Below are 115,343 nucleotides of genomic sequence, written 5' to 3' on the forward strand. Positions count from 1 at the left end.
CGCATGCGCGCCGATCTCGCCGCCGCCTTGCTGCACGACCCGGAGTTGCTGTTTCTCGACGAGCCCACCATCGGACTGGACGTCGTCGCGAAAGAGCGTATTCGCGAGTTCGTCGCGCACGTGAACGAAACGCGCGGCGTGACCGTCTTGCTGACGACGCACGACCTCGCCGACGTCGAACGCCTCGCGCGGCGCGTGATGATCATCGACCACGGCCAGTTGCTGTTCGATGGAAAGCTCGCGGCGCTCCTCGCGCGTTTCGGCGGCGAGCGGCACCTCGTCGTGGAATTCGCCGAGCCTGTCGCTGATCCGACGGTGGAAGGCGCGCGGCTCGTGTCGAGCGATTCCGTGCGCGCCGTGTTCGCCTTTCGTCAGGACGTGAGCGCCGCGACCGTCATCGCTCGCCTCTCGGCGCGCTACGGGGTGCGTGACCTCAGCGTGAAGGAACCTGACATCGAAGGCACCATTCGCGCGATCTACGAGGGTGGATTGCTGCACGCGTGATCGAAGCCTGATCGCCCGCGCGAACTCCGCGAAGGCGACCAAAACGGAAAAACCTCGTGCTGGAGCGCATCTTCGCGTGTAAGGTCGCGCTCGGACCAGTCACGCCGCGATCAGACCTCGCGGCGTACCTTGCGAACGCCAGAAGGCAAGGAGGTTTCACCCGTGCAACTCAAACGTTCCATCTCGCTCGCCAGCGTCATCCTACTCACCGCCACTCTCGTCGCCTGCAGTTCGGGCGGCACGTCCGCGCCGCCGCCAACGCCGCCTGCCAGCGGTGCGTTCGACCTCACCGTCTCCACCGACAAACTGCCCGTCATCACCGGGACGAGCGCGACCGTCACGGTGAACGTCGCTCGGCAAGGCAGCTTCAACGGCCCCGTCTCGCTGTCGCTCGCGGGCTTGCCGAGCGGAGCGAGCAGCGCGCCCGTCACGATTGCCGAAGGTCAGTCGAGCGCGACGCTCACCGTGAGCGCGCTCGGAACAGCCTCGCACTCCCAGCCCACGACCGTGGCCCTCACGGGCGCGTCGAACAGCGGAACCGTTACGAAGAACGTCACCGTCACCGTGCGCGGCCCCGCCGGAAGCCTCGACACGACCTTCGGCGCCAACGGAATCGCCGTCACGCCGATCGGGATCGGTGAGGACGTGCCGTACGCGATGGCCGTTCAAGACGACGGCAAGCTCGTCGTCGTCGGCAGCACCATGAACTCGACGACCTCGTCCGATTTCGCCGTGGTGCGCTACACGCGGGACGGCGCCCTCGATTCGACGTTCGGGCAAGGCGGCAAAGTCGTCGTTGACTTCGCCGGGAAGTCTGACATCGCCCGCGCCGTCGCCATCGACGCTCAAGGCCGCGTCGTCGTGGCGGGCGGCGTCACGAGCGCCGCCGACAAGGAGCGCTTCGGCGTCGTGCGCCTCACGGCGACGGGCGCGCGCGACGGCTCTTTCGGTCAGAACGGCCTGGCGACCTTGGATTTCGGCGGTGAGAGCCGCGCGCAGGCCGTCCTCGTCACGCCGAGCGCGATCGTCGTGGGCGGTCAAGCGACGGTCGACACCACGACGGGCGTCGACTTCGCCGTCGCTCGCCTCACGCAAACGGGCGCGCTCGACGCGTCCTTCGGGACGGGCGGCAAGGTCACGACGGCCGTCGCGTCGGGCAACGGTGGAGACGCCGTGCGCGCCCTGGCCTTGCAAGGCACCCGCATAGTCGCTGCAGGTGGCGACGGCGACTTCAAGGCGGTGCGGTACACCACGGCCGGTGTGCTCGACGCCTCGTTCGCAGCGGGCGGCAAGCTCGGTACGGTCTTCGGCGGCGACATCGCCACGGTCAACGCCGTGACCGTCGACGCTCAGGGACGGCTCGTGCTCGCGGGGCAACGCCAAAACGACACGGCGATCGTGCGCCTGAACGAAAACGGCGCGTTCGACGCCTCGTTCGGATCGGGCGGCAAGCAAGTCGTGCCGATCAGCGCCGCCAATTGGGACGCCGCGACGGGCGTCGCCGTGCAAAGCGACGGCAAGCTCGTGCTGGGCGGCTGGGCGTACGAAGGCGGTTCCTCGGCGGGCAACTTCGCGGTGACGCGCCTCACGGCGAGCGGACAACTCGACGCGTCGTTCGGTCAAGGCGGCACGACGGTCACGTCCGTCGCGCCGGGAAGCAAAGCGGACGAGGTGCGCGCCGTCGTCTTGCAACCCGACGAGCGAATTCCCGCTACGCGCGTCGTGGCGGTGGGCGTGCGCAACGACAGCAACCAGGACTTCGCCTTGACGCGCTACTGGCCTTGAACCCACGAGAAAACGTGAAGGAGCCGCCCGGAATCGTTCCCGGGCGGCTCCTTCGCGTGCCGGTCAGGCGCGGCGGCGGCGTTGGCGCAGACGTTCCATCGCGGATTCCAGCGAAAGGCGCATGCGCTCCAAGGCGCGCGCGAGGTCGCCGATCTCGTCGTTGCGCCCGACCTTCACGGGCGTGTCGAGCTGGCCGAGGCTGATCTTGTCGGCGGCCTGCACGAGTTCCTCGATCGGCTGGACGATGCGGCGAGCGGTGAACACGGCGAGCAGCACGGCGAGCGCGCCCATGATCGCGACCGCGAGGATGTTGAGCCACAAAGCGCGACTCGTGGCGTTCACGACTTCGTTGGTGATGACGCCCACGGCGACCGTGAAGAGCGGCGTCTGGCCGGGCGCCGGTTTCGCGCTGCCCGCGACGCGGCTGCCGTCACGCTCGTACACGCCGATGTTCTGCACTTCGTAGTGCGTCGTCATGACGCGCTGATTTTCGGGCGCGTTGATGCGTTGCTCCAGCAACTTGGCGGCGTCGCCGGTGTCCACACCGCTGTCCTTGAGCTGTTGCAGTTGCAGCTTGTAGCGGTCGGCGGGTCGGTCGTTGTACGTGTAGGTGCTTTCGCCCGGGTTGACTTCGATGAACTGGTTGACCTTCTCGCCGAGGAGGAAGTCGGCGTCCTCGTTCTTCGAGCGGAAGAACTGCAGGCCGTCGGGCGTGTTCACGGCGATGAAGCCCACCGATGGCTGCTGCAGCAAGGCGCGCAGCTGCGTGTCGAGCTGGTTGACGTCATCGATGTTCACGCTCGTTCCGACGGACGCCGCGAGGGCGGCGGCCGCGTCACGCGAAATCTGGTTGGTCACTTGTCGGGTGTTGAGGCCCGAGCCGATCGACGTGACGACCGCGTAGACGGCGAGCGGCACCAGCGCCGTGAGCAGCACGCGCTGACGCAGCGGGAAGCGGCGCTGCTTCGTCTCGGGCGCGGCTTCGGCGGGAACGTCGTCGGTGAAGGTGCGTTCGACGGTCGGGGTTTGCGTCACGGCGGGCACGGCGGCGCCCACGTCGGAAATGCTCGGGGCGGCCATGACCGGCACGACGGGCGACGCGAAGGTCGCCGCAGGTGGGGGCGGTTCGGCGAGGGCGATCGCGGCGGGCGGCATGACGTCCGCCGTGGTCACGGGCTCCGCGACGACGGCGGACGCGGCGGGAGCGAACACGGCCGCGCTGCTCGCCGAGGCGATGGACGCGGAGGGGGCGCTCGGCGCGGGCATCGTCGGGAAGGACGTGGCGGCTGTGGACGTCACGTCGTCGTCGGCGACCTCTTCGAGCGTCACGGGCAAGTTGAGCGCTTGGTACACGCCGAGAAGCTTCTCGGCGCGCCCTTTCGTGGTGGGCTTGAGCAAACGGCCCGCCTTGCGCGAGACGAGCTTTTGTGATTGCTCGGCGGGCAGGCCGAATTGATTGGTGAGGCGATCGGCGAGCTCGACGCGCAAGTCGATCGGAACGCTTCTGGCCAGTACGACAGTGTATTTCATGCGATTCCTTTCGCGCGCACCTTGGCGAGGAAGGTGCTGCGTTGCGGTTCACGAAGGTCTTGGGCGACGCGGTACGCGAGGTCGGCGGCCGAGGCGGTCTCGCCGACTTCATCGATGGCGTCCTCGGCGATCACTTCGCCCATCGGCCCGACGAGGTTCACGGCGGCGTCCACGACGATATCGAAGGCGTCGGCGGCGGTCATGCTGGGCGTGCTGACGGGCGTCGGAACGACGGCGCGGTCCGTGAGGGTCACGCCGAGCTCGCGCTCGATCGCGCCGAGCGCCGACACCACCGTTCCGACCGAGAGGCTCAAGGCGTTCGCGATGGCGCTCACGGTGCGGTGCCCGTCGATGAGGTCCGCAACGGGCCACAGCGCGAAGGGCAGCATGGCGTCGGCTTGCAAGGAGCGCGGTTGCGGAATGCTGGCGGCTTCCACCTCAGGCCTCCCCGAGACTGCTCAACGCCCACAGCGGGTGGGCGCGCAAGGATTCGAGTCCGAGGTCGCCGGCGCGGCGTCCGGCTTTGTCCAAAAGCAGCGAGAAGGCGTCTCGCAACGCGGGCAGCAACTCTTCGGGCGCGAGGTCGTGCGTGACGGCGAGCTTGCCGTTTTCGTACACGACTTCACGCGCGAACGGATCGAGGCACAAGTGGTCGTCGGCCAAGTCGAGCGCCGCCGCGCGCCACAAATTTTCGGCTGCCACGCTTTTCGCCGTGATCGACAAGGCTTGGTTGTAGAACTCCAGGATGGTCGTGTTGCTGATCGCTTCGAGCGAAGGTGCGATCAACGTCACGACGTCGTGCTCCGTCGGTTCCGGCCCGCCGATCATCACTCCCGCCTGCCAATACGAATCCCCGACGCTCGAGCGAACGACGCCCGTGAACGCCTTGAACTTCAAGGTGGCGCGCAGCGTCGACCAGGGGGCATTGGCGACTTGAGCGTCGGCGACGCGGCATTGCCACGCGAGCCGGGCGATGGCGGGCGACAAGGAGACGAGGCTCACGACCGCGCGCGGCATCATCCACATGAGGGTCGCGAGATCGGCGTCCGCGCTTTCGCTGTAGGCGCCGAGCACCGTGCCTTCGGCGAAGAGCACACGGGCACGCACGGCGCCTTGACGCAGTTCGAGCGCGCCGCTCATCCCGCTTCGCTGGGCGAGGTCCTGCAAGACTTCCGACCAAGGCCAGTAGTCCGTGGGCAGGAACGCGTAGATGGATTGTTCTCGAGGAACCTCGGGCCACACATGAGACATGATTCTTCAGGATTCTAACGGGTCTCACCGACTCCGTGCTGAGGGAGGAGGACACAGGACACGAACCGACGCCAACAGAAAAGGCACCCCCTGAGGGTGCCTTTATGCTGCCGCGTTGCCGCTTACAAATTGCTTACAGATGACGAATTCTTCACACGAAACGTGGAAGGCCCGTCAAAGCTGCGCCATCAGATCCGCCACCCGCTCCTTCAAGTCTCCGCGCGCTTGCGGCGCGCCAAGCTGATGCAGCCCGCCGTGGTAAGCGTCCGGATCGCCGAACAAGCGGCTGAGCAACTCGAACTCGTGCTTCGAACGCAAGCTCGCGTCGTCGCGGAACATCGTGATGTACGTGTCCTGGAATTGCCAATCGCTGAGTTCGCCGTTCAGATAGCGGCGCATGAGGAGCTTGTACGGCTCGACGTTCGTCGCGACGCCGCCCGCCTCCGCGTCGAGAGGCGGCACGTGCGCCTCGAACGCCGGCGCGAGCGCTTCGGGCGTGATGTCCCAGTTGTCCACGTCGAACACGTTCTCGCCGTTCTTGAAGAGGATGAACTGCGGCGAGTGGTGAACGATGCTCGTTCGCTGCGCGACGTGGTTGCTCGCCGGACGCCAGTCGACGACGCGAATGAAGCCGACGGGAAGTTCGTAGCGCTTCAGGAACGTTTCCAAGACGCTGAATCCCTGCATCGTCTTGTGGCACGTGCCCGCCTTGAAGATCGCGCTCGTCGGGTGTTCGGTGAGAAAGGAATCGACTTCTTCGGGCGTCGTAAGGGGAATCAGCTGAGCCATGCCGTGAGCTTAACGCGCCTTGGCGTCGGCGGCGGTGACTTCGAACACCAGCACCTTGAGATGCGCCGCGTTCGGATAGTCCACGCCCGCTCCGAACCGCGCTTCCAACACCGCTTCGCCGAGTGCCTGGCGCACGGTTCGCTCGAAATCGCGCTCGCTCACGCCCGCGTGATTCGTGCACGCCACGATTCGCCCTCCGGGCGAGACGACGCGGCGCGCGAGCGTCACGAGCTCGCCGTAATCGCGTTCGGACCGCCACACGCGGCCCTCGTTTCGCGCGAAGCTCGGCGGATCGAGGATCACGGTGTCGAACAGTTGCTCGCGCTTGGCGAAGCGGCTCAGCCAGTCGAACACGTCTCCGAAGATGAAGTCCTCGTCGGGCGCGTCCAAGCCCGACAAGGCGTAATTCTCCTGACCCCACGCGAGGACTTTGCGCGACGCGTCGACGTTCTTCACGCCGTCCGCGTCCCCGAGCTTCGCCGCGACGCCGAAGCCGCAGGTGTACGCGAAGGTGTTCAGCACTCGGCCCGCCGCGTGACTCGCCAGCCAAGCGCGAGTCGGCCGCATGTCGGAGAACAAGCCGATTGACAGGTCCGCGCCCGGTCGAATCAGGAAGGGCACGCCTTCCTCCAGCGCCGTCACCTCCTCCAGCGCCTCGCCCCAAATCGGCTCGGAAGGGGAGAGCGCGTCACGCTCGGAGTTCGCCACCTTCGCCGCCTCCTGCGGACGGCGCTTCACGTAGACCGCCGTGAGGCCGAGCCCCTCTGCGCACGCCGCCGCCAGCGTCGTCTCGGCGCTCGGCGAGAACTCGCTGTAGAGGCTCAGCACGCCGACTTCCCCGGCACGCTCGAGCGTGAAGGTCCCTCCCGTTTCCGTGAGGTGCGCGGCGCGGTAGAAGGTCGTGCCTTCACTTGGCAGGAAGTCGCGCCGCGCTTGCAAGCGGCGCAGAAACGAAACGAGATCGGCGCGAGACGTCACGCCGACCAGTCTAGAGCGAACTTGCTATTCGCCGCCGCATCCACCGCCGTCCGAGCCGCCTCCGTCGGAACTCGACGTGTCGCAACCGTCGCTTCCCGTCGCGTCGGACCAGCCCGTGTCGATGACGCCGTCCGAGCCGCTCGAGGCGTACAGGCGCCGCCTCACGCGGCGTCCGCGTCGGTCGACGCGCGAGGACAAGAACGCGACGAGAGCTACGAAGACGAGAACCATTCCCAAGACTTCCATGCGCGACCTCCTGAGCCGAGAGAGCGGGGAGCCGATCGTGTGGTCGTACGCTCGTTATGGCCGCCTCGTGTCATACCCGTGTCAGCCCCGCGTCGAAAGGCCGCCGCCTTCGATCCCGGCGATGCCTTCGTGACGGGACCGCGTTCGTTCAGGACGTGACGAGATCGGACGTGCCGACACTGCGCGCCCACCCCTCGAAGGCTTGCAGGCCTCGCGCGTACATCAGCGGACGCTTCTCGCGCTTGCCGAGCTTCTTGCGGCCTTCCACCGTGAAGTCGGGAACGAGCGCCCAGTTCGTGTTCATCGGCTGGAAGTTCTTGGGATTCGCGGACGCGAGGTAGCGCACGAGGCCGCCCAGCATCGACTCGGCGGGCGGCGTGAGAGGTTCTTGGCCTCGCGCGAGGCGAGCGGCGTTGAATCCTGCCAGCCAACCTGTCGCCGCGCTTTCCAGGTAGCCTTCCGTTCCGGCGAGCACGCCCGCCACGAGAATGCGCGGTGCGGCGCGAAGCTGCAGCGTCGATTCGATCAGCTTCGGCGCGTTGAGGTACGTGTTGCGGTGCATCACGCCGTAACGAACGATCTCGGCGTTCTCCAAGCCCGGAATGAGCGAGACGACCGCCTTTTGATCGCCCCACTTCAGCCCCGTCTGGAAGCCCACGAGGCTCCACATGCGACCTTCCTTGTCTTCTTGGCGAAGTTGCACGACCGCGTACGGCCAGCGACCCGTGCGCGGATCATCGAGCCCCTTGGGACTCATGGGACCGAAGCGCGGGGTGTCGAAGCCACGGCGCGCGATCTCCTCGATCGGCATGCAGCCCTCGAAGAACTCCAGCTTTTCCCAATCGTGCCCGGTGTGAACCCGCGCCTCGCCGATCGCCTCGTGAAAGCGCGTGTACTGCTCCTTGTCCATCGGGCAGTTGATGTAATCCGCGCTTTGATCGTAGCGGCCCGCCTTGAAGGCGACCGTCATGTCGATCGAGTCGAACGCCACGACGGGCGCCGCCGCGTCGTAGAAGCTCAAGTGCTCCTCGCCCGTGAGCTTGGCCACGTCCGACGCGAGCGCGTCGGACGTGAGGGGCCCCGTCGCGAGCACGACGATGCCGCTCGGCACTTCCGTCACCTCGCCGCTCACGACTTCGATCAGGGGATGCTCGCGCACCGCCTTCGTCACGGCTTCGCTGAACACCTCGCGCTCCACCGCCAGCGCGCCGCCCGCCGGAAGCCTCGCCGCGTCCGCCGCGCGCATCACCGCCGACTGCACGCTGCGCATCTCCGCTTGCAGCAAGCCTTTCGCGTTGGTGTCCGCTTCGCCGCCCAAGGAATTGCTGCACACGAGCTCCGCGAACTTGTCGCTGCGGTGTGCGGGCGTCATCTTCAAAGGACGCATTTCGTAAAGGCGAACACGCACGCCCGCGCTCGCCACGCTCAACGCCGCCTCGCTGCCCGCGAGGCCCGCGCCCACCACCGTCACTGCTCGTTCCGAAGCCGCCATAACCGAATCAGTGTAGAGGAGACGTTCACGCGGAGGTAGGAAAGGCGGCACGTTTGCCGCGTCCTCATCGCCCCCACCGTCCGCTCATGGCGTCGTCGCGTTGAGTGAAGCGCCTGGTCCGATTTTCCTCAACGGCTCCTCAAACAGTGCCCGCTTTCCCTTGTGCCGTCGCTTCCTCTTGCATAACGGGCTTGCTCGGAAACGGCCGCGTCCGCTTTCCCTCAGGAGTCACGTATGAAGAACAGCATTCGACTCGCCCTCACCATGACGGCGACCCTCGCCCTCGCCGCGTGCGGCGGCGGCAACAACGCGGCGAACCGCGCGCTCGTCGTCGGCTCGTCACAAGAACCGCCCAGCCTCAACTGGTTCACGGAAAGCTCGTCCGTCACCTCGGAAATCGGCGCTTACCTCATTCGCGGTCTCGTGTACGTCGACGACGAAGGTCGGCCGCAACCGGACCTCGCCGTCGAAGTGCCCAGCGAAGCGAACGGCCGCGTGCAGATCACGCGCGAGAACGGCCGTCCCACGCGCCTCACCGTTCGGTGGACGCTGCGCGAAGGCTTGAAGTGGAGCGACGGCACGCCCATCACCACGGACGACGTCGTCACGTCCCACCGCATCTACCTCGACGAGCGCCTGCCCGTTCCCACGCGTGAAGGCGTGCCCAGGAGCATCGAGAAGGTCGACGACCGCACCTTCGTCGAGACGTACGAACCGCCGTACCTCTACTACAGCCTCGGCAACACCTACCCGATTCTCAACGCCAAGCAGTGGCGACCCGTGTACGACCGCGCCGTGCAAGCCGCTCAGGACGCGGGCGAGGACGGAGCCGCCACCGCCTTCACCGAGGCCTTCCAGAACAACATCCTCGTGAACGCGCGCGGCGCGAAGGACCTCGTCACGAGCGGGCCCTTCAAGCTCACCGACTGGAAGGCGGGCCAGAACCTCACGTTGACGCGCAACGACAACTACTGGCAAAAGCCGACCGTGGCGCGTCCCGCGCAAAAGGTCACGTACCTCTTTTACGCCGACAACAACACCCTCGTCACGAATATCGCCTCGAACCGCGTGGACGCCGTGTCCTCGGCGGGCCTCGCCAGCAATCCCGACACGTTGCGGTCGCTGGAGCGCGCGAAGAACAATTACGTCGTCGACAGCGTTCCCCAAGCGAACTGGGAGCACATCGACATCAACAAGTTCTCCAACGTCGCGTCCGTGAAGGCGCTCGGGCTGGACGACAAGCGCACGCGTCAAGCCCTGACGTACGCCATCAACCGCCGCGCGATCGTCGATCAAGTGCTGCAAGGCCTCGGCCGCATCAGCAACGTCTACATCAACTCCGAAAGCCCCTTCTACCTCAAAGAAGCCGACGACGCCTACCCGTACGATCCCGACAAGGCCCGCGCCCTGCTCAAGGAACTCGGTTGGACGCCCGGCGCGGACGGCGTTCTCACGCGAGGCGGTCAACGCTTCGACTTCGAGCTCGTCACGACGGCGGGCAACCGCTTGCGAGAACGCGTCGAGCAGTTCGTGCAACGCGACCTCAAGGCCGTCGGAATCAACGTGCGCATCAACAACGCGCCCGCCGACGTCGTCTTCGACCCCGGCTACTTCTCGAACGCGGTCGCCGGCAAGTGGAAGGGCGGCTTCATGTTCACCTGGAACTCGCAGCCGCTCGCGCTCGACGCGTCCCTCTTCGCCATCGACGATCCCACCACGTCCGTCAAGGACGACTACATTCCCACGAGCGCCAACGGATACGCGGGGCAGAATATCGGCGGATGGCGAAACCAACGCTTCCAAGACTTGTGGATTCAAGCCAGAAGCGAATTCGACGAGAACCGCCGCCGCGACGCTTACCAGCAGATGCAGCGCATCCTCCTCGACGAGGTGCCCGCCATTCCCCTGTACGAATCGCGCGCCATCCTCGTGCACAAGAAGGACCTCTTGAACTACAACTTCAACTCCTTCACGCGCACGGCGGGCTGGAACGCCTGGGACATCGGCTGGGACGACTGAGCTCTTCGTGCCCGCCCCCTCTTGCACAAGAAGAGGGGGCGTTTCCATGGCCTCGCCTTCACCTCTTTGTACGCTTCACGCCCACGTCCGCCTTGTACAACCGGCTCAGGAGGAACCGTTATGTCCCAAAAAGGCAGCGATCAGCAAGGCAACGACCAAGACCGTCGGCGGGCCGCCGAGCGGCGCTTCGACAGCGATTTCCGCCGCTCCATTCAAAATCACATGAGCATTCGAGGAAACGACGGGCAGGAAGTCGGCACGGTCGACCGCATCGACGGCGCGTTTCTGAAGGTGACGAAGGACGAGGACGGCAACCACCACTGGATCGAGGACATCTTCGTGGCGCGCGTGGATCAGCACGTGCACCTCACCGTGCCCGCCGCCGAAATGCGCGCCAATTGGCTTGGCGGCGATCCGAACGCGGGCGGCGGACACGAAGCGCACGAGGCGCACGAACGCAGCGAGGTCAAGGGCGAGCGCCTGCACAAGACGCACGAGCAACGCAACGAACAGCAGTAACCAGCCGCGGTCAAGAGGGTAGGCAAGGGCGGCGAGCGCCGTGTACGCTAAATCGCGTGAAGCGCGCCGCCCTCCTGCTCGTCCTCGTTCCGCTCGCCGCCTGCGCGCCCCGTCCGACCGCCGCTCCGAAGACGTTCGAGACGTACGTGCTCGAAGGCGAAGGTCGCGGCACGTTCACGTCCGCCAAGTACCGCGTCGTGCTCAACGTCGACAAGACCGCCAACGTCGCCGCGGGCGTGTTCGAGAACGTCAGTGCCGGAGACAACTACCGCGTCACGGGTCAATTCATTCCTACGAAGGCGGGCGGCGAACTCGATCTCACGCTCAGCCAAAGCGCGAACGCCAACGTCGGCGTGGACGCTGGCTTGGGCGCCTCGCTCCTCGGACGAGCGCTCGGCGCGTCGGCCGGAGCCAGCGCGAACGCCGCCTTCGGTCGAAGCGCGCAACTCACCGGCAGCCTCGTCAACGAGAGCTTTTCCGGAAAACTGCGCACCGTGACCGCCAATTACTCCGTGAGCCTCAAGCGCGTGGAGTGACTCTTCTGTAACGCCGTCACGGATTGCTCGCGTGACGTCCTGATACAATCCTCGCTTTGGAAGGGGCGATCGTGCAGGACATCTATCCGGCTCAAATCAAGAGCGTCGAACCCGGCTCGCCAGCCGACCGCGCGGGCGTGCAGCCCGGCGATCAATTGCTGCGCGTCAACGGTCAGGGGGTCACGGACCTCCTCGCGTACCGTCACTTGCTCACGCAAGGCGAGGCGACGTTGGAAATCGCGCGACCTCAAGCGCCGACGTTCTTCGCCGTGCCGCAAGACCATCACATCATCACATCACACGCCGAGCCCACCTTCTCGTTCACGGTGAATTGGGAAGATCCCGGTCTCGAGTTCGAGGAGGTCTTGTTCGACGGCATCAAGAAGTGCGCGAACAAGTGCGACTTCTGCTACGTGCACCAAATGCCTCGCGGCTTTCGAAAGAGCCTCTACATCATGGACGACGACTACCGCTTGTCGTTTCTGTACGGCTCGTTCGTGACCTTGACGAACCTCACCGACGCGGACGTGAACCGGATTCTCGACGAGAACCTCAGTCCGCTGTACGTGTCGGTGCACACCACCAACCAAGCGCTTCGCCACGACCTCATGAAGTGGTGGAAGCTGAAGGTGAAAGACCCCGAGGTCGTGAAGATCCAAGACATGATCGAGCGTTTGGAGCCCATCGACCTCTACACGCAAATCGTGCTGGTGCCCGGACGCAACGACGGCGAGTACCTCGACGAGACCCTCGCGTACCTGTCGAGCCGTCCCAACGTCGTATCCGTGGCCGTCGTGCCCGTGGGCCTGACGGACCACCGCACGAACCTCGCCAAAGTCGAGACGTTCGACCGCGACTCGGCGCGTGACGTGCTGAAGCGCACCGAGGCATGGCGCCGAACGATGCTCGAAGAGCGCGGCACCCGCTTCGTGTTTCCCTCCGACGAGTTCTATCTTCTCGCGGGCTTGCCCTTGCCCTCCGAGGACGAGTACGAAGGCTTCCCGATGCTGGAAAACGGCGTCGGCATGATTCGCGACTTCCTCACCGAGGCGTTGCCGGAGCACTTGCCAGCCAGAATTGCGCCACGCAAGGTCATCCTCGGAACGGGCACCTTGTTCGCGCCGTCGCTCGATCTCGCCGTGGAACCGCTGCGCGCCATCGAAGGTCTGGAAATCGAGGTGCGGCCCATCACGAACCGCACCTTCGGCGTCGCCACGACCGTGGCGGGCCTCCTGACGGGACGCTGCTTTCGGCACGCGGTCCAGCCCGGCGAAGCGGACTTGCTGATCGTTCCGCCGACGACGCTGCGTTACGGCACCGAGCTCATGCTGGACGACGTCAGCCTCACCGAACTTTCCGGCGAGCTTCGCATGAACGTCAAGGCGGGCGGCTCCACGCTCGGCGAGCTCGCCCGCGTCATCCTCGGAGACGCGCTCGGCGGGAACTTGCAGTTCGGCATGAGCGCGCACGCCGTGAAGGAAGCGCGCGGTCAAGCCTGACGAACGCCGAACCGAATCCTGAATCATCCGACCGACGGGCCCGCCGAACGCGGGCCTGTCGTGCATTGAACTACACAGGACGTCGCCCGGTCGCGGCGAGGTCCGTTACCTTGGGCGGGAAAACACGAGGAGGAACCGCATATGATCCAAGGATTCCGGGAGTTCATCTTGCGCGGCAACTTGGTGGACCTCGCCGTCGGATTCATCATCGGCGCGGCGTTCAGCACGGTCGTCAAGTCGTTCACGGACAATCTCGTCATGCCCGTCATCGGCATGTTCGGCGGCGTCCCGGACTTCCGAAGCCTCGGCGTCAGCGTGAACGGCAGCGTCTTCAAGTACGGGGCTTTTCTCACCGACCTCCTGAGCTTCCTGCTGACGGCCGCCGTCTTGTACTTCTTCGTGGTGCGCCCGTTCACGGCGATGCTGAACCGCTTCGCGAAGCCCGAAGCGCCCGCCGCCCCGACACGCCAAGAAGTGCTGCTCACCGAGATTCGAGACGCGATTCGCGGCCAAAGCGCTTCGCGACCTTTCGGCGACGATTGATCTTCACGCGCGGGCGAACACCGCCTCCAACCAAGCGGGCGGCGGCGTTTTGCACGGCGTGGTCGCGCGCAGCCGTCCGTCGTGCCACCGCGCGGCCCCCGAACGCAGCATCTCCGCGACGAGCAGGGCGGCGAACTCTTCACGAGTGACGCGAAAAGCGCTCTCGGCGTAGTCACGCACCCAGGCGCGCGCGAGCAGATACGCCTGAAGCTCGCCTTCGCTCAAGCCGCCGCGCAGCATCAACGCGTACGCGAACGTTCGCTTCGCGCCGTGCCACCACATCCGCTCGGGGTCGCGAATCCAGCTTTCGAGCTTGCCGAGCGCCGCGCGAAACGCGTCGTCCAGGTTCGTGAGGGGCGGCCCGTGACCCGTGAACGCGACGACCGCCGAAAGGCTCGCGAGGCGCTCCACGCTGCCGATCATGCGGTCCACGCCGCCCGCTCCCTCCAAGAAGGGATTGATCCACGCGACGTCACGGTGATGCACGGTATCCCCGAGGATCAACACGCGCTCCGCCGGATCGTGCAGGCTGACGTGGCCCAACGAGTGGCCGGGCGTGTGCACGACCCTGAGTCCGTGCACGTCCTCGCCGCCCTCCAGCCGGACGTTCACGTCGTACGGCTCGACCGGTTGGTCGAGCCACCGTGCCGACCACGCCTCGGGCGCGCGGCGATTCACGAGGTCCGCTTCCCAGCGATGCGCGGCGATCCTGACGTCGTACGCGTGTTGCAAGTGCGCGTTCGCGCCGACGTGATCGCTGTGGTGGTGCGTGTTCACGACGAGGTCGAGGCGTGAAGGCGGCACGCCCTGCGACATCAACCACCCTTCCAACTCATCCACGTCCGACCCGAAGCCCGTGTCGATCAAGACGTTCGCCTCACCGCGCACGAGGACGACGTTTGCGCTCGGCATGGAACGCTCCCAGAAGACGAACCGCGACACGCGCTCAGCTTACCAACCACGCGCGCAGCAACCAGAACAAGCTCATGCCGAGCAGCAAGCCCAACCAGAGTTGCTTCGTTCGCCACATGACGAGGCCCGCCCCGACCGCCGCCAAGAGGCGAGCGCCGACATCGGCGCTCGACGCCGCGACGGACGGCACGACGAGCGCCGCGAACACGCTGATCGGCACGAAACGCAAGAAGGCCAGCCAGAAGGGCGTCAACTCCAAGTTCATGAGCCGCAGGCCGACGAAGCGCGTGCCGTACGTGATGACGGCCATGCCGAGGATGACGAGGGTGTCGCTCACGAGGCCTCGCCCTTTCGTCTCGTCGTGAGCCACGCGCCGAGCAGAGAGCCTCCCATGCCCACGATCAACACCACGAGGCCGCCCGGCAAGCTTTTCGACAACAACCACGCGAAGCCGCCCGCGAGGAGCGCCACGACGACCTCGATTCGGCCTTTGAGCAGTGGCACGAGCAGGCCCAGGAAGGCCAGCGGAAACACGAAGTCCACGCCGAGCCTCGCGGGATCGGGCAGGATACCGCCGAGCAGGGCGCCCGCGAGAGTCGCGAGGTTCCACACGACGTACAGGCTGAGGGCCGCGCCAAGGTAGAAGCCGAAGGTCGAAGCGCCGCTCGCGATCGTCATGCCGTACGCCTCATCCGTCATGAACCAAGCGCCGAGCGCGCGCTGAACGGGCGTCATCGGAATTGCTCGGCCTAGCGACAACCCGTACAGCACGTGACGCACGTTGAGCAGGAAGGTCGTGAGCAAAATCGGCAAGGGGCTCGCTCCCTGCGCGAAGAGACCCGCCGCCGAGAACTGCGCGCTGCCCGCGAACACCACGAGGCTCATGAGCTGCGTGTCCAAGACGCCGAGGCCGCCCGCACGCGCCGTCACCGCGTACGCCACGGCGAAGGGCACGACGCCGAGCCACAAGGGAATCATGGCGAGAAAGCCTCGCCGAAAGGCGACGCGACGTTCGAGGGCACGAGTCGTCATGCAGGCCAGCATCACGTGCGGACGTGCGAGTCGTCAAATTCCGCTCGCCGCCGACCTGACCGTGCCGGCCCGCAACTTCGGCACGGTCGGGTCTACGCTGAAGGCCTCATCGGCCGGCACGTCGCCGAGGCCGGAAGGAGATGCCGCTACGAACTCCCGGCTTAGGCCCGAGGCGAGGGCGCCGTCGAATCTTCGCCAGCTGAAGACGAGGAGGCGTTCGGGGTGCCGAAGGCGTGAACGCGGCGCACGGCCTCCGCGAGGAGGACTTGCACGGCGTCCTCACTGGGCGCTTCGACGTACACGCGCAGCACGGGCTCGGTTCCGCTGCCGCGCAGCATGACGAACGCACCTCCTTGCAGCACGAACTTCACGCCGTCCTTCGTCACGACTTCCTGCACACCCTGACCCGCGACGTCCGTCCAGTCCAACGACGCGCGCATCGCGCCCTTGATGTCGAAGGCAGGATCGAGATGCAAGTCGACGCGGTCGTAGTGGTGCTCGAAGTTCGTGAGCCGCTCGATGTCGGCGAACAACGCCGGTAAGCTCTTGCCGCTTTTGGCGACCGCTTCGAGCAAGAGCAGCGAGTTCAAGACGCCGTCGCGCTCGGGAATGTGTCCCCGCACGGCCAGCCCGCCCGACTCCTCCCCGCCGATGAGGACGGCGAGACGTTCGTCCGCCTCGCCCTCCAAAAAGGCGTCCGTGATGTACTTGAAGCCCACGGGCGTCTCGATCACTTCCAAGCCGAGGTGCTCGCACAAACGGTCGATGATGGCGCTCGTCGACACCGTCTTCACGACGCGTCCACGCACGCCGCGATCGAACAAGTGCTTGAGCAGGACCGCGAAGATCTGGTGAGAGTTGAACACGCGCCCGCCCGCCAGCACCGCGCCGACGCGGTCCGCGTCACCGTCCGTGACGCACGCGAAGGTCGGGTCTTGGCACGCGGCGAGCAGGTTCGACACCAATTCGAGGTTCTGAGGAATCGGCTCGGGATTCACGCCGTGAAACATCGGGTGCGGTTCACCACGCACCGGGCGCACGGTCAAGCCCTCGAAGTTCGCGTGCCGAGCGTACTCGCTGATCCACGAACTGCCCGCGCCTCCCATCGAGTCGTGGTACAGCTCGCCTTGGTACGTTCGCAGCAACGCCACGTCGAGCACGCGGTCGAGCGCCTCGTAGTACGCCTGCCGAACGTCGAACGACTCCACGCGGCCTTCCGAACCGAACGGCTCGTCGGGCGCGTCGATGTAGCCTTCCACGTCGCGTGCAATCGACGGGGTGACGCTGCCGCCGTACGGTCCCTTGAGCTTGTACCCGTTGTACTCGGGCGGATTGTGCGACGCGGTGATCATCACGCCGCCCGCCGCTCCGTAGTGCTTCACGGCGAACGACAAGGCGGGCGTCGGCAAGAACTCCGTCGCCAGCAGCACGTCCAGACCGCGTCGCGCGAACTCGCCCGCGGCGACGCGGGCGAATCGCGCGCCACCGAAGCGCGTGTCGAACCCGATCACGACCCGCTTCCCGCCTTGGGCGCGCAAGTACCGCGCGTGCGCCGCCGCGACGCGCGCGACGTTGTCCTCCGTGAATTCCCGCGCGATGAGCGCGCGCCAGCCGTCCGTTCCGAATTGAATTTGAACTGCCATGTGACCTCCTCGAGCTTGCGAGCCGACGTCTCGACCGATCGGGCTTACCCGGCCCTTCCGTCCGTCTCGAACGCGCCGGTTCGAGCGAGCGAGCGATCGGCTCGGCGACGAGCGGCATCTTCGTAAATCGTAGCGATTTGTTGAAGGTGACGCTCGACCGTGTAGTGCGCGAGGAACGCTTCACGCGCTCCGGTGCGCAAGCGGGCGAGCGTGCCGTCGTCGCTCGCGAGGCGCGTCACCACCTTCGCGAGTTCGGCCGCCGCTCCCGGCTGGAAGAGCGCGCCCGTTCGATCTTCGCGCACGACGGAACTCAGCGAGCCAATGTCGCTCGCGACGACGGGCAATCCGACCGCGAACGCTTCCACCGCCGTCATCGGAAAGCCTTCGTACCACAACGACGGCAACACCAGCATGCGCGCGCGTTGCATCAAGGCGAGCACGTCTGCACGGTCGCGGCGTCCCAAAAAGCGTACGTTCGGCAAGAGGCGCGTCGCGGCCTCCACCTCACCCGCGAGCGGTCCGTCACCGACGATCACGAGCGGCACGGAGCTTCCGAGCGTCTTCCACGCTTCCAGCAGGGTCCGCACGCCTTTCTCGGGCGTGAGGCGGCCCACGAACAACGCGAAGTCGCCGTCGCCCGTACTCATGCCCGGATCGCTCGCGAGGAAGTTCGGCTTCACCACGAGGCGGTCTGCGGGCAAGCCTCCGGCGAGCATGCGGCCCCGCGCGAAGTCCGTCAAGGTGACGAACGCGTCCACTTCCCGCGCGTACGTGCCGAGCGCGCGGTGCACGCTCAGCATCGCCGCCGTCGCGCCCGACGCCGCTCGGCTGTCTCGGTAGCACGCGTGCTTCACCCCGGGCCACGGCACCGCCTTGCCGAGGCAGTCTTCGCACACGTGCCCGTCGCGGTAGAAGAGCGCGTTGAGGCACAGCAGGCGGTAGTTGTGAAGCGTCTGCACGACGGCCGCGCCGTTCGCGCGCGCCGCGTAGTACGACGCGGGCGACACGAGCGGGAAGGTGTTGTGGAAGTGCACGACGTCGATGGCGTGCCGCTTCACGAGCGCGCCGACTTCGCGGGCCGCGTCGCGGTTCCACACGGCGCGCGCGGCGGCCGACAAGCCGCCCGCGCCGCCGATCGAGTCGTTGCTGACGGTGTACGTCCACACGCGTCCGCCCGCGTCGCGAAGCGCGGCGTGTTCGGCGTGGAAGACTTGATCCTCGCCGCCGCCTTGCTGGTAGAAGTTGTGCACGAGTAAGACGTTCACCGCCACACCAGCCTTACGCGGGCGGGAACGTCACTCGCGGCGAGCGCGCGGTACACGTCGCCGTACCGCCGCGCCATCTGCTCCATTCCGAAGCGTTCTCGCATGTCGGAACGCGCCCGAGCGGCGACCGACGCGTAACCTTGCGGATCGTCGACGACGCGCGCCAAAAGCCGCGAGAACGCCGACACGTCGTTCGGCTCGGCGAGCAGTTCGTACCCCGCCGGGAAGACTTCGCCGAGGCCCGGCACGTCGCTCGCCACGACGGGTGTTCCCGCCAACAGCGCTTCGATCGCGACGATGCCGAGGCCTTCGAAGCGCGACGGCATCACGAGCACGTCGTACTCGCCGAGGGCCGCCGCCAAATTCGGAATCGGTCCGGACAAACGCGCCGTCCAAGGCGCGCTCACGCCGTCCGCCCAGCGTTTCAAATCGCCTTCGAGGCTGCCGTGCCCCAGCAAGGTGACGTCCACGGCGCGCGACGTGAGCGCTCGCGCCCCGTCCAAGATGGCGGGCAGCAGGCCAGCGCCCTTCTCGGGCTCGAAGCGTCCCGCGAACAGCACCCGCACGGGTCGGTCGTGCGACGAGGCCCGCGTTCCCAGCGGCGTGGCGCGCACGCCGCTGTACAAGACACGCTCCGGGTGAGAAGCGGCGGACAACCCGACAGACGTGCGGAAGTCTTGCCAGCCTTGCCACGCCGCGTGCGACACGGCCGTGACTTCCGCGTCCTCCAGTTGTCGCTCCACGAACCGCCCGAGGCGGCGCCAAGCGGGCCAAGGCGTCGAACTGTGAATCGTGCGCAGCACGCGCGCGCGGGGCTGAAAGGCGAATCGGCCGACCGCGAGCGTCGTCTCGGGAATCTCGGTGTGCACGTGCACGACGTCGGGCCGAACGCGCCGCAGCACGCCGTTGAGCCGCCACGCCGCGTGCGCCGCCCCGCCCCGCTTGAACTCGAGCCGCGTGCCCGAGAAGACGGGGATCTGCGCGCGCGCGAGGCGCTCGCCGAAGTTACGGCCGACGTCGTTTTCGGCGACGCCGAGCACCGCGAAAAACGAGAAGCGGAACTCGTCGCGCAACGCTTCGGCGAGCGACACCGCGACCGATTCCGCGCCGCCGAGATCGAGGTGCGTGATGACGTGAAGCACCTTGGGTCGGACAGTCGGCGTGCTCATGCGCCCGTCCTTTCGGACGTCGCGGCGTTCCACCATGCCGAGCGCCGCTGCAATTCCAAGGCGGCGAGCCCGAAGCCGAACACGCTCCAAAACCAGATGCCGCCTTGCGGCCCTTCCAGATACACGTCGAACGCCGCGTTGGTCAGGAACGCCGCCCAGTAAGCGAGCAAAAACACGTTGATGCTCGCCCAGCGAAGTTGTCCGGCGCGTCGTGCGCGAAGCGCGGCGAGCACGAGGCTCACGGCGAACGCGATTTGCAAGCCCACCCACGCCACGAAGCCGGGAACGCCCGAGCGCGCCAGGAACATGAGGTGACCGCTGTGCGGATTGCGCAGCGAGCTGTCCTGCGTCACTTGAAAGCCGTCCGCGTCGGCGAGGTTGATGCCGTAGCCTTTTCCCGTCCAGAAGTACGGACCGAACACCGTGTAATTCACGATGTCGTTCCACCACTCCAACCGCCACGTGCGCGAACCGTCGCGGGTGTCGGTGCCGGTGTTGGAACGCAAGCTTTCCACGTTGAGCAGCAAGCCTTGAACGGACACTTCACGGTCCACGCCGAGGTTGACTTTCATGTCGAAGGCCACGCCGCACGTGAGAAGCACCAACGAGAGGTACAGCGGTTTGAGCCACGCGCGACCGGGACGCACCAGCATCACGACGAGCACGCCCACCGCAACCGTCACGAGCGCCGCGCGGCCCGTGAACGTACTCAGGCAGCCGATCAACCACAGCGCCCACCACAGCCACTCGCGCCCGGCGGTTCCGAGTTTGGTGGCGTACGCTCGATGCAGTCCCAGCAGCAGAAACGCGCCGATTCCGGCGAGGTGCACGGCGATGTCGCCGCCTTTGGGCGCCAGGATCGGGGTGCCGCTCATCGGCCATGAGGGAATGGCGTTTCCCGCCAGGCGGAACAGCACGAGGCCGAGCGGTCCGAGCGCGAGAAACCACGGCAGCAGCCGCGTGAACGCGCGCAACGCGCCTTCGAAGCGCCCGAGTTGCAGCACGAGCGTCGCCACGACGATGGCGAACAGGCCGTACAGCCACGCGGCGGCGTCGCGCAGCGCGTTGATGCCGTACTGACCGACGTACGGCACGGTGTTGAGCAAACCGATCAGCAAAAACACGCCGAGCGCGAACAGCAAGGGCCGCGTTCGCACGAGGTGCACGCGGCCCACGCGCCAAAGCGCGAGCAACCCGAGGCCGAGCGAGATTTCCCCGATGAACAGGGGCGGCACGCCGACGTACGCGAAGCCTCGCCCGAGAAAGGCGTACCCGACGAGACACACGCCGACGAGCGTCAAGGCGACGCTCGGCAGGCGCGACCACACGAGGGCGACGATCGCCGCGCCGATCAGGGCGACGCAAACGGCGGCGGCGGGCACGGGCCAGCGAACGGCGGCGAGCCCCAGGATCGTCGCGGCGATCACGACGATCCAGCGCGCATCGAGGCGCTTGAGCGAAAGGGTGGCGCGCGTCACGACGCCTCCACCGACGCGCGCGGCGCGGACGCGGTGCCCGCCGCTCGACCCACGTCGGCGAGCAAGGCCCCCGTGATCTCGGACGCGAAGCGTTCGGGAGAGAAGCGTGTGGCGGCGTCTTCGTACGCGGCGGTCGCGAAGCGGCGAGCGTCGACGGGATGTTCGGCGAGCCACGCGAGGTTGCGCGTGAGGTCGCGCGGATCGTGGGCATCGAACAGCAAGCCGGTCTCCCCGTGCCGTACGAGTTCGGGCAACGCGGCGGTGTTCGCGACGATGACGGGAACGCGCGCGAGCATCGCCTCGACGACGACCAAGCCGAATGCTTCGATGTACGAGGGATGCACGTACACGTCGGCCAAGCCGAGCAGGCGTCGTGCGTCCGGACGTGCGCCCAGGAAGTGCACCCGCTCGCCGCCCGACATTTCCTGGGCGCGCGAACGCATCGCTTCGAGCAACTCGCCGCGTCCGACGAGGACGAGGCGGGCGTTCGGCACGAGCGGCAACAGCGCTTCGAACGCTTCGAGCAGCACTCGGTGGTTCTTGAGCTCCTCGAAGCTCGCCGTGTACAAAATCACGAAGTCACGCTCGTCGAACCCGAATTCGGCTCGTCGAGCGCGTTCGTAGGGTCGCCAGCGTTCGCTGCGATCGGGATGCTCGACGCCGTTGTAGATGACGTGGCTCGCTCCTCGGTGTCGGCGCGGCAAGTTCACGTTTCGCGTCGCGTTCGACACGAACATGAGACTGTCTCGGCGCGACAAGGTGGTGTACACCAACGCTTTGACGCGGTTGCTCATGACTTCGTTGACGGCGTGCATCCAATACACCACCTTGCAACTCGTGCCCAGCGTCGCGAGCTTCGCGACGAGGTACGACTTGAGGGTGTTCGCGACGACCACGTCCACGGCGTGCGAGCGCAAGCATCGACGCAAGGCGAGCGCGGGTTTGACGTAACCGTCGTCGCCAAGCTCGAACAAGGGGACGTCGAGACGGTCGAACTCGGCGCTCATGTCGGGCGTCGACGGCTTGAGCGACGCGACGTGCACGCGGATCAAGGACGGATCGGCGTACTTCGCGAAGTTGAGCAGCACGTTCGGCACGCCGCCGTGATACGCGAGGCCGCGATCTACGAACGTGACACGCGGCGTGCCGTTACGTGAGGCGCGCGCGTTGGGCGAGGGGCGAGCTGGCGAGCCGTTCACACCCTCACCTCTCGCGCTCGCCGACATGGAATTCCTGCGTCCCGCTTCATGGCACGAAGCTTAGAAGCGGCGCCGCTAACGGAAGATAAAATTCGGCTTGCCTCGTCGGCGTTACGCGCGCTCCTGGCCAAGGTTTCCTTCCGGCGCGCCGAGTTGCGCGGGGAACACGCGTGTCGCGACCATGAAACGATGTTGTTACGTCCATCGCTGCAAAGTAGGACCATCTCGTGCTCACGAGAACCGATTTCATGGCGAGCGCTCGTTTCGCGCGTCTCGGTTCCCGCGGGCGAGGAAAGGACGTATGGCTTTGCATCCGAATCTCACTTCCACAACTTCAAGTCGAGCACGGCGACAGTCGAAGTTCCTCGTTTCCATGAGCGCGTTGCTGGCCCTCGCGGCCTGCTCGGCGCCGCCCGCGACGCCCACCCCGTCATCTCGGACGCTCGAATCGACGGGAGTGAAGACGGGAAGCAACCCTTACGCGGGCGGCAAGTCGTATCCGTGGAGCGACCGCGTCACGGTCCCGAAAGGCAATCCGTACGCGAACGGCCGAAGCTACCCCTGGGTGTCGCCGCGCACGAGTCCTGCTCAAGGCGTCGTGCGTGCGCAGCAAACGACGGGCGGCGCGGACACCTTCCTCAGCGACTTGCCTTGGACGGCGGCGACGAACGCGTGGGGTCCCGTCGAGAAGGACAAGAGCAACGGTGAGTGGGACATCAATGACGGCCGCGCGATCTCCATTCGCGGTCAGACCTTCGCCAAGGGCCTTGGCACGCACGCCAATTCCAGCGTCACCTACAACGTCAGCGGCCAGTGCACGGCGTTCACGGCGACGCTCGGCGTCGACGACGAAGTGTCGGGACGCGGCAAGGTCGTGTACCAAGTGTTCGGCGACGGCGTCAAACTTTACGAGTCGGCCGCCCTCACGGGGACGAGCGCGCCCTTACCGATCACGGTGGACGTCACGGGCAAGAACGAGTTGAAGCTCGTGGTGACGGACGGCGGCGACGGCATCGACTACGACCACGCCGACTGGGCCGCCGCGAAAGTCACATGTACGGCGAGCGCCCCCACGAGCACCTCGTTCCTCAGCGACCTGAAGTGGACGGCGGCGACGAACGCGTGGGGTCCCGTCGAGAAGGACCTCAGCAACGGCGAGTGGCAAGGCGGCGACGGCCGCGCGATCTCCATTCGCGGTCAGACCTTCGCCAAGGGCCTCGGCACGCACGCCAACTCCAGCGTCACCTACAACCTCGCCGCGCAGTGCACGACGTTCACGGCGACGCTCGGCCTCGACGACGAAGTGTCGGGACGCGGCAAGGTCGTGTATCAAGTGTTCGGCGACGGCGTCAAGCTCTACGAGTCGGCCGCCCTCACGGGGACGAGCGCGCCCTTGCCGATCACGGTGGACGTCACGGGCAAGAACGAGTTGAAGCTCGTGGTGACGGACGGCGGGGACGGCATCGATTACGATCACGCCGATTGGGCCAACGCCAAGGTGAACTGCACGGCGGGGGCCGTGTCCTTCGTCAAAGTCAACTTCCAACCGTCGAACACCACCTTGCCCGCCGGTTACATCGCCGATACGGGCGCCGCGTTCGACGAAACGCGCGGCTACGGATGGGTGCGCGAAGACAGCCTCACGGCCACGCAGCACGTGCCGCTCGACCTCACGCCGAACACCCGCGACCGCGCCCTGCCCGATATCGAGCCGCAACTCAACACCCTCATTCACATGCAATACCCCGTCAACGGGACGAACACCACCACGATCCGCACGCCCGGCGCGTGGGAGTACAAGCTGCCCAACGGAACGTACACGGTGACGGTCGGCGTCGGCGATCCTACCAACGCGTACGACAGCAACCACGTCATTAACTTGGAAGGCAGGCCCCTCATCATGGGCTTCGCTCCCAAGGACACGCAAAAGTTCACGACGGCGTCGGACCTCGTCACCGTCGCCGACGGACGTCTCACCATCGACGCGATCGGTGGAACGAACACGAAGCTCGACTACGTGCGGATCGATCCGGGCACTCGCCCGTCGGTCGCGAAGGTGTCGCCGCAAGACGCGCAAACGATGGTAGCGATCAACGTCGGCATCGCCGCCGACCTCAACTTGCCGAATTCCGGCGGCATCGATCCCGCCACGCTCACGGGGTCCGCCGTTCGTCTTTACGAGGCGAATACGAACACCGCCGTGACGGCGTCGGTGACCACGTCGGGCGGCGGGGACGTCATCGTGCTCAAGCCGCGCCAAAACCTCAAGGCGAACACCCGCTACTTCTTCGAGGTGACGGACGCCCTCAAGGACCTCAGCGGCGCGAACTTCGTTCCGTTCAGGACGAGCTTCGTGACGGGCTCGACCGCGACGGGCGGCGGCAACGTCTCGTTCGTACAAATTCCGCAGGCGAACGTGCCCGCCATGCCGTACACGTCCGTCGAGATCGGCCCTGACAACAAGCTCTACGCGGCGACTCTCACGGGCGAGATTCTGCGCTTCGGCATTGGAAGCGACGGTACGCTCACCGCGCCGCAAGTCCTCGACGCCGTGCCGAACGCCAACGGCGGTCCGCGCACGATCATCGGATTGAAGTTCGATCCGGCCGCCACGGCCGACAACCTCGTGCTGTGGATCAGCAACAACGCCTTCTGGGACGGTCAAAGCGACGCGCCCGACTGGAGCGGCAAGATCACGCGGCTCAGCGGCCCCGACCTCGCGACGGTGCAAGACGTCGTGACGGGCCTGCCGCGCTCGGCGCGCGATCACATGACGAACTCGTTGGAATTCAAGCCGAGCGATCCGAACACCTTGTACGTCCTGCAAGGCAGCATGAGCGCGATGGGCGCGCCGGACAACGCCTGGTCGCGCCGCGCCGAACACCTGCTCAACGCCGCCATCTTGAAAGTCGACGTGGCGAAGGTGATGGCGTCGCCCGTGAACGTCAAGACGGAGGACGGCGGAACGTACAATCCGTACGCGACGAACGCCCCGGTCACGATTTACGCGACGGGCATCCGCAATGCCTTCGACATGGTCTGGCACACGAACGGTCAGCTGTACGTTCCCACGAACGGCTCGGCGGCGGGCGGCAACACGCCCGGCACGCCCACCCCGTTGCCCGCCGCGTGCGGTTCGCGGCCTGACGGCGCGTACACCGCTCCCGCCGTTCCGGCGCTCACGAACGTCGGCAGCACGCAGCACGACTACCTGTTCCGCATCACGCCCGGCGGCTACTACGGTCACCCGAATCCGCTGCGGTGCGAATGGGTCATGAACGGCGGCAACCCCACCTCGAAGCTCGATCCGGCCGAAGTGCCCGAGTACCCGGTCGGCACCTTGCCCGACCGGAATTGGAAAGGCTCCGCGTACGACTTCGGCGAGCACGCGTCGCCCAACGGCGTGATCGAGGAGTACACCAACGCTCCCACCTCCGCTTTGCGTAACCGATTGCTCGTGGTGCGTTACAGCGCGCAAAAGGACATCATCGTGCTTACGCCCGGCTCTTCCGGCGACATCGTCTCCGCGCAAGAAAACTTGCCGGGTCTCGTGAACTTCACCGCCAGCCCGCTCGACCTCACCGAGCACCGCCCGACGGGCAACTTGTACGTCGCGCAACTCGACGAGACGACCGGATCGGGCACCATCACCCTCGTGCGTCCCCAGTAAGTCCGCTTTCGGCGCGGTGTCGGCAGTCGCCAAGACGGCCGGCCACCGCGCCCTCCTCCCGTTTCAGGAGGTCCGAGGATGAATCGAACGCTTACGCTCGCGCTTTTTTGCGGCTTGTTGTCGTGTACGTCGTGTAGCACGCTGTTGTACGCCGAGTCGTCTCAATCGCCGCCCGTCACGATCTCCAGTGAGGAGACTTTGAACATAGGCGGCGTGTTCGCCTCTGCGATCGCGTTCGACGCGACCGGAACGCAACTCGCGAGCGGAAGCGGCGACGGCTTCGTACGCTTGTGGAACGTGGCGAGCGGGCACGAAACGCGCGCCTTGCATCAACCGTCCGCCGTGAACGCCCTTGCGTTCAGTCCCGACGGCCACGTGGTTGCCGCCGCCGGAGCGGACGCGAACGTGCGCTTGTGGGACGCGCGGGACGGGCAGGCTCTGCGCACCTTGACGTTGGGAACGTACTACCTCACCGACCTCGCGTTCAGTCCCGACGGAACGCTGCTCGCCACGGCGAGCGGCGACAACTCGCGGGTGTCGGGCGAGGCGAACAGCGTGACGCTGTGGAACGTCGCGACGGGTGAACGGCTCGCGACGCTGATCGGCCACACGGACGTCGTGACGTCCGTCGCGTTCGACGCGTCCGGCGGAAAGCTCGCGAGCGGCAGCCGCGACAAGACGGTGCGGCTGTGGAACGTCGCCGCGCGGCGCGAGGAGCGAACGTTGCGTGGCCACTCGGACTTCCTGACCGACGTGACGTTCAGTCCCGACGGTCGCCTTCTCGCCACCGCCAGCCTCGACACGACCGTGAGGCTTTGGAACGCCGCGAGCGGGCAGGCGATGGGCGAACTGCGCGGCGACGGTGGTCCCGTGTCGTCCGTCGCGTTCTCACCGAACTCGGCGTTGATCGCGACGGGCAGCGAGGACGGCCGCGTGCGGGCCTGGAACGTCGAGCAAGGACGTGTGACGACCTTGCTCGAAGGGCACACGAGCGCCGTCACGCGCGTCGCGTTCGGCGCTTCGGGCGTGCTCGCGTCGAGCGGCGGGCGTGACAAGACAGTGCGCGTGTGGCGTTTGACGCGCCCTTAAATGGCGTGACGCTCACTCGGGCGCGCGGCTCGAAAGCAACGCGCGAAGTTGACGCAAGACGACGCGCGGCTCCATGAACGCCGCGACCGTACGAAACACGAGTCCGTGCGCTCGGCGACCGTTGTACCACGCCGAGCGCGCTTTGTTGCGGTAAAGCTCGCTGCGAAGGTGCCGCATCGTTTTGGCGTACTGCTCGGGTTCGGCGCGCAGCGTCTGCTCGAACGCCGCGGCGCTCAATTCTGGCAAGCCTCGCCCGAGACGGCGCGTGTTTTCCCGGATACGCTCGACGTGCAGCATCATCGTGACGAAGTGTCGATCCGAGATGTTCGTGCCGTGCCGACGGTAGAACGTGAGCCGATCGGGCAAGTTCAAGGCCGCGCCGACGCGCGCGAAGCGCGTCCACAAGTCCGTGTCTTCGCAGGGAGTGTATTCTTCGCGGTACCCGCCGAGACGCTCGAAGGCGTCTTTGCGAAAGACCACGGACGAGTTGATCATGCCGAGCACGCCCTCGCGGGCGAAGCGATCGTGGACTTCGCTCAACGTGTGGTTGCCGAGATCGTGCGGCTTGCTGACTTCCGAGGCGGCGTTGATGTAGTACCCGGCGGTGCCGAGCGCGAGAAGTTCGGGCGCGGTCGACGGCCAGGCGTGAATGAAGCTGGCTTGGCGTTCGAGCTTCTCGGGATGCCAGGTGTCGTCCGCGTCGCAAATCGCCATCCACCGGCCGCGCGCGTGTGCGATGGCGTGGTTGCGCGTCGGGGAGATTCCGCGGTTGGGCGTGCGCAGCAACGTGAAGCGAGGGTCTTCGTCGCGGTAGCGAGCGGCGATTTCGGCGCTGGCGTCCGTCGAGCCGTCGTCGACCATCACGACTTCGAAGTCGCGCCATGTTTGACGGCGAATCGACGCGAGTGTCTCGTCGAGAAAGCGTTCGGCGTTGTACACCGCGACGATCACCGAGAACAAAGGTTCGTGCGCTTGAGAATTCACGACGTGCTTCACTCCTTCCGACCGTGCTTTGGACGGTCGATTGTGCCTGAAGGGTATCGCCGTGCACGCTAACGGATCGCTTAACTAGCTCTCGAGCGGCGCGCGGCGTCCTACAATTCTCACATCATGCGTTTTCTGATCACGGGCGGAGCGGGCTTCATCGGCAGTCACATCGTCGAGCATGCTCTGAAACGCGGCCTCACGGTCGCCGTTCTCGACGATCTTTCCGAAGGTCGCCGTGAATTCGTACCCGAGGGCGTGCCGTTTTTTCAAGTGGACGTGCGCGACGACGCGGCCGTGCGGGCGGTCTTCGAGGACTTTCGCCCGGACGTCGTGAGCCATCAAGCGGCGCAAGCCAGCGTGTCGGTGAGCGTTCGCGATCCGCTGCACGACGCGAGCGTGAACGTCATGGGCGGCTTGACGATCTTGCGCGCCGCCGTGGACGCGCGAGTGTCGCGCGTTCTCTTCGCGAGCAGCGGGGGCACGGTGTACGGCGAGGTCGCGCCGGGAACGGCCGCGCGAGAGGACGACCCCAAGTTGCCGATCAGTCCGTACGCGACGAGCAAACTCGCGTTCGAGTTGTACCTCGAGACGTTTCGGGTACAGTACGGCCTTTCCTACACGGTCTTGCGGTACGGCAACGTGTACGGTCCGCGTCAGAATCCGCACGGCGAAGCGGGCGTCACGGCGATTTTCGCGCGCCTCTTGCTGTCGGGCGAGCCCGTGCGCGTGAACGCCGCACGCGACGGTGACGCCGCGGGCTGCGTGCGCGACTACGTGTACGTCGAGGACGTCGCCGCCGTCAACGTCGCGGCGGCCCTCGCGGAACTCGGCGAGGACGCGGTGTTCAACGTCGGAACGGGCGAGGGACGCACGACGCTCGACGTCGCGACGGCCCTCGCGGGCGCGCTCGGAGTGCCCCTCGACGTGCGGCGCGGCGACTACCGAGCGGGCGACTTGCAGCGCTGCGTGCTCGACGTTGGCCGCTTGCGCGAAGCGTGGCGCGCGCCGACGCCGTTCGAGGAGGGCATGGCGCGCACCGCCGATTGGTTCCGCGAACACGATCGCTGACGATCTCAGCCGCGCTCGGGGCCGCGGCTCGTCCCTGCTTCCTCCAGCGCGGTTTCTACGTTCCAGCGATGCGGCGCGCGGACGAGCCCGCCGTCCGTCGGCGCGGCGACCGCCAGGGGATACGCGTGCCAGTGGTAGTCGTACGCGTGTGCCCACTCGCGTTCGAACAAGCCGACGTCCACGAAGTACTGTCCACTGCCGAGGTCGACGCGGTCGAGCGTGAGCGTCACGCGCCCGCGTCCGTGGAGGTCGGGAACGCTCGCGCCGAGCGTCGCGGCGGTATTGACGTCGTACAGCACGAGGCCGTCCTCACGCGACACGCTCACGCCGAAGATCGGCGACGGCACGAGTTTCGGCGCGTCGTACTCGATTTCGACGCGCAAGCCTTCGCCGCTCGTGATTTCCCCCGTGGGTCGCCCGCGCGACGAGAACAAGCGCACGCGGCTGATTTGAGCTTCTTGCGTGCCGAGACGGTTGTCGCCGAGCCGAAGGGAACCGTGCTCTTGCTCCGCCTCCTGAACGGCGGGAGAAGGCGTGAGGCGCCGCGTTCGGTCGTTCATCTCGGCGACGTACGCGTCCATCACCGCGTTCGTCTCGCCGTGCCAAGCGAGGACGCCGCCGCTGAGCCACGCGACTTCGTCGCACAGCTCACGCACTTGGTTCTCGTCGTGTGACACGAGGACGATGGTGCAGCCCGACGCCTTGATGCTGGCGACGCGCTCCAAGCACTTGCGTTGAAACGCGAGATCGCCGACGGCGAGCACCTCGTCGATGAGCAACACCTCGGGGTCCGTGTGCACGGCGACCGAGAAGGCGAGGCGCATCTGCATGCCCGAGCTGTACGTGCGCAGAGGTTGGTCGATGAACGCTTCGAGTTCCGCGAAGGCCACGATGTCGTCGAAGCGCCGCCTCACTTCCTGCCGCGTGAGGCCCGAGATGACGCCGCTGAGAAAGACGTTCTCACGCCCCGTGAAGTCCGGGCTGAAGCCCGCGCCGAGGTCGAGCAGGGCGCGCAGGCGACCGTGTACGCGGATGCGGCCCTCGTCGGGCCGTCCGACGCCGCCGACGAGGCGCAGCAGCGTCGATTTGCCCGCGCCGTTGTGACCGACGAGGCCGAGCATGCGTCCCGGCGCGACTTCGAAGGACACGTCGCGCAACCCCCAGAATTCCTCGCGAGGCGAGAGGCCGCGCCAACCGCGCAGAAAGCTGTCTTTCAAGGTGCGCGGACGGTCGGGCGGATATCGCCGGAACTTCTTGCCGACGTGTTCGAGTACGATTTGGCCGCGCACGTCAGAGTTCCTCGGCGAAGCGCGCGCTCGTGCGGCGAAACACCGTGAGCCCGAGCGCGAGGAGGACCACGCCGATCGCCGCGACGATCAGCAACGAACTCCAGTGGGGCGCGCGCCCTTCGAGCACGACCGCGCGGCTCGCGTCGAGCAGACGCGCGACCGGATTGAGCTCGTAAATGAGACGGTAGCGTTCGGGGACGCTCGCCGGCGAGTAGAAGACGGGCGTGAGGTAGAACGCGAGGGTCATGACGACGCCGAGCAGGTGCTGAACGTCACGAAACAGCACTTGCACGCTCGCGACGAGGTACGCGAGGCCGAGCGTCAGCACGAACTGCACGGCGATCACCGCGAGCAGGGCGAGCGCGTGGTACGTGAGGGGGACGCCGCTCAAAAGCGTGAAGAGCAGCAGCACCGGGAGCGCGAGCAGGTAGTGCACGAGGGTCGTGACGACCGTGACGGCGGGCAACACGAGCGTCGGAAAGCCCGGGCGCCGCACGAGCTCTCGGTTGTCGACGATCGCGCTCGCCGCCGTCAGCACCGACGATTGAAACCAGTTCCACGCGAGCACCCCGACGAACACGAACAGCGGGTAGTTGGGAATGTCGAGCTTCAACGCGGCGCGAAACAGCAGCGTGAACACGAGCAGTTGCGCGAGGGGCAGCATCAGCGACCAAGCGGCGCCGAAGACCGAGCCTTTGTAGCGCACCTTCACTTCGCGCGAGACGAGCTCGCTCGTAAGGTCGCGCAGATACGCGAGCCGCGCGATTCGAACGGGCGTGGAACGGACGCTCATACGCCTCCGCGCGAGGGGAGCCCGGGGGGATCGTCGCGGCCCGCGCGCGCTGCCTCGTCGAGGCGGCGCACTTCCCGCAAGGAGCGCCACAACGCGGCGGGCCCTTCGAGGGAGCCGCGCACTTCCAGCAGCGTGAGCGACAGCGGATAGGATCTCGAGAAACCGCGCGCCCACGCGCGCAAATAGCCGGCGAGTCGCCGCGTGTGCCAGTACGGCAAGAAGGCGCCCACTTGCAGCAAGGCTCGCGCGTCGCCGTGCCTCAAAAAGGTCAGGAGGTGGTAGGCCACGTGGCCTTTGCTGTACGCGTAGAGTTGGCGCCGCAAGGCGTCCATCGTGCGGCGATGCTGATGCAGCACGAACGCGCTCGGTTCGTACACGATCGTGCCGCCCGCCTTCAAGATCTTGTAGAACAGGTACGTGTCCTCGCCCACACCGGCGGCCCGGCCCGCTCCGAGAACTTCCTCCATGGGCCCGATGCGCGGATCGCGGAAGATGCTGGCGCGAAAAGCGGCGTTCGCCGTCGCGCCGAGTTGCCACGTCGGCACGGCCTTGCGGCGAAATGCACGAAACCACGCCGAGCTCACTTCGAATCGTTCGTAGCCTCGCCCGAGGCCGCCGTACTCTTCGAACAACTGCTGAGGTTTCGTTTCGAGTTCGAGCGGCAGGATGAGGCCCGTGACGGCCATGACGTCCTGCCGCTCGAAGGGCGCCACGATCCGGTCGAGCCACGATTCGGGAATGACGAGGTCGTCGTCCGTCACGGCGATGATCGTTCCCCGGCAAGCGGCGATGCCAGCGTTGCGCGCGTACGACGAACCGGGCCGCGCTTCGCTGACGAGCCGCACGCCGGGAAACGCCGCGACGACGTCACGCGTGAGGTTCGACGCGGGATGGTTGTCCACCACGACGATCTCGACGTCGTGCTTCGTCTCTTGACGAGTCAACCCTTGCAAGGCACGCCGCAAGTCTTCGGGTCGGTCACGCGTCGCCACGAGAATCGACACGCTCGTCGCGGGCAAGGAAGTTCGGCCGACGTAACGTGCTTTCAAGGACGACGCCACGGTCTCGTACACGTTCGCGTCGCGGTCGTCGAGCAAGGCGATGCCGAAGTGGCGCACGAGTTCGTCGCGCAAGCGCGACGCCGAGAGCGGATGATACCAATTGCCCAACTGCATCTGCCCGATCGGACGACCGCGCTTGAACACCACCACGAAGGTGGCCGCGTACGCGCTCACGTCGCCGATGGCGGGCACGTCCGTGTCGATGTGCAGGTGCCGCACGGCCACGCCGCCACTCGACGGCGTGTGCCGACGCGCGGTGGGAACGAACGGCGGGTCGGTCGGCCGGGCGAGCTTGTCGGCGTTTTCACGCGCGCGCTGGTAGCGGCTCAGGCCGCGCAGCGACCCGACGAGTTCGGCGGTGATGAATTCGCGCGGCACGTGCTGAGGCCGCACGAGCGACTTCAAGAAGCGGCGCACGCTCCACGCGTCGAACCACCACGCGCCGAAGCGCAAGATGCCCGCCCGCTCGTCGGGGTAGTGCAGGAACGTTCTCACGAGGTGCGAGTAGAAGCCGACGCCGTTGTTTGCGAGCTGTGTGCGCAACCGTTCGATGTCGCGACGATGGCGGTGGCGTACGATCGCTCGCGGTTCGTACACGAGGACGTGCCCGGCCTTGAGGACGCGGAAGAACATCTCCAGGTCGCCGCCGCCGTTCGTGACGGTGCCGACGTCGAGGGCGGGATCGAAGAAGCCGATGTCATCGAAGACGCGGCGACGATACGCCATGTTCGCGCCCGTACCGAAGCGGCCTCCGCCGCCTGCCTCGCGGGCGGCGAGCTGGCCCCCACGCGTGTCGACGCCGTACCAGCGTCGCTCGTATCCGCGTCCGAAGCCGCCGTAGCGTTCGAAGAGCACTTGCGCTTCGGTTTCCAGCTCGTACGGGGCGACGAGGCCCGTGACGGCCATGACGCCGGGATTCTCGGCGAACACCTCGCCGATCGCCCGCGCCCATTTCGAGTCGACGATCACGTCGTCGTCGGTGTACGCGACGATCTCGCCGCGCGCTTCGAGGGCGGCGCGGTTGCGTGCGAAGTCCAAGCCGGGCCGTTCTTCGCGCACGTACCGCACGAACGCGAAGTGGTCGCGCACGAGCTCGCGGGTGGCGTCCGACGTCGGCGCGTTGTCCACCACGACGACGTCGAGGTCCGGGTAGTCCAAGCGCGAGATAGCCTCGAGGCACAGCGCGAGGTCGTCGGGTCGGTCGCGCGTGCACACGGCGACGGTCAGGGAAGGCAGTTGCCCGCGCCAAGGTTCGGGACGGGCGTTCAGCGCGTTCGTCCAGCTCCACTCGGTCGTTTCCGTGACGCTTTGCAGGAAGTGCGTGAGGTGCCAGCGGCGCAGGTCCGCTTCGAGGTGGGACACGAGTCGCGCGCGCAGCGTCGCGGCGTCGCGGAGATCCTCGGCCAAAGGCAGTTCGACGTGGCCGACAGGATCGCCGTACAGCCGTACGAGGCAACGCACCGAGCCGTAGCCTTGCAGTTCGGAAAGCGGAGCGGGCGGGTCGCTCAATTCGACGTCCACGACCTTGATCGGTCGAAACGAAGCCGTCGCGTTGTTCGAATTCGAGTTCACAGCGACCTCTTCGGGGCGAGTGTGGGAGCCGGTTCGCGGCGCACGAGTTGCCGCAGGATACGGCTCGACTTGACGCGCTGCATGGTTTGCGGAGCGTCCACGATCATCGACAACGCCAAGGACCACAAGGCGCGCCCCTTGCGATCGTTGTCCCACGCGATGCGACCTTTGTTGTAGTGCGCGAGGTGACGCAAGGTGCGCATGACGCGCCGAAAGCGCTCCGGATCGGTTCTGAGCGCGACGTCGTACTCGTCGCGCGTCCATTCCGGCAAGCCGTTCGCCCGACGATCGGCGTTCACGAAGACGCGCTGCGCGTTGAGGAGCATGCCGATGTAGGCGCCTTCCGACACGTTCGTTCCGTGAACGCGGTACGACATGAGCAGCTCGGGGAGATTGACGACCGCGCCGACTTCCGAAAGCCGCACCCACAAATCGGTGTCTTCGGTCGGCGTGTAATCCGCGCGGTACCCACCGACGTGGTCGAAGGCGTCGCGGCGCATCACCACGGACGAGTTGATCAGCAAGAACGGCACGATGATCGGCGGGGTGCGCGTGAGCTCGCGCCAGGGAGGTCGGGCCTGCACGTCGATGACGTCCGTGATGACGTCGCGCGCGTTGATGACGAGCCCGCTCGTGCCGAGCGCGACGATGGGTTCGTGTTCGCGCTCGTTCCAACGTTCGATGAATGCCGCTTGGCGTTCGAGCTTCTCGGGATGCCACGTGTCGTCGGCGTCGCACACGGCGAGCCAGTCTCCGCCGGAGTGACGCACGGCGAGGTTGCGAGCGGGCGAAATGCCACGGTTGGGCGTGCGCAGCAGCGTGAAGCGAGGGTCTTCGTCGCGGTAGCGAGCGGCGATCTCGGCGCTGGCGTCCGTCGAACCGTCGTCGACCATCACGACTTCGAAGTCGCGCCACGTCTGCGCGCGCAGCGCGTCAAGGGTTCGCGTCAGGTAACGCTCGGCATTATGAAGCGCCACGATGACTGAAAACGAGCGGATCGACATCTTGTGTACGACGGTAACGAGGCGGGCGTCAGCAAAACGTTAATCGGGATACGAGAAGGAGAAAAGGAGACCCGAGCCGAAGCTCGGGTCTCCTTTTCTCCTTGAGTCCTTGTTCTGCGCGGAATCAGGGGCCGACTTTGACGTTGTTCGAGGCCAGCTTGCCCTGCCACGTTTGGAATTCTTGGCTTTCGGTGGAGAGCGTGATGGCGCCGAGGACGGTGTTGCCCGTGCACGATCCGCCGCCGATGCCGCAGTCGGGCATCCACCAGGCGTTGTTGAAGCTCGTGCCGTCCGTGTTCCACTTCACCCAGCCGGACACGTTGTTCTGCATGACGTTCGCACCGAAGGTCGACGGGGTGAGCTTGGCGGCTCCGCTCATGTCCCACACGTACATTCCGACGTTTTGAGCGTTGATCTTGGTGCCGTCGGGCAGCAGGCCGCTCGACAGGACGCGGTTGTTGTACACCTTGCTTCCGATGCCGCCCGCGATGGCCAGGCCGTAGTTCGTGGTGCTCACGACTTGGTTGTTGTAGACGTTGACGTATCCGTTGCCGAGAGGATCGGACGTGATGCCGTCGCCGACCATGATGCCGCCACCGCTGTATCCGCCCGTCGCCGCTTGCACGGGGTAACCGCCTTGGATGTAGTTGTCGTGGATGAGGATGGGGCTGGTGGCCGTGCCGCTCGAGACGTACATGCTGATGTTGTCTTCGACGAAGCTCTTGTTGGGCTCGTTGACGACTTCGTTCCACGCGATCTCGGCGTTCGGGAGTTGCTGCACGGCGTTGAACTGCACGAATTGCCGCGAGTACGCGTTGCCGTCGTAACCGCCCACGCCGTTGCTCGTACGACCGTCGATGTTCTTGGCGCGGTTGCGCATGATCTGGACGGTTTCGCCGGCCGCCGGGCTGCCGATGTACTTGCGGAAGTACATGCCGGTCGTGCCTTCCATGTAGCTGTTCTCGACGCGGACGCTGTAGAACTCCTCGAGGCTCAGGAAGCGGCCCGTCGTCCAGCCCGAGCGGTTGGGGTTGAGGCCGTAGCCGTTGACGTTGCGAACCGTGACGCGTCCGTACCAACCGTTGATGAGGTCGCCGCGTCCGCGAATGTTCGAGTTTTCGATGATGACGGGCTCGGACGTCTTGATGCTGACGGCGGGCACGGAAGGATCGAGGCTTTCCCAGTTGCCGCTGTACGTGCCGCCCTTGGAGATGACGATGGGCGCGCTGTAGACGATCGAAGGGGAAGGCGTGGGCGCCGGGGCGGGTGCAGGTGCAGGTGCAGGTGCCGGGGCGGGAGCGGGCGTAGGCGACGGCGTGACGGTCGTCGGAGCGGCCGAGCTGACCTTGGCGTTGGCCCAGTCGGCGTGGTCGTAGTCGAGGTTGTCGCCGCCGTTCGTCACGACGAGTTTCAGTTCGTTCTTGCCCGCGATGTTGAGGCTCACGGGCATGACGGGGCTGGCTCCGGTCACGAGGCCCGAGTCGAAGAGCTTGACGCCGTCGGCGAACACCTGGAAGGTCACGCTGCCGCGTCCGCTCACGTCGTCGTCCACGCCGAGGCTGGCCGTGAAGGACGCGTACTTGCCGCCGAGGTTGTACGTCACGCTGGAGTTGGCGTGCGTGCCGATCCCCTTGGCGTACTTCGCGCCGCGAATCGAGATGGGCGTACCGTCGCCCGCCGCCTGCTCGCCGTTGCTCATGTCCCGCTCGACCGGTCCCCAGCCGTTCGTGGTGGCGACAGGGGAAACGTCACTCAGGAACGCGTCCGTGACACAGCCGCGGACCATGGCGTTGGCCCAGTCGGCGTGGTCGTAGTCCATGCCGTTGCCGCCGTCGGTCACGACGAGCTTCAGCTCGTTTTTGCCCGCGACGTTCACGTTGACGTTGCGAACGGCGCTCGAGCCCGTCACGAGGCCCGAGTCGAAGAGCTTGACGCCGTCGGCGAACACTTGGAAGGCCACGCTGCCGCGCCCGCGTACTTCGTCGTCGACGCCCACGGTCGCCGTGAAGGACGTGCAGCGGCCGCCGAGGTTGTACGTCAACGAGGAGTTGGCATGTACGCCGAGGCCCTTGGTGTACTTCACGCCACGCAGTGTAATGACTGCTCCGTCGGCGGCGTTCGCCCCGCCGTTGCTCATGTCCTTCTCGAAGGGGCCGTAGCCGTTCGTCGCGCTCACGGGCGTTTGGCCGCTGAGGACGTTGTCGCCCGCCACGAATCCTTGCGCCGTCAAGAGGTTGCTCGTGTCGAGCGTCCACGCCGCGCTCGCGCTTTCGGTGGACGATTCCTCGGGAAGAGCGGGTTGCGTTTGAGGCGTGACGGGGGTCGGCGTGACGCCGCAGGCGGCGAGGGCGAGCGTGACGATGGAAAGTCCAAGGGACAGACGGAAAGAACGCGCGGAGCGGTTGGTGTGCATGTGCATCCTCTTTCGGTAGCCCAGCTGACTCGGAGAGTCCTGTGGCTTTGCGTCGCCTCCTCGCGGAGGGTTTGCCGTTTCGTGTGGACGTGGGGATCTCGAAACTGGGGCAAGTTTACTTCGTAACAATCCGGTGAGAATATGAAAAATTTGATAAAGACCGGATCATGAATTCACGAAGGATTCTCACCATCGCAAGTCGTGGCGAAGTTGCCAAGCGCTCGAGCGACGAACGAAAGAGTAAGAGGACCGCTCTTACGGTCCTCTTACAAAGAATATGAAGCCTTAAGTTTGTGATCGTGAATCACATAAAAGGCGTTAAAATTAGAAAACTGTTAGTAAGCACCTGAACTTTTTAAAACCGCGCCGACGGTTCTTGCCAGAATCACGAGATCCAACCAAAGCGAGCAGTTGTTGACGTAATACGGATCCCACCGCTCCATGCCCGCGTTGCCCGCCTCCGAACGACCCGAGACTTGCCACAATCCCGTCATGCCCGGCCGCACGCGCGTCCTGACGAGCTGAACGGAGTGCGACAAGGCCTGCACGTGGTACTCCGGCAAGGGACGCGGCCCGATCAAAGACATCTCCCCGATCAAGACGTTCACGAGTTGTGGAACCTCGTCGAGGCTGTACTTGCGCAAAATGCGCCCGATCCGCGTCACACGCGGATCGTCTTGCAACTTGTGGTTCGCTTCCCACTCAGCGCGCAACGCCGGGTTCGCCGCGAGGTGACGCTGCAGCACGCCTTCCGCGTCGGGCACCATCGTACGGAACTTCCACGTCAGGAAGGTTTTTCCGTGCAAGCCGATGCGACGCTGCAAGAAAAGAGGATGGGCGCGGTCCTCGAGCCAGATCAACAACGCCAGCACCGCGCACAGCGGCACCCACAACGGCGCCGACAGCACCGTCAACACCACGTCGAAGACGCGCTTTCCCATCAAGGACATCGGACGTTCGGACGGTCCCGACAACTCCAAGCCCAGCACCCCGCCGACATCACGGGCCTGTGCCCACAAGGCTTCCAACCCGAACAAGTCCGGAATCACGACGACACGGTGGTACTGGCTCAGCGGCCCTTCCAACAACGCGAGCATGCGCTCGCGCGCCACTCCCGGCATGGCGAGCACCGCGACGGGCGCGGTCACCGAGACGTCCGACGCCGTTCCCAACACCGGCAGTCCGTGCGTCCTCGTGCCTTGCAGCGACAAGTCGTCGTCGAACACGCCCACCGGCAAGTACCCGTACCCCGGGTATTCGCGCAACGACTGGATGACGAGCGCGCCCGTGCGCGCCCCGCCGTAAATGACGGTCGGCACTCCCCACGCCCCGTCACGCACGAGCAAGTGCTTGAGGGACGCGCGCACGAGCAGCAACAGCGGCCACGCGAACACGCACGCCACGCCGATCGTGGAAAGGGTCAGCGCGTCTTGCCGAGCGGCGAGCGCGAGGAGCACCGACAATCCCAGCGTCAAGGCGAGCAGGGTGGTCAGACGCTTGAGCTCCTCGGGCGGGCTCATGCCCCAACTCGGCAGCAAGCGCAAGCTCCACGCTCCGAGGAGCCACGCGGCGAGGACGGGAAGACCTTCGAGCGAGTACGACGTGATTCCTGTCGTCGCGTGGGAAATCGCGCCAACAACGCGCGCTGCCAACTCGAACGAACCGGCGAGCGTCACGACGTCGCTGACGGCGAGGACCATCCCGTTGTGAAAGCGTTGTCGACGGTAGATCGCGCTGACTTTGAGAGTTGACGGCTTCGATCCTTTGTTGCGCCACAGTATCTGCATTTCGGTTGCTCCCGGCATCTTGCTTGGGCGGTACTGCTCGAACCGCGCCTCATGCTGCGTCCCGCGTCGTTACGAGAACGCAAAATCGCGCGTTTTTTCCTCATTTTGGTTTTCGTGTTCGTTGAAATTCGTCCGGGCGACGTCTCCTCGACCTCGCTGCAACGATGCATTTACGCGCCGCCGTCAACACTGGGCGAAACCCTCCATACGCGGGTCAAGGTCGCATCGCGCCCGCTCGAAAGGAAGCCCTATGTTGTTCAAACGTCGCCCCGTCTTGCTGCTTTCGTGTTCTCTCGCCGTCCTGAGCGCCTGCTCCTCACCTCCGACTTCCACCCCGTCAGGCGGCGTCAATCCGTACGCGGGCGGCCAAAGCCACCCTTGGAGCGATCCCGCCGCCCCGAACGCCGCCGATCCGTACGCGAACGGTCGAAGCTACCCGTGGGCGTCGCCGCGCGTGAACACGTCGTCGAGCGTCGTGCGAGCTCAACAAACGACGGGCAGCACCGATTCCTTCCTCAGCGACCTCGGCTGGACGGCGGCGACGAACGCGTGGGGTCCCGTCGAGAAGGACAAGAGCAACGGCGAATGGCAAGAAAGCGACGGCCGCGTCATCTCCATTCGCGGTCAGACCTTCGCCAAGGGCCTTGGCACGCACGCCAACTCCAGCGTCACCTACAACGTCAGCGGCCAGTGCACGGCGTTCACGGCGACGCTCGGCGTCGACGACGAAGTGTCGGGACGCGGCAAAGTCGTGTACCAAGTGTTCGGCGACGGCGTCAAACTCTACGAGTCGGCTGCCCTTACGGGAACGAGCGCCCCTTTACCGATCACCGTAAATATCACCGGCAAGAACGAGCTGAAGCTCGTGGTGACCGATGGCGGCGACGGCATCGACTACGACCACGCCGACTGGGCCGCCGCGAAAGTGACGTGCACGGCGAGCGCTCCCACGAGCGACTCCTTTGTGAGCGACCTCGGCTGGACGGCGGCGACGAACGCGTGGGGTCCCGTCGAGAAGGACAAGAGCAACGGCGAGCAGGCGACGGGCGACGGCCGCGCGATCTCCATTCGCGGTCAGACCTTCACCAAGGGCCTCGGCACGCACGCCAACTCCAGCGTCACCTACAACCTCGCCGGTCGGTGCACGACGTTCACGGCGACGCTGGGCCTCGACGACGAAGTGTCGGGACGCGGCAAGGTCGTGTATCAAGTGTTCGGCGACGGCGTCAAGCTCTACGAGTCGGCCGCCCTCACGGGCGCGAGCGCGCCCTTGCCGATCACCGTGAACGTCACGGGGAAGAACGAGTTGAAGCTCGTGGTGACGGACGGCGGGGACGGCATCGATTACGATCACGCCGACTGGGCCAACGCCAAGGTTCTGTGCGGATCGACCACGCCGCCCCCGCCACCTCCGGGAACGCCCGCGCTGAGCATCGAGAATCCGGACGTCGTGCCGTTCAACGACCGCTTCGTGTTCAGCCGCATCGGCTCGCTCACGAGCCCGCCGTCCAACCGAGTGCACGACCGCGCGACGGTCGTGCTGCGCAACACCGGCAACGCCTCCCTCAACATCACCGACCTCACCTTGACGGACACGTGGGCCTTCGATCCCCGGCCGACCTTGCCGATCAGCCTCGCGCCCGGCGCCACCTTGAACGTGCCGCTTCGCTTCACCGCCGACTTCGCCACGAACACCTACCGCCACAGCGGCACGCTCACAATCACCAGCAACGACGCGGCCGCTCCGACGCGCACGGTGCAACTCGAAGGCGTGTGGCAATCGCAATCCGAAAACGGCGTCGAACCCACGGCCATCCAAATCATGGGAGCGTTCGGACTCAACGCGACGATTCCCGGCTATACCCTGAACAGTCCGCCCAGCTCGTTCATCAACGCCAATCGCGGCGCGGTCTACGCGCAAGGCGACGAAGTCATCTCGCCGTACTGGCAAGCGGCCGACGCTTCCCAACCCGTCACGGTTCGGCAACTCGCCGCGTTCCACACGTACCTCAATACCACCGCCGTGAGTTGGTACGCCAAGGGCAGCGCCACGACGAACTCCATCTTCACCTCGGACGGTCGTGACGCGCAGTCGCTGCTACCGAACCTCGTCAACACCTCCAGCAGCGCCGCCGGCACCTTCGCTCCGGGAAGCGGCACCTTCGGCTTCAAGGTGGACGACGAGTGGAGCGACCCCACCCGCAACGCTCAGTACGCCGACATCGCCAACGGCTGCAACAACGGCGCGACCAGCGGCTACCCGTGCGGCCATCACCTGCGCTTCTGGCCCGCGCGCGACCGAACCGGGACGGCCATTCCGAACACGTACCTGCTGCTGATGGACTACAACTGCGGCTACGCCAGCTCGCCCAGCGGCTGCAACACGTACAACGTCAACTACGACTACCAAGACAACATCTTCTTGGTGAGCAACGTCAAGCCCGCGCCGTTCTTGTACAACGTGGGCGGCCCGACCTTCACCGACCCGAGCGGCAACGTCTGGCTCGCCGACCGCTACCAAGACCCCAAGAACACGAGCTTCACGTACACGTACTACTCGCCGTCCAACCTCATCGACGAGGGCGGCCCCACGCAAGCCATCGCCAACACCACCAACGACGTCCTTTACAGTTCCTACCGTGGCAACACGGGCACCGCGCCGCGCGTCGTGACCTTCAACTTCCCGCTCAGCAACGGGACGTACAACCTCAAGCTGCACTTCGCCGACCTCGCGCATACGACGGCGGGCAACCGCGTGTTCGACGTCGCCGTGAACGGCACCGTCGTCTTCCCGAACCTCGATATCGTCGCGCAGGCGGGCGGAGGCAAGACCGCGCTCGTGAAAGCGCTCAACGGCGTGCAAGTCACGAACAACTTGCTTACGATTCGCCTGTCGGCCACGGTCGACTACCCCTCCATCTCCGGGATCGAGATTTCACGCTGAACGGGAGAGCAACGTGAAGACGAGACACAGACATGTCACGCACCCGGGTCGGCTCGCCTTGCTGACGGCGTTGCTCATCGGCTGCAGTCAGTCACCGAACCCGGAGAATCCGTACGCGAACGGTCGAAGCTATCCGTGGAGCGACCGACTGGAAGCGGTCGGAAGCGATCCGTATGCCAGCGGACGCGACTACTCGTGGACCGGCCCGAGCGTGAACGCCGCGAGCGAGCACGATCATCACGGTTTGCACGCGCAAGGAATCGTGGCAGGCGACAACTTTCTGAGCGACCTCACGTGGACGGCGGCGACGAACGCGTGGGGTCCCGTCGAGAAGGACAAGAGCAACGGCGAGCAGGCGACGGGCGACGGCCGCGCGATTTCCATTCGCGGTCAGACCTTCGCCAAGGGCCTCGGCGCGCACGCCAACTCCACGGTCGCGTACGCCTTGAGCGGACAGTGCAATACCTTCACGGCGACGCTCGGCCTCGACGACGAAGTGTCGGGACGCGGCAAGGTCGTGTACCAAGTGTTCGGTGACGGCGTCAAGCTCTACGAGTCGGCCGCCCTCACGGGAACGAGCGCGCCCTTGCCGATCTCCGTGAACGTCTCGGGCAAGAACGAACTGAAGCTCGTGGTGACGGACGGTGGGGACGGCATCGATTACGACCACGCCGATTGGGCGGCGGCCAAGGTGAACTGCACGGCGAGCGCTCCGACGAGCACCGCGTTCGTGACGGACCTGGGATGGTCGTCCGCCACGAACGGCTGGGGACCCGTGGAGCGTGACAAGAGCAACGGCGAGTGGGCGGGCGGCGACGGTCGCGCGCTCTCCATTCGCGGCCAAGCGTTTCCCAAAGGGCTCGGGACCCACGCCGCCTCGACGGTGACGTACAACCTCGGCGGGCAGTGCGGCGCGTTCACGGCGACCGTGGGCCTCGATGACGAGGTCGGCGGTCGCGGCAGCGTTTCCTTCCAGGTGTTCGGTGACGGCGCCTTGCTGTACGACTCGGGGCGTCTCACGGGAACGAGCGCGCCCCTGCCGATCGACGTGAACGTCACGGGCAAGTACGAACTGAAGCTCGTCGTGACGAACGGCGGCGACAACCTCGACTACGACCACGCCGACTGGGCCAACGCCAAGTTGTCGTGCGCGGTGCTGCCCGCCGGGATGTTCACGTACCAAAACATCGCCAACTTGCCTTTCAGCGTGTTCGAAGCGCAAGGACGCGTCGTGAACGGCAAGCTGTACACCTTCGGCGGCTTCGACAGTCAAAAGGCGTGCTGCACGCCCACGAACCGCTCGTACGTCTACGACCCGACCGCGAACACCTGGACGGCCCTCGCCTCCATGCCCGATCGCGGTGCCACGCACGCGGGCATGACCACGGACGGCACGAACGTCTATTACGCGGGCGGATACGTCGCGGACGACTCGTGGACGGGGCAAGTGTTCGGTTCGCGCGCCGTGTGGCGTTACAACGTCGCTTCGAACACCTACACGCGCCTGCCCGACTTGCCGGTGGAGCGCGCCGCGGGCGCCTTGGAGTACTTGAACGGCAAACTGCATTACTTCGGCGGCACCAATCTCGCGCGCACGCAAGACACCGCCGAACACTTCGTCCTCGACTTGACGAGCGGCGCGACGTCGTGGACGGCGGCGGCACCCTTGCCCAATCCGCGCAACCACCTCGGCTCGGCCGTGCTCGGCGGGCGCATTTACGCGATCGGCGGGCAACGCGGACACGACGACCGCCTCGTGACCGAGGCGTACGTGCACGCGTACGATCCCAACACGAACACCTGGACGCAGCGCGCGTCCTTGCCGCGCGGGCGCAGCCATATCACGAGCTTGACCTTCGTCCTCGACGGCAAGATCCTCGTGGTGGGCGGTGAGACGTCGCACCTCGCGGCGATCGCGGACGTGACGGCGTACGATCCGGCCACGAACACCTGGACGGAGTACACGCCTCTGCCGTCGGCACGCTTGTCGGCCGTGGGCGGCGTGATCGGTCAAGGCTTCGTGGTGACCGGCGGTAGTACCGACGGCACAGGCTGGCGCGCCACGCCCAAGCGTTGAAGCTCTCGAGATGAAAGCAAAGGGCACGCCCGGAGGCGTGCCCTTTCGCTGGCCTGGCGGCAGCTTCGCTCGTGTTCAGTTCAAGGCGTCCGCGTTCGTCTCGAAGAAACGCACGGGGATGAGTTCCACGTCCGCTTCGGGCACGGCCGATCCCGAACCCTTCATGCCGGAATGCGCGCTGAGCAGATCGTGCGGTCCCCACGCCAAGGCCCCGATGGTAAGCGAGACGTCCACGGCACGTACGCTGAGTTCGAGTCGCCCGGCCGCTCGCTCCTCGGGCGTCAAGCGCACGACGTGCTCCATCCAGTGGCCGAAGACGACGCCGCCCTCGGCGCGGTGCCACACGCCGTCCTCCATGTAGTCGCTCGAATGCTCGGGCGTCCACGCGTACGCCGTGTCGGCGTCGTGCGCCCGCACGCGAAGCGCGAACGGAGCGCGGCTCGGGCCGAGCGCCGCGCCACCGTTGAAGACGTCGAGGCGCCAAACGAGGCGCACTTCAGCGGGCACCGCTTCGCCCGCTTGCGTGTGCGGTAAGTCGACGAGCAGACGCAGCGTGTACGGCGCGCCGAAGCGCTTGTCGCTGCGGATGCTCAACCAGCCTTCGTGCAAGCGCAGCACGTAGCCTTGCCGCGTCACGGGCGCCGCGCCGTCGACGAGCACGCGAGGAGGAGCGCTGACGTGTGGAACGCTCGTCACGACGGCGAACGACGCGGGCTTGTGCGCGACGGACCGCGCGCCCCTCACTTGAGCGGCGTGAGCGAGGCGCAAGCGCTCGGCGTCTTCTTGCAGGCCCGCGCGCTGGGCGTAGTAGCTCGCCAAGCCCGGCTCGGTCGCCGCGAGCGCGTGAACGAGTCGGGTGCGTACGTCCTGACGAACGAGATGCGGCAATTGCCGAGCGAGGGCGACGCGCATGGCCTCGTTGCGAAACAAGTACAGTGGCGGCGCGTCGGAGGGAGCGGTGGCGACGTCGAACGACGGCACGCGCAGGGGCGCTTCCGCTTCCGCTTCCATCAGGATGTGACGTTCGAGCGCTTCGCGCAAAACGTGTCGCGTGCCGTCGGCGCCCGGATGGTCGAGCGCGGCGTCCGCGAGTTGCTCGCCGAATCGTCCGTAGATGACGCTGAGGCGTCCGAGCGCTTCGGTGAGCTCGGCGGGCAGACGATCGATTTCGCTGGTGTACTTGTCGATCGCGGAAGGCGAGGTGAGCGTGTAATCGGCGCCGACGAGGTCGGGCGAGTGCGCGATGAGTTCGCGAAGTTGCGCAGGATTGCCCTCGCTCGTATGAAGCAGGCGGGCGGTGACGGCATGCGCGGCTTCGCTCGACGTGAACGGAAAGTGCGCTTCGAGCACGGGCTGCACGACTTCTTGCGCCAGGGGCGTCACTTCGACGTGGGCGAAGTCGTCGACGTGCAGCATGGCGCGCGAGAGCGGCGTTTGATGCACCGCTTTGCGGCTCAGCAGCAGCATCACCTTGGGATGGCTGGCGGGCGCTTCGAGCAGGAACTCGAGCATCGGCGCGAGGTCGCGCGAGGCGAGGTGCGCGTGGTCCACGACGATCAGGGTGGCGCGTGCCACGCTGCTCAAGGCGACGGCCACCTTGATCATGTCGTCTTCGAGGCTCGACGGGTGCAGCAGCACGTCGGCCAAACTGCTCGCCGCGCTCGGCACTTCGTTTCGCAGCGCCTGCGCGAGCGTCGCGAGCGCGAGCCGACAAGAGCGCTCGCCCGACACTTGCACCGTGAAGGCGTCGAGTTCTTGTGCGAATTCGTTGGCGAGGTCGCTTTTGCCGCAGCCCGCTTCGCCGCTGAGCATCAACAACTGCGGCTTGTGGGCGGCGCGGCGCAGCACGCTTTGCAAGGCCCGTCGCTCCAGCGGACGGTCGAAACGCAAGTCCTCGATGGACAGGGGCGCCGCGCCGAGCGCGGGCTCGGGGACCACGACGGAGGCAGAGGCGTTGGTGTGGGCGACGCGGGCGACGAGTTCGCGCGCGCCCTCTGACTCTCGAAGCGAGGAAGGCTCGCCGTCGAAGGCCGTGGCGGGGGCGTGCGCGTTGCTGATCGGCGACGCTTTCGGCGCGGCGTCGTGCCACACTTCGGGCGAGTTGCCGGGGTGCTCGAAGCCGAGGGCTTCGGCGCGGCTCACGATCGCGCGCGTCGCCCACGCTTGTTGCGCGCGCTGGTGACGCCAGTACATGAGTTGGAGCACATTCTCGATCTGCTCGCTGAACATCCAGCGTTGCTGCTCGACCCACTCTTGGAACATGGGGCTTCCGAGATCCTCGAGGCCGCTGAGCGGCAATCCGCGCAACGCGGCGAGCCACACCGAAAGCTCCTCTTGGTTCAGGTCGCCGTGCTGCTTGGCTTGCCAATCCTGGAAGTCGGTCGTGACGTGATCGAGCGACAGCAATTGACGGCTCGGCGGGAAGATGTGCAGGCCGGCCGAGCGAATGCGCGCGAGCTCCACGCGCAAGTTCTTGCGCGCTTCCACGGTGTTCCACAACAAATCGGCGAGCCGCTCGCGGTGCTGCGGCATCTTCTCGAGTGCGACGTAGGTGATCAGGGCGACCGCTTTGGCCGAGAGGGGAACGAGTTGTCCGTTGAACGTCACGTGGACATGACCCATCAAGTGAATTCGGAGCATACAGCCCCCTTCTAACTTCCAATCGTGCACCGTGATCCTGAATGATCCCGTGTGCCTCTCATGAAGGAATGGTTACGAGATGAACTGAGAAGCGCAGTTATGAGGAGTGTCTGAGCGCTCCTACAATTTGGTTTTGATTATCTGCACACCGGCTTCTGTGCGCACATACATAAAAGGATTGTAACGAGGGATTACCCTTGAACTGATACAGCTTCCATTCAAGCATCGTTGAAGAATTGGAAATATTCGGATCAGATTTGCGATTAGGAACGCCTTCACGCACGATCATTAAACGCTCCCTCGCCGTTCGGGAACATCCTGTTAGCGCGCACGTAACGCCGACCGACGCATCATCGCTCCATTGACGAGCGCCAACGCGTCTCGCAGGAGGCAGAAGTGCGGACAGGAGAACGATTCATCGTAGGAATGCGTGTTCACGTCACCGACTACGCGGCGGCCGCTCGGCAAGTCGTGGATTGGGCGAGAACGCGTGAAAGCAAGGTGGTTTGCGTCGCCAACGTCCACATGGCGATGGAAACGCACGACGACGCGGCGTTTCGGCAGATCGTGAACGCGGCGGACCTCGTCACGCCCGACGGCATGCCGCTCGTATGGAGCCTCAAGGCCTTGGGCGCCAAGACCGCTTCGCGGGTGTACGGTCCGACGTTAACGCTTCACGTTTGCGAAGCCGCCGCCAAGGCGGGCGTCAAGATCGCGTTGTACGGCGGCACGCCCGAAAGTCTGGACGCCTTCGAGGCGACGCTCCAGCAGCGCATTCCCAATATCGACGTGGCCTGCAAGATCGCGCCGCCGTTTCGCCCGCCGACGCCCGAAGAAGACGAGCGCGACACCCGTTTGCTCGCCGAGTCGGGTGCCGGCATCGTCTTCGTGGGAATCGGCTGCCCGAAGCAGGAGCGCTGGATGGCCGCCCACAAAGGACGTGTGCCCGCCGTGATGCTCGGCGTCGGCGCCGCCTTCGACTTTCACTCGGGCCGCGTGAAGCAAGCCCCGGCCGTTTTGCAAAACCTCGGCTTGGAGTGGGCCTTTCGCCTCGCGATGGAACCGCGCCGTTTGTGGCGTCGCTACGCCAAACACAATCCGCGGTTCGTCGCCTTGTTCGCCCGCCAACTTCTCTTGAACGCTCGCACCCTCGCGAAGGAGGAAGCCGCATGACTCGTACCCCTCGATCCCGCACCAAGAAAACTGCCCTGTTGACGGGCGTGACGGGCCAAGACGGCTCGTACCTCACCGAACTGCTGCTCGCCAAAGGCTACGAAGTGCACGGCATCATCCGCCGCGCCAGCACCTTCAACACCGACCGCATCGACCACCTCTACCAAGACCCGCACGAAGCCGACGCGCGCCTCTTCCTCCACTACGGCGACCTCTCGGACTCCAGCGGCCTGCGCATGCTCGTCGAGCGCGTGCAACCCGACGAAGTCTACAACCTCGGCGCGCAAAGCCACGTCAAAGTCTCCTTCGACCAAGCCGAGTACACCGCCGACATCACCGGCCTCGGCACCCTGCGCCTGCTCGAAGCCATTCGCGACTACCGCGACCGCACCGAGCACCACGTCAAGTACTACCAAGCGAGCTCCAGCGAAATGTTCGGCGCCGCCAAGCCCCCGCAAGGCCTGCACACGCCCTTCCATCCGCGCAGCCCGTACGCCGTCGCCAAAGTCTACAGCTACTGGCAAACCATCAATCACCGCGAAGCGTACGGCTTGTACGCCTGCAACGGCATCCTCTTCAACCACGAAAGCCCACGGCGCGGCGAAACGTTCGTGACGCGCAAAATCACGCGCGCCGTCGGCCGCATCAAGATGGGCTTGCAAAAGAAGTTGTACCTCGGCAACCTCGAAGCCAAGCGCGACTGGGGTCACGCCCGTGACTACGTCGAAGCCATGTGGATGATGCTGCAACAAGACGCGCCGCGCGACTACGTCATCGCGACCGGCGAAGCGTACAGCGTGCGTGAATTCGCCGAACGCGCCTTCGAACACGTCGGTTTGCGTTACGAAGACTACGTGGAAGTCGACCCGCGCTACTTCCGCCCCGCCGAAGTCGATTACCTGCTCGGCGACATGCGTGAAACGAGCGAGCACCTCGGGTGGACGCCCAAGACGAGCTTCGAGCAACTCGTGACGGAAATGGTGGAGCACGACCTCGAACTCGCCCGTCAGGAAAAGACCCTCATCGGCGCGGGACACCAAGTGGCCCTCAAAGGCATCGGCGCGCACTGACGCCGAGTTGACGCGAACGAACGAGAAACGAAAGAGAGATGGGCATGGACCGACAGGCCAAAATCTACGTCGCCGGTCATCGCGGCATGGTGGGCGGCGCGCTCGTACGACGGTTGCGTGACGAAGGGTACGACAACCTCGTGACGCGCAGCAGTCGTGAACTCGACTTGCGTGACCAAGCGGCGACCCGGGCGTTCTTCGAGCACGAACGCCCCGAGTACGTGTTCCTCGCCGCCGCGAAAGTCGGTGGGATCCTCGCGAACAGCACTTACCCGGCGCAGTTCTTGTACGACAACTTGATGATCGGCACGAACGTCATTCATGCCGCCTACGAAACGGGAGTGCGCAAGCTGCTCAACCTCGGTTCGAGCTGCATCTACCCGAGGTTGGCGCCGCAACCGTTACAGGAAGACGCGCTCTTGACGGGACCGTTGGAAGTCACGAATCGCGCGTATGCCGTCGCGAAAATCGCGGCGATCGAGTTGTGCGATCACTACCGCGCGCAGTACGGCTGCGACTTCGTGAGCCTCATGCCGACGAATTTGTACGGACCGGGCGATAACTTCGACCTCACGAGTTCGCACGTCCTGCCGGCGTTGCTGCGCAAGATGGTGGACGCCAAGGAGCGAGGCGCGGTCAGCGTGGACGTGTGGGGCTCGGGGCGTCCGATGCGCGAGTTTCTGCACGTCGATGACCTCGCCGACGCGTGCTTGTTCGCGATGCGGCACGTGTCGGAAGCGGGACCGATCAACGTCGGGACGGGCGTGGATCTTTCGATCGGGGAGCTGGCCGCGTTGATCGCGGACGTGGTGGGGTTCGAAGGGGCGTTGGTGTTCGATGCCAGCAAGCCGGACGGCACGCCGCGGAAGTTGCTGGACGTGGGTCGCTTGGCGGCGTTGGGATGGCGCGCGAAGATCGAGTTGCGTGACGGCGTGCAGCGAACCCTTCACTGGTATCTCAACCACCGAGAAGAACGGTTGGCAAGAACTTGACGCAGGCGACGCGCGTACAAGCCGTCAAAGGCGAACGAGCGTCATCAGGAAGCGGCTTCGCGCGTCGCTCGTGGCGGCGCGGCTTGAAGCGCAGACGGGCGGCCCGTTTATGAGCTCATGGCGATCGAGCAAAATTCTGGTCACGGGCACGATCGACGAGATCGGCCGAACGCTCGTGCACAACTGGCGTGAACGCGGATACGAGCAGGTCGTCACGTACACGGCACCCAACGTAAATTTGCGTGACAAACGCGTCGTGAACACGTTCTTCGAGCGAGAGCTTCCCGACGTCGTGGTCGTGTTGTCGCCGAAGGTCAGCGCCGCGCCGAGGCGATCGCTGTCGCGCGCCTTGTGGCTGCGTCACAACCTCCTGACCGCCACGAACGTCATTCACGCCGCGTACTTGTACGACGTCGAGAAACTGCTTTACATCGACTGCGGCCTCACCTGCTTCGACTCGTTCACGTTCCACGGGCAAAGCGGCGCGTGGGCGGCGAGCGAGGACGCGCGGCGTCTCGCCGACGTCGCGGGCAGCGCGGCGGCGGCCTTGTGCGACAGCTACCGCTCTCAGTACGGCTGCAGCTTCACGAGCGCGTTCATCGGCAACTTGTACGGTCCGGGCGTGAACTTCGCGCCGGAAGATCGACACGTCGTCGCGACGCTGCTGCGGGAAGTGGCGCGCGGCAAGCGCGTCGGATCGCCCTCCGTTGAAGTGCGGGGACGAGCCGACTGGACGTGCGATCTGCTGCACGTCGAGGACTTCGTGGACGTGTGCACCACCTTGCTTCAAGACGAAGCGCGGGCGGGCACGGTGTCCGTCGAGCCCGCGCGGCGTTACAGCGTGAGCGAGGTGGCCGCCGAGGTACGACGCGCCGTTGGGTACGACGGTGAAATCCTGTTCGACGACGTCGGTCCGCCCGACCTCGCCCCGATGACCTCGCCGCTCGCGTCGCGCCTCGATTGGACGCCGCGCATCACCTTGCCCGATGGCTTGTCGTCGACGCTTCAATGGTTTTTGCGGCAGACGGCGCTGTCGGAATTGAACTGACGATCTTCGAGGAGCAGGAGGACCGAGACAACCTCGGTCCTCCTGCTCGCTCGTTTCCCGCGCCCTTTCTCACGGGCGCCGAAGTGCGCGAGAAACGCCTAAACACTGTGTGAAGCAGCATAATTTATCATCCTGTTACGCCTCTCTTCTTACCCTGGCTTCGAACATCCGCCTCGCTCGACCGCGAGGACTCTCGGAATACAGGCGAACAAAAGGAGAACAAGATGCGAGAAATCAAGCCGTTCAAAGTGGCGATCGTTGGCACCGGCTACGTGGGCTTGGGCACGGCCATCATGCTGGCGTACCTCGGCCATGACGTCGTCGGTCTCGACGTGGACGCCGCGAAAGTCGACATGCTGCGCCGAGGCCAGCTTCCCATCTACGAGCCGGGCCTCGCCGAACTGATGCAGCAGGCGGGCGAGCGCTTGCGCTGGACGACCGACTACGCCGAAGCGATTCCCGAGGCGGACGCGATCTTCATCTGCGTCGGCACTCCGCCGCAAGCGGACGGGCGCCCCGACTTGAAGTACGTGGCGGAGGCCGCGCGTTGCATCGCCCGCAACCTCAACGGCAAGGTGCAAGTCGTGGTGAACAAGAGCACCGTTCCCGTCGGTACGGGCGACTGGGTCGCCCGCCTCATCGAGGACAACGCCCTCGAATACCACGCCAACCGCTACTTCGTCGTGAGCAACCCCGAATTTTTGCGGGAAGGCACGGCCGTGCACGACTCGTTGTACCCGGACCGCATCGTCGTCGGCGGAGAACACGAGGAGGGCGTCAAGCGTCTCGTGGAACTGTACGCTCCGCTGCTCGAGCAAAGCTTCGAAGCGCCCGAGTTCGCGCCACGCCCGCAAGCCTACACGCGGCCCGCGCTCGTCACGACCAGCCTTGGCAGCGCCGAGATGATCAAGTACGCCGCGAACGCCTTCTTGGCGCTCAAAATCAGCTTCGCGAACGAAGTCGCGAACCTTTGCGAGCACGTCGACGCGGACATCGAGGAAGTCGTGCGCGGCATTGGGTGCGACGCGCGCATCGGTCCGCGGTTCCTCGCGGCGGGCGCCGGTTGGGGCGGTTCGTGCTTCGGCAAGGACACGGCGGCCTTGATCAGCACGGGCGCCGACTACGGTTACGACATGCCGATCTTGCAAGCGGCCGTGACCGTCAACACGCGTCAACGGCACGTTGCGATCACGAAGCTGCAACGCCACCTTCGCCGCCTCAAGGGCAAGCGCGTCGCGGTGCTCGGCATGGCCTTCAAGCCCGGAACGGACGACTTGCGTGACGCGCCCGCGTACGACTGCATCGCGCGTCTCGTCGACCTCGGCGCCACGGTCGTCGCCCACGATCCGATCGCCATGGACCGTGCGCGCCGCGAGTGGGCGAACCTCGAGTACGAGGAAGCGCCGACTGCTCAAGCGGCCCTCAAGGGCGCGGACGCCGTGCTCGTGATGACCGAATGGCAAGAGTACAAAGACCTCGATTGGTCGGCGGCGTGCCGCCTCATGCGCAACCGCCTCGTGATCGATTTGCGCGGCGTCGTGACGAGCGCTCCGGCCGCGACGGTCGTGGAACGCGTGGGCCGTCCCAGCTTGGGCGCGCCTCAAGACACCACACTCGCCGAGGGCGTCGCGTGAACATCTTGGTGACTGGAAGCGCAGGCTTCATCGGGAGTCACCTGACGAGCCGCTTGCTGAACGACGGCCACGCCGTCATTGGCGTCGACAACTACATCAGCGGGCAACGCGCGAACACCAAGCGCTTCTTCGATCATCCCCGTTTCAGATTCGTTGAAGCCGACGTTTCGCTCGGCATGCCCGACACGCACGAATCGCTCGACTACGTTCTTCACTTCGCGAGTCCCGCGAGCCCGCCTCACTACCAGCAGCATCCCATCGAAACGCTGATGGTGGGCGCGCAAGGAACGCAAAACGCCCTCGAACTCGCTCGCCGTCACGACGCCAAGTTCCTGCTCGCGAGCACGAGCGAAGTTTACGGCGACCCGAACGTTCACCCGCAGCCCGAAAGTTACTGGGGTCACGTGAATCCGAACGGGATCCGGTCGTGCTACGACGAAGCCAAGCGTTACGCGGAAGCGATCACGATGGCGTACCACCGTTACCACGGGCTCGACACGCGCATCGTGCGCATCTTCAACACGTACGGTCCGCGCATGCGCCACGACGACGGGCGCGTCGTCACGAACTTCGTCCATCAAGCGCTCGCCGGAGAGCCCCTCACCGTTTACGGCGACGGGCAGCAGACGCGCAGCTTTCAATTCGTCGACGACTTGATCGAAGGCGTCACGCGGCTCATGAGCGTGAGGCACCACGAGCCCGTCAACATCGGGAATCCCGACGAGTACACGGTGCTGGAGTTCGCGCAGATCATTCGCGACTTGATCGATCCCAGCCTCGACATCATTCACCGCCCCATGCCGCAAGACGATCCGCGGCAACGGCGGCCCGACATCACGCTCGCGAAGTCCTTGCTGAACTGGGAGCCGCGCGTGACCTTGCGCGAAGGCCTCGCGCGAACCATCGAAGGATTTCGCGAAGACCGCCGTCTGCTCGAATCGAGCGATCGTCGCGGGTGGCGACCCTTGACGTTTCACGTGGCAGGTGAAGGATGAACAACGGTGTGTGCGCGATCATCGTGACCTTCAATCGCAAGCACAAACTCGTCGAGTGTCTTCGGCGTGTCGAGGCCCTGACCGTTCGGCCGCAGCACGTCCTCGTGGTGGACAACGCTTCCACCGACGGGACGGGCGACGTCGTCCGAGAGCAGTTTCCGCACTTCGACCTCCTGACGCTCGACCATAACGTCGGCGGCGCGGGCGGCTTCTCGGCGGGCATGCGGCGCGCGTACGCGGCGGGCTTCGAATACGTGTGGTTGTTCGACGACGACGCCTTCGCCGATCCCGCCTGCTTGGAGCGTCTGCTCGCCGAAGCGCCCCACGCGGACGTCGTCGTGCCGATGCAAATCGATCAAGCGGGCCGTCGGTACGGCGTCTATCACTGGGACAACGGAACGGTCGAACTCGACAAGGACCGCGCCCGCGTGTTCGACGTCGACGTCTTCGCGTTCGTCGGGCCCTTGATGCCGCGTCACGTCATCCAAGCGATCGGGCTGCCGCGAGAAGACTTCTTCATCTGCGCCGACGACCTGGAGTACTCCCTGCGCATCAAGAACGCGGGCTTTCGCACGGTGTGTGTCGCCGACGCGGTCTTTCACCACGATTACGGCGGCAACACCGTGACCGTGAAGCGCTGGCGCCTCACGAGCATCCGCCGCACGTCTCCCGCGTGGAAGAACTACTACAACACCCGCAACGACATCCTCATCGCGCGCACCCTCGCGCCGCAGCAGACGTTGCCGTACGTCACGCACCTTCTTCGCAAGCACGTGCGCTCCTCGCTCGGCGAAGCCGTGTTCGACGTGGACTTCGCGCAGAAGTGGAAGTACACGACGCTCGGCGTGGTCGACGGCGTGCTCAACCGTTCGGGCAAGCGGCTGGATCCGGCGTCGTTGCGAGCGAAGCGGCCATGACGCGCAAACTTCGCGTGCTGTTCGTCTTCCAAAGCTTGGAGGGGCGCGGGCCCGAACGCGTGGCGCTCAACATCGTCTCGCACCTCGACCGCTCTCTCTTCGAGCCGAGCCTGTGGGTGCTCAAGCCCGACGAGGATCTTCGCGCGGACGTTCCGAGCGACGTGCCCATCGACGTGGCCCTCGCCGACGGAGCGCGCATTCGGCAGCAACTGCCGCGCATGTGGCGCTCGCTCGTGAAGCGCGCACGTGAAGCGGACGTCATCGTCGCGACGGTCGAACTGTTACCGACGTACCTCGCCTTCGCGGCGGGCGTGGCCGCGCGCAAACCGGTGCTCGGCTGGGTCCACAACCAGATGGACCGAGTGTTCGCGGCCTTTCCGAAGTGGAACTTTCACGCGTCGAAGTTCGTGTATCGCCGTCTCGCGCGCACCGTTTCGGTGTCGCAGGGAGTGCAGGACACCTTGCGGCGATTGCAGGACTTGCCGTCCGATCGCCTGCTCGTCTTGCACAATCCCCAGAACCTTCGGGCCATCGAAGCGCGCCGTGACGAGGCGTTGCCCGACTGGGCGGCGTTCATGAGCGAGCAGCCCACGATTCTCGCCGCCGGTCGCTTGACGCACCAAAAGGGCTTCGATTTGCTGATCGACGCGCACGCCCGCCTGCGCGAGCGAGGATCGCGGCACAACCTCGTGATTCTCGGGCGAGGCGAGCTTCACGACGAGCTCAAGCGTCAAGCGAGCGACCTCGGCGTGGCCGACAGCGTGTTCCTGCCCGGCTTCACCGCCAATCCGTACGCGTTCATGCGTCACGCGACCGCCTTCGCACTCTCTTCTCGTTACGAGGGGCTGGTCGGGGTCGTCGTGGAGGCGATGGCGTGCGGCTTGCCGGTCGTGGCCTTCGATTGTCCGTCGGGCACCGCCGAGTTGCTGCAAGACGGTCGTTGTGGGCTGCTCGCGCCTCCCGAGGACGTGTCGGCACTCGCCGACCGCTTGGGCGAGGTGCTGCGAGACGAGAAGTTGCGCCGTCATCTGTCCGAGCAGGGAACTCGCCGCGCGCTCGACTTCGCGCCGGAGCGCATCGTGCCGCAGTGGGAGCAGTTGCTGGCGGACGTCGTCGTCAGTCCTGCCGTTCACCGCGTGTCCACGCTCAACTCGTCGTTGTGACGTTCGCCTCCGGGCGCAGGCATCGAAGGCGCGGCTCGATGCCTGCGCCTCGCTGACTCGTCCATGAGAAGTTTCCTGATCTTTCCGAGTCCGCGTGTGTCACCTACGAACGCGTCGTTCGGATCATAGTGAGAAACGCATCGGAGACACCTCTATCCTCGCTTCCCCGCTTCCTCACCGACTGCTCAGGAGATCGTATGCACGTTCGACTTGCCTTGCTCGCTTTGCCCCTCGTCCTCGCCGCGTGCGGCAGCCCTGCTCTCGACGCGCCCGGAGATCCTTACGCGGACGGCGTGAGCCACGCTTGGTCGGACGGTGCGGGCCTCACCTCGTCCGGCGCTGTCAAGCCCGCGTCGACGCGTGACTTGCGCGGCACCGTCTTTCTCGGTTCGCTCACGTGGGCCTCGGCCAGCAACGGGTGGGGTCCGATCGAGAAGGACGTGAGCAACGGCGAGTCGGCGGCAGGCGACGGCCGTCGGTTGTCCATCGACGGGCGAAAGTTCGCCAAGGGCCTCGGCATGCACGCGGACGCGCGCGTCACGTACCGGCTCGGAGGTGCGTGCCGAACCTTCGCGGCCTTCGTCGGCATCGACGACGAAGTCGGAAATCGCGGAAGCGCCGTCTTCCGCGTGCTCGCCGACGGAACGTTGAAGTTCGACAGCGGCGTGCTGCGCGGCGCGGACGGCGCCAAGAGCGTGAACGTCGACGTGAGCGGCGCGCGCGAAGTGACGCTCGTCACGACGGACGCGGGCGATGGCATCGCGTACGATCACGCCAACTGGGCCGACGCCCGAGTAGCGTGCACGGGCGGTTCGACGTTCGTGTCCTCGCCGCCGAGCGGGAGCCTCGACTCGTCGTTCGCCACCATTCAAGCGGACTTCGCCGTGCGCGACACGGCCGTGCAGCCCGACGGCAAGCTGCTCGTGCTGGGCCACTCGTCGGATCTCAACAGCCTCGGCTACGTCATCGCGCGCTACAACGCCGACGGAACGCCCGACCTCGCCTTCGGCACGAACGGCCGCACGACGCTGAGCGTCGGTTCGCTCAACTACGCGGCGAGCATCGCGGTGCAATCCGACGGCAAGATCGTCGCGTCGGGTCGAAGCGAGTTTCCCAAGCCCCTGCCCGATATCGGAGCGCAAGTCGTCGACGTCGTCATGCGGCTCACGGCGAGCGGGCAACGCGACGTGACCTTCGGTTCGAACGGCGTCGTTATTCTCGGCCGCGCGTCGGGCAGCTCGCTCGACCTCGCGTCGCAACCCGACGGCAAGATGCTGCTCGTGCAAGGCGCGCCCTTCTCGGTCTTGCGACTGCTGCCCGACGGAACCCGCGACTTCGCGTTCGGCCCGAACGGTCGCGTGGACCTCTCGTTCGACGTTCCGAGCGGCGAGACCGTGGCGAGTTCCGAAGCGACGCGCGTCGCCTCGCAAAGCGACGGGCGCATCGTGCTGAGCGGCGTGCGGCGCTTGCAGAACACCGATGGGTCCACGCGCAGCGAGTGGCTTGTAGCGCGCTTGACGTCGAACGGCACGCTCGACTCGTCGTTCGACGCGGACGGCCGTCTCGTGGCTTTCGACGATTCCCTGCACGCGGCGCGGCTCACGGATCTCGTCGTCGGCGCGAACGGAGACGTCGCGCTCGGCGGTCAGGATCACGGCGGTTCGTGCGTCGGGGCGGCGCTGCACAACGACGGAGCGCTCGCGTTCCGAATCGGGCCGGACGTGTCGTTCGTCGGGTACGGCAACGCGAGCCTCGCGTACCAAGCCGACGGGCGCCTGCTCGTCGCTTGCCAGCCCGTCAACGTGGCGGCTTCGCAAGGGCCGCTGGTATCGCGCGTGAATGTCGACGGAACGCTGGATACCGCGTTCGGCACGAACGGCTCGCGCACGGTGGGAGACGCGGGCGGTGTCCTCGTGCAGCCCGGCGGCAAGATCGTCGTGGGATGGCAGACGATCACGCGCTTGAATCCGTGACGCGCTGACCGCGCCACGAATTCAAGCCCTGCCTTTCACGGATCGCGGATGGGTCTCGAGGCGCTCCTCGTGTCGAAGAGCGCCGAGGCCTGACGTTGCTCGAGGGCCGCGAAGTACGCCAGGTACGCGTCGGCGACGACGTCCGGCTCGAATTGCCGCAGATGAGCTTGCAGCGCGGCTTCCTCTTGAGGCGTTCGCGGCGGGTCGTTCAGCGCGCCCAGGAGTTGCGCGCCGAACGCGTCCGCGTCCCCGACGGGCGCCAAGCGTCCGAAGACGCCGCCTTGCAGAATTTCGTTCGGGCCGCTGCAGCAGTCGGTGGACACCACGCGGCAACCGCACGACAAGGCTTCCACGAGCACGTTTCCGAAGCCTTCCCAGCGAGACGGAAAGGCGAACACGCGCGCCGCGCGCAAGTACGCTTGCGGGCGCTTCGTGAACGGCACGATCTGCACGCGGTCGCCGAGGTTCGAGGCGTCGATGTGCGCTTGCAGCCGTTCTCGCTGCGAACCCGATCCGACGATCAGCAGACGCGCGTTCGTCGCGGGCGCGATGCGGGCGAAGGCCGAGATCAGCGTGAAGTGGTCTTTTTGCGCTTCCAAGCGACCCATGGACACCACCAGGGGACGCGTGTCGTCCACGAGCCAGGGATGCTCGGGCTCCACGGGCGGAGTCGCGTCCGGAGTGATGCGCGCGGGATTGTAGACGACTTTGATGTCGCCGGGTTGAAGGTCGCACGTCTCGACGAGGATGTCCGCGACGCCCTTGGAGATGGCGATGACTCCATCGGCGAATTTGTACGTGACCTTCGCGATTTCGTACGCGACTTTGATGAGCTTGGGCTCGACCGCGTAATTCTCGCTGAGGTTGTTCGCCTCACGCACGACGAGGACGGCGGGCGACCGCGCGAGCCAACGAGCGGCGATGGCGTACACGTTGACGTGCACGAGCGTGCTCAGCAGGTAGTCGGGACGGTGGCGGCGCAAGAAGCGCACGAGGGGCAGGAGCGCCGTCGCGGTGCGCTTGGTGCCGAGCGTTTCGACGCGAACGTTCGCGTCGACGAGGTTGAAGTACACGCCTTTGTCCTCGGCGAGCACGATCGTGACGTCGTGCCCTCGACGCGCGAAGGTGTTGGCGAGGACGATCATCATCTTCTCGGCGCCGCCGCCTGCGAGGTCGTGCAAGAACAGCAGGATGCGCTTGGGGCTCTGCGGGGTACGCGTCATGGTGGCCGTTTCATTCATGAGCGACCTCAGTCCGAACTCCGAGCGGAGCGAAGGCGAGCTGGCACGCGCCGCAAAGCGCCGCGCAGCATGTGTTGCAACTCGTTGGGCGGCCCGAACAGGACGAGCGCGCCCAGGACGAGGCCGCCGACGGCTCCTTCGAGCGCGAACAACGCGAACGGTGGAACGCCCGAAGCGCGCGATACGGCCGCGACCATCCACAAGACCGCGCCCATGAGAAGCCCGCTCGCGCCACCCCACGCGTAAGAACCGATGATGTGCCGCGTGCCGTCGCCGAGGATGCGGCGCGCGACCCACTCGAACGCGAGCGACCGCACCACCGAGGCCGCAACGAGCACCCACGCGAACGAGAGGACGTCGCCGCCGAGCGCGAACACGAGGGCGAACGCGCCGAGCAAGATCACGAAGTACACGGCTTGAATGAGCATCCGGGCGCGCAGGCGCGCCGTCGCTTCGGCGAGCACGGCGGACAGACCGCTCAGGACGGCGAAGGGCATGAACAGCGCGAAGGCCTGCACGATGGGCGTGGCGCCGATGAACTGCGCGCCGAGCATCACGAGGACGATTTCTCGGGCGCACACGAAGATGCCGGCGGCGGCGGCGAACATGATGACGGCGAGCGCGCGCAACGCCGAGAGGTACGCGCTTTGCAGGCGCGCCGCGTCCGTCTGGATGGCGCTGAAGGAAGGGGCGAGGACGCGCGTGAGGCTGCGCGCGAAGTTCTGCGAGGGAACCGTGACGGTGTTGAACGCTCGGTTGTACAACCCGACCGCGGACGAGTCGAACCAGCGGCTCGCGAGGAACGTGTCGAGGTTGTTGCTGAGGTAGTCGAGGAAGTTGACGACGGTGATTTTGCTGCTGAAGGAGATGATGCCGTGGAAGTCGTCCCGGCGAATCGTCAAGCGCAGCGAGTGACGCGAGTAAGCGTAGGCGATCGTGGCTTGAATGCCGGCTTGCGCGAGGGCGCTGATCGGCAAGCTCATCGCGCCGTAGCCGAGGGCGGCGGCGCCGAGGCCGATCACGCCGTGACCGACGATGTAGGACGTCAGTTCGGCGATGACGAGCGGGCGGAATTTGAGGTCGCGCCGCAAAAGGCTCGTCGAGACGATGATGGACGCGCTCAGCAGGTAAGTGCAGGCGTAACCTCGCACGACGGCCGTGACCTCGTCATTGTGCGCCAGTTGTCCCGCGAACGGCGCGAGAAGCCAGCCGAGCGCGGTCGCGACCGCGCCGAGCAGCATGGCCATCGTGAAGGCGGCGCGAACGTCTCGCTCGGAAAGGTTGGGCCGTTGAATGAGCGCGAGCCCGATGCCGAGGTCCGTGATGAAGAGGCCGAGGCGTTGCAGCGCCATGGCGGGCGCGACGACGCCGAACGCGTGCGGTGAGAGAAGACGGGCGAGCACGGCCGAGAACACGAGCTGGAGCGCGATGCCGACGAACAACGAGAAGTAGCTCCACTTGATCGCCGTGACGGTCTTGGCTTTGAGGTCGCTCATGACGCGCCCGCACCGCCTTGACCGCGCGCCGTGGCGTACGCGTGTTCGTGCGCGACGCGACGAGAACGGTGAAGCACAACAGGAAGGAATGGAAGATGAGCCGACCTCATGGATGCGCAGCATAGAAGGCGGCGCGTTACCCGAAGGTAAATTGACGGCGCTGGCGCAATTCTAAAGACCTCATAAAGTTCTTTTGCCGCAATCTTAGAGAATAGAAAGATGATAGGACCACTTAATGAAGCTGCTGCATCTTTGTTTTAGAAGACCCTTTCTCATATGATGCGTCCAAGCCTAAAGATCAGCTCATTAAGTATCTTTAAAGTAATTTCAGATGAAGGAAGACGAACCCTTTCTTCAATCCTTTCTTACTTAGTCGGCTCGCGACGTCCCTAGCCCTACCACTTTCCTGCTTTCCTGGAGACTTCATGTCCTTGTTCCCCGCTCGCGCTCGCCTCTTGCCTTCCCTCGGTCTCGCCGTCCTCACCCTCACCCTCGCCGCGTGCGGACAGCAAGGCGTTCCCTCGGCACCGATCGCCAAGACGCCGACTGCCACGATCGACTCCGTCTACGACGGAACGGACCGTTCGTGGGCGCTCGCGGCGCCTGAAGCGCGTGTCGTCGACAAGACCGTGCGTGCGCAGCTCGTGAACGGCAACAGCGACCTCAGCGCCGAACCGTTCGTCACGGCGACGAACGGCTGGGGCCCGGTCGAACGAGACAAGAGCAACGGCGAGTGGGCCGCAGGCGACGGCCGCGTTCTCACGATCGGCGGGCAGACCTTCGCCAAGGGAATCGGGACGCACGCGGGCTCCACGGTCACGTTCAACCTCGGCGCGAAGTGCACCACGTTCACGGGCGGCGTCGGCATCGACGATGAAGTCGGCAGCCTCGGAAGCGCGGTCTTCCAGATTTACGGCAACGGCGTGAAGTTGTACGACAGCGGCGTCGTGCGTGGCACGGACCTCGTGAAGACCTTCAGCGTGAACGTCTCGGGCGTCAACGAGCTCAAACTCGTCGTGACCGACGCGGGCGACGGCGTGAACTACGACCACGCCGACTGGGTGAACACGGTGCTCGGCAACTGCAACGTCACGCCCAGCACGACGATCCAGTACAGCGGTCCCATCGTCATCAAGCAGGGCGGTACGTACACCGGCAACTGGGAAAGCCTCAACCCCGACGTGCCTGCCGTGTCCGTCCAAACCGACCAGCCCGTCACGATCGTGAACTCGAACATCCGTGGCCGCGGCGACCTCATCCGCGGTTGGTGGATGGACCTCACGGTGCGCAACACCAACGGCTACGGCCTCAACCCGAACCGTTACGACTTGCACGCGGGCCGCTTCGTGGCCGCCGAGAACCTCAAGAACCTCGTGCTGGAAAACAACTTGCTCGACAACACGGGCGGCATCTACATCAACGTCTTCAACGGCAGCGCCGCCGCCGGACAAACGGTCAAGATCCTGCGGAACAAGGTGAAGAACATCAACGGCCGCAAGAGCGACGGTGCGAACGGCTACCTCAACACCGGTTACTACCTGCAGTTCGTGCAGATGTCGAAAGTTCGCGACATCGCCAACGCCGAAATCGGGTGGAACGAAGTCATCAACGAGCCGAACAAGAGCTTCCTCGAAGAGAACATCAACCTCTACGCGACGAGCGGCACGGCGGCGAGCCCCATCCGCATCCACGACAACTTCATCAAGGGCGCGTACGCCATCAACCCCTCCACGAACACCCAGTACTCCGGCGGCGGCATCCTTGTCGGCGACGGCAGCATGGACGGCCCGGGTTCGGTCGGCGCGTACGTGGACGTCTACCGTAACCAAGTCGTCAGCACGTCCAACCAGGCGTACGCCATCTCCGGCGGCCACGACCACCGCTTCTTCGAGAACCGCGCCGTCTCCAGCGGCCGTCTGCCCGACGGCTCCATCATCGCGGCGCAAAACGTCGGCGCGTACGTGTGGGACGCCATGAACGGCGCCGGAGTCGGCATCTGGTACAACAACACGCTGCGTGACAACCTCATCGGCTGGACGCGAATCAACAGCGCTGGCACGACTTGGTTCAACAACTACTGGCTGCCTTCGTGCACGACCGCGCTGTGCTACAACAACCAGAACTGGAGCGGCGCCGTCACGCTCGACACCGAAGCGCAAGAGTATCAAGTGTGGCTGAACAAGCTCACGCAAAATGGCGTCGCCGTCGGCCCTCGCTGAGCTTCCCACTCATCTGAACTTTCAATGAAGGCGGGCCCGCACGTTTATCGTGCGGGCCCGCCTTCGACTTTACGCTGCTGTAACGCCGCCTCCCAGATACTGCGGGCGCACTCAGTTCGAGTGATCGCGTCGTGAAGCCCCGAAGCGACGCCGCAGCGATCAGTCGCCACCGCGAACATCGCATGACAAGGAGCGTGAAGGATGTCTCAGCCGTTGGAATTTCAAGCAGCGCCGGACGAAGGCTACCGCCTCGTGACCGCGCTACGCCGCTTCGCCCTCCCGATTCTCGGCGCGACCCTGCTCGCCGGAGCGGGCGGATACCTGCTCGCGAAGCGCAACGCGCCCGTCTACCAGGCGTCCAGCACGATCATGATCGCGTCCGGTGACGGGAACGGCGTGTTGCGCGACACCGTCGTCACGTCGTCGCCCCCGTCGGCCAGCGCCGTCATGCAAGCTTTGCGCAGCCAGCCCGTCGGCGAAGACATCATTCGGCGTCTGCCGGACTCCGGCTTGTCAGACGACCGCGTGCAGTTCCTGCAAAACAGCTTGCGCAACCGCATCAGAAACGGTAACTCCCCGCTCACCGCCGAAGCCGCCAACTCGGGCGATCAAGGCAACGTGATCATCGTGCGCGCTTACGCCAGCACGCCGCTCAACGCGCAAGCCCTGGCCAACACGGGCGTGGCGGCCCTGCTCGCTTGGGACGCCGGTCGCGCCGGACGCCGCTTGGAGCAAGTGCGCGCCAGCATCGAACGCCAACTCGAGGCGCTCAACCGCGCCGACCTTCGCGACAACCTCGTTCCCACTGAAGAAGGCGCCCTCAACAGCGACGCCCGCGCCGACGCCCGCTCTCGCCTGGTCCGAGATCTCGCGCTCATCGACACCCTCAGGACCTCCACCGTCACCAGCCTCGACGTCGTCGCGCCGGCCACCGTACCCAGCACGCCGATCTCGCCGCAACCCGGACGCAACGCGCTCCTCGCCGCGTTGCTCGCGCTCCTCGCCGCGTCCGGAGCGGCCGTCCTGATCGACGCGTTGCGTCGCCGCGTGGACTCGGAGCGTGACGCCGCGCGTTGGGGCCTGCCCGTCTTGGGGCAATTGTCGCGCCTCGATCCGCAGCAGTTGCAAGAAGGCGTCCTTCGCGCCGCCCACGAAGGCGGCTGGGCCCAAAGCTTGGGCTTCACGCGCGTGAATTTGCTCGCGCAACTTGCGCCGCACGCGTCTCGCCGCGTCGTCTTCTCCAGCTTGCGCGGCGGCGAAGGCGCCAGCAGCGTCACGGCCGCCGTCGCCACGGCGTTGGCGGCGGGCGGTCAACGCGTCCTCGTCGTGGACGCCGATCCGCAGGGGCATCGTCAACTCGACGTTTGGGGCGGCTCGAACCGCGGTGTGTGGCGTGACGTCGCGATCGGCCGCGCGGAGGACAACGGTCAAGTCGCGGTGACGCCGCAAAGCGAGGAGACGCGCGTGCTCGCCGTGACGACCCGCGTGGACTTGCTGCTCGCCAACGCTTCGGACGGCTCGAGAATCGCCGACGTGCGCGCCGTGCTCGCCTCGTTGAGCCAAGCGTACGACGTCGTCTTGATCGACGCGCCTCCCGTGCTGCAATCGGCCGACGCGCTCGAACTCGCGCCGCTCACCGAAGGACTCGTGCTCGTCGTGGAAGCCGCCTCCACGACCGACCAGGACGTGGAGCGCGCGTTGCGTCACGTCAAGCTCGTCGGGGGCCGCGTGCTGGGAATCATGCTGAACAAAGTGTCGACGTCGAGCGACATCAGCGTTAAGATTCCGTCACTGAAGCAACGCTCGGCCCTGAAGTCCGCCAAGTCGATGACGCCTTAACGCGAATCTCGACAGCAGAGAAGATGCGGTAGCGCTGCCGGGAGGAAGCAACCGATGCGAAGACACAAGAAAAAACGAATTTTACCCTCAATGATCAAAGGTGTCCTGCTCGTCGCGGCGTTCACGAGCGTCGAGGACGTGGCCGACGCGCAAACGAGCAATCAAACGATCAAGTTCAGCGGTCCCATCACCATCACCAAAGGCGGCACGTACCGCGGCAATTGGCGCAGTCTCAGCCAGCGCGTGCCCGCCGTCACGATCGCCACGAGTCAACCCGTCATCATCGAGTACTCCAACATCGAAGGTCGCGGCACCTTGATCTACAGCGCCTTCAAGCAAGCCGACGTCACCGTCCGCAACTCGCGCGCCGTGGCCTTGTACCCCAATCGGACCATCGGCTGGTACGCGTTCCCCGGACGCTTCATCCACTTCGAGGAGTTCCACAACGCCCGAATCGAGAACAACGAGTTGGTCGGCACCTCCGGCATGTACTTCCGAGGCTTTCTCGGCAACCCCGCCAAAGGCCAGACGATCAAGGTGCTGCGCAACCGAGCGCGCAACATCGACGGACGGTACAGCATCGGCAACGGCCAGTGGTCGAAAGATCAGCACCGCCTCGTGCAATTCGTGCAATTCAACGGCATTCGCGGTCTTCCAAACGCGGAAATCGCCTGGAACGAAATCATCAACGAGCCGGGCAAGAGCCGCGTCGAAGAGAACATCAGCATGTACGTCTCCGGTGGAACCGCCAAGAGCCCGATCCTGATCCACGACAACTACATCCAAGGCGCCTTCGCGGCGCGGCCCGAAACGATGACGTACTCCGGCGGAGGCATGAACCTCGGAGACGGCAGCTCGAAGACCGTCGCGGGCGCCGCCGCGTTCATTCGGGCGTACAACAACCAGATCATCGGAACGACGAACATCGGAATCGCCGTGTCGGCCGGTCACGACATCGAGGTGTACAACAACCGCATCGTTTCCAGCGGCTACTTGCCGAGCGGTCGTACCGCCCACGCGCAAAACGTCGGTATTTACATCTGGGATATGCCGGGTGACACCAAACGCGGCACGTTCTTCAACAACGTCGCGCGCAACAACCTCGTCGGCTACGGCACGCCCCTGCGAGGACGCGGCACGCAAAATCCGTACTGGCTGCCCAATTGCGCCCGCGACGCGCGCGGCGCGAGCCGCTGCGTCGCCAACGCCACGATGAAAGGGCCCATCACGATGACGATGGAACGCCAAGAATTCGACCGTTGGCAAGCCAAGGTAAAAGCGGCGGGTTTACGCGTCGGGCCGAGCGCCGCGCCAAAGCGTTAACGCCGAGAAGGTGATGTACGTGAGCAGAGTTTTCTCTAAAGATTTAACGCTGACGTTGCGCCGTGTTCGTCACACTCGTACCATGAAATCGTTGTTTGCGGCCGTTGTCGTGCTGACTTCGACGCTCTCCCTCTCGCTCGCTGCTCAAGCCGACCAGCAAAAGAACATCACGTACGACAAGCCGATCGTCATCACGAAAGGCGGGACGTACCGAGGCAATTGGCAAAGCCTCGATCCGGACGTCGCGGCGGTCACCGTTCGCACGAGCGAGCCCGTCGTCATCGAGTACAGCAACATCCAAAGTCGCGGCAACCTCATCGACTCGCGGTACGTTCGCGCCAACCTCACGGTGCGGCACACGCGCGGCATCGGCCTCAACCCGGCCCGCCCGCTGAGCGAGAACCGCCATCCCGGCCGCTTCCTGCACCTCGAAGAGTTCGAAAGCGCGCGGATCGAGAACAACTACATGGAGGGCACGTCCGGGATCTACTTTCGCTCGTTCTTGGGGAACGCCAAGCTCGGGCAAACGATCACGGTCGTGCGCAACCAAGTGCGCAACATCGACGGCAGGAAAAGCGTGGGCGCCGACCAGTTCTCGGCCGAGAAGTACTACCTCGTTCAGTTCGTGCAGTTCAACAACATCAGACGCGTCGCGGACGCCGAGATCGCGTGGAACGAGATCATCAACGAGCCCGGCAAGAGCCGCGTGGAGGAAGTCATCAACCTCTTCGGCTCCTCGGGCACGCCCGAAAGCCCCATCCGCATTCACGACAACTACATTCAAGGTGCGTTCGCGGCGCAACCTCAAAACGGCACGTACAGCGGCGGCGGCATCATGCTCGGAGACGGCGGTTCTTCCTCGATGGAAGGCGCGGGCGGGTACGTCATGGCCTACCGCAATCAAGTCGTCGGAACGTCGAACCAAGGCATCGTGGTGGCGGCGGGCAACAACATCAAAGTCTTCGAGAACCGCGTGATCTCCAGCGGCCTGCTGCCCGACGGACGTCCGATCGCTTCTCAGAACGTCGGCATGTACGTGTGGGACGCGTACGGCGATAAGAAGCACAAGACGTTCTTCAACATCGCCGTGTACGACAACGTCATCGGGTGGAGCACGCCCCTCAAGGGATCGAACGCGCAGAATCCCGTTTGGTTCCCCGACTGCACGCCCGGTCAATGCGCGAACAACACGATTCTGCCCGGTCCGGTCACCTTGCAGACGGAGCGCGACGAGAAAGTCCTTTGGCAGCGTAAACTGCAAAACAACCGCGTGGAGATCGGGCCGCAGGAAAAGGCGGCGGCGCAAAAGCGGTGAAGTGAAGCCGCACGACCACCGCACCTCGAACGCTCGAAACGGACTCGTCGGCGCGAATGTCGACGCCAAGGGGATGCAGGAGATGACGGCGCACGCCAAGCGTGCGCCGCTCGCCGTTTCGGGCACGTCGTCGGTCAAGGCTCGTGACGCCTGCTTTCTCGGTCGCTTTCGCTGCATGGAGGGCGCGGCGAGGAGGGGTCGTTGCATCGCGGGACGCCACGGCTTGCGCTTTACCAACGACGAGGAACACGGACCGACGCTACGCCAGCGTTCGGTGCATCACCCACAAGCCCGGACGCGCCTCGAACCCCAAGCGGCGATTCACGATCAGCATCGGCGCGTTCACGCTGAGGTTGTTCGTGATCATCTTCGAAAAGCCCGCCGAGCGCGCACGGCGAATCCCCTCCACTTTCAAGGCGGGTGCCAACTTCATGCCGCACGCGCAAGGCGCGACAGCCGTGAAGGCGTTGTACGCCCCCGTGGGGAACGCGACTCGAGCACCGTGAAGCCCAGCCACTCGTCGCCGCGTGTCACCAGCACCATCCACTCGGGGCGCACTTCCGGTGACTCGCGCCGCATGCGCCGCGACTGCTCCACGGGAACGCGCGGCATGTCCTGAGAGTCCGGCGTCTCTGCGAGTTGGTCGGCGTTGAAGTCGTACAAGCGCGTCCAGTTGGCCTCGTTCCCGCCGAGCGTGCGCATGTCCTGCAGGGTGACCCCGGCATTGGCGACGCGGCGTTCCACCTCCGCGTGCGCGGCCTCGTCGAAGGTGGTGAGGTCCAGGGTGGACTCGAAGCGGTGGAAGAGCAGCGAGAAGCCGCGCCGCTCGGCCCACTTGAGCGTTGCCGGATTCGTGTCGCGCACGCTGCCTCCAGGATCCTCGCGCCTTGCCCGAGGGCCGCGTCGTGCGCGCGAGCTAGCAATGCCGCGCCGTACCCGTGCCTCCGCCCCGGGTGCCACGACGGGGTGGACGATGAATTCACCCGGTCTGTAGGAAGTGTCGATCAGCCAGGCAGTGCCTAGGAGGTGTCCCTCGGCGTCTTCGACCTGGAAGTTCACTCGCTGTCGCGTGGAGCGCTCAAGCTCGGCGACGTCTTCGGGCGTGTACGGCTGCAAGGTGTCGGTGTTGATGAGCGCGGTGTACTCGGCGAGGTCGTCGGGACGAGCGCCACGAACGGTTCATGGCATGGAGGGAACGGCCATGATTCACAAGCCAAGGCCTTCAAGCCCGTGGCATACGCGGCGACCGAGGTGAGCGCTCGGCATGGCGTCCTTCGAGAGCGGTCGTTCCGACAAGGTACGTCGTCGCTGGACGAACCGTCCACCGCGACGTGAAACGCATTCGAATGCCTTCGCTGGCCGACGAGCTTCCGAGTACTTGCAGCGATCGAAGCCGTCGTGAGCGGAGCTTGCTCACGCGGGCCCAGGTTTGCACTCTGGAAGCGGCGTGTAAGTCGACGCCCGGCGAGCTTCTTGACGCACCGAGTGCCAGCGGCGCTCCTTCAGGAGAGTCGAGCGGAAGCTTAAAAACCTGACGCTAACCTGACGTCATGATCGAGTTTTCCTCCGTTGTCGTCTTCTCTCGCCAAGGGCGCCGAAGTTCATGACGACGCCCGCTCCTCGACACAGCGTGCCCTCGGACGTCGCGGCGACGGGCGTCATCGTGGCGCTGGGTTTGCCGAAGGAGGTAGCGTCGGCGCTCGCCGTGCCGGGCGGTGTGCCCGCCGAGGATCTGCACGTCACGCTCGCTTACCTCGGCACGACCGTTCAGCTCGGAGACTCGCGGCTCGAAGCGGTGCGCGAAAGCGTTGCCAAGCTCGCCGAGCACACCCCGGCCTTGGCGGGCCGCGTCACGGGCATCGGGCGATTCAGCCGAGAGGACGGCCTCGACGTCGCGTACATCTCCGTAGACGCGCCCGAACTGCCCGCCTTCCGAGAAGCCTTGCTGTGTGAACTCGCCGAGGGCGCGGGTTTGGAGACGGATTCCCGCTACGGCTTCACTCCCCACGTCACCCTCGCGTTCGTGGGTGCGGACGAGGACCACCCGTACGACCGGGTCGAGCCGTTGAGCTTCGCGTTCGATACCTTGGAAGTCTGGGCAGGCCCTAGGCGAGACGCGTTCTCGTTGCGTCTCGGCGACGGCGCTCCCACCGCGTGCGAAACGACCCAAGCGGCCGAGGACACGGCGGGCAGCGTGTCGCTCGGAGCGCTTCAAGCGGTCGTGAGCGATTGGCTGCCGAGTTTCGTGAGCGTACTGTCGGCCGAGCGTGGGCGTCAACGCGTCAAGCGCGTCGCCGAGGGGCTCGACGATCTGCACACGCGCCTGCTCGCCGCGCATCTCGCGTCGCCCGCTCGAGCGGCTTCGGGCGCGTCACCCGAAGCCGCCCTGCTCGCCCGCGCTTCGCGCGTGAGGTCGGTCGAAACGGACCTCGGCCTCATCCTGGGAACGGCCGCGCGAGACTTGCAGCAGGCGTTGACCGACGTGACGGAAGACGCGTTGGGACGCCACGTCCGGGACGCCTTGAAGCCTCTGCTGGCTTGGGCCGCCGTCGCCGACGAACGCGACGGCGACTGATCGCCTCAAAGCGTCGCGAGCGGGCCGAGCGCGAGGACGTGCGCCGAGTCGAACGGACGCGCCTTGAGCAAGTCGTTCACGGCGTCCACGCTCACCGCCTCGAAGCGTCCGATGGCCTCGTCGGACGCCATCGGCCGGCCAAGGTACAAGAAGTCCATGCCCAAGGTGAACAACCGAGAGTAAGGCGTTTCCGTTCGAAGCGCGAGGCCCACGGCGATTCGCTTGCGCGAGCGGCGCACCTCGGCCTCCGTGACGCCTTCGCGCTGAGCGCGTTCGAGTTCGGCGCGCACGACGTCCAGCGTTTCCTTCGCCCGCTCGGGATCGCAGCTCCACCCGCCTTCGAACGCGCCGAGCTCGTCGAACTCCACGTGTGCGAGTTCCACGCCGTCCGAAAGGCCCGTGTCCACGAGCGACCAGTACAAGCGCCCGTTGTCTCCCCCAAGGACGTCGGCGAGCACGACGCCCACTTCCCGGCGAGGACTCGTCGCGCTCAGGCCGGGCGCGATGAGGGCGAACTGCGTCCGCGCGAGCGCGTCGTCGCGCACGACCGTCACGTTCGGCGTGAGAGCCCGCGGCGCATGAACGCGCTCGAAGGTCGTGCGAGGCCACGTCGCCGTGAGCTCGCGCGTTTTGCGAAGCAAGGCGTCCCAGTCAAACTTTCCGCAGGCCACGAGCGTGACGTTTCGCGTGCCGTAGCGCGCTTCGAAATTGTGCCGCAAAGCCTCCGGCGTGAGGGCCGAAACCGTCTCGTTCGTTCCGAGGACGAGGTGTCCAAGCGGGTGCGGCGACCACGCGCTTACACGAAGCTCGTCGAAGGCGCGCGACGCGGGATTGTCCTCGTACATCGCGATTTCCTCCAAGATCACGCCACGCTCGGCCTCCACGTCCGCAGCCCGAAAGGCGGGCCGCATGAGTTCGGTCAGCGTCTCCAGCAGTTCCTCCCACGCTTCGGGCAGACAGGCCGCGTGGTACACGGTCGTCTCCTCGCTCGTGAAGGCGTTGACGTTGCCGCCGAGGCGGTCGAAGCGTTCGTTGAGGTCGTCGCCGCTCACCGTCTCGCTGCCCTTGAACAGCAGGTGCTCGATGAAGTGCGACGCGCCCATCTCCTGCAAGCGCTCGTCTCGCGCGCCGGTCCGCACGAAGTACCCCAGCGCGACCGTCTGCGCCGCGTCGTTCGGCTCGCCGAGGATCGTGAGGCCGCTTTCGAGGACGTCAAGCCGGAACACGCGCACCTCCGACGGCGAGCGCGGCGGGACCGAGCGTCATCACGCCCGGCCGAGCGAACGGCCGGCGCGCGAGGAAGCTGTGCAAGTCTGCGAGCGTCACGCGGCGTAACTCGTCCTTCACCTCGTCGGGAGCGCGGACGCGGCCCAGCGTCACGAAGTCTCGCGACAGCATGCCGGCCCGCCCGCGCGACGATTCGCCCGCGAACACCAAGCTCGCCAGCAGGCCCGCCCGTGCCCGCTCGAATTCGTCTTCGCTCACGCCGAGCGACAAGCGCTGAAACTCGCTCAGTACGACTTCCAGCGTTTCCGTCGCGCGCTCGTGCGTGGTGCCCGCGAACGCCCAAGCGAATCCCTCTCCGCCGACGACGTACGCTTGCGCGCCGACGCTGTACGCGAGGCCGCGTTCCTCGCGCACCGAGCGAAACAGCCGCGAAGCGCTGCCGCCCGAAAGCGCGGCGAGCGCGAGGTGAAATGCCAACCAGTCGGGGTCGGTGGGGGAGACGCCCTCGAACATCGCCCCGATTTGCGTTTGCTGCGCCTCTTGGGTGACGTGCTCCGAAAAGCCGAGGTCGTACGCCACGCTCGGCAACTTCGCCTTGCCGCCTTCCCAATCGCCGAAGTGCTCGCGGACGAGGCGAAGCGCTTCGTGCACCTCCATGTTCGCCACGATCACGAGCACCGAGCCGCGCGGACCGTACGAGGCGTGCAGGCTTCGCACGTTCCCGGCTGTCACGCGCTCAAGGGCGTCGAGCGTGCCGCCGACCGGGTGGCCGAACGGCGGCGCGAATACCCGCGCGCGGAGCTTCACGCCGAGCAATTCACTCGGGTTGTCCGCGAGGCCTTCCAAGTCTTGCCGCGCAAGGTCGGCGACCGTGTCGAACTCGTCTTCGTCCAAGTGCGGCGCGCGAACCGTGTCCGCGATGAGCTTCAAGGCGGCCCCGAGGTCGGACACGAGTCCGCTCACGGTGAAGCGCGTCGCCTCGTGCGTCACGCCGCCGCCGCGCCGCAAGCCCAACTCGTCGTACGCGTCGGCGAGTTCCCGTGCGTCCAGCCCGCTCGCGCCCTTGTGCAGCCACTCCTCGAGCAGGGCCGCCGCGCCTTCCGCTCCCGCCGGATCGTGCGCCGCGCCGATCGGCAAGCGCAGTTCGAGCGCGAAGCCCGGACCGCTTCCGCGCTCGAACACCATCGTCAATCCGTTTTCCAAACCTTCGACCAACGTCACCGAACGATTCTACGCGCCGAAGCCAAGTTCGTGCGGAGCGGAGGTCTCGATTCGGCTTTGACTTAAGTCATGGCCCTTCTCGGCGCCGTGCGGCACCTTGATGGTCGTATGCCGCATGTCATCACGAGCCCGTGCATCGGAGTCAAAGATCAAGCTTGCACCGAAGTGTGCCCCGTGGAGTGCATCTACGACGGCGGAGATCAGTATCTCATCCATCCCGACGAGTGCATCGATTGCGGCGCGTGCGTGCCCGCCTGCCCCGTCTCGGCGATCTTCCCCGAAGAGGACGTTCCGTCCAACGAGTCGCCCTTCATCGCCAAGAACAAAGAGTTCTTCGGCCTCTGACCCCTCGGGTTCGGAGTTCTAGAATGATCGGGTGATGCCCGAGTTCGCCGCGTCCCTTCCGCTCGCCTGGCCTCTGTTCGAGGGGTTGGGCGAGCGGGAAGGCGCGGCGTTGTGCGCGTCGGGCGTCGTGCGCCTCGCGCGGCGCGGCGAAGCCTTGTTTGCCGAAGGCGACCTCGTCACGCACCTTTACGGAGTGGAGAGCGGATCGATCAAGATCGTGAAGTTCGGGCCGAACGGGCGGCGCGAGCTCACCTTGCGCGTCGCGGGCGGCGGCGAGACGATCGGGAACGCCGAGGTGCTGGGCGGCGCGGAGCGCTTCGAGTGGAGCGCGGTCGTCTTGGAGGACGCCCGCGTGGTGGCCTTTCCGTCGGACGCCGTGCGAAGCTGCCTGGACGTGACGCCCGCCGTGAAGCTCCTCGCGCGCCGTGAACTGGAACTCGCGCGGCAGACGGCGTACCTCGTGTTGTACGACGTCGGCGCGCGATTGGCGGTGCACTTGCTGCGCGAAACGCGCGTGAGCGCCGTGTACAAACTTCCGGCGAATTCCGAGCTCGCCGCTTTGCTCGGCACGGTGCCCGAGCTCGTGAGCCGCAAGCTCGGCGAGTTTTATCGCTCGGGCCTCATAGGACTCGCGAAGCGTGAACTTCGCGTGCTCGACGAGGCCGGCCTGCGGCGCGTCGCGGAAGGCTGAGAAGAAGCTTCAGCGTTTCGCTTTCGTCGCTTGCGCGATCGTGAAGTCGCGAATGCCCCAGGCGACGCCGGCGGCGACACGCTCGAGGTACGCGGGGTTCAGGAGGTTTTGCGAATCGACGGGATGCGAGGCGTAGCCGATCTCGACGAGGGCGGCGGGCACGCGGGCGCCGCGCAGCACGGCGAGTGACTTGCTCTTGATACCGCGCGAGAAAGCGCTCGTGAAGCGCGCCATGCTGGATTGGAGGGACGACGCGAGGGTAGGACTGAGATCGTTGTTCGGATACCACCAAGTCTCCACCCCGTACCCTTTCATGGTGTTCTCGGGCGCGATGGAGTTGACGTGGATGCTCACGAGGACGTTCACGGGCGGTGCGGCCATCGAGGCGCGCATGTCGAGATCGGTGTTCTTGTCGACCGAAAGCTGGGTGTCCGTGTCGCGCGTCATCACGACGGTCGCTCCCGCCGCCGTCAGCAGCGCCTTGACGCGTTGCGCGACGTCGAGCGTCACGGCCTTCTCCACGATCGTGTTCTGTTGCGCGCCCGGGTCGACGCCGCCGTGGCCCGCGTCCAAGACGATCTTGACGGGCGTCGGGAAGGACGGCAGGGTCGTGTCCGCCTGGCTCAGGGGGGACGTGTCCGAGAAGGCGGGCGACAAGTCGATCACGAGGCGGTTGAGGGTGCTCGACGCGTCGACGGGCGGCAGGAACATTTGCCTCATGCCGCCCTTGCTCGTGAGCGCGAAGGTGGGCCGCAAGGTGAGCGTGATACCGCCGAGGGTCGGCTCGATTTGCCATTGCGCGAGTTCGGGCGTGTCGGGCTGAGCGACTTCGGCGAGCGCGGTGACGCCACGTAAGTCGACGCGGACGCTGTTCGAGTTTTGGACGAGCGCGTACGTGGCGTTCGGCGGCAAGTCCAGAACGATGCGCGTGAAGCCCGAGTTCTTGCCGACGCGCGGCGGCGTCAACGGCAAGAGGGCGCCGCTCGGCAAGGTCGGTGAGGGAACGGAAGGCGTGACGGGCGTCGCCGGGACGAAAGGCGTGACAGGCGTCGCCGGGACGCGCGACGACTCGGACGAGGGCGGCGTTTGGCTGGGCTCGGTCGGCGTGGGCGCCGTCTGGGTGGGAGGCGTTTGTTGAGGAATCGTGACGGGCGGGGTGGTGCGCAGGGCCTTGGCCGCCTCGCCCGTGGCGCCTCCCTGCAAAAGCGCGCCGAGATCAAGGGCGAGGCGGTGCGGCAGCACGCCGTCGGGCGGCACGTCGAGGGCGCGCCAACCGCTGTCCAGCCCGAGCGGGAAGGGCGTCTCCAGCAACACCGTGACGCCCGTCGTCGTGGGTTGGTAGCTCCACGCGGTGAGCTCCGCGCTGACGTTACGGCCGCTGGCAGGCGCGGTTCGTACGTCCGTGACGTCGACACGCAAGCCGCCGAAGGTCGGCGTGAGCGTGTACGACGCGCCCGGCGGCAAGTCGAGGACGAAGCGCGTCACGCCCCCCGCGTTGGACGTGCGCGGCACGCCGAGCAAGGGCATCTGGGGCGCGATTTGCAGTGGCGTGGCGGGAACGGTGGTCGTGCTGGGCAGTGGCGTGAGGACGGGCGTGGCAGGCGACGGAGGCGGAGTGTTGAGAAACGGCGACGGTTGTGCGAGCGCTCCGGAGACTAACAGGAGACTCATCAGGGCCCACGGCTTCATATGACCTTTACGTTAGCCTCAGGAAGTGAGAGAGGTGTGTTGAAGGCGCAGTGGGCGCGCACTTTCGCTCATGAAAGTCTTCATGAATCGCGTGAATTTATAAAGAAATTCATGCTAGGTTGCCTTCATGTCCGAGCGAACGCCCGATCTTCATCCGGACGACGACCAACCCTGGACAGCACTCGAACGCCGAGACGTCTCGCGCGCCCCTCATATCGTCGCCGACCTCGTGCAAGGCCACGCGGGCACCACCTTCGAGTACACGTACCGCCCACGCGGAGGACGCGCCGCGTTGATCGTCCCGATCACCGAGGACGGCCGCCTCGTGATGCTGCGCCAATACCGTTACCCCATCGGCATGACGATGACCGAGATTCCGGCGGGCGCCGTCGAACTCGGCGAGGAGCCCCTCGACGCCGCGAAGCGCGAACTCGCGGAGGAAATCGGTGGCGTGGCCCGCGCGTTCGAGGCCTTGCCGCTCTTCTGCCCGCAGCCGAGCTTCACGGGGCAAATCTTCCACCCCTTCGTGGCGTTCGACGTGACGCTCGGCGAGAACGCGCCCGAAGACAGCGAGCTTTTGCGCGTCGAAGTCGTGCCGATTCACGAAGCGTACCGCCGCCTCGACGACGGCGAAATTCCCAACGGCCCGTCGGCCCTCACGCTCTTTCACGCGCGCCGCGTGCTCTCGAGGCGAGGCCTGCTGTGACATTCAGGACGCTCGCGGCGCCCCACGAGCACGCCGAGGTAATTTCCGGCAGCGAATTCCTCGCGTACGCCACGCGCGCCGACTCGCCCGACGCGGCCATGGCGTTTCTCGCCGCGATTCGAGTCCGCCATCCCGACGCCACCCATCACTGCTGGGCGTACAAAGTCGAGAGCGCGTACCGCTTCTCCGACGACGGCGAACCGGGCGGTACGGCGGGCGCTCCGATTCTGCGCGCCCTCGAAGGGCAAGGCGTCGACCACGTCATGGTCGTCGTCGTGCGCTACTTCGGCGGAGTGAAGCTCGGCGCGGGCGGCTTGGTGCGCGCGTACGGCGGCGCGGCGGCCGAGGTGGTGCGAACGGCGCCCAAAGAGGAAGTCAAGCCTCGCGCGCACGTCACCGTGACGGTCGGCTTCGAGTTTCTCGACGTCCTGTACCGCCTCCTGCCCGACTTCGACGTGAAGCGCGGCGAGGAACGCTACGGCGAAGGAGGGCTCACGCTGAGCCTCGACATCCTGCAAGAGCAACTCGCGGCCTTCGAAACGCGAGTTCGCGACGCGACGCGCGGCGCGGGCGTCGTTTCGCCTGTAAACTGAGCCGCGTGTTGACGAAGCGCATCATCCCGTGCCTCGACGTGCAAAACGGGCGGGTCGTGAAGAACGTGCGGTTCTTCGACGATCACCGCGACGCCGGGGACCCCTTGGAACTCGCGCGAGCGTACGAGGCGCAACGCGCCGACGAACTCGTGTTCTACGACATCACGGCCACGCACGAAGGCCGCAAGCTCATGCTCGACGTCGCCGCGCGCGTCGCCGAGGAAGTCATGATGCCCCTCACGGTCGGCGGTGGCGTCACGACCGTCGCGGAGTTTCGTTCGCTGCTGCTCGCCGGCGCGGACAAGATCAGCGTGAACTCCAGCGCGGTCCGCAACCCCGAACTTCTTCGTGAAGCGTCCGATCACTTCGGCGCGCAGTGCGTCGTCTTGTCCGTCGACGCCAAGAAGCGCCTCGACGGCTCGGGTTGGAACGTCTTCGTCGGCGGCGGGCGCGTGGACACGGGCCTCGACTTGCTGGCGTGGGTGACGCGCGGCCAGGAACTCGGCGCGGGCGAGATCGTCCTCAACGTCATGGACGCCGACGGAACGAAGGCGGGCTTCGACCTCGAGGCGACGAGCACCGTCGCGAGCGCCGTGGACATTCCCGTCGTCGCGTCGGGCGGCGCGGGCAGGCTCGAAGACTTCGAAACCGTCCTCAAGACGGGCAAGGCCGACGCCGCCCTCGCGGCGAGCGTCTTCCACTTCGGCGAGCTTACCGTGCCGCAAGTGAAGACGTACCTGAAATCGCGCGGCGTGCTGGTGCGACCATGACGAAGATCGAAGGCGTGAAGTTCGACGAGCGCGGCCTCGTGCCGATCGTGACGCAAGACGCGCGAACGGGCGAGGTGTTGATGCTCGCGTGGGCGAACGAGGAGGCGCTCGCGCGCACCCTCGAGACGCGAGAAGGGACGTACTTCTCGCGCTCCCGAAACGAACTGTGGATCAAGGGCGCGACGTCTGGAAACACCCAAAAGGTCGTATCGGTGGCGCTCGACTGCGACGGAGACGCGGTGTTGTACCGTGTCGAGCAGTCGGGCCCGGCGTGCCACACCGGCGAGCGGTCCTGCTTTCACACGCCCCTCTTGGAAGGAGCCGATTCGCTCGACGGCGTGCTCGCCCGCGTGTACGAGACGATCACCGAGCGGTTGCGGACCTTGCCGGAAAACTCGTACGTCGCGCGCCTTCACGCCGGGGGAATCGACCGCGTGCTGAAAAAGGTCGCCGAGGAGGCGGGTGAAGTGCTGCTCGAGGCGAAGAACGGCGACCGCGAAGCGCTCGCGACCGAAGCGGCGGACCTCGTGTTTCACCTGCTGTTCGCCCTCGCCGAGGTGGGCGTCACGCCCGCAGACGTCGCGAGCGTGCTGCAAGCGCGAGAAGGCAAAAGCGGTCTCAAGGGGCCGAAGGACGTCGGTTGACGTTCGTCGAGCGGTGAGGGCACGCCGAGAAGCTGAATCGCCGCGCACCGCGAAGCCGAACAAGCTTCGCGCGCCATCGAATCGTGCGGCGAACGCGTACGCGAACTGTGCGCCTAATGGGGTCGCCGCGACGATCAGGAAGTATCGGAGGCCAGGCGTACACCGGCAAGGCTTGGTACGAGGGCGCGCACGAACGGCAAACCGAGCCGAGCGGGACGCTCTCGAGCGTGCGTGCGTCTCACGACGCCATGCCCGAAGCCACGAAGATGGAGCTTCGTGCGCCACTTCGAGAAGAACCCGACGCCGCCCAATCGTGCCTTCGCGCCGACTTCCGAGCCTCAAAAGCTGCTAGCTTCGTGTCATGCGCGAATGGTTTCGCGAGTTCGTGGATTACTGGTGGCGTCTTCTCAAGCTCTTCGTGGGGGCGGTGGCCGTTCCCGTGGTCATTTACTTGATTTTGTTGTGGCTCGGCGTGTTCAAGTGACGTCTTCGTCGGTGACATGTTGGAATCGCTCCCACCCTAACGACTGTTAGGGCGTGTGTTACGCTGGGGCATGACGGCCCCAAGCATGACGGACATCGAACGCGCCCTCGTCCTCGACACGGTGCGCGTCACCGAACAAGCTGCCCTCGCCGCCTCGAAGTTCGTCGGCAAAGGCGACAAGATCGCCGTGGACCGCGCCGGAACGGAGGCGATGCGAGAAGTCCTCAACGAACTCGACATCGACGGCACCGTCGTGATCGGCGAAGGTGAAATGGACGAGGCCCCGATGTTGTACATCGGCGAGCGCCTCGGGAACGTCGCGAAAGCGTACCCCGTCGACATCGCCGTCGATCCGGTGGAAGGCACGACCGTCACGTCGCGCGGCCTGCCGAACGGCGTGGCCGTGATCGCGTTGTCCGAGAAGGGCGGCCTCGTGCATGCCCCCGACATCTACATGGACAAGCTCGTCGTACCGCCGCCCGCCGCCGGCCGCGTGAACCTTGAGTGGCCCGTCGCCGCCAACCTTCACGCCATCGCCATGAGCCTCGACCGGAACGTGGAAGACCTCTTGATCGTCGTGCTGGACCGCGAGCGGCACCAAAAGCTCATCGCCGACGTCCGAGGAGCGGGCGCCCGGGTGAAGCTCATCGGCGACGGCGACGTCATCGCGAGCTTGGCCGCCGCCGTGCGCGGCACGGGCGTCCACGCCCTCATGGGCTGGGGCGGCGCGCCGGAAGGCGTCTTGACGGCGGCCGCCATGAAGTGCCTCGGCGGCGAGATCCAAGGACGCTTCATCGCCGAGGACGAAGAGCAACGCGCGAGGCTGGCGAGCATGGGCGTATCCGAAACGAAGGTGTACAAGACGAACGACCTCGCGCCCGGCGACCAAATCGTGTTCGCCGCGACGGGTATCACGGACGGCGACTTGCTGCAAGGCGTGCGCCGATTCGGCGGTGGGGCGAGGACGCATTCGATCGTGATGGGTCACGCCAGCCGCGTCGTGCGCTTCATCGATTCCATTCACCTCGAAGACGACGGCGCGCGCGTCACCGTGCGCGTTTAATCCCGCTTCGCCACGCGCTCCAACTGCTCTTTCACCTCGGGCAGATCGTGACGGATCGTGAACCATAGCAGCAGCATGTCGAGGCCGAAGTAATCGTGCGCGACGAGGTGACGCATCTGGCGAAGTTCTTCCCAAGGAACGTCGGCGTGCACGAGCTTCACCTCGTCGGGTAGGTACGTGACGTTCTCGCCCAGCACGAGCAGGTTGTGCAGGACGGCGTCACGCACGAGGTCGGTGTCTCGGAAACGCGCGAAGTCGAGGTCTTTCGTGTACCGCTCGATCTTCGAGATGGCCCCGAGCATCTCGTCGATTCGCCACCGCCAGCGTTTTCGGCGAGCCCTCGGCCGCTCGCTCGGGGGGTCCTTCACGAGACTCACGGCGTCTTCGAGCACGTCCGAGCGCAGCGGCAACTTCAAACCGCTCGGCGTGACGACGTCCACGCGCCGCCCCAGGAGATCCTCGAAGAGGAGCTTGAAGCGCACGAGCGTCATCAGACCCGTCGGACGGGAGAAAGTCAGCAGGAAATCGACGTCGCTCTCGTCTCGCGCTTCGCCGCGTGCCACGCTTCCGAACACGGCGAGGTCGGAGAGGCTGCCGTCGTCCCACTCGTCTCGGTGAACGCGGAGACGCTCCAAAGCCTCTTCGAGCTTCATGCTGGGTATCATACTTCGCGTGATCGTCGCCGTCGGGCATGACCTCATCGAGATCGAGCGTATTCGCCGCGCGCTCGAGCGAGACGGCGAGCGTTTCTTGCGGCGCTTCCACTCCGTGGAGCGAGCGTACTGCGCCCGCTTCGCCGATCCCGCCCCGAGCTTCGCCGCGCGCTTCGCCGCCAAGGAAGCTTTTCAGAAAGTCTGGCCCCGCCCGTTCGGCTGGGCGGACGTGTGGGTGGTGCGCGACCAAACGCCTCAAGGGCCGTTTCCGTGGTCGCGCCCCTACCTGCGCTTCGTGCCCACCATCGAAGAGGAGATGCGCTCACACGGCTGGCGCGCCCACCTCAGCCTCACGCACACCAAAGAACACGCCTCGGCGGTCGTGATGCTGGAGGAAGAACGGCCCCGAGGCTCCTGAGTTCGGCTCGTCAATACCACTCGATCGAGTCGGCGTCGACCGATTCGTCGAGGTATTGATGCACGGTGAGCGTGGCGTTGTCGGGGCGCGTCCCGACGAGCGCGACGACGTCCGCGTAGCTTTTCGCCCACGCGTCGATCGCGGCGTTCCACTGCGCCGCCGTCACGCCTCGCTTCTTCATCTCGTCCGTGAACTTCATGGCGCGCAGCCCTGCGAGGCGCGCTTGGAAGTCGCCGCGCAACGCCGCCATGCGCGCGCCCGCGTTTTGGAAGCTCTGCCCTCCGAACGTGGTTCGCGCGAGGCTCGCCGTGCCCATCACCAACGTCTCGATGCGGTTGTTCTTCCACGCGCTCGTCGCGTACTCCGGCCCTCGCTCCTTGGCGAGGCGGGAGAGGCGCGTCTCGTGCGCTCGGAAGGTCATCAGGAGCGTGCGCAACCGATTCATGCGCGCCAAGAGGCTCGGATTGCCGCTCAAGCTTTTCGCGACGGCCTGCCTTTGGCAAGTCGCCCACTCGGCGAGCGCCGCCCGCGTATCCGCGTCCGTCCAGCTCGGGCTGTGCAACTGCTCCAAGGTGATGAATGCGTCTCGCGCGACGTTCACGGCGACGTCGCACGGCAAGCTCGCCCGCTTGCCGGACGTTCGGGCGGACGTGCCCGCCGAACTGCCCGCGGCGGCGTCGGCGCGTCCCTGCTCGTCGAAGAACATCATGGTGTTGGCGAAGTCGCGGATCAGCAGCGTGACGTTGTCCGGTCGGTTTCCCAGCAGGGTGACGAGGGCGCGCGTGGTCTTCTCGTACCCGCCCGCCGCCTCGCGCACGCTGCTCGGCTTCGCCGCGAATTCTCCGAGGTCCGGGTCGGGTTTGTACGTCCGCCATGCCTTCAGCCTCGCCGCGAGGTTCCGCTCGTACCGTGCCGTGACCGCCGCTCCGTTCGCGACGAGCTCGCCGCCGAGCTTGTTCGACGCGAGGTACGCGGCGCTGCCCAGGAGTTCCTCGATGTCGACGTACGAGCGTGGAACCGCGTGGCCGTACAGCGAGCCGCCACCTTCGTAGTACGCGCCGAGCTCGCCGTCGTACGAGCGCAAGGTTCGCAAAGCGTCTCGAATCTTGTGCAGTCGGGCGCGCAAGTTCGGCGAGTTCTTGAGGCGAGCGTCGAGCGCGCTCGCGCGGCAGTCGGCCCACGTCGCGCTCGCGTCGTCCTCGGCTGCCTCGGACCATCCCACGCCCCATCCGCCCGCGCGGGCGATCAGCAGCAACGAGTACGTGTCGTAATCGAGGCTCGACGCGACCGAGCAGGAAACGCCCGCCGTGGGGCCGTCGTCCTGAGCGGCGAGCGACGAGGCGGCGAGGGCGGCGAGTGCGACGGTCAGGACGACGGTTCTCATGACTTCAGTGTGCATGATTTCGATTCACGAAGGCAGGCGAGAAGCGCTTCGAATTCGGCGGTCCTCATTCGCTCATCACGTCCTGCAAGAGAGACCTGTTCGTGACGAACTCGTACGCGGCGAGCGTCGCGATGTCCGCCTTGCGGCCCAGCAGACTCCTGATCGCCTTGTACGTCTTCTCGTAGTCGTCGATGGCCTTGCGGTAGTCGGCGAGCGAGGCATTCACGAGCTTGAGGGTGCCGCTCGGCTTGCGAGCGCGCAGAGTGCGCAACCGGGCGTCGAAGCTCGCCGTGAGATCGCCGAGGCGCTTGGAACCGCCGCTCGCGTTCAAGCCGCCGTACGAGTCGCTCGCGAGAGCGGCGAGGCTTTTCAAGAACCCCTCGATGTCGACGTACGATCTCGGAATCGCGTGGAAGTACCTCGTGCCGCCGCCCGCGAGCATGGACGCGAGGCCCGATTCCTGAGAGCTGAGCTGGCGCAGCAGCGTGCGAAGCTTCGCTAGGCGTGCGCGCAAGTTCGGACTTTTCTGCAAACTCGCGGAGAGGGCCGCCGCTTGACAATCGGCGTAGTGCCCCGCCGCGTCGTCCTCGCTCGCCTCGCTCCATCCGCCGAGGTTCGCTGCGGCGATGGGCAGGTACGTGGCGTAGTCGAGCTTCACGGCGAGATCGCAAGGAACGTACGGCTCGCGGGCGAGGGCGGTGGACGAGAGGCCGACGATCAACGTGAGCGGCAAGAGAAAGGCGCGCATGGCTTCACCGTACGCGCCCGCGAGTGATCGCACGATGACGTGTCAGCGCGTCAGCAAGCTCAGGACTTCCACGTGGCTCGTCTGCGGATAGAAGTCGTGCGGCGTCGCCGATACGAGCTTCCAGCCCGCGTCCGTGAAGGCGCGCACGTCTCGCGCCCACGTCGCGGGATCGCACGAGACGTACACGAGCCGCGACGCGCCCGTGAGGCTCACCGCGCCGCGCGTCGCCTCGTCGAGGCCGACCCGGGGTGGATCGACGATGACCACGTCGGCGTCGGGCGCTTCCGAGGCGCTACCTTGCGCGAAGCGGACGTTGTCGAGCTGCAAGCGCTCGGCGTCGGCGTCGCCACGCTCCAAAGCTTCGGCCGACGTGTCGAGAATCGTGACGCGCCCGAACGAGCTTGCCGCGTGCATGCCCAGACCGCCGGCGCCGCCGAAGAGGTCGAGGAGGTGCTCGCCTGCCCCGGCGAGCTTCGCGGCGTCCTCGTACAGACGGCCCGCCGCGAGCGGGTTGACTTGGGCGAAGCCCGTCGCGCTCACCGAGAGGCCGAAGCGGCCGAAGCGCTCCAGAATCGTCGGCTCGCCCGCCAGAAGACGCTCGCCTTTCGAGAAGCGCCGCTCGGCGGGCGGCGCGAGGCTCACGCCCAAGGCGCCCGCGTCGAGAAGCTCGTCGACGGCGCGGCGATACATTCTCGGGGCGCCGTCCCCGATCACGGCGGCGAGAACTTCTCCCGTCGCGAGGCTTCCGCGCAGCACGACTTCGGACGCGGGGTCGAGCGACCACACGTCGAGCTTGCGCGTGAATCGAGCGAGCGGCTCGATCACGAGCGGGTCCTTGTCGACGGGAACCGGCGCGTGCCCTTCACGCTCGCGATACGCGAGCTTGTCGGCCTTGACGAGGTACTGCGCCACGGCGCGGTACGCCCACTCGCGAGGACTGGGGACGATCTCGCCCACCTCGACGTCGAGCTTGGCGAGCCGCGTCAAGGCTTCCTGCACGATGCCGCGCTTGTACCGCAGCTGCGCCGCGTACGTCGCGTGCGCGAGGTTCATGGTGGGCAAGCTCGGGCCTTCGACGCGGTCGGGGCTGGCGGTCAGCACTTCGCGCGTCACGCCGCGCCGCGTGCCCTTCGACGCCTTGACGTCCGCCAAGACGGTCTCGCCGGGCAATGCGCCCGCGACGAGAACCACGCCGCCCTCGTCGCGGGCGAGGCCGTAGCCGCCCGCGACGATCTTTTCGATGCGAAGCTGAAGCATCACTCCTCGTACTCGAGGTAGGTGTATCCGAGCAACTCCTCGTCGTAGTCTTCGAGAAGCTCGCTCTTGTCACCCGGGTCGAGCTCGCCGATCGCCTCGGCGCGGTCGGCTTGCTCACCGATCGAGTCACGCAGCATCGGCTCCTCGTATCCCATCGACTCGATGATGCGCCTCGCCTTTTGGCCGCGCACGAACAGCTCGATGTCGTGCTTGCCGCCCGGTCGCGCGAGCACGTGCGCCTCGCTGACCTTGCCGAACAAGTTGTGCGCGCTGCCGAGGACGTCTTGGTAGGCGCCCATCAAGAAGAAGCCGAGGTAGTACGCGCTGCTTCCGTCCACGTCGTGCAGCGGAAGCGTCGCCTTGACGTCGCGCAAGTCGATGAACTTCTCGATCTTCCCGTCGCTGTCGCACGTGATGTCCACGAGGGTCGCCTGGCGCGTGGGACGCTCCGAGAGGCGGTCGATCGGCGTGATGGGAAAGAGCGCCTGGATCGCCCAGTTGTCCGGAAGGCTTTGGAAGAGGCTGAAGTTGCAGATGTACTTGTCGGCCAAGACCTTCGGGAGGTCTTCGAGTTCGTCGGGAACGTACGGAAGGCCAGAAACGAGCTTGGCGAGTTTTTGCAAAATGGCGTTGAAGATCGCCTCGCCGCGCGCGCGGTCCCGCAGCGTGAGGTAGCCGAGGTCGAAGAGGTTGTGCAACGTCTCCTTGTCGCCGACCGCGTCGTTGTACATCTCGCGGTAGTTGCGCAAATTGATGTTGGCGAGAATCTCCTCGAGGTCCTTGACGACTTGATGCTGATCTTCGGCGGGCTCGGGAATGAATTGCGAGCCGCGCGTGGGGCCCGTCACGTCGATCACGGGCACGATCAGGACCGCGTGATGTGCCGTGAGCGCCCGGCCCGACTCGGACACGATGGTCGGTTCGCGCACCCCGTTTTGCTTGCACACTTCCTGCACGGAGTACACGACGTCGCTGGCGTACTCGTGCATGGTGTAGTTCATCGACGCGTAGAACGTCGTCTTCGAACCGTCGTAGTCCACGCCCAGCCCTCCGCCGACGTTGAGGTACTTCAAGCCGACGCCTTCGTCGACGAGGTCGGAGTACACTTGCGTCGCCTCACGCACGGCGATCTTGATGCGGCGAATGTCGGTGATCTGGCTGCCGATGTGCGTGTGCAGCATCACCAGGGTGTCGAGCATGTCCTCTTGGCGAAGACGCTCCACGACTTGCAGCAACTCCGAGGCGTTGAGGCCGAACTTCGCGGCGTCCCCGCCCGACTCTTCCCACTGACCCGAGCCACGCGCGTGCAACTTGAAGCGCACGCCGATGGCGGGCCGCACGCCGAGCTCGCGGCTGACCTTCAGCACGCGCTCCAACTCGCTGAACTTCTCCAGCGTCACCACGACGTTCTTGCCGAGCGCGCGTCCCCACAAGGCGAGCTTGATGAAGCCGTCGTCCTTGAAGCCGTTGCAGCACAGCAACGCCTCGGAGTGCATGTTCTGGGCGAGGCACAACGCGAGCTCGGCCTTGCTGCCCGCTTCGAGGCCGTGCGCGTACTCGAAGCCTGCTTCGGCGATGGTCTCCACGACCATGCGGCGCTGATTCACCTTGATCGGAAAGACGCCTTGGTACGACCCGCCGTACCCGTACTCGCGAATCGCGGTGCGAAACGCCTCGTTGAGTTGCTTCACGCGTCCCGCCAGAACTTGCGGAAAGCGAAGGATGATGGGCAGGGACTCGCCACGCTCCACGAGCTCGTCCACGACGTCCTTGAGGACGGCGGACACGCCCGGCGCAGGCGTCACTTCGACTTGGCCTTTCTCGTTGACGCGAAAGAACCCCGAGCTCCAGTTTTGAACGCCGTAAAGTTCGGCGGCGTCGTCGGACGTAAATGGCATCATGTTCAACTGCGGCGACCTCCGAGATGAAGTGGTGCGTTGTGGCACCCAGCGGCACGTCAATGACTCGGCTCGCCGTGCGCTGGGTGGAGGCAAAACGATGCTCCGCCGCCGTGCGAAACCAAACGTCATGATAGCGAAAACGTTCGGCACGATGGTCAGGTGCGAACAAACGAAAACCTCCCCTTGCGGGGAGGATCGTGGCGGTCCGGACGGGATTTGAACCCGCGACCTACTGCGTGACAGGCAGTTATGCTAACCGCTACACTACCGGACCAAGCGCTGACAAAGCAGCGACGAGTAGGTTAAGGGCTGGCGGGAACGTTGTCAAGGCCGTACACCGCGCGCGTGTTTCGCACGGTGGCCGCCTCGAAGGCTTCCTCGCTCAATCCGCGCGCCTGCGCGAGGAAGCGCAGGGTGTGGCGGGCGTAGCCGGGACGGTTGGGCTTGCCGCGCATCGGGACGGGCGCGAGAAACGGCGCGTCCGTCTCCACCAGAACGCGGTCGAGGGGCACGTACTTCGCCGCTTCCTGAATGTCGTGCGCGTTCTTGTACGTGACGTTTCCGGCGAAGCTCACGAAGAAGCCGAGGTCGAGTCCCGCACGCAAAAGGCCCGCGTGCCCGTTGCAGCAGTGCAAGATGCCTTTGGGCCAGTTCGCCGCCGTCAGGAGTTCCGCGCAGCCTCGCGACGCCGTGTCGCGGCCTTGCTTGTCGCGCGTGTGAATCACGATCGGCAAGTCGCGCCTTCGAGCGAGGTCGAGTTGCCACTCGAAGGCTTCTCGCTGCTGCGCGCGCCTCGTGTCGTCCCAGTAGTCATCGAGGCCGCTCTCGCCGATGCCGACGACGCGCGGATGCAAGCTGAGCTCTTCGAGGGCGGCGCGCGTTTGCGGCGAATCGTGCTCGGTGCTCGTGGGATGCAAACCGACGGTCGCCCAGACGTTCGCGTGCCGCTCGGCCAAAACGATGGCGTTTCGGGCGTGCTCGAGGTCCGCGCCGATGCACACGACGCCCGTCAAGCCGAGTTCCGAGAGGGCCGCGTCGGGATCGTCGAGGTAGTCGAGGTGGCAGTGAGAGTCGATCACCGTCACAGGGTACACGGCGCCACAAGAAGCCGCTCGTCTTCTTGATAGAAAGAGGAGCGTGACCACGTCCCTCGACGACCTCCTGCTCAAGATCGCCGTCGAAGGAGCGCTGCCTCGCGGAGCCGTGACCTTGGAGCACCTCGAAGGCGACCGAGACGCGGTCCTCGCCGTGCTCGGCAACGCCTCTGCCCAAGACTTGCACGCCCTCTTCCGTCGCGCCTTGTTCTCGCTCGACGGGCGCGCGCAGGAACTCGTGGCGAGCGCGATGCGTGAGCGCCTGGACGTCACCTTCCCCCTCGCCCTCATGACGCGTCCCGACGTCTTCCACAAGGCGTGGTTGTTGAGCCACGTCACACGCTTGAAGTTCTACACGGCCGAACCGTCCCTCGGACAGATGGCGGTGTGGCTGCGCAAGCTCGGCCTCACGCCGTCGGAGCGCCTCTCGGTGTGCTTTCCGGGCGAGAAGCCTCAGCAAGCCTTGCTGGCCGCGACGATCCTCGACGCGGACACGACGCCCGCCGAACTCGCCCTCGTCGCACACGAGTTCGTTCGGCGCGGCATCGGCGGCCTCACGACCTGGCTCGAACTTCTCAAGCACGCGTCCGCGAACGACGAGGTGGCGAGGTGCGCGCTCGGCGACCGCGAAGTGATCGCCCTCGTGCAAAGCGACGCGAGGACCGCCCCGAAGTTGCTGCGGCGCGTGTGGAAGGAGATGCAGGCGGAAACAGCGTCGTAGGAGAAGCGCGCGGCGGTCAAGGCGAGTCGCGCCGAAGCGCCGAGGCCGCCTTCAGGAACGCGAGGTCGATGGGGTGCAGCCCGTGCCGCGCGGCTTGTTCGATCGGCACGAACTCGCACGGCCACTCGCCGAGGTGAAGGCGTGAAGGCTCGAAGTTCGCCGCCTCGGCCGCGAACACGACGTCGATGAAGTGCGGAGCGGGCCGTCCCCAGGAGGGGCGTTGCTCGTCGAGGTGAAGCGCGTGGATGAAGGCGATCACGCCGATCGGACGCGCGAGCCAACCGGTCTCCTCGGCGATCTCGCGAATCAGGCCTTCTTCGAGCGTCTCGCCCGCCTCGGGCCGTCCGCCGACCGTCAAGATGGGCACCTCGGCGCGAACGAGCAGCACGTCGCGTCCCTTCGAGACGACCGCGCGCACCGAGGCGATCACGTCTCGCGGCGGCAAGTCGTGTGTCAAACCGACTCGGAACGCGAGCGGCACGCTCCGCCACGCCTCCTCCCAACCGTCGAAGGTGGGATGGGCGGCGAGAAAGGCGCGGGCGAGATCTTCGTTCGTCATGAGTTCAGATTAGCCGCGTCACGGACCCGAACGGAAAGGCCGAGCTCTTCAGGCCGCCGGGCACCACGATCCAAAGAACTTCGCCTCGGGGTGGGCGCGTTGGAAAGGTGCCGTAGCCGTCGGTGAGGTACACGTGGAGGTCGGCGTCCTTGGCCGCGTCGAAATACGGACGGAAGTCCGTGCCGCCGCCGCCTCTCGGAGCCGGGAGGGGCGTGTCGCGCGTGAGGTCGTGCGGACCGTACAGCTGGGCGTCCGCGTGGTAGAGGCTCGCTTTGACGTCGGGATAAGCGCGCAGGATACCGACGACCTCGGCGTGAAAGGACTTCAGCTCGCGCGTTCCGACCGAGCCGGACGTGTCGAGGCACACCGAGAGCCGCACGCGCTCACCTTCGAGCGTGTCGAGGTACAAGCCGGACGCGACGAAGCGGCGGTCGAACGCGGCGAAGTCGTTCTTGGCGGGCGTCACGAACCGCCACAGCAGCGTTCGCCAATCGAGGCGGGGCTCGGCGACTTCCAAGGCGCGTTCGGCCCCGGCGGGAACCTTGCCTTGCAATCTCGCGGCGGTGAGGGCGTGCTGAAGGTTGCGAGACCAGACGCGGCGCAACTCCTCGGCTTCCTGACGGGAGATGGGGGAGAGGGCGCCGTTCGCGTTCGCTTCGTCGGCGCCGGATCGGGTGTCCTCGCCCGACCCTTCGAGCAGGTCCGTACGAAACGTGCTCGGAACCGGGTACTTGTCCTCGTTGGCCGTGATGAGGTGGTAGATCTCCTCGACGCTGAGGTGCTCGACGGCGGGCAGACGCACCGCGCCGTCGGGCAGGTCGTACGTCGCGGCGAGGGCGCCGTTCACCCAGGCGTCCGCCGCGTAGCCCCAGCGTTTGGCGTCACGCGCGCCGCGCCGCGTCACATGCAAGTTGGCGATGTGGGCGACTTCGTGGGCGAGCAGCGCGAGGAGCTCCGAGCCGTTCAGGGTGTCGAGGAAGTCGGGGTGGACGTAGATGCGCCGTCCGTCCGTGCAGGCCGTCGATCCCCAGCGTGCATCGAGGGTGGGCCGCGCGTGCAAGACGAGCGTGCCCCAAAACGGCTCGCGGGTGCGCATCGCGGCGACGGCGCTCTTGAGGCGCAGCTCTCGCTGGTCGGCGCTCATCGTCACCGCGCCAACGCCATCGTGCGGGCGTGCTCCACGAGGGCTTCGCGAAAGCCCGGCACCCTCGGAATCATCTCGGCGAGGTCGCCGTCCTTGCCTTGCTCGCGCAGGCGCGTCACGCCCAGCGACGCGCACAGTTGAAACCACTCGGGTTCGCCGCGCCCGATCCATAGCAAGGCGTTGGCGAGTTCCTCCCCGCTTTCGACTTGCGACGAGAGGGCGGTCGTGATCGCCCAGCGCTCGTCGATGGAGTCGCTCTTCGGAAAGGGCTTGGCCGAGCGCCCCTCCAGGATCGCGCGAGCGTCGGGCAGACGGTCGTAGACGTCGCAGAAGGCTTCGAACTCGGACGCGGTCGCCTCGCCGACGGCGGCGCTCACGCTCAAGCCCACGGAGAGAAGTGTCGAGGCCATCACCCACGACCTCGGGCTGGGCCAAGCGGGATCGGGGGCGTCCGCGTCGAAGTCGTGGAGTTTGGAGGGGCGGTAGCCGACGAACGCCAGGATGCGCGAATCGACGTTCGCCGAGGAACCGTACGCGATCCACTCGTTGACGTCGGGCGCCACACCGAGGTGCAGCATGCGGTTGGCGACCGGGGCGGACATGTCGAACACCGAGGCGCGGTCCTCTTTGCGGTTGCCCGCCGCCCAGATGAACACGCCGTCGGGAACGACGTAGTTGCCGACGCGTCGGTCGAGCAGGAGTTGCTGCGTGATCGCCACCATCGCCGGGGGAGCGGCGTTGAGTTCGTCGAGAAACAGCACGGCGCGGCCCACCCTCGGCAGGAAGTCGGGCGCGGCGAAGGCCGTCACCTTCTCTTTCAACTTCTCTTCGAAGTCGCGCTCGGTCACGTACGGCACGCCGCGCAGATCCGTCGGGGCGAGCTGGGAGATGCGGACGTCCTCGAGGTGCAGGCCGTGCGAGGCGGCGACCTTCGCGACCGCCTGGGATTTTCCGATGCCGGGCGGTCCCCACAGCATGACGGCGAGCGGGACGTCGTTGACGACGAGTTTGTCGAGGAAATCGTGCAGGGAGCGCAAGGTGACGTTCAGCATGAGGCGCTTTCATGATGTCGCACGGGCGCGGGATCGGGAGTGGGAAGGCGCTCAGTTGCGCCCCCAGGACGCGGCGCGTTTGCACAGCCTTGAGCGGAGGTTTAGACTGTGCGGCGATGCGCAAGCCCACCATCCAAGACGTTGCCCGTCGAGCGGGCGTGGGCGTCGGCACCGTGTCGAGGGTTTTGAACAATCACGCCGCCGTGAAGCCCAGCACGCGCGACACCGTGCTACGCGCCATGAGCGACCTCAACTACACCCCGAATCCGCACGCGCGCCGCATCGCGGGCGGCCGTTCGTACACGGTGTCCGTGATGCTGCCGATCGTCAGCACCGACTTCTACCTGCGCCTTCTCGAAGGGCTGGAGAGCGCGTTCCAAGAGCAGCGCTACGACCTCGCTATCTTCCCGCTGCTCGACCGTACGAGGCTCGAGCGTTACCTCAGCAGCCATACCCTGGCCTATCAAGCGGACGGCCTCGTGATGGCGAGCTACAACCTCGCCGACATCTTCGACGACGGCGTGCTGCCCACGCGCCAACCGACGGTGCTCGTCGACGCGTACAGCGACCGCATGGACTGCGCGTACGTCGACAATCGTCTCGGGGGTCGTCTTGCGGGGGAACTCGCGGTGCGCCTCGAAGGTGAGGTGCGCGCGATGTGGCTCGAGACGGACCTCGACCAGGTGTTCAAGACCTTGGTGATCGGCGAGCGCCGGGAAGGGTTTCTCAAGGCGCTCGCCGAGGCGAACGTGCCCCTCGCCGGAGAGTACGTCAGTCCGCTCGGTTCACACGCGGCGCGCTCGGTCGCGGGCCAACTGCTCGACGAGGCGAACTTTCCGCTCACGGTCTTCGCGTCCGCCGACGTGATCGCCGCTGCCGTGCTCGACGAAGCGCAAGTGCGCGGACTGTGCGTCGGCAAGGACCTCAAGGTGATCGGTTTCGACGATCAGCCGTGGTCGGCGGCGCGCGGCCTCACGACGCTGCACCAGCCCGTGGAGGCGATGGGCCGCGCGGCGGCGGAACTGCTGCTGTCACGGCTCGCGGGACACGGCGGCCCGCCGCGCGCGCGGCGCTTCGAGCCGTACGTCGTGGAGCGCGCGTCGACCGGTCATCGTAGCGGGATGTGAATTCGCTCGCCTTGCAAGTCGCCGACGTGCAGCCATGACAGCAAGGCGAGGGGGCGCTGATCGGTGGGCACTTCACGCAGCGCTTCTTCGAGTTGGCGTGGTTGGTCGAGTTCGTGGCGTCGCAGCCAACGGTCGAGGTCGAAGGATTCGTTCATGGAGTTCCTCCAGAGTGCTGAGACGGTGGGAAGTAGATGGCTTTCAGTCTCGCGTCTCGAAGGCGTACGTCGTTGAGGGACACATCAAGGTGACTTAAGCGACTTCGGGGCGCAACGCGAGTCGAGGCGGCCGCGTAAGGTGAAGTGATGACGGCCCTGGGACTCTCGAAACTCGGCAAGCGCTTCGGCGCGACGTGGGCCGTGCGCGAACTCGATTTGGAGGTGCCCGAGGGAGAACTGTTCGCCCTGCTCGGAGCGAACGGCGCGGGCAAGACGACGACCCTGCGCATGATCGCGGGCTTGCTGCTGCCGACCGAGGGTGACGTGTCGATTCTCGGGCATTCCGTGACGCGCGAGCCGAACGCGGCGAAGCGTCCCTTGGCGTACCTGCCCGACGATCCGTTGCTGTACGGCAAGCTGCGCCCGCTGGAGTATTTGGAGTTCGTCGCGGGCCTCTGGGGGCTGAGCGCGACGTCGGCGGCGCGACGAGCGCAGGAATTGCTGACGTGGCTGGGCTTGTGGGAGCACCGTTTCGAGGTCGTGGAGACGTACTCGCGCGGTATGAAGCAAAAGCTCGCGCTCGCCGGAGCGCTGATCCACGAGCCGCGCGTGATGCTGCTCGACGAGCCGCTCACGGGGCTCGACGCGGCCGCCGCCAAGCTCGTGAAGGACGCGCTTCGTGACTTCGTGGCGAGCGGCGGCACGATCGTCTTGACGACGCACATCCTCGACGTCGCCGAGCGCATGGCGGACCGGATCGGCATCATCGCCGGAGGACGGTTGATCGCGCAGGGAACGCTGGCGGATTTACGGGCGCAGAGCGGCGAGGAGGGAGGCACCTTGGAGGCGGTGTTCCTCGATCTCGTGGCGAGAGGAAGCGGGCGCCCGTGAAGCTCTCGCCGGGCAGTGCGGCGTGGCTCGTCGCGTTCGGCTGGCGCGTCGGTTGGCGCATCTTTTGGGACAACAAGGCGCGTCGGGCGACGTTGCTGATTCTCGGGGGTGCTTTCGTGCTGCTGCACGTCGTGGCGTTCTCGCTGTTGCGAGGCGCGCGAACTTCGCTGGCGCTCTCCGATTCCCTGTCGGGCGTGGCGCTTCTCGTCGCGGGCGGCGCGACGGTGCTGGTGCTGGGCTTGCTGATCTCGAACGGAATTCGCGGCGCCTTGGAGACGTTGTTCGAACGCGGCGATCTGGACTTGCTGCTTTCGTCGCCGCTGCCTCCTCGTCGTATTTTTTTCGCGCGGGCATTGTCGGTCGTGGCGAACGGCGTGCTGTCCGTCGCGCTCTTCGTCGCGCCGATCCTCACGGTCGGATTGGTGTTCGGCTTGTGGCGTGTTCTCGGCGTGATTCCGTGGTTGGTGTCGCTGTCGTTCGTTGGAACGAGCGTGGCGCTGCTGCTCACGATGGGCCTCGTACGGTGGTTGGGCGTGCGCCGCGCGAGGACGCTGGCGTCGGTGTTGGGCGCGCTGCTCGGAGCGGCGTTCTTCCTCGTGCTGCAGGCGCGCAACTTGCTCGGCGACGCGGTGTTCGAGCGGTTCGGTCCGACGCTGACCGCTTGGAACGTAGTGCTTTCCGGAGACGGAGCGCTTCGAGAGAACAGCGCGCTTTGGTTTCCGGCGCGGACCGCTTGGCTGGAGTTCTGGCCGGCGGTCGTGACGGTCGGCGGATCGTTGGCGATGTTTTTCCTCGTGGTGCGCGTTTTGGAGAACGCGTTTCGCGTGGGCGCGGCGCAGGCGCGCACGGTGGCGCGCCGTCCCGGGCGGGCGGGACGTGGGGTGGCCCGCTTTCGCGGCGGCTGGACGGCGGTGATGCTCAAGGAGTGGCGGCTGATTTCGCGCGATCCGCTGTTGATCGCGCAGACGCTGCTGCAAGTGCTGTACCTGCTGCCGCTCGCCGTGCCGCTCGTACGCGGCGCGGCCGATGCGTCGATCGGGTCGAGCTTCGGAAGCGCGGCGATTTTGCTGGGTGGATCGCTGGCCGGAGCGCTCGCGCGCATCGTGATCTTCGGCGAGGACGCGCCGGATTTGTTGCGCCTCGCGCCCACAAGCTTCGAGTCGCTGCGGCGCGCGAAGCTGCTGGCGGCGCTCGCGCCCGTGTGGGCGCTGTTCTTGCCGCTCTTCGCGTTTCTCGTGTCGCGCGGTGACCCGTGGTGGTGGTTGCGCTTGGTCCTGTTCGCCGTGTCGACCGTCGGGGCGGGGTTGATGTACTTGTGGCGGCCGGTGGAGTTGCGACGCGCGGACCTCATGCGCGGCGGGAAAAGCGATTGGGTGAGCTCGCTGGGCGTGCTGGCGACGTCGGGCGGGCTCGTCGCAGCGAACTTCGGCTTGCCGAGCGGCGCGTGGTGGGGCGCGGTGGGTTTGGCGCTTGCCCTGGCCGTCCCGCTCGGCTTTTGGTTGTTCTTGCGCGCCGACGAGCAGGACGCGGTCCTTCGTGGGTAAAGGTTGCCTCGTGGCTTGGCTTACGAGGCTTCTTCGTGTAGGGTATACACTGTTTGTCGAACGGAGACGAACGTCTCCTGGTTCGACAGAGCGAGTCACCGGAAATCGCTCGTGAACGCTTTCACAGATACTTAGGAGTACCACGCATGAAGACACTCATCCTGGGCGCTGGCTACGCCGGCCTCGCCGTCGCGACGAAACTCAAGCCTTCGCCCAACCTCGACGTGACGCTTGTCGAGCAAAATCCGTACCACGTCTTCGAGACGAGGCTGCACGAAGCCGCCGCGCACAACACCCAAGTCACGCTGCCCCTCGCGCCCCTCCTCAAGGGTACGGGCGTCACCTTGGACCTCGCGCGCATCGCGAGCGTCGATCTCGACGCGAAATCCGTCGAGTTGAAAGACGGGCGCACCGTCACGTACGACACCCTCGTGATCGGCCTCGGGTCCGTCACGAACTTCTACCGCATTCCCGGCCTCAGCGAGCACGCCACCGAGCTCAAGGAACTCGCCGACGCCGACGACATCTACAACTTCGTCAACCGCGCCTACACCGCCGACTTCGAGGGTTGCCGCAACATCGTCGTGGGCGGCGCGGGCCTCACGGGCGTCGAACTCGTCACCGAGCTCGCGCAGCGCAACGAGACCCTCAGCCGTGAGCGCGGCCTGCCGAAGTTCGAGATCTACCTCGTCGAAGCGGGCCCCAAGATCCTGCCTGTCCTCGACGAGACCCTCCGCACGCGCGCTCAACGCACCCTCGAGGAGTACGGGATTCACATCCTCGTCGGCCACCGTCTCATGCAGGCCACGGAGAACAACGTCACCGTGCAGACACAAGACGGCCAGCAAAAGGTCATCGAGGCGGGCAAGATCATCTGGACGGGCGGCATTCAGGCGCAAGACATCGTCAAGGCCGAGAAGCTCGAGAAGGGTCCGGCGGGCCGCATCGTCGTCGATTCCTACCTGCGCATTCCCGCCTACCCGGAAGTCTTCGTGATCGGAGACATGGCCCTCGCCACCGACCCGAAGACGAACAAGCCCGTTCCGACGACCGCCCAGCACGCCGGCCAGCAAGGACGCCTCACGGGCAAGAACATCATGCGCCTCACGCGCGGCGAGACGCTGGAGGCGTACGAGCCGTCCACCCTCGGCGAGTTCGTCTCGCTCGGCGGCCTCATGGCCGTCGGTTGGATGAAGTTGCCGTGGAACCAGAAGCTCGCCATGACGGGCGGCCTCGCGCACGTCATGAAGCGTGCGTCCGAATGGCGTTGGCGCGCCAGCATCGGCGATCCTATCTAAACGAAGCGACGTGAAAGAGCAGGCGGAGGGTATCCTCCGCCTGCTCTTTCGGCATGGCCACACGCCCGCTTCACCCTCGGATACGGAAGGTGTGAAAAAGCCGTGAAGTTCACTTCATCCTGGCGGGCGAATTGTAAGATGAAGTGGTGCGACGCCTGAACGACATCGAAGCCGACGTTTCGCTGTCGCTTCCCAAAGCCGTCGAGCGCATCTCGTCCGTCGAGGACGCCTTGCGGGCGCTCACGACCATCACCAGCACCCTACCCGCAGACTTGCAAGCGCGCGACATGTACGAGCGGGTGCTCAGCGTCGCCGCGCTCATCATCCCCGACATCACGTGCGGCAGCATCATCGTGCGCCGCGCCGACGGACGCTACGCTTACGCGGCCAGCCTCAAGCACGACCTCGAACTGCTCAAGCTCGTGACGTTCACGCGAGAAGAGCTCGACATGCAAAGTGGCGTGCGCGTCGTGCCGTCCTTGCGAGATCTCAACACCCGCGTCCTCGACGCGCGCCGCTGCGAGCTGATCGAGGCGAGCAACGGCGCCTTGATCGTCGAGTCCACGTTGATCGTCCCGGTGTACCTCGGCGGGCAGATCGAGGCCGCCTTGTACCTCGACAGTCCCAGGCCCGCCGAGGAACTCGGCAAGTACGCCGAGGTCGCCAAAGTGTTCGGCGCGCACGTCGAACTCGCCTTGTGGCGCGCCCGCGTCGCCGAGCAGGCGCGGCGAGCGCAACGCGACCTCGCGTTGCGCTCGCGCTTGCGCGACGTTCTGTCTGCCGAAGGTGACCTCGCCGAACTGTTCGAAGCCATCGTGCGCGCCATCCACGAGGAATTCGGCTTCGCTCACGTCGCCGTCGCCTTGATCGAGGACGGCCAGATCGTGCCGCGGGCGCACGTCGGCTACGGCTTCTTGCAGTCCAGCTACACCTTCGAAGGCGTCGTTGGCCGCGTCGTGTGCACCGGAGAGTCGTCGCTGGTCGTCGACGTGACGCGCGACCCCGACTACATCGCCGAAAATCCGCGGGTCGTCAGCGAACTGTGCGTTCCTCTGCGCTCGGGCGACCACATCATCGGCATCATCAACATCGAAAGCGAGGACGCCACCCTCGACGACGCGGACCTCGGCAGCATCAGCAGCCTCGCCGATCATCTCGGGCGCGCCATCGAACGCGCCCGTCTCTTCGAGCAGACGCGGGCGTCGGAGCGGCGCTACCGAGCGCTGTACGACGCCGCCGAACGTTCGCGCCGCGAACTCGACTTGCTTCACGGCGTTCGCAGCGCGCTCGCTCAGGAACTCGACGTTCCGTGCGCCCTGCGCGCCGTCACCGAGGCGGTCGCACGCACCTTCGGCTACACCCAGATCAGCATCTACTTCATTCACGAAGACGACCTCGTGCTGCAACATCAAGTCGGCTACGATCAGGTCGTGTCGAGCGTGCCGCTTTCCAAGGGCGTGATGGGACGCGTCGCGACGACCGGTCGAGCGGAACTTATCGACGACGTTCGTTCGGAGCCGCGCTTCATCGGAGCGGTCGAGGACATCGCCTCGGAAGTGTGCGTGCCCCTCCGGCGACACGGGCAGGTCCTGGGCGTGCTCAACGTCGAAAGCCGCGGCGGAGTGAGCCTCACCGGAAACGACTTGCGGCTCGCGCAGACGGTGGCAGGCTACATCGAGACGACCTTGGAGTTGTCGTCTTTGCACGACGAGGTGCGCGAGCGCGAAAACCGCTACCGTCTGCTCGCCGAGAACATGAGCGACCTCGTGTGCTTGCACGGACCCGACGGCTCGTACCGCTACCTCAGCCCGTCCGTGCGAACTCGGCTCGGCTACGACCCCGAGGAACTCAAGGGCTTCACGCCCTTCGACCTCATGCACCCCGAGGAGTACGAAAGCATCGCCTTCATGACGCTGCGCCGACTGCAAAGCGGGCAAGCGCAGCAGTTGCGCTTGCGCCTGCGCCGCAAGGACGGCGCGTACGCCTGGTTCGAGGCCAGCATCACGCCCATTCGCGAAAACGGGCGCCTCTCGGGCTTCGTGTCCACGTCGCGCGACATCACCGAGCGCAAACAAGCCGAGGATCGCCTCGCTTGGAGCGCCACGCACGACGCCCTCACGGAGTTGCCCAACCGCACGCTCTTCGAGTCGCGTCTGCGCGCCGCGCACGCCGAGGCACGTCGACGCGGCGCCGCACGGTACGCCGTGCTGTTTCTCGACCTCGACCGCTTCAAGATCATCAACGACAGCCTCGGGCACCGCGTCGGCGACGAGTTGCTCGTCGAGTTCACGCGCCGCTTGTCGTCCGCCGTTCCCGCCGGAAGCATCGTCGCGCGTCTCGGAGGCGACGAGTTCGCCGTGCTGGTCGAGCACCTTTCGGACTTGCGCGAAGCGGAACTGATCGCGGGCCGCCTCGAAGACGCGCTCGACGCTCCTCTGCTCGTCTCGGGCCGCGAACTGCGCGTCACCGTCAGCATCGGCATCGCGCCCGGACGCCTCGACCACCGAGACTCGCTCGACGCCCTGCGCGACGCCGACATCGGGATGTACCGCGCCAAGCGCAGCGCCACTCAGCGTCACGCCGTGTTCGACACCACGATGCACGACGCGGCGATGCGCCGCCTGCAACTCGAAGGCGACTTGCCGCGCGCCTTGCGCGCCCGCGAACTGCGCCTCGTCTACCAACCGATCGTGAACCTGCCCACGAGTCGGGTGGAAGGCGTGGAAGCCTTGCTGCGCTGGACGCACCCCGTGCTCGGCGAAGTACGCCCCGAGGAATTCATTCGCGTCGCCGAGGAAACAGGGCTCATCGTGCCGCTCGGCGAGTGGGTGCTGCAAGAAGCCTGCACGCAAGTTCGGGTGTGGCAGCGAGAATTCGCCGATTGCTGCCTCGACTTGCACGTCAACGTGTCCGCGCGGCAGTTCTACCAGCCGGGCCTCGTGGAGACGCTCGCCCGCGTGCTGCAAGACAGCGGCTGCGATCCCGAGCGGCTCAACCTCGAAATCACCGAGAGCGCCATCATGCAGCACGACGCGATCTCCGCCGACATCCTCACGCACCTTCGAAGGCTCGGAGCGCGCGTGCAAATCGACGACTTCGGCACGGGCTACTCGTCGCTCGCGTCTCTGCACCGCTTTCCCATCGACGCGCTGAAAATCGATCGCTCGTTCGTCGCGCGCCTCGGGCGCGACACGACGAGTTCGAGCATCGTGCAGACGGTCGTGACGCTCGCCCGCGCCCTCGGCATCGGTGCCGTCGCCGAGGGCGTCGAGACGAGCGAGCAGCGAACGCACCTCGTGCGGCTCGGCTGCCACCTCGCCCAAGGCTTCTTGTTCTCCCATCCCTTGCCGCCGCAAGAGATCACGTCCATCTTGCGGCGCGGCGCCTACCTCGCGCCGCACGGCCCGACCGCCTGACCGCCCTTCGAAGTTCGCATGTCGACGGCGTCGCTCAAAGCACGAGCGACGCCGCGTTTCCACCGATTTCGTCCCAAAGGGTGAACTCCGCGACGGCCCCCTCGCGTACGATTCCGACATCGTCCCAGCCCACGGCGAGGGCGGGACCGCGCGTGTAGGCGAACAACGTCTCCTCCACGGTGAGCGTCTCGTCGGGCGCGACGAACTCGCCCGTATCGTCGCGCCGCGTGAGGGCCGCCCGGAAATTGTCCTGCACGTTCGGAGGCGCGACCGGCGCGTCCGACCCGAGGGCGAGCAGCGCGCCCGAACGCAGCAAGCTCGCGAACGCGTACGTGGTGTTCTCAAGGTGCGGCAGCAAGGCGCGTATCATCGGCCCGTCTCCCAACAGGTGAATGGGCTGCACGGACGCCGTCACGCCGAGACGCCCGAAGCGCGCGACGTCCTCGCGGCGCAAGTGCTGCGCGTGCTCCAAGCGCAAGCGCATCCCCTTCTCGCGCGCGAGGAGCGCGAGGCGCTCGTACACGTCGAGCACCTCGGTGTTCGCGCGGTCCCCGATCGCGTGCGTGACGGGCACGAAGCCCAACTCCAACGCTTCGCGCCCCCGCTCGAGAATGAGTTCCGGGCTGTGCAGCGGCAAGCCCGTTCCGCTGCCGTCGGCGAAGCCCGGCGCGTACAGCCACGCCGTGCGGCTGCCGAGCGCGCCGTCCGCGAAGAACTTGATGCCACCGATCGTGAGCTGTCCGCGCACGTTGCCGCGCAAGCCGAGGGCGCGCACGTACTCCAAACGGTCGTGGTCCACGCACGACCACACTCTCAGCGGCAACGCGTTTCGCGCGGCGAGCGACAGCATCGCCGCGAGCGCCTCGGGCGGCTCGAACCCCATCGTGTGCGTTCCCGTGAAGCCGCGCGCCTGCAAGTCGCGCGCTCCGCGCGAAGCCGCCGCCTCGTACTCACGGTGAGTCGGCGCGGGAATGGCGTTTCGCACGATCTCCTTGGCGTACTCCAGCAGCGTTCCCAACGGACGGACGATCCGGCCGCCCTCGGGGTCGGGCGTCGCCTCCGAAATGCCCGCGCGTCTCAGCGCCTCGGAATTCACCCACGCCGAGTGCAAATCGCGCGAAAACGCGATCACCGGGTGGTGCGGCGTCGCCTCGTCGAGCTCGCGGGCGGTGGGATAGTCGGCGAGGCCGAGCTCCGAGAAGAGGAAGCCGCCTCCTTGAATCCACTCGCCGTGCGGCGTGACGGCGGCTCGCTCGCGAAGGCGCGCGACCACTTCGGAAACGCCGCGCGATCCTGTGAGGTCCACTTGCGACAAGGAGAAGCCGTACCCGACGAGGTGCGTGTGCGCGTCCACGAGGCCCGGCGTGAGAAACGAGTCCCGGTGGTCGAGCACGTCCGCCTTCGGTGCGACGGCCGTCATCTCTTCGCGTGAACCGACGGCGAGCACGCGCCCTCCACCGACGAGGACCGCCTCGGCGTTCGGGCGAGCGGCGTCTTGCGTGAGAATGCGGGAAAGAATCAATTGCAGCATGTCGCTCCACGATACCTGCCGGGCGCGTATCTTGAAGCTCGTGCGTCCCGTCGACTTCGACGAAGCTTCCGTGTCCTTCACGCGGCGCCGCCTTTTGCGCGCCATCGCGCTCGGCGGCGCGGCCTTCGCGGCCGTACCGATCGTGAACACGTACCGCTTCGAGGTCTCTCGGCATCGCGTTTCCCTCGCGGGCCTCACCGCGCCCTTGCGCGTCGCGCACCTCAGCGACCTTCACTTCGGGCCGTTCATTCGGGAGGGGAGCGTGCGCGCGTGGGTGGACGCCACGCTTCGCGAACGCCCCGACCTCATCGTCATCACGGGCGACTTCTTCGACCACCTCTTTCGCGGCGACGGCGCGCCCCTGCTTCGTTTGCTCGCGCGTCTTTCCGCTCCGCTCGGGGTGTTCGGCGTGTGGGGCAACCATGACAACGCGATCTTCGGCTTCGACGAGAACGGCATCTTTCATCCCGATTGGCGAGAACGGCGAACGAATTGGGGTCGGGCGCTTCGCGCGTCGGGCGTGCGCATCCTGCTGAACGAAGGCGTGCGAGTGCGGAGCGACTTGTACCTCGCCGGAATCGACGACGAACGCACGGGCTGGCCCGACCTCGCGCGAGCCCTCGCGGGACGACGAGGCGAGACGGTCCTGCTGCTCAGCCACACGCCCGACGCGCTGCCGAGCGTGCCCTCCAACGTCGCTTTGACGCTGTGCGGACACACGCACGGCGGTCAAGTCAAGCTGCCCGTCGTCGGGCCGCTCGTCACGTCTTCACGTTACGGTCGGCGTTTCGCGGAAGGATTCGTGCGCGCGCCCGCGCTCGGCTTCGTGTCGCGCGGCCTCGGCGTCAGCAACTTGCCTTTGCGCCTCGACTGCCCCGCCGAAGTGGCGATGCTCGAGTTGACGCCGCGCTGACGCTTCTCGCGCGCCGCGAACGAGGCGGTCACACCGAGCTTCAGCCACTCCTTCATACGGGAAGATGCCGCGAGAACGCGGCGTCATACTACCTGCATGCCTCTGCGCCGCGTTCTCTCCTCGCTCGGTTGGAGCGCCCTCACCTTGACGGTCGCAAGTGTCACCAACACCTACCGCTTCAAGACGACGCTTCAGGAAGCGACGTTGCCGGGCTTGACGAAGCCGCTGCGCGTCGCGCACCTCAGCGATCTGCACTACGGCTTGTTCGTCGGGCCGCTCATCGTGAAAGCCTGGGTGGACGCCACGCTCGCCGCCAAGCCCGACCTCATCGTCATCACGGGCGACTTCCTCGACGGTCACTTTCGCGCGCCCGGACGCGGCACGATGCTGCGCGAACTGGCGCGCTTGCAAGCGCCCCTCGGCGTGTGGGGCGTGTGGGGCAACCACGACTGGACGAGCCTCAACACGAACGCGCAGAGGATCCGCTTCGCCGAGCGACTACGCGTGAACGGCGTGCAGCTCATCAACAACGCGGGCGTTCAAGTGCGCGATGACGTGTACGTGGCGGGCGTGGACGACTGGTGGTTCGGAGCGCAGGACCTCGACGCGGCCCTGCGACATTACCAAGGTGGCGCGATCTTGTTGCTCGCACACAACCCCGACTACCTGCCCCACGTTCCGTCGAAGGTGGGCCTCACCTTGTGCGGTCACACGCACGGCGGGCAAGTGCGCCTCCCGATGATCGGTCCCCTCAAGCGCTCCACCCTCATGCGTCCCTTGCAAGGCTGGGTGCGAGGCGACGCCATCGTGACGTCGCCCGCCGAGGGACGCGCGGGCGTCGAAGGCGAAAATCACGCGCTGGGCTTCGTATCGCGCGGGCTCGGCGTGACGGGGTTGCCCGTACGGTTCGCTTGCCCCGCCGAAGTGGCCATTCTCGATTTGCACCCGCCCGACTTTCCGTTTTAACGGCGGCAGGTGAGGTTCACGCGAAAGCTCGGGTCGGCGACCGTGTAGCTCGTGCCGGGCCCGCGATCGACGCGGAAGACGAGTCGGCTCGGCGGGCTGATCTGCCCGTTCGCGGCCGGATTCGGGAAGAAGTTCAGCGTGAACGAGAGCGGAGCGCCTTGAGGCACGTCGCGCGCCGCGACGCCCTGCAAGTCGAAGATGCTGCCGCTCGGCGTGTACGACGCGCCGTCCTGCGTCACGAGCTGGACGTTGTCGAGTTGCGACGCGGGCCCGCCCGCTCCCGAGTTGGCGAGCGACGTCGTACCGTTCGTACCGTTGCGTACCTCGATCGACACGGCGGTCCCCTTGCGGTCGCCGTCCGTCACGTTCGAAACGTTCGTGACCCGCAGACGCCACACGCCGTTGAAGAGTTGCTCGTTCACACACCCCGCGAGACCCGCGACTTGATTCGAGCCGCCCGACGCCGCTGGCGCCGCCGGAACGGTCAGCGCCAAGGCGCTCGCGCTTTGTGTGGCCGTCACGCCCGCCGCGCGCAGCGCCTCGACAGGCACGTACGTGCGCCCGTTCACGACGATGGCGCCCGTGGTGGACCGCTGCCCGTTGATCGTGAGGGCCAAAGAGCGCTGCACGGCTTGTGCGAGCGCGACGGTGGCGAGCAGGGCGACGGCGACGGTCCACTTCTTGGCGTGCTTCATGACTTCCTCCCTGAAAGATTGCAACAGGTGATCTTCGTATTGTGCGGATTCGCCGGGCGGTGTCAATCGGCGGGAAGCGAGGAAAGCCTCGCGAGGAGCTTTCCTCGGGTGGCGCCGCCGAAGCGCGCCGGCCGTTCACGACAGCGCCACTCGCGTTGTTGAGAGGAAAGGTTGGTGGAAGGAAGCTCGCTTCTTGACCAGCTCTGCCTCCCTTGGGCTCCATGAGCTTCAACGCACCTGCTCGACTTGCACGAACAGGGTGTAGTCGCCTTTGAGCGCCTCCGCGTCTTGGTAACGCACGGCGAGCACGCCCGGACCGAAGCCGAAGTCGGTGCGCGCGAGCCGCTCGGCCGTCGCGCGATTGAACACCAGCACTTGCGGATCGAACGCGTAGTTCAATCCCGCGTCCTGCATGCCGATCGGACGGTCCTTCGCGTCGCCGAGCAGGCTCTTGCCGACCGTGACGTTCACGCCCGGCGCGCCTTGCCGCAAGCCGAGGCTGCTGGCCGTGCGCACGACGGTGCGGGCGATCGCGGCGGGCACGTCGGTGGGGCTCGGGGCGTTCACGACGAGGCCCGCCACGTCCGACAAGGGCAAGAGCGGCGCGAACAGAATGCGCCCGAGGGTCGTCAGGAAGCTCGGCTCGCCGTCCCACTCCCACAGGGTCGGCACGATCATCGCGGCTTGCCCGTCGGCGAGGTCGCCTTGAAACAGCAGCATCGGGAAGCGGTCGGGCTGCGGCGGGCCGCCGCGAATCCACGGCGTCGCCGTCGGAAAGCGGTCGCCGCTCGTGAAGCCGCCGTTGCCGCCGAAGGGCGCGTGGGCCGAGCCGCCGCGCAGGCGGTTCGGGTAGTTGTTGGTGTCGCCCACGACGACGCTGCGCACGCCGCTCGGACCGAAGAGGGTCCGGTTCGTGGCGTCCACGACGCGCGCCTCGGACATCACGAACACTTCGTCGCCGCCTCCGTCCGACTCGAACACGTGGTCCCATGTTTGGCGATCGACGCGCCAGCCCAGCAGCGTCACACGAAAGCGTCCCACGGCAGGCTGCGCGGCTTGCACGACGATGGGCGCGAGGATGATCGGCGCGGACGGAAGGGGCGTGTTGGGGCTCTTCGTGTCCTTCTGGGCGAGGGTGGCGCCGGAGGCGAGCAAGGCGGTGAGGGCGAGAGCGGCGGTCACGATCTTCGTCATCTTGGGGCTCCTTTCGGCCTTTCCATCGGCCTGGACGTACCGTAGGAGACGCGCCGTGAACGACCCATGAACGGCGTTCACGCACCTTGTACACTGGCGGTGTGCTGAGAACCCTCGGGGGCCTCGCGCTCGTGGAGCCGCGCTTCACGCGCGAGAAACCGTTGTTGTTGCTCGCGTACCTCGCGCTCGAGGGCACGAGACCGAGGCGCGACGTCGCCGCGCTCTTCTGGCCCGACTCACCCAACCCCATGAACAACCTCGCCGTGGCTTTGAACAAGCTGCGCAAAGTCGGCGTGATCGGCGCGGACGAAGCGCGAACGTGGTGCGAAATCGAGTGCGACGCAGTCAAGTTTCGCGACGTCGTGCGCGAAGGGCGCTGGCGTGAAGCGACCGAGTGGTACGGCGGAGCGTTCGCGGACGGCCTCAACTTCGAGGACGTCGGCCCCGACCTCGAAGAGTGGGTGTACGAGACGCGCGAGCGTCTGGCGCGCGAAGTGCAGAGCGCGTGGTCGAACCTCGCGCACGACGCGGCGGCGCACGGCGACTTCGCCGAGGCGGGACGCTGCGCCGAACGGGCGCTGCGCGTTGCGAGCGCGCCGCCTCCCGAAACGGACGTGCTTCGCGAACTGCACCGCCTGCTGCTCGCCGCCGAGCATCCCGCCAAAGACGAACTCGTGCGTGAAGCGCGCGAACTCGGCGTGACGCTCGTCTCGTCGGCGGAAGCGGCGCGCGGCGATTTGCGTGCGCGGCCCGTCGGTCGCGCGCGCGAACTCGAGTCGTTGCTGGCGTTGCCGCGCGGCGGGTGGGCTTGGGTGGGCGGCGGGCCGGGCTTGGGCAAGACGACCGTGCTGCGCTTGCTGGAAGCGCGCGGCTGGACGTACCTGCCCGCGCGTTCCGGCTTGCCGTACGCGACGCTCGAAGGATTGATGAGCGTGCCGAGCGGCGGGCCCGACGCGGCGGCTCGGCTGCTCGCTCGGCGCTCGTTCGACGTCGCCATCGACGATTGGCACGCGATGGACGAGGAAAGCCGAGCCGTCTTGGAGCGCCTGCGTCGCCTGCGGCCCGACGCGCGCGTCGTGCTCGCCGGAGAAGGCGTGGCGCCGCTCGACGTGGACCGCACGGTGGAACTCGGACGGCTTGGCGCGGCGGACCTCGCCGACTTTCCCGGCGCTTTGGAAGCGACGGACGGCCTGCCGTCGCTCGTCGGCGCTTGGCTGCGCGGCGAACCGACGAGCGTCGCCCTCGAAGGGCGTCTGGCGCGCTTGCCGGACGTCGCCCGTGACATGCACGGCGCCTTCGCCTTGCTGGACGCGCCCGACTTGATGCTGGTCCGTCGCGCCTTGCATCTCGACGCGGACGCGTTCGCCGAAGCGCTCGGCACCCTTCTTCGAGGCGGCTTCGTGGACGCTTCGGGCGTCGTGCTTGGCCGCGACGCGGCCTTGTCGTACCTCAAGGCGCACCCGGCCCTCGAAGGGCGCCTCGGGCTGGCGCTCGCCCGCGCCTTGCCCGCCCTCGCCGCCTTGCCGCTGTACCGTCGCGCCCGGGCCTTGCTGCGGCCCGAGGACGAGCGGAGCGTTCGCGCCGCCTACCTCGCGTGGGGGCGCGAACTCGTGCGGCGCGGCTTTCCCGAGCGGGCCGCCGCCGATCTCGCCGAGGCCGCGCCCAGCGAGGACGTGTCGCTGCTGCGCGCCCGGGCGCTCGAGCTCAGCGGGCAGCTCAAGATGGCGCGCGACGTCTTGACGGCTTTGCCCGAGTCGCCGCGCCAGCAAAGTCTGCTCGCCCTCGTGACGTGGCGCCTCGGCTTTCCCCACGAGGCGCGCTCCCATGCGGCGGCGGCGTTGACCGGCGACATCGAGGCGCGCGCCGAGGGACACAACGTCCTCGGATTGCTCGCTCAGTACGAAGGGCGTTTCCCGGAAGCGAAGGCGGCTTTCGGACGCGCCCTCACCCTTTGGCTGGCCGCCGGAGACGAGGTGCGCCACGTCGGAACCCTCACGAATCTCGCCGTGGTGCGCGCCGAACTCGGCGAGGACGTCGACGCGGCCTTTCAAGAGGCGTTGCAGGCCGCCTCGGACAACTTGAGCCTTCGAGCGACGGTTCTGACGGCCATCGGCCGTATGCACGAACGGCGAGGGCAGGAAGACGATGCCAAGCGCTTGTACCGAGAGGCGCACGACTGCGCGCACGAGGCGGGAGACCTCAAGACGGCCGCCCTGGCCATGAACAACCTCGCCGTGGTGTGGCACCTCGAAGGACGGGAGCGCGAAGCGCGCGACGCGTACATGGCGGCGATCGGCCTCGCCCGAAACGCGGGAGACATGCGGGTGCTCGGCATGGCCCTTTCCAACGCGGCGGAACTCGACGGCAACGTGGAAGGATGGCGCGAAGCCATTTCGATTCTGGAGGAGTCGGGCTTCGTGGCGCTCGCGCAAGGCTACCGAGAGGACTTGGAAGCGTTCATGGCCCGGTAAGGGTCGTTCGGGCACCGTGAGACATGCCGATCAGTGCGTACGAAACTCAAGGCACGCTTTGGCTGGAGGTACAGGATGCGCGCAATGTTGTTGGCCTTTTCGCTGGCGCTTTGGAGTTGTGGCACGACCACGCCGTCGCCACCCTCGGGCGGGACCGCGAGCTTGTCGCCGCAGCGGGCGACGTGGGACGAGACGGTGACGGTGACGCTACCGTGGAGCGCGAGCGGCGTATCGGCGACCGTGGGTGGAAAAGCGGCGGCCGTGCGGGCGACGTCGCCGACGACGGTCGAAGTGCGCGTCCCGAGTGACGTGTGGGGCGGTCCGCAGGACGTGGTCGTGACGGACGGAGCGCGCCGTGAGACTTTGAACCTCACGGTGCTCGGCGCGGACGTCGTGGCGAGCGGCGGCAACACGGTGATCGTCCTCGTGGAGCGCGGCGCGGCGGACACCTTGGCGTCGAAGTACTCGAAGACGCCGCTCGCGTTGCCGAGCGGCTCGGCGCTCGTGAGCGGCAAGACGCCGCTCGGATTCGGCAACGGCCCGTGCGGCCAGACGCTGCTGCAACTGCAAATCGCGCCGAGCGGGCCGAGCGTCGGCTTGGGTCACCTGCTCGACGAGCTTGCCACCGAACTCGGCCGGGCGGTCGGGACGGCGGCGGTGCTCGGCATCGATCCTCGCTCCGGTTGGCCCGCGAGCGCCGCCTCGTCGTTCGAGGGAGACGTGACGGCGCCGCGCCCGCTCGTCGTCTCGGCGCCCGCTTCGTTCAGCGGACAAGGCGTCACGATCGCCGTGCTCGACACGGGCGTCACGCCCCTCTCGTTCGGGAACCGCTACCTCTCGGCGCTCGCGCGGGACTTCACGAGCTCCGTCGGTTCGGCCACGACGGACCCGTTCACGAGGACTTTGGGCAAAGACGTCGTGCAAGGTCACGGCAGTCCGATCGCGGCGCTCGCGGCGGACGGCAAGATCGGCGTGGCAACGAGCGCGAACGTCTGGCCGCTGAAAGTGTGCGGGCCGGACGGACAGTGCCAGTTGGAGAACATCATTCGAGGCGTGTGCGCCGCCACGACCGGTCAGTTTCCGGCGAACCGCGTCGTCCTCAACCTCAGTCTCGGCAGCGACACTCCCAGCGAGATTCTGTACACGGTCCTGCAAGACGCGGTCGCGCGCGGCGCGCTCGTCGCGGCCGCGGCGGGCAACGCGTGGAACGAGCGAGGCACGCGGGCGGGCGCGTTGTATCACTACCCGGCGGCTTTCTCGGGCGAGAGCGGCTTGCCGAGGTACACACGGACCTACGCGCCGCCGTTCGCCACGATCAAAGGCGTCGTGGGCGTGGGCGCGCTTCGAGGCGACGGTTCGACCTTGACGGCCGCGAGCTTCTCCGAGCGGGGAGATTTCGTGGGGCTCTCCGCGCCGGGCGGCAACGTGTCCAGCCTCGACCCGAACGGGCTGGAGGGTCGCTACGTCGGCACGTCGTTCGCGACAGGCGTGGTGTCGGGCGCGCTCGCCGCGTGGCGTGAAGCGAGACCGGCGGCGACGCCCGAGAGCATCGTCGTCGAGGCGCGCCGCGCCGCGTGTACGGCGGCGTGCGGCGTGTCGGGAAGTACGTCGGACGTCGGATCGGGACTCGTGCGGGCGCCGTGACGTTCACTCGGCGAGGCCGTGGTCGCGCACCTTCGCGCGCTTGTCGGTCTTGTCGGGCAGTTGGCTGAGTACCATCGCCAGCACGACGAGCGCGCCGCCCGCCAAGCCGCGCAGACCGACGCGCTCCTTGAGCAGCAGGAACGAGAAAACCGACGCCGTGACGGGCTCGAGCGCGTAGATGATCGCCGCTTCGGGCGCCGTCACGCGTCGCTGCCCGACCGTTTGAAGGAAGGTCGTGAAGGCGGTCGCGACGAGCCCGAGGTACAACAAGGGAAGCCACTGGTCCGCGCCGCTCGGCACGATGGCGCCGCCGCTGAAAATCGCCCAAGCCCAGCACAACAAGCCCGTCGCCGCGACCTGCACCGCCGTGAGCTGCAACGACGCGTGTTCGGCGGCGAGCTTCTCGAGCGCCAAGATGTAGCCCGCGTAACTCAAGGCGCACAGCAGCACCCACGCGTCGCCGATCACGAGCGCTCCTCCTTCCCACGACAGCAACCCGATCCCGGCGAGGGCGAAGAAGGCCGCGCCCCACAAGCGCACCGAGAGCTTTTGCTTCGCCGTTCCTGCCAACCACAGCGGCACGAGCACGACGCTGAGTCCCGTGATGAACGCCGCTCGGTTCGCGCTCGTCGTTTGCAGCCCCAGCGTCTGCGACGCGTATCCGATCGTCAGCCAGACGCCGAGTACGAATCCGTCGCGCCACAACAGCCGCGTCGTGCGAAGCAAGAACGGCACGAGAACGACCATCGCGAGCGTGAACCGCCAAGCCAGCAACGTCGCCGGGGCGAGCGTGTCGGTCGCTCCCTTCACGATCGGAAAGGTGCTTCCCCAGACGACGGTGACGAACACGAGCAAGACGATCCCGAGGGCGTGAGGCGACATGACGGCTATTCTAAGGGGCATGGCGATTTTCGATTCTCTGCGCATCGGCTTCGGCGAGGACGCGCATCGACTCGCGCAAGGTCGGCCGCTCGTGTTGGGCGGCGTGGCGATCGCGAACGCCGAGCGAGGCGCGGTGGCGCACAGCGACGGCGACGCGTTGCTGCACGCCCTCTCGGACGCGCTGCTGTCGGCGCTCGCGCTCGGAGACATCGGGCAGCACTTTCCGGACACGTCGCCCGAGTGGAAGGACCTCGACTCCACCGTGATTTTGCGTCACGTTCTCGACCTCGTGTCCCAGCGTGACTTCACGCCCGTGAACGTCGCGGTGACCGTGACGCTCGACCGCCCGAAGCTCGGGGCGTCGAGAGCAGAAATCGCGGAGCGTGTCGCTCAACTGCTGCGCTTGACTTCCGACCGCGTCGGGGTGACCTTCAAGACGTCGGAAGGCCTCGCGCCCGATCACGTGCAGGCCCGGGCGACCGTGCTGCTGGCGAGGAGCGCGCCGTGACGTCGCCCGGCACGTCGGCGTTGTCCGTCGTGCTGTTCGAGCCGGAGAACGCCGGGAACGTCGGGAACGTCGCGCGTACGTGCGCGGTGCTGGGCGCCGAACTGCACCTGATCCGCCCGTTCGGCTTTCGCCTGCACGATCCGCAGTTCAAGCGGGCGGGCATGGATTACCTTCGCTCGGTGCGCCTCGTGGAGCACGCCGACTGGGAAGCGTTCACGGCGACGCTTGCGCAAGGAGCGCGACTGTTCGGCTTCACCACGAAGACCGATCGCCCTTACACGTCCGTGCGGTACGAGCGCGGCGATTACTTGGTGTTCGGGCCGGAGTCGCGCGGTTTGCCGGCGTGGTTGCGCGACCGCCTTGACCTCGTCACCTTTCCCATGCCGGGTGAGGGGCGCAGCCTCAACCTTGCCGTGGCGGCGGGCATCGGAGCGTACGAGGCGATGCGGCAATTGCACGGCTGGTGAACGCGGGAACCTTGATAAAGAGAATTGTCAGAAGAGTGTGAGAGTCGAAGGTATATTCATGATCGTTGAGGAGAGTCGATTGATGCATATACCACGATTTAACCGTCCGAGCCGAATACTGGCCACCTTGCTGCTCGCGAGCGTCGCGAGCGCTCAACAAAGCGCGACCGAGGTCGTGATTTCCGAACCGAGCGGAAACGGCGCGTTTCGCTCGAACTTCGCGGGATTCGTCATTCAAGGCGCGTCGCCCCTCGACAACGACGACGCTCGCCGCTCCGCTCGCGAGTTGCTGTCGATGTCGCAAATCTCCTTGTCTTTGCGCGGTTCGAAAGCCGATCACGGCTTGTGCCAAGCGAACGCCGTCGAGGCGATGCAACTTCCCGACGGCCAAGAGTCCTTCGTGCTCTTCCGCGCGGACGCCAAAGATCAAGGCTTCGCCTTCGACGACATCTCGCTCGACAGCAACGGCGAGAAGGGCCTGATCTTCTTCACCCTCAAGAAGTCGGGACGTGAACTGCTGGGCTTGTGGACGGGCGGACACGGCGACAAAGTGCTGACGTTGTGCCGCAGTCGCTGAGGCGACCTGCGACCAAAGAAGACCGCCCCCACGGGGGCGGTCTTCTCGGATGTTCGTTACGAGCGAGGAATTACTGCAGGCGGTTGAGATTGACGGTGATCGTGCCGCCGTTGACGACTTGCACTTGCGAAACGCCCGCCGCGTAACCCGGCGCGACCAAGACGATTTGGTAATCGTCACGGTTGAGGGTGAGGGTAAGGGCGCCGTTGCGAATCACGCCTTGCTCTTGGCCGTTCACGAAGACGCGGGCGCCGTTGACGTTGCTGCGAATCGTGAGGGTGGCGCGCTGAGCTTGCAGCGTGACGTTGACGTTGACCGTGACACCCGCACGCACGGTCACCGTTTGGTTGATGTCGGTGTAGCCGGGCGCGGAGATGCGCACGCGGTACGTGCCTGCCGCGAGGTTGGGGAAGGTCGAGCCGCTGTCGCCGACTTCACGGTCGTTGATGTACACGGTCGCGCCCGGAACGTTCGTGTTCACGGTGATGCTGCCTGTACGCGCCGGGGCTTGAGGCGCGACGACGTTGTAGGACGCCGTGTCGGTCGTCCACGTGTTTTGCGGGATGGGCGTCACGACGATCGAGAGGGCCTGCGCGAGGTTCTCGCTGCCGCGCACCGTCACGGTCGCGAAGCCTTGGTTGGTTTGCTCGGCGCGGAATTGGCTGATCTGATCGAGGTTGAGGGGCGTGCGGCTCGCGAGGGCGAGGACGCGGTTGACGCCCGCCGGGCCGGCGACGTCGAGCGAGTACTGCGGGTTGTTGGCGCGCGGGAATTGACGAGTTTCGCCCGCACGAACGAGGTTGTTGTCACCCGAGTAGCGGTTGGGGAGAATCTGGTCGATTTCGCCGTTCACGCCGACGTTGAAGAGGTAGACGTAGGCGTCTTGGTTCGTCGTGACGAACAGGCGGATGCGTTCGCCGATCGCGTAGTTCGGCGTGCTTTGACCGCTGGGGTCCTTGTCGGTCCAGACACGGACGCTCAAATCGGTCGGCGTGGGGTTGACGATGATGCTTTGAGCGCTGATGCGAGGTTGCGCGAGCGCCGCCGTTGCAAGCGCCATGGTTCCCAGTGCAAGAATCTTTTTCATGTCTCGTCCTCCGAGAAAAAGGGTAGCCCGCGCTAGATGACGCGCAATGAACACCTCTGCAGAAAGCCTTTAGGCGCTGTCAGGCTGTCATCAGCGCCCTGACGCTCGCGTCAGCCCCGCTCCTTCACATCAAGTGCCGATGATCGGCCAGCATGCAACGGTCCTGCACGACTTGGATTCCTGCGTTCACCAGAACCCGCGCGACGTCGTCGTTGCGGATGCCGAGCTGCAGCCATACCGTCTTCGGCTTCGGACGCATCGCGAGCATGTCCTCCAAGTGCTCGCTCACTTTGTCGCCGCGTCGAAACACGTCCACGACGTCCACGGATACGTCGATGTCGGCGAGCGAAGCCACCGCCTTGTGTCCGAAGTAGCTTTCGCCGCGCTCGGCGAGCGTCGGATTCACGGGGATGATGGTGTAGCCTTGGCGATGCAGGTATTCGGGCACGTAGTGCGCCGGCTTGGTGTCGTCACGGTGAAACCCGAGGACCGCCACGACCTTGCTTTCGCGCAAGACGTTCACGATGTCCGAAGTGGTGGTCAGTTCTCTCATCGGGCGCCTCCCAAGGTCGCGAATGCCGAGACGGCGGCGTGAAGCGTCGAGTCGAGCTCGCGCTCGCCGTGCGCGGCCGAGACGAAGATACTTTCGAATTGGCTGGGCGCCCAGTACACGCCGCGCACGAGCATCTCGCGAAACCAAGTGGCGAACGCCGCCGTGTCCGAACGCGCCGCCTCGTCGTAGCGGGTCACGGGTCCCGCTTGAAAGAATCCCGTGAGCATCGACCCGACGCGGTTCACGGCGAGGGGCACGCCAGCCTCGCTCGCGGCGCTCGCCAAGCCCTCTGCGAGCTTCGACGTGTACTCGTCGAGTCGCCCGTAAATGCCCGGATCGCGTTCCAACTCGCTCAGCACTGCCAGACCCGCCGCCATCGCGAGCGGGTTGCCGCTCAGAGTGCCCGCTTGGTACACGGGCCCTTGCGGGCTCACGAAGTCCATGACGTCCGCTCGACCGCCGTACGCTCCGACGGGAAGGCCGCCTCCGATGATCTTGCCCCAGCACATCAAGTCGGGCTCGATGCCGAGCACGCCGCACGCGCCTTTGAGGCTCAGCCGAAAGCCCGTCATGACCTCGTCCGCGATCAGCAGCAAGCCGCTTCGCTTCGCGTCGTGCAGGGCCGCGCGAAACTCCGGGGTGGGAATCAACACGCCCGCGTTGCCGACGACGGGCTCGAAGATGATGGCCGCGATTTCGTGCCCGCGCTCGGCCACGAGGCGGCGCAAGCCCTCGGGATCGTTGTAGTCCGCGACGAGCGTGAGGCTCGCGTACGCGTGAGGCACGCCCGCCGACGACGGAGCGCTTCGCCCCAGCCCGTCCGCGTTCGTCATCAAGCCGCTGCCCGCCTCCACGAGAAGTCCGTCGGCGTGTCCGTGGTAGTTGCCTCGGAACTTCACGATGAAGTCGCGGCCCGTGAAGCCTCGCGCGAGGCGCAGGGCGCTCATCGTCGCTTCCGTTCCGGAGTTCACGAAGCGGACCTTCTCGGCGCCCGTGAGCTTCGTGACGAGTTCGGCGAGACGCACCTCTCCCTCGGACGGCGCGCCATAGCTCGTGCCGTTCGTGAGGGCGTTCGAGATCGCTTCGCGTACCGCCTCGTGGTTGTGGCCGAGGATCATGGGACCCCACGAGCCGATGTAGTCGATCATGGCGTGGCCGTCGACGTCGATGAGGTACGCGCCGTGCGCCCGCTCGATGAACCGAGGCGTGCCGCCCACCGCTTTGAAGGCCCGCACGGGCGAGTTCACGCCGCCCGGCGTCACCTTCTTGGCGCGCTCGAAAAGCGCGTCGGACGCGGCCGTTTCAGGAAGGGAAGTCGTCTGCACGCCCTCACCTTACCGTGGGCCGCCGTGAGGAACGGCGAGGAGGGTCACGCGGTCGATTTCACGTTCACGCCCGTCACCAGCACTTCGTACTTGCCCGTCACGTACACGCGGAATCCGTGCTTTTGCAGGTGACGCCGCACGAGCGCGACGTCTTTGACGAGCAGGGATAGGTCGGGCTTGCGAAAGTTCAGCAGGCGCGCTCCGTACGACACCTCGCCGCCGAGGTACCGGCAATTCGGAAAGCCGAGGATCACCGATCCGCTCGGCTTGAGGTGGTCGCGCAGCAGGACGCGGAACACGCGGTCGGTGTCGACGCCGGGGCTTTGCAGGACCGAGAGGGCCACGACGAGGTCGAACGTTCCGAGCGTTTCGTCGGGCAAGTCGTTCACGTTCAACACTCGGAAGGCATGCTGCGGAAAGCGGCGTCGAGCGAGCTCCAACGCGCTGTCGTCCACATCGACCGCGACGACGTCGAAGGCCCGGTCGGGAAAGGCGAGGTCGAGAAGCGCCAACTCCCGGCCGCCGTTCACGCCAAGGTGCAACACCCGCGCTCCTGACGCGAGGGGCACGCGGTGCAGGGCTTCGAGCATGTCGTCCAGGAACAGCGGGTCCTCGAGTTTATCGACGCGCTGAAAGTCGCTCAGGGCGCCGTAGCGGCCCGCCGAACGGTCACGACTCGTCCGCTCGACAAGGTCGAAGCGCAACTCCACGAAGTCGCCATGCGAGACGGGCGTGAGGAAGCGGCACTCCAATCGGTCGGCGAGGTCCACCCACACCGAGTACGGTCGGTGCTTGCCGACCGACGTCTCCTCGCCGGGATAGCGTCCGTCGCCGAGGTCGGGGTTCGGCACGAGGAAGCGCGCCGCGCCGTCACGCGCCAGCAGATCGCGAAGGCGCGTGACGACGACGTGCATGGATTCGAACGTGAAGCGCGGAAGGATTATGCCTCGCCCTCCGACGGCTCGTCCGCTTCCTCTTGATTCGCCGCGCCCTTGGGCTTGCGAAGCACGCCGGAGTCGCGAACCTTGCCCGAGAAGCGCCGCGTCGCTTCGGCGAACATCGGATGGGCGCGCACGCTCGCCGCCGCGTTCAAGCGAGCAGCTTCGCGGGCGTTCACGGGCGCGGCGGGTCGCGGCGTGGAGACTTTCGGCGTGGGCGGCACCTCCTCGCTCAGCGCATCCCACGTCGTCTCGCGCAGCGGCGCCTTGCCCAGCGGCGCTTCGAGAGGCGCGTCGTCCCACACGGGTTCTTGCGAGAGCGGCTCGGGGTCGTACGTGACCGCCGGGGACGCTTCCCACGGGGCGGATTCGGCAGAAGGCGTCGTGGCGGTCGCAGGCGCCGAAACGGGCGGAGCGGCGCTCGGGACCGTCACGGCGGGGCCGCTGGGGCGCGGCGCGCTGCGGCTTCGCGTTGGGGTGAAATCCGGCAGGTCGTCGAGTGACTCCGACGGGGGTGCGGCGATCGTGGAACGCGCGGGCGTCGCGCGGGGCTCGGACGGCGTGGAAGGAGCAGGCTCGATTTGGGGAAGCGGCGCGGCCTCCGCAGAGGTGACGAAGGTACTCGGCGCGGCCCGAGCGGCCCCGCCCGAATTACGAGCGGACTTTTTTTTCGTGCCGTCGGGCGTGACGAGCTCGAAGTCCACGGCGCCGAAGACGCGCTCCACGATCGCCGCGACGTCCTCGAACTTGTCGAGGGTCTGCTTGGCGTGAAACTTGCTGCGCTCGTCGAACGACACGAGGACCGACGCGCCCTCCACGCTGACTTGGGCGGGCTTCAGAAAGGCGCGCAGTTGCACGTTCGCTTGCCGCAAAACGTCCGCCCACGATCCTTGCGGCCTCGGCGCCTCGGTCGGCGCTTCCCGAGGAGCGCTTCTCGGCGGGGCGCGGCGAGCGGCGGGTTCGAAGTCCGGTACGTCGGCGCTCGCCACGGCGGGCTCCGGGGCCACGCGCGGAGCGCTCCTCAAGGCGGCGAGTTCCCGC

At 66.2% G+C, this 115,343-nt stretch carries 98 protein-coding genes, 1 tRNA gene and 1 riboswitch (2 of these 100 running past the window's edge); of the genes, 49 read left to right on the forward strand and 50 right to left on the reverse strand.

Annotated elements, in window-relative coordinates:
• A protein-coding gene (locus DES52_RS02815; RefSeq protein WP_110885274.1) for an ABC transporter ATP-binding protein crosses the window boundary here: on the forward strand, positions 1-504 show its 3' portion. 477 nt of this gene lie to the left of the window's left edge; only the last 504 of its 981 coding nucleotides appear in the window; its start codon lies off the left edge, out of view; the stop codon is at positions 502-504.
• Positions 505-666: 162 nt separating this feature from the next.
• Entirely contained in the window at positions 667-2,289 is a 1,623-nt protein-coding gene (locus DES52_RS02820) for an NHL repeat-containing protein (protein WP_170130860.1), read from the forward strand.
• 63 nt (positions 2,290-2,352) lie between these two features.
• On the opposite strand, the gene DES52_RS02825 is transcribed toward DES52_RS02820, so the two are convergent.
• The 7 genes from DES52_RS02825 to trmFO all read right to left on the reverse strand — a co-directional run bounded on the left by DES52_RS02825 (position 2,353) and on the right by trmFO (position 8,575).
• Positions 2,353-3,819, reverse strand: coding sequence for a HAMP domain-containing protein (locus DES52_RS02825; protein WP_211317848.1), 1,467 nt, complete (start codon positions 3,817-3,819; stop codon positions 2,353-2,355).
• Positions 3,816-4,256 (reverse strand): DUF8082 domain-containing protein, encoded by a 441-nt coding sequence (locus DES52_RS02830; RefSeq protein ID WP_110885276.1) that lies wholly within the window; start codon positions 4,254-4,256, stop codon positions 3,816-3,818. Before DES52_RS02830 ends, DES52_RS02825 begins: the two co-directional genes overlap by 4 nt.
• Position 4,257: 1 nt before the next feature.
• Entirely contained in the window at positions 4,258-5,070 is an 813-nt protein-coding gene (locus DES52_RS02835) for a hypothetical protein (protein WP_110885277.1), read from the reverse strand.
• Between the two features lie 174 nt (positions 5,071-5,244).
• Positions 5,245-5,859, reverse strand: a complete 615-nt coding sequence (abxC, locus tag DES52_RS02840; protein WP_110885278.1) for a monothiol bacilliredoxin AbxC — start codon at positions 5,857-5,859, stop codon at positions 5,245-5,247.
• A 9-nt stretch (positions 5,860-5,868) separates the two neighbouring features.
• The gene (locus tag DES52_RS02845) at positions 5,869-6,837 is read right to left on the reverse strand and encodes a class I SAM-dependent rRNA methyltransferase (protein WP_110885279.1); all 969 of its coding nucleotides are present in this window, start codon (positions 6,835-6,837) and stop codon (positions 5,869-5,871) included.
• Positions 6,838-6,861: 24 nt separating this feature from the next.
• A complete protein-coding gene (locus DES52_RS02850) occupies positions 6,862-7,083 on the reverse strand; it encodes a hypothetical protein (RefSeq protein ID WP_110885280.1) in 222 nt (73 codons plus the stop codon).
• Between the two features lie 148 nt (positions 7,084-7,231).
• Positions 7,232-8,575: a methylenetetrahydrofolate--tRNA-(uracil(54)-C(5))-methyltransferase (FADH(2)-oxidizing) TrmFO gene (trmFO, locus tag DES52_RS02855; RefSeq protein WP_110885281.1), complete on the reverse strand. Its 1,344-nt coding sequence runs from the start codon at positions 8,573-8,575 to the stop codon at positions 7,232-7,234.
• A 234-nt stretch (positions 8,576-8,809) separates the two neighbouring features.
• Between trmFO and DES52_RS02860 the strand changes: the two genes are divergently transcribed.
• The 5 genes from DES52_RS02860 to mscL all read left to right on the forward strand — a co-directional run bounded on the left by DES52_RS02860 (position 8,810) and on the right by mscL (position 13,691).
• The gene (locus DES52_RS02860; RefSeq protein ID WP_110885282.1) at positions 8,810-10,594 is read left to right on the forward strand and encodes a peptide ABC transporter substrate-binding protein; all 1,785 of its coding nucleotides are present in this window, start codon (positions 8,810-8,812) and stop codon (positions 10,592-10,594) included.
• Positions 10,595-10,714: 120 nt separating this feature from the next.
• Positions 10,715-11,113 (forward strand): DUF2171 domain-containing protein, encoded by a 399-nt coding sequence (locus DES52_RS02865; RefSeq protein ID WP_110885283.1) that lies wholly within the window; start codon positions 10,715-10,717, stop codon positions 11,111-11,113.
• 56 nt (positions 11,114-11,169) lie between these two features.
• Complete coding sequence (locus DES52_RS02870; RefSeq protein WP_110885284.1) at positions 11,170-11,649, forward strand: hypothetical protein; 480 nt, start codon at positions 11,170-11,172, stop codon at positions 11,647-11,649.
• 56 nt (positions 11,650-11,705) lie between these two features.
• Positions 11,706-13,148, forward strand: a complete 1,443-nt coding sequence (locus DES52_RS02875) for a DUF512 domain-containing protein (protein ID WP_110885285.1) — start codon at positions 11,706-11,708, stop codon at positions 13,146-13,148.
• 141 nt (positions 13,149-13,289) lie between these two features.
• On the forward strand, positions 13,290-13,691 hold the full coding sequence (gene mscL / locus DES52_RS02880; protein ID WP_110885286.1) for a large conductance mechanosensitive channel protein MscL: 402 nt from the start codon (positions 13,290-13,292) through the stop codon (positions 13,689-13,691).
• Positions 13,692-13,694: 3 nt separating this feature from the next.
• On the opposite strand, the gene DES52_RS02885 is transcribed toward mscL, so the two are convergent.
• The 8 genes from DES52_RS02885 to DES52_RS02920 all read right to left on the reverse strand — a co-directional run bounded on the left by DES52_RS02885 (position 13,695) and on the right by DES52_RS02920 (position 22,389).
• Positions 13,695-14,633 carry an MBL fold metallo-hydrolase gene (locus tag DES52_RS02885; RefSeq protein ID WP_110885287.1) on the reverse strand — a complete coding sequence of 313 codons (939 nt, stop codon included), beginning with the start codon at positions 14,631-14,633 and terminating at the stop codon, positions 13,695-13,697.
• A 4-nt stretch (positions 14,634-14,637) separates the two neighbouring features.
• The gene (locus DES52_RS02890; protein ID WP_110885511.1) at positions 14,638-14,940 is read right to left on the reverse strand and encodes an AzlD domain-containing protein; all 303 of its coding nucleotides are present in this window, start codon (positions 14,938-14,940) and stop codon (positions 14,638-14,640) included.
• Positions 14,937-15,635, reverse strand: a complete 699-nt coding sequence (locus DES52_RS02895) for an AzlC family ABC transporter permease (RefSeq protein ID WP_110885288.1) — start codon at positions 15,633-15,635, stop codon at positions 14,937-14,939. The genes DES52_RS02890 and DES52_RS02895 overlap by 4 nt, the downstream gene beginning before the upstream one ends.
• A gap of 161 nt (positions 15,636-15,796) precedes the next feature.
• Positions 15,797-17,278 (reverse strand): phosphoglucomutase/phosphomannomutase family protein, encoded by a 1,482-nt coding sequence (locus tag DES52_RS02900; protein ID WP_110885289.1) that lies wholly within the window; start codon positions 17,276-17,278, stop codon positions 15,797-15,799.
• A gap of 44 nt (positions 17,279-17,322) precedes the next feature.
• Entirely contained in the window at positions 17,323-18,543 is a 1,221-nt protein-coding gene (locus tag DES52_RS02905) for a glycosyltransferase family 4 protein (protein WP_110885512.1), read from the reverse strand.
• Complete coding sequence (locus DES52_RS02910) at positions 18,540-19,712, reverse strand: glycosyltransferase family 4 protein (RefSeq protein ID WP_170130861.1); 1,173 nt, start codon at positions 19,710-19,712, stop codon at positions 18,540-18,542. The genes DES52_RS02905 and DES52_RS02910 overlap by 4 nt, the downstream gene beginning before the upstream one ends.
• A complete protein-coding gene (locus tag DES52_RS02915) occupies positions 19,709-21,190 on the reverse strand; it encodes an O-antigen ligase family protein (RefSeq protein WP_245900610.1) in 1,482 nt (493 codons plus the stop codon). The genes DES52_RS02910 and DES52_RS02915 overlap by 4 nt, the downstream gene beginning before the upstream one ends.
• Entirely contained in the window at positions 21,187-22,389 is a 1,203-nt protein-coding gene (locus tag DES52_RS02920; protein ID WP_170130862.1) for a glycosyltransferase family 4 protein, read from the reverse strand. Before DES52_RS02920 ends, DES52_RS02915 begins: the two co-directional genes overlap by 4 nt.
• A 373-nt stretch (positions 22,390-22,762) precedes the next feature.
• Here DES52_RS02920 and DES52_RS02925 point away from each other — a divergent pair, with 373 nt between their 5' ends.
• Both DES52_RS02925 and DES52_RS02930 read left to right on the forward strand, forming a co-directional pair.
• Positions 22,763-26,059 carry an NPCBM/NEW2 domain-containing protein gene (locus DES52_RS02925; RefSeq protein ID WP_245900612.1) on the forward strand — a complete coding sequence of 1,099 codons (3,297 nt, stop codon included), beginning with the start codon at positions 22,763-22,765 and terminating at the stop codon, positions 26,057-26,059.
• Positions 26,060-26,137: 78 nt separating this feature from the next.
• A complete protein-coding gene (locus DES52_RS02930) occupies positions 26,138-27,148 on the forward strand; it encodes a WD40 repeat domain-containing protein (protein WP_110885293.1) in 1,011 nt (336 codons plus the stop codon).
• 12 nt (positions 27,149-27,160) lie between these two features.
• On the opposite strand, the gene DES52_RS02935 is transcribed toward DES52_RS02930, so the two are convergent.
• Positions 27,161-28,132, reverse strand: coding sequence for a glycosyltransferase family 2 protein (locus tag DES52_RS02935; protein ID WP_170130863.1), 972 nt, complete (start codon positions 28,130-28,132; stop codon positions 27,161-27,163).
• Positions 28,133-28,258: 126 nt separating this feature from the next.
• Between DES52_RS02935 and DES52_RS02940 the strand changes: the two genes are divergently transcribed.
• Positions 28,259-29,203 carry an NAD-dependent epimerase/dehydratase family protein gene (locus tag DES52_RS02940; protein WP_110885295.1) on the forward strand — a complete coding sequence of 315 codons (945 nt, stop codon included), beginning with the start codon at positions 28,259-28,261 and terminating at the stop codon, positions 29,201-29,203.
• A gap of 5 nt (positions 29,204-29,208) precedes the next feature.
• Here DES52_RS02940 and DES52_RS02945 read toward each other — a convergent pair whose 3' ends face one another.
• From DES52_RS02945 to DES52_RS02970, 6 genes are all read right to left on the reverse strand, one after another.
• Entirely contained in the window at positions 29,209-30,492 is a 1,284-nt protein-coding gene (locus DES52_RS02945; RefSeq protein WP_110885296.1) for an ABC transporter ATP-binding protein, read from the reverse strand.
• 1 nt (position 30,493) lies between these two features.
• Positions 30,494-31,285 carry an ABC transporter permease gene (locus DES52_RS02950; RefSeq protein WP_110885297.1) on the reverse strand — a complete coding sequence of 264 codons (792 nt, stop codon included), beginning with the start codon at positions 31,283-31,285 and terminating at the stop codon, positions 30,494-30,496.
• Entirely contained in the window at positions 31,282-33,918 is a 2,637-nt protein-coding gene (locus DES52_RS02955; RefSeq protein WP_170130864.1) for a glycosyltransferase family 2 protein, read from the reverse strand. Before DES52_RS02955 ends, DES52_RS02950 begins: the two co-directional genes overlap by 4 nt.
• On the reverse strand, positions 33,915-34,922 hold the full coding sequence (locus DES52_RS02960; RefSeq protein WP_110885299.1) for a glycosyltransferase family 2 protein: 1,008 nt from the start codon (positions 34,920-34,922) through the stop codon (positions 33,915-33,917). Before DES52_RS02960 ends, DES52_RS02955 begins: the two co-directional genes overlap by 4 nt.
• 124 nt (positions 34,923-35,046) lie before the next feature.
• Positions 35,047-37,335 (reverse strand): NPCBM/NEW2 domain-containing protein, encoded by a 2,289-nt coding sequence (locus DES52_RS02965; protein WP_170130865.1) that lies wholly within the window; start codon positions 37,333-37,335, stop codon positions 35,047-35,049.
• A gap of 11 nt (positions 37,336-37,346) precedes the next feature.
• Positions 37,347-37,421: riboswitch (cyclic di-GMP riboswitch) on the reverse strand.
• A gap of 249 nt (positions 37,422-37,670) precedes the next feature.
• A complete protein-coding gene (locus tag DES52_RS02970) occupies positions 37,671-39,122 on the reverse strand; it encodes an exopolysaccharide biosynthesis polyprenyl glycosylphosphotransferase (RefSeq protein WP_245900614.1) in 1,452 nt (483 codons plus the stop codon).
• Between the two features lie 250 nt (positions 39,123-39,372).
• Between DES52_RS02970 and DES52_RS02975 the strand changes: the two genes are divergently transcribed.
• Both DES52_RS02975 and DES52_RS02980 read left to right on the forward strand, forming a co-directional pair.
• Positions 39,373-42,066: an NPCBM/NEW2 domain-containing protein gene (locus DES52_RS02975; protein ID WP_110885301.1), complete on the forward strand. Its 2,694-nt coding sequence runs from the start codon at positions 39,373-39,375 to the stop codon at positions 42,064-42,066.
• A gap of 13 nt (positions 42,067-42,079) precedes the next feature.
• Positions 42,080-44,143 (forward strand): NPCBM/NEW2 domain-containing protein, encoded by a 2,064-nt coding sequence (locus tag DES52_RS02980; protein ID WP_245900616.1) that lies wholly within the window; start codon positions 42,080-42,082, stop codon positions 44,141-44,143.
• Positions 44,144-44,218: 75 nt separating this feature from the next.
• Here the strand turns inward: DES52_RS02980 and DES52_RS02985 are convergent, their stop codons facing one another.
• Complete coding sequence (locus tag DES52_RS02985) at positions 44,219-46,783, reverse strand: AAA family ATPase (protein ID WP_110885303.1); 2,565 nt, start codon at positions 46,781-46,783, stop codon at positions 44,219-44,221.
• A gap of 426 nt (positions 46,784-47,209) precedes the next feature.
• On the opposite strand from DES52_RS02985, the gene DES52_RS02990 reads away from it, so the two are divergent.
• The 9 genes from DES52_RS02990 to DES52_RS03030 all read left to right on the forward strand — a co-directional run bounded on the left by DES52_RS02990 (position 47,210) and on the right by DES52_RS03030 (position 57,748).
• Complete coding sequence (locus tag DES52_RS02990; RefSeq protein ID WP_110885304.1) at positions 47,210-47,956, forward strand: WecB/TagA/CpsF family glycosyltransferase; 747 nt, start codon at positions 47,210-47,212, stop codon at positions 47,954-47,956.
• On the forward strand, positions 47,953-49,026 hold the full coding sequence (gmd, locus tag DES52_RS02995; RefSeq protein WP_110885305.1) for a GDP-mannose 4,6-dehydratase: 1,074 nt from the start codon (positions 47,953-47,955) through the stop codon (positions 49,024-49,026). Before DES52_RS02990 ends, gmd begins: the two co-directional genes overlap by 4 nt.
• Before the next feature lie 44 nt (positions 49,027-49,070).
• Positions 49,071-50,018, forward strand: a complete 948-nt coding sequence (locus DES52_RS03000) for a GDP-L-fucose synthase family protein (RefSeq protein ID WP_110885515.1) — start codon at positions 49,071-49,073, stop codon at positions 50,016-50,018.
• 109 nt (positions 50,019-50,127) lie between these two features.
• Positions 50,128-51,066 carry an NAD-dependent epimerase/dehydratase family protein gene (locus tag DES52_RS03005; RefSeq protein WP_110885306.1) on the forward strand — a complete coding sequence of 313 codons (939 nt, stop codon included), beginning with the start codon at positions 50,128-50,130 and terminating at the stop codon, positions 51,064-51,066.
• Between the two features lie 224 nt (positions 51,067-51,290).
• Positions 51,291-52,700, forward strand: a complete 1,410-nt coding sequence (locus DES52_RS03010; RefSeq protein ID WP_110885307.1) for a UDP-glucose dehydrogenase family protein — start codon at positions 51,291-51,293, stop codon at positions 52,698-52,700.
• Positions 52,697-53,695: a UDP-glucuronic acid decarboxylase family protein gene (locus DES52_RS03015; RefSeq protein ID WP_110885308.1), complete on the forward strand. Its 999-nt coding sequence runs from the start codon at positions 52,697-52,699 to the stop codon at positions 53,693-53,695. Before DES52_RS03010 ends, DES52_RS03015 begins: the two co-directional genes overlap by 4 nt.
• Positions 53,692-54,612: a glycosyltransferase family 2 protein gene (locus DES52_RS03020; protein ID WP_110885309.1), complete on the forward strand. Its 921-nt coding sequence runs from the start codon at positions 53,692-53,694 to the stop codon at positions 54,610-54,612. Before DES52_RS03015 ends, DES52_RS03020 begins: the two co-directional genes overlap by 4 nt.
• Complete coding sequence (locus DES52_RS03025; RefSeq protein WP_110885310.1) at positions 54,609-55,775, forward strand: glycosyltransferase; 1,167 nt, start codon at positions 54,609-54,611, stop codon at positions 55,773-55,775. Before DES52_RS03020 ends, DES52_RS03025 begins: the two co-directional genes overlap by 4 nt.
• A gap of 197 nt (positions 55,776-55,972) precedes the next feature.
• Positions 55,973-57,748, forward strand: coding sequence for an NPCBM/NEW2 domain-containing protein (locus DES52_RS03030; protein WP_110885311.1), 1,776 nt, complete (start codon positions 55,973-55,975; stop codon positions 57,746-57,748).
• 35 nt (positions 57,749-57,783) lie between these two features.
• Here the strand turns inward: DES52_RS03030 and DES52_RS03035 are convergent, their stop codons facing one another.
• Both DES52_RS03035 and DES52_RS03040 read right to left on the reverse strand, forming a co-directional pair.
• Complete coding sequence (locus DES52_RS03035) at positions 57,784-58,989, reverse strand: glycosyltransferase (RefSeq protein ID WP_110885312.1); 1,206 nt, start codon at positions 58,987-58,989, stop codon at positions 57,784-57,786.
• A gap of 8 nt (positions 58,990-58,997) precedes the next feature.
• Positions 58,998-60,485 (reverse strand): lipopolysaccharide biosynthesis protein, encoded by a 1,488-nt coding sequence (locus DES52_RS03040; protein ID WP_170130866.1) that lies wholly within the window; start codon positions 60,483-60,485, stop codon positions 58,998-59,000.
• Here DES52_RS03040 and DES52_RS22785 point away from each other — a divergent pair.
• From DES52_RS22785 to DES52_RS03060, 5 genes are all read left to right on the forward strand, one after another.
• Positions 60,484-60,660, forward strand: a complete 177-nt coding sequence (locus tag DES52_RS22785; RefSeq protein WP_170130867.1) for a hypothetical protein — start codon at positions 60,484-60,486, stop codon at positions 60,658-60,660. The two genes, DES52_RS03040 and DES52_RS22785, sit on opposite strands and share 2 nt — an antisense overlap.
• Positions 60,661-60,910: 250 nt before the next feature.
• Positions 60,911-62,704 carry an NPCBM/NEW2 domain-containing protein gene (locus DES52_RS03045; RefSeq protein WP_110885314.1) on the forward strand — a complete coding sequence of 598 codons (1,794 nt, stop codon included), beginning with the start codon at positions 60,911-60,913 and terminating at the stop codon, positions 62,702-62,704.
• A gap of 201 nt (positions 62,705-62,905) precedes the next feature.
• The gene (locus DES52_RS03050; RefSeq protein WP_110885315.1) at positions 62,906-64,543 is read left to right on the forward strand and encodes an AAA family ATPase; all 1,638 of its coding nucleotides are present in this window, start codon (positions 62,906-62,908) and stop codon (positions 64,541-64,543) included.
• Positions 64,544-64,633: 90 nt separating this feature from the next.
• Positions 64,634-65,866, forward strand: a complete 1,233-nt coding sequence (locus tag DES52_RS23365) for a right-handed parallel beta-helix repeat-containing protein (RefSeq protein WP_110885316.1) — start codon at positions 64,634-64,636, stop codon at positions 65,864-65,866.
• 82 nt (positions 65,867-65,948) lie between these two features.
• Complete coding sequence (locus DES52_RS03060) at positions 65,949-67,181, forward strand: hypothetical protein (RefSeq protein WP_110885317.1); 1,233 nt, start codon at positions 65,949-65,951, stop codon at positions 67,179-67,181.
• A gap of 259 nt (positions 67,182-67,440) precedes the next feature.
• Here DES52_RS03060 and DES52_RS22790 read toward each other — a convergent pair whose 3' ends face one another.
• Together DES52_RS22790 and DES52_RS03065 are read right to left on the reverse strand one after the other, a co-directional pair.
• The gene (locus DES52_RS22790) at positions 67,441-67,614 is read right to left on the reverse strand and encodes a hypothetical protein (RefSeq protein WP_170130868.1); all 174 of its coding nucleotides are present in this window, start codon (positions 67,612-67,614) and stop codon (positions 67,441-67,443) included.
• Positions 67,611-68,045: a hypothetical protein gene (locus DES52_RS03065; protein WP_110885318.1), complete on the reverse strand. Its 435-nt coding sequence runs from the start codon at positions 68,043-68,045 to the stop codon at positions 67,611-67,613. Before DES52_RS03065 ends, DES52_RS22790 begins: the two co-directional genes overlap by 4 nt.
• A gap of 739 nt (positions 68,046-68,784) precedes the next feature.
• On the opposite strand from DES52_RS03065, the gene DES52_RS03075 reads away from it, so the two are divergent.
• The gene (locus DES52_RS03075) at positions 68,785-69,756 is read left to right on the forward strand and encodes a 2'-5' RNA ligase family protein (protein ID WP_110885320.1); all 972 of its coding nucleotides are present in this window, start codon (positions 68,785-68,787) and stop codon (positions 69,754-69,756) included.
• A 5-nt stretch (positions 69,757-69,761) separates the two neighbouring features.
• On the opposite strand, the gene DES52_RS03080 is transcribed toward DES52_RS03075, so the two are convergent.
• A complete protein-coding gene (locus DES52_RS03080) occupies positions 69,762-70,982 on the reverse strand; it encodes a M16 family metallopeptidase (protein ID WP_245900618.1) in 1,221 nt (406 codons plus the stop codon).
• Positions 70,969-72,204 carry a M16 family metallopeptidase gene (locus DES52_RS03085; RefSeq protein WP_245900620.1) on the reverse strand — a complete coding sequence of 412 codons (1,236 nt, stop codon included), beginning with the start codon at positions 72,202-72,204 and terminating at the stop codon, positions 70,969-70,971. Before DES52_RS03085 ends, DES52_RS03080 begins: the two co-directional genes overlap by 14 nt.
• Before the next feature lie 108 nt (positions 72,205-72,312).
• Here DES52_RS03085 and DES52_RS03090 point away from each other — a divergent pair, with 108 nt between their 5' ends.
• On the forward strand, positions 72,313-72,549 hold the full coding sequence (locus tag DES52_RS03090; RefSeq protein WP_110885517.1) for a ferredoxin: 237 nt from the start codon (positions 72,313-72,315) through the stop codon (positions 72,547-72,549).
• A gap of 34 nt (positions 72,550-72,583) precedes the next feature.
• A complete protein-coding gene (locus DES52_RS03095) occupies positions 72,584-73,240 on the forward strand; it encodes a Crp/Fnr family transcriptional regulator (protein ID WP_110885322.1) in 657 nt (218 codons plus the stop codon).
• 9 nt (positions 73,241-73,249) lie between these two features.
• On the opposite strand, the gene DES52_RS23570 is transcribed toward DES52_RS03095, so the two are convergent.
• Positions 73,250-74,911: an N-acetylmuramoyl-L-alanine amidase family protein gene (locus tag DES52_RS23570; RefSeq protein ID WP_146237173.1), complete on the reverse strand. Its 1,662-nt coding sequence runs from the start codon at positions 74,909-74,911 to the stop codon at positions 73,250-73,252.
• Positions 74,912-75,056: 145 nt separating this feature from the next.
• Here DES52_RS23570 and DES52_RS23375 point away from each other — a divergent pair, with 145 nt between their 5' ends.
• The 6 genes from DES52_RS23375 (at position 75,057) to glpX (ending at position 79,189) form a co-directional block, all read left to right on the forward strand.
• The gene (locus DES52_RS23375) at positions 75,057-75,635 is read left to right on the forward strand and encodes an NUDIX domain-containing protein (RefSeq protein ID WP_245900640.1); all 579 of its coding nucleotides are present in this window, start codon (positions 75,057-75,059) and stop codon (positions 75,633-75,635) included.
• Entirely contained in the window at positions 75,632-76,228 is a 597-nt protein-coding gene (locus DES52_RS23380; RefSeq protein ID WP_245900642.1) for an IMPACT family protein, read from the forward strand. Before DES52_RS23375 ends, DES52_RS23380 begins: the two co-directional genes overlap by 4 nt.
• Before the next feature lie 5 nt (positions 76,229-76,233).
• The gene (gene hisF / locus DES52_RS03110; RefSeq protein ID WP_110885325.1) at positions 76,234-76,998 is read left to right on the forward strand and encodes an imidazole glycerol phosphate synthase subunit HisF; all 765 of its coding nucleotides are present in this window, start codon (positions 76,234-76,236) and stop codon (positions 76,996-76,998) included.
• Entirely contained in the window at positions 76,995-77,642 is a 648-nt protein-coding gene (gene hisIE, locus DES52_RS03115) for a bifunctional phosphoribosyl-AMP cyclohydrolase/phosphoribosyl-ATP diphosphatase HisIE (RefSeq protein ID WP_110885326.1), read from the forward strand. Before hisF ends, hisIE begins: the two co-directional genes overlap by 4 nt.
• A gap of 361 nt (positions 77,643-78,003) precedes the next feature.
• Positions 78,004-78,126 (forward strand): hypothetical protein, encoded by a 123-nt coding sequence (locus DES52_RS23575; protein ID WP_281268554.1) that lies wholly within the window; start codon positions 78,004-78,006, stop codon positions 78,124-78,126.
• A 70-nt stretch (positions 78,127-78,196) separates the two neighbouring features.
• Positions 78,197-79,189, forward strand: coding sequence for a class II fructose-bisphosphatase (gene glpX / locus DES52_RS03120; RefSeq protein WP_245900645.1), 993 nt, complete (start codon positions 78,197-78,199; stop codon positions 79,187-79,189).
• Here glpX and DES52_RS03125 read toward each other — a convergent pair.
• On the reverse strand, positions 79,186-79,842 hold the full coding sequence (locus DES52_RS03125) for a HepT-like ribonuclease domain-containing protein (RefSeq protein ID WP_110885328.1): 657 nt from the start codon (positions 79,840-79,842) through the stop codon (positions 79,186-79,188). The genes glpX and DES52_RS03125 overlap by 4 nt on opposite strands.
• Before the next feature lie 19 nt (positions 79,843-79,861).
• Between DES52_RS03125 and DES52_RS03130 the strand changes: the two genes are divergently transcribed.
• On the forward strand, positions 79,862-80,260 hold the full coding sequence (locus DES52_RS03130; RefSeq protein ID WP_110885518.1) for a 4'-phosphopantetheinyl transferase superfamily protein: 399 nt from the start codon (positions 79,862-79,864) through the stop codon (positions 80,258-80,260).
• Between the two features lie 10 nt (positions 80,261-80,270).
• Here DES52_RS03130 and DES52_RS03135 read toward each other — a convergent pair whose 3' ends face one another.
• The 6 genes from DES52_RS03135 to DES52_RS03160 all read right to left on the reverse strand — a co-directional run bounded on the left by DES52_RS03135 (position 80,271) and on the right by DES52_RS03160 (position 86,629).
• Entirely contained in the window at positions 80,271-81,644 is a 1,374-nt protein-coding gene (locus tag DES52_RS03135; protein WP_146237174.1) for a hypothetical protein, read from the reverse strand.
• Positions 81,645-81,708: 64 nt separating this feature from the next.
• Complete coding sequence (locus DES52_RS03140) at positions 81,709-82,392, reverse strand: hypothetical protein (protein WP_146237175.1); 684 nt, start codon at positions 82,390-82,392, stop codon at positions 81,709-81,711.
• 42 nt (positions 82,393-82,434) lie between these two features.
• A complete protein-coding gene (locus DES52_RS03145; RefSeq protein ID WP_110885331.1) occupies positions 82,435-83,649 on the reverse strand; it encodes a class I SAM-dependent RNA methyltransferase in 1,215 nt (404 codons plus the stop codon).
• Positions 83,649-85,550: a biosynthetic arginine decarboxylase gene (gene speA, locus DES52_RS03150; RefSeq protein WP_110885332.1), complete on the reverse strand. Its 1,902-nt coding sequence runs from the start codon at positions 85,548-85,550 to the stop codon at positions 83,649-83,651. Before speA ends, DES52_RS03145 begins: the two co-directional genes overlap by 1 nt.
• Positions 85,551-85,748: 198 nt before the next feature.
• Positions 85,749-85,824 (reverse strand) — tRNA-Asp (locus tag DES52_RS03155).
• A gap of 28 nt (positions 85,825-85,852) precedes the next feature.
• Positions 85,853-86,629: a TatD family hydrolase gene (locus DES52_RS03160; protein WP_110885519.1), complete on the reverse strand. Its 777-nt coding sequence runs from the start codon at positions 86,627-86,629 to the stop codon at positions 85,853-85,855.
• A gap of 58 nt (positions 86,630-86,687) precedes the next feature.
• On the opposite strand from DES52_RS03160, the gene DES52_RS03165 reads away from it, so the two are divergent.
• Positions 86,688-87,365, forward strand: coding sequence for a hypothetical protein (locus DES52_RS03165; RefSeq protein ID WP_110885333.1), 678 nt, complete (start codon positions 86,688-86,690; stop codon positions 87,363-87,365).
• Positions 87,366-87,381: 16 nt separating this feature from the next.
• Here the strand turns inward: DES52_RS03165 and DES52_RS03170 are convergent, their stop codons facing one another.
• From DES52_RS03170 to DES52_RS03180, 3 genes are read right to left on the reverse strand one after another with little or no spacing between them, the layout of a single operon-like run.
• Positions 87,382-87,924 (reverse strand): NUDIX domain-containing protein, encoded by a 543-nt coding sequence (locus DES52_RS03170; RefSeq protein ID WP_110885334.1) that lies wholly within the window; start codon positions 87,922-87,924, stop codon positions 87,382-87,384.
• A 4-nt stretch (positions 87,925-87,928) separates the two neighbouring features.
• Entirely contained in the window at positions 87,929-89,068 is a 1,140-nt protein-coding gene (locus DES52_RS03175; RefSeq protein ID WP_170130869.1) for a vWA domain-containing protein, read from the reverse strand.
• Positions 89,069-89,070: 2 nt separating this feature from the next.
• Entirely contained in the window at positions 89,071-90,120 is a 1,050-nt protein-coding gene (locus DES52_RS03180) for an AAA family ATPase (RefSeq protein ID WP_110885336.1), read from the reverse strand.
• A 116-nt stretch (positions 90,121-90,236) separates the two neighbouring features.
• Here DES52_RS03180 and DES52_RS03185 point away from each other — a divergent pair, with 116 nt between their 5' ends.
• Entirely contained in the window at positions 90,237-91,247 is a 1,011-nt protein-coding gene (locus DES52_RS03185; RefSeq protein WP_110885337.1) for a LacI family DNA-binding transcriptional regulator, read from the forward strand.
• Here DES52_RS03185 and DES52_RS22795 read toward each other — a convergent pair.
• Positions 91,229-91,402 carry a hypothetical protein gene (locus tag DES52_RS22795; RefSeq protein WP_170130870.1) on the reverse strand — a complete coding sequence of 58 codons (174 nt, stop codon included), beginning with the start codon at positions 91,400-91,402 and terminating at the stop codon, positions 91,229-91,231. The genes DES52_RS03185 and DES52_RS22795 overlap by 19 nt on opposite strands.
• Positions 91,403-91,549: 147 nt before the next feature.
• Here DES52_RS22795 and DES52_RS03190 point away from each other — a divergent pair, with 147 nt between their 5' ends.
• From DES52_RS03190 to DES52_RS03205, 4 genes are all read left to right on the forward strand, one after another.
• A complete protein-coding gene (locus tag DES52_RS03190) occupies positions 91,550-92,293 on the forward strand; it encodes an ABC transporter ATP-binding protein (protein WP_110885338.1) in 744 nt (247 codons plus the stop codon).
• A complete protein-coding gene (locus tag DES52_RS03195; protein WP_110885339.1) occupies positions 92,290-93,837 on the forward strand; it encodes a hypothetical protein in 1,548 nt (515 codons plus the stop codon). The genes DES52_RS03190 and DES52_RS03195 overlap by 4 nt, the downstream gene beginning before the upstream one ends.
• 146 nt (positions 93,838-93,983) lie before the next feature.
• A complete protein-coding gene (locus DES52_RS03200) occupies positions 93,984-95,135 on the forward strand; it encodes an NAD(P)/FAD-dependent oxidoreductase (RefSeq protein ID WP_110885340.1) in 1,152 nt (383 codons plus the stop codon).
• Positions 95,136-95,281: 146 nt separating this feature from the next.
• Entirely contained in the window at positions 95,282-98,551 is a 3,270-nt protein-coding gene (locus DES52_RS03205) for an EAL domain-containing protein (protein ID WP_110885341.1), read from the forward strand.
• A gap of 34 nt (positions 98,552-98,585) precedes the next feature.
• On the opposite strand, the gene DES52_RS03210 is transcribed toward DES52_RS03205, so the two are convergent.
• A complete protein-coding gene (locus tag DES52_RS03210) occupies positions 98,586-100,082 on the reverse strand; it encodes an amidohydrolase (protein WP_110885342.1) in 1,497 nt (498 codons plus the stop codon).
• Between the two features lie 40 nt (positions 100,083-100,122).
• Between DES52_RS03210 and DES52_RS03215 the strand changes: the two genes are divergently transcribed.
• Together DES52_RS03215 and DES52_RS03220 are read left to right on the forward strand one after the other, a co-directional pair.
• The gene (locus DES52_RS03215; protein ID WP_245900647.1) at positions 100,123-100,995 is read left to right on the forward strand and encodes a metallophosphoesterase; all 873 of its coding nucleotides are present in this window, start codon (positions 100,123-100,125) and stop codon (positions 100,993-100,995) included.
• Between the two features lie 96 nt (positions 100,996-101,091).
• Positions 101,092-101,961 (forward strand): metallophosphoesterase, encoded by an 870-nt coding sequence (locus DES52_RS03220; RefSeq protein ID WP_110885344.1) that lies wholly within the window; start codon positions 101,092-101,094, stop codon positions 101,959-101,961.
• Here the strand turns inward: DES52_RS03220 and DES52_RS22800 are convergent.
• Together DES52_RS22800 and DES52_RS03230 are read right to left on the reverse strand one after the other, a co-directional pair.
• Positions 101,958-102,656 (reverse strand): hypothetical protein, encoded by a 699-nt coding sequence (locus DES52_RS22800; protein WP_170130871.1) that lies wholly within the window; start codon positions 102,654-102,656, stop codon positions 101,958-101,960. The genes DES52_RS03220 and DES52_RS22800 overlap by 4 nt on opposite strands.
• Before the next feature lie 228 nt (positions 102,657-102,884).
• Positions 102,885-103,850: a hypothetical protein gene (locus tag DES52_RS03230; RefSeq protein ID WP_110885345.1), complete on the reverse strand. Its 966-nt coding sequence runs from the start codon at positions 103,848-103,850 to the stop codon at positions 102,885-102,887.
• Positions 103,851-103,951: 101 nt separating this feature from the next.
• On the opposite strand from DES52_RS03230, the gene DES52_RS03235 reads away from it, so the two are divergent.
• Positions 103,952-106,321, forward strand: a complete 2,370-nt coding sequence (locus tag DES52_RS03235) for a tetratricopeptide repeat protein (protein ID WP_110885346.1) — start codon at positions 103,952-103,954, stop codon at positions 106,319-106,321.
• Between the two features lie 75 nt (positions 106,322-106,396).
• On the forward strand, positions 106,397-107,965 hold the full coding sequence (locus tag DES52_RS03240) for a S8 family serine peptidase (RefSeq protein ID WP_110885347.1): 1,569 nt from the start codon (positions 106,397-106,399) through the stop codon (positions 107,963-107,965).
• Between the two features lie 3 nt (positions 107,966-107,968).
• On the opposite strand, the gene DES52_RS03245 is transcribed toward DES52_RS03240, so the two are convergent.
• Positions 107,969-108,847 (reverse strand): DMT family transporter, encoded by an 879-nt coding sequence (locus DES52_RS03245; RefSeq protein WP_110885348.1) that lies wholly within the window; start codon positions 108,845-108,847, stop codon positions 107,969-107,971.
• Positions 108,848-108,866: 19 nt separating this feature from the next.
• On the opposite strand from DES52_RS03245, the gene ispF reads away from it, so the two are divergent.
• The 3 genes from ispF (at position 108,867) to DES52_RS03260 (ending at position 110,399) form a co-directional block, all read left to right on the forward strand.
• The gene (ispF, locus tag DES52_RS03250; protein WP_110885349.1) at positions 108,867-109,355 is read left to right on the forward strand and encodes a 2-C-methyl-D-erythritol 2,4-cyclodiphosphate synthase; all 489 of its coding nucleotides are present in this window, start codon (positions 108,867-108,869) and stop codon (positions 109,353-109,355) included.
• Complete coding sequence (locus tag DES52_RS03255) at positions 109,352-109,822, forward strand: tRNA (cytidine(34)-2'-O)-methyltransferase (RefSeq protein WP_170130872.1); 471 nt, start codon at positions 109,352-109,354, stop codon at positions 109,820-109,822. The genes ispF and DES52_RS03255 overlap by 4 nt, the downstream gene beginning before the upstream one ends.
• Before the next feature lie 127 nt (positions 109,823-109,949).
• Entirely contained in the window at positions 109,950-110,399 is a 450-nt protein-coding gene (locus tag DES52_RS03260) for a hypothetical protein (protein ID WP_110885350.1), read from the forward strand.
• 70 nt (positions 110,400-110,469) lie between these two features.
• Here the strand turns inward: DES52_RS03260 and DES52_RS03265 are convergent, their stop codons facing one another.
• From DES52_RS03265 to dnaX, 5 genes are all read right to left on the reverse strand, one after another.
• Positions 110,470-111,486: a PEGA domain-containing protein gene (locus tag DES52_RS03265; protein ID WP_110885351.1), complete on the reverse strand. Its 1,017-nt coding sequence runs from the start codon at positions 111,484-111,486 to the stop codon at positions 110,470-110,472.
• 124 nt (positions 111,487-111,610) lie between these two features.
• Complete coding sequence (locus DES52_RS03270; protein ID WP_110885352.1) at positions 111,611-112,039, reverse strand: CoA-binding protein; 429 nt, start codon at positions 112,037-112,039, stop codon at positions 111,611-111,613.
• Positions 112,036-113,364 (reverse strand): glutamate-1-semialdehyde 2,1-aminomutase, encoded by a 1,329-nt coding sequence (gene hemL / locus DES52_RS03275; protein ID WP_110885353.1) that lies wholly within the window; start codon positions 113,362-113,364, stop codon positions 112,036-112,038. Before hemL ends, DES52_RS03270 begins: the two co-directional genes overlap by 4 nt.
• Before the next feature lie 44 nt (positions 113,365-113,408).
• Positions 113,409-114,278: a class I SAM-dependent methyltransferase gene (locus DES52_RS03280; protein ID WP_110885354.1), complete on the reverse strand. Its 870-nt coding sequence runs from the start codon at positions 114,276-114,278 to the stop codon at positions 113,409-113,411.
• A gap of 26 nt (positions 114,279-114,304) precedes the next feature.
• Positions 114,305-115,343 carry the 3' end of a DNA polymerase III subunit gamma/tau gene (gene dnaX / locus DES52_RS03285; protein ID WP_110885355.1) on the reverse strand. 1,109 nt of this gene lie beyond the right edge of the window, so 1,039 of the gene's 2,148 nt are visible here — the last part of the coding sequence; its start codon lies off the right edge, out of view; the stop codon is at positions 114,305-114,307.

The sequence above is a fragment of the Deinococcus yavapaiensis KR-236 genome, assembly GCF_003217515.1.
Lineage (GTDB): Bacteria > Deinococcota > Deinococci > Deinococcales > Deinococcaceae > Deinococcus_A > Deinococcus_A yavapaiensis.

Bases quoted from the DNA above. Each gene is read 5' to 3' on its own strand.
- DES52_RS02825 (WP_211317848.1), bottom strand. From the start codon at position 3,819: ATGAAATACACTGTCGTACTGGCCAGAAGCGTTCCGATCGACTTGCGC.
- DES52_RS03030 (WP_110885311.1), top strand. From the start codon at position 55,973: ATGCACGTTCGACTTGCCTTGCTCGCTTTGCCCCTCGTCCTCGCCGCG.
- DES52_RS02975 (WP_110885301.1), top strand. From the start codon at position 39,373: ATGTTGTTCAAACGTCGCCCCGTCTTGCTGCTTTCGTGTTCTCTCGCC.
- DES52_RS03095 (WP_110885322.1), top strand. From the start codon at position 72,584: ATGCCCGAGTTCGCCGCGTCCCTTCCGCTCGCCTGGCCTCTGTTCGAG.
- DES52_RS03135 (WP_146237174.1), bottom strand. From the start codon at position 81,644: ATGAGAACCGTCGTCCTGACCGTCGCACTCGCCGCCCTCGCCGCCTCG.
- DES52_RS02960 (WP_110885299.1), bottom strand. From the start codon at position 34,922: ATGTCGATCCGCTCGTTTTCAGTCATCGTGGCGCTTCATAATGCCGAG.
- DES52_RS03050 (WP_110885315.1), top strand. From the start codon at position 62,906: ATGTCTCAGCCGTTGGAATTTCAAGCAGCGCCGGACGAAGGCTACCGC.
- DES52_RS02985 (WP_110885303.1), bottom strand. From the start codon at position 46,783: ATGCTCCGAATTCACTTGATGGGTCATGTCCACGTGACGTTCAACGGA.
- hisIE (WP_110885326.1), top strand. From the start codon at position 76,995: ATGACGAAGATCGAAGGCGTGAAGTTCGACGAGCGCGGCCTCGTGCCG.
- DES52_RS23375 (WP_245900640.1), top strand. From the start codon at position 75,057: ATGTCCGAGCGAACGCCCGATCTTCATCCGGACGACGACCAACCCTGG.
- DES52_RS03170 (WP_110885334.1), bottom strand. From the start codon at position 87,924: ATGACGAACGAAGATCTCGCCCGCGCCTTTCTCGCCGCCCATCCCACC.
- ispF (WP_110885349.1), top strand. From the start codon at position 108,867: ATGGCGATTTTCGATTCTCTGCGCATCGGCTTCGGCGAGGACGCGCAT.
- abxC (WP_110885278.1), bottom strand. From the start codon at position 5,859: ATGGCTCAGCTGATTCCCCTTACGACGCCCGAAGAAGTCGATTCCTTT.
- DES52_RS03140 (WP_146237175.1), bottom strand. From the start codon at position 82,392: ATGCGCGCCTTTCTCTTGCCGCTCACGTTGATCGTCGGCCTCTCGTCC.
- DES52_RS03180 (WP_110885336.1), bottom strand. From the start codon at position 90,120: ATGCTGAACGTCACCTTGCGCTCCCTGCACGATTTCCTCGACAAACTC.
- gmd (WP_110885305.1), top strand. From the start codon at position 47,953: ATGACTCGTACCCCTCGATCCCGCACCAAGAAAACTGCCCTGTTGACG.
- DES52_RS03245 (WP_110885348.1), bottom strand. From the start codon at position 108,847: ATGTCGCCTCACGCCCTCGGGATCGTCTTGCTCGTGTTCGTCACCGTC.
- DES52_RS03240 (WP_110885347.1), top strand. From the start codon at position 106,397: ATGCGCGCAATGTTGTTGGCCTTTTCGCTGGCGCTTTGGAGTTGTGGC.
- DES52_RS03075 (WP_110885320.1), top strand. From the start codon at position 68,785: ATGACGACGCCCGCTCCTCGACACAGCGTGCCCTCGGACGTCGCGGCG.
- DES52_RS02850 (WP_110885280.1), bottom strand. From the start codon at position 7,083: ATGGAAGTCTTGGGAATGGTTCTCGTCTTCGTAGCTCTCGTCGCGTTC.
- DES52_RS22800 (WP_170130871.1), bottom strand. From the start codon at position 102,656: ATGAAGCACGCCAAGAAGTGGACCGTCGCCGTCGCCCTGCTCGCCACC.
- speA (WP_110885332.1), bottom strand. From the start codon at position 85,550: ATGATGCCATTTACGTCCGACGACGCCGCCGAACTTTACGGCGTTCAA.
- DES52_RS03005 (WP_110885306.1), top strand. From the start codon at position 50,128: ATGAGCTCATGGCGATCGAGCAAAATTCTGGTCACGGGCACGATCGAC.
- DES52_RS02895 (WP_110885288.1), bottom strand. From the start codon at position 15,635: ATGACGACTCGTGCCCTCGAACGTCGCGTCGCCTTTCGGCGAGGCTTT.
- DES52_RS03025 (WP_110885310.1), top strand. From the start codon at position 54,609: ATGACGCGCAAACTTCGCGTGCTGTTCGTCTTCCAAAGCTTGGAGGGG.
- glpX (WP_245900645.1), top strand. From the start codon at position 78,197: ATGACGGCCCCAAGCATGACGGACATCGAACGCGCCCTCGTCCTCGAC.
- DES52_RS03145 (WP_110885331.1), bottom strand. From the start codon at position 83,649: ATGCTTCAGCTTCGCATCGAAAAGATCGTCGCGGGCGGCTACGGCCTC.
- DES52_RS02900 (WP_110885289.1), bottom strand. From the start codon at position 17,278: ATGGCAGTTCAAATTCAATTCGGAACGGACGGCTGGCGCGCGCTCATC.
- DES52_RS22790 (WP_170130868.1), bottom strand. From the start codon at position 67,614: ATGAAGTTGGCACCCGCCTTGAAAGTGGAGGGGATTCGCCGTGCGCGC.
- DES52_RS02930 (WP_110885293.1), top strand. From the start codon at position 26,138: ATGAATCGAACGCTTACGCTCGCGCTTTTTTGCGGCTTGTTGTCGTGT.
- DES52_RS02970 (WP_245900614.1), bottom strand. From the start codon at position 39,122: ATGCAGATACTGTGGCGCAACAAAGGATCGAAGCCGTCAACTCTCAAA.
- DES52_RS03210 (WP_110885342.1), bottom strand. From the start codon at position 100,082: ATGCTGCAATTGATTCTTTCCCGCATTCTCACGCAAGACGCCGCTCGC.
- DES52_RS23570 (WP_146237173.1), bottom strand. From the start codon at position 74,911: ATGAGTCTCCTGTTAGTCTCCGGAGCGCTCGCACAACCGTCGCCGTTT.
- DES52_RS03040 (WP_170130866.1), bottom strand. From the start codon at position 60,485: ATGAGCGACCTCAAAGCCAAGACCGTCACGGCGATCAAGTGGAGCTAC.
- DES52_RS03190 (WP_110885338.1), top strand. From the start codon at position 91,550: ATGACGGCCCTGGGACTCTCGAAACTCGGCAAGCGCTTCGGCGCGACG.
- DES52_RS02865 (WP_110885283.1), top strand. From the start codon at position 10,715: ATGTCCCAAAAAGGCAGCGATCAGCAAGGCAACGACCAAGACCGTCGG.
- DES52_RS23575 (WP_281268554.1), top strand. From the start codon at position 78,004: ATGCGCGAATGGTTTCGCGAGTTCGTGGATTACTGGTGGCGTCTTCTC.
- DES52_RS03220 (WP_110885344.1), top strand. From the start codon at position 101,092: ATGCCTCTGCGCCGCGTTCTCTCCTCGCTCGGTTGGAGCGCCCTCACC.
- DES52_RS02965 (WP_170130865.1), bottom strand. From the start codon at position 37,335: ATGCACACCAACCGCTCCGCGCGTTCTTTCCGTCTGTCCCTTGGACTT.
- DES52_RS03230 (WP_110885345.1), bottom strand. From the start codon at position 103,850: ATGACGAAGATCGTGACCGCCGCTCTCGCCCTCACCGCCTTGCTCGCC.
- DES52_RS02940 (WP_110885295.1), top strand. From the start codon at position 28,259: ATGCGTTTTCTGATCACGGGCGGAGCGGGCTTCATCGGCAGTCACATC.
- DES52_RS03200 (WP_110885340.1), top strand. From the start codon at position 93,984: ATGAAGACACTCATCCTGGGCGCTGGCTACGCCGGCCTCGCCGTCGCG.
- DES52_RS03125 (WP_110885328.1), bottom strand. From the start codon at position 79,842: ATGAAGCTCGAAGAGGCTTTGGAGCGTCTCCGCGTTCACCGAGACGAG.
- DES52_RS03270 (WP_110885352.1), bottom strand. From the start codon at position 112,039: ATGAGAGAACTGACCACCACTTCGGACATCGTGAACGTCTTGCGCGAA.
- DES52_RS03060 (WP_110885317.1), top strand. From the start codon at position 65,949: ATGAAATCGTTGTTTGCGGCCGTTGTCGTGCTGACTTCGACGCTCTCC.
- DES52_RS03185 (WP_110885337.1), top strand. From the start codon at position 90,237: ATGCGCAAGCCCACCATCCAAGACGTTGCCCGTCGAGCGGGCGTGGGC.
- DES52_RS02835 (WP_110885277.1), bottom strand. From the start codon at position 5,070: ATGTCTCATGTGTGGCCCGAGGTTCCTCGAGAACAATCCATCTACGCG.
- DES52_RS02990 (WP_110885304.1), top strand. From the start codon at position 47,210: ATGCGTGTTCACGTCACCGACTACGCGGCGGCCGCTCGGCAAGTCGTG.
- DES52_RS03020 (WP_110885309.1), top strand. From the start codon at position 53,692: ATGAACAACGGTGTGTGCGCGATCATCGTGACCTTCAATCGCAAGCAC.
- mscL (WP_110885286.1), top strand. From the start codon at position 13,290: ATGATCCAAGGATTCCGGGAGTTCATCTTGCGCGGCAACTTGGTGGAC.
- DES52_RS03045 (WP_110885314.1), top strand. From the start codon at position 60,911: ATGTCCTTGTTCCCCGCTCGCGCTCGCCTCTTGCCTTCCCTCGGTCTC.
- DES52_RS23365 (WP_110885316.1), top strand. From the start codon at position 64,634: ATGATCAAAGGTGTCCTGCTCGTCGCGGCGTTCACGAGCGTCGAGGAC.
- DES52_RS03265 (WP_110885351.1), bottom strand. From the start codon at position 111,486: ATGAAAAAGATTCTTGCACTGGGAACCATGGCGCTTGCAACGGCGGCG.
- DES52_RS03280 (WP_110885354.1), bottom strand. From the start codon at position 114,278: ATGCACGTCGTCGTCACGCGCCTTCGCGATCTGCTGGCGCGTGACGGC.
- DES52_RS03010 (WP_110885307.1), top strand. From the start codon at position 51,291: ATGCGAGAAATCAAGCCGTTCAAAGTGGCGATCGTTGGCACCGGCTAC.
- DES52_RS03090 (WP_110885517.1), top strand. From the start codon at position 72,313: ATGCCGCATGTCATCACGAGCCCGTGCATCGGAGTCAAAGATCAAGCT.
- DES52_RS03000 (WP_110885515.1), top strand. From the start codon at position 49,071: ATGGACCGACAGGCCAAAATCTACGTCGCCGGTCATCGCGGCATGGTG.
- trmFO (WP_110885281.1), bottom strand. From the start codon at position 8,575: ATGGCGGCTTCGGAACGAGCAGTGACGGTGGTGGGCGCGGGCCTCGCG.
- DES52_RS03035 (WP_110885312.1), bottom strand. From the start codon at position 58,989: ATGAATGAAACGGCCACCATGACGCGTACCCCGCAGAGCCCCAAGCGC.
- DES52_RS22795 (WP_170130870.1), bottom strand. From the start codon at position 91,402: ATGAACGAATCCTTCGACCTCGACCGTTGGCTGCGACGCCACGAACTC.
- DES52_RS22785 (WP_170130867.1), top strand. From the start codon at position 60,484: ATGACGCGCCCGCACCGCCTTGACCGCGCGCCGTGGCGTACGCGTGTT.
- DES52_RS03175 (WP_170130869.1), bottom strand. From the start codon at position 89,068: ATGAGCGCCGACCAGCGAGAGCTGCGCCTCAAGAGCGCCGTCGCCGCG.
- DES52_RS02925 (WP_245900612.1), top strand. From the start codon at position 22,763: ATGAGCGCGTTGCTGGCCCTCGCGGCCTGCTCGGCGCCGCCCGCGACG.
- DES52_RS02950 (WP_110885297.1), bottom strand. From the start codon at position 31,285: ATGAGCGTCCGTTCCACGCCCGTTCGAATCGCGCGGCTCGCGTATCTG.
- DES52_RS02860 (WP_110885282.1), top strand. From the start codon at position 8,810: ATGAAGAACAGCATTCGACTCGCCCTCACCATGACGGCGACCCTCGCC.
- DES52_RS02910 (WP_170130861.1), bottom strand. From the start codon at position 19,712: ATGAGCACGCCGACTGTCCGACCCAAGGTGCTTCACGTCATCACGCAC.